Source organism: Caballeronia sp. LjRoot31 (genome assembly GCF_964253885.1).
Taxonomy (GTDB): Bacteria; Pseudomonadota; Gammaproteobacteria; order Burkholderiales; family Burkholderiaceae; genus Caballeronia.
In genome coordinates this window covers 456,994-571,284 of record NZ_CAXURX020000001.1, presented here as the reverse complement: position 1 = coordinate 571,284, position 114,291 = coordinate 456,994, and the positions used below count along the sequence as shown (strand labels likewise).

The window sequence follows — 114,291 nt, the reverse complement described above, 5'->3', positions numbered from 1 at the left end:
GGCGTACATCTTTTCGCCGAGTTTCTGCGACGCCGTTGCCAGCGTTTCGATCTTCGCGTCAATCGCAGCCTTGTCAGCCGTGCTGCCCTTCAGCGCTTCTTCAAGATCCTTCAACGCCGCTTCGATCTGCTCTTTTTCAGCCGCTTCGATCTTGTCGCCGTATTCAGCCACGGCCTTCTTCGTGCTGTGCACCAGCGCGTCGCCCTGATTGCGCGAGTCGGCCAGTTCACGCAGACGGTGATCTTCTTCCGCGTTCGCTTCGGCGTCCTTCACCATCTTGTCGATCTCGGCGTCCGACAGGCCCGAGTTCGCCTTGATGACGATGCGGTTTTCCTTGCCCGTTGCCTTGTCCTTCGCGCCGACGTGCAAAATCCCGTTCGCGTCGATGTCAAAGCTCACTTCGATCTGCGGCGTGCCGCGCGATGCCGGCGGGATGCCTTCAAGGTTGAACTCGCCCAGCAGCTTGTTGCCTGCTGCCATCTCGCGCTCGCCTTGGAACACCTTGATCGTCACGGCGCTCTGGTTGTCATCAGCTGTCGAATAGACCTGTGCGTGCTTGGTCGGGATGGTCGTGTTCTTGTTGATCATCTTCGTCATCACGCCGCCGAGGGTTTCAATACCCAGCGACAACGGCGTCACGTCCAGCAACAACACGTCTTTCCGATCACCCGACAACACCTGGCCTTGAATCGCAGCGCCAACCGCCACGGCTTCGTCCGGATTCACGTCACGACGCGGGTCCTTGCCGAAGAATTCCTTCACCTTTTCCTGCACCTTCGGCATACGCGTCATACCGCCGACCAGGATGATGTCGTCGATTTCGCCGACCTTCACGCCTGCATCTTTAATCGCGATACGGCACGGTTCCATGGTGCGCTCGATCAGGTCCTCGACCAGCGACTCCAGCTTCGCACGCGTAATTTTCAGGTTCAAGTGCTTCGGACCCGACGCGTCCGCCGTGATGTACGGCAGGTTGATTTCGGTCTGAGCGGCCGACGACAACTCGATCTTCGCCTTTTCAGCAGCTTCTTTCAGGCGTTGCAGCGCGAGCACGTCGCGGCTCAGATCGACGCCCTGATCCTTCTTGAACTCGCCGATGATGTATTCAATGATGCGCTGGTCAAAATCTTCACCGCCGAGGAACGTGTCGCCGTTCGTGGAGAGCACTTCGAACTGCTTCTCGCCGTCAACGTCCGCGATCTCGATGATCGACACGTCGAACGTGCCGCCGCCCAAGTCATACACGGCAATCTTGCGGTCGCCCTTTTCATTCTTGTCCAGGCCAAACGCGAGCGCGGCTGCGGTCGGTTCGTTGATGATGCGCTTCACGTCCAGACCGGCGATACGGCCCGCGTCTTTCGTCGCTTGACGCTGGCTGTCGTTGAAGTACGCCGGAACCGTAATGACGGCTTCCGTCACTTCTTCGCCGAGATAGTCTTCAGCGGTCTTCTTCATCTTGCGCAGCACTTCGGCCGAGATTTGCGGCGGTGCCAGTTTTTGATCGCGGGCTTCGACCCAGGCGTCGCCGTTATCGGCGCGCACGATCTTGTAAGGCATCAGGGCGATGTCCTTTTGCACTTCTTTTTCGTCGAAACGGCGGCCGATCAGCCGTTTGACTGCGTACAGCGTGTTCTTCGGGTTCGTGACCGACTGACGCTTCGCCGGCGCGCCGACCAGAATTTCGTTGTCGTCCACATAAGCAATGATCGACGGCGTGGTGCGCGTGCCTTCCGCGTTCTCAATCACCTTGACCGTGTTGCCTTCCATGATCGCGACGCACGAGTTCGTCGTGCCCAGATCGATACCAATGATTCTGCCCATTTTTATCACTCTCCTGACTTTGATTGCAGCAGGTCCGTTTTCGCGCTTTCGACGTGGTTGACGGTCGAATCCGCTAGCCGGATGCCCAAAATTTAACCCTGTACGCCAAATAAGAGCGTTCGCATCGTTTTCAAGACCAGAAACTGACGCTTTCCCGCTTTTTTTCAGCCATTCTGAAACTTTTTCTGGCCAACCGGCTCAACCCTTCGCTTCGAGCGCCCGAATTTTCTCGCGAGCGGCGGCGACAGCGGCTTCGAACTGGCCAAGCCCATGCCAGCCGGTTGCTCGTCCGAGGCGCTTGCCCCGGTAGAAGAAGAACCACGTTGGCACGCCATGCAACATGAAACGGCGGCCGAGATCGCGATGCTCGTAGATGTTGCTGTGAAACCATTTCAGCTCGAGCGCCCGGATTTCATCCGGTTTTGCGAGCATCGCCTTCTTCGCGATTTCGCAGTTGAAACACTCGAAACCCCAGAAATACACAACGGCCAGTTCGTCCGCCGCCGACTCGAGGCCGGCGTCGAACGTCTCGGCGCTCAATTCCTGCATGTCGAAAGCGGCAAACGCGGTGACATCGACAGGAATATTGGCCATGACAGCAGCATCTCCGGCTGAAATGCTTATTTCGGCGCGGCGACCGTGACGAGCGCCGGGCGCAGAACGCGGTCCGCAATCACATAGCCCTTTTGCAGCACCGAGACCACCGTGTTCGCGTCCTGCTCGGCCGGCACCATCGAAATAGCCTGGTGGCGGTGCGGATCGAACTTCTCGCCAACCGGATTTACCTCGACCACACGGCCCTTTTCGAGGGCAGCGGTCAGTTGGCGCAGCGTCAACTCGACGCCTTCGCGGACTTTTGCCAGGTCGGTGGACGAATGCGTCAGCGCGGCTTCCAGGCTGTCGAGCACCGGAAGCAGGTTTTCCGCGAAGTTTTCGATCGCGAATTTATGCGCCTTCTGCACATCTTCCTGCGCCCGGCGCCGCACGTTCTCGGTCTCGGCCTTCGCACGCAAGAACTCTTCTTGCAACGATGCTGCCTTCGCTTGCGCTTCAGCGAGCAATGCCTCGGTTTCGTTTGCGTCGACGGTTTCCGGTGCGGAATTCCCGTCCGGCACGCCGGGTTGCTGGATAGTTTGAGCCGCCGCGGTATTGTCGGCGGGCGAGGGGTTCTGGCTCGCGGAATTGTCTTGCGTGTTTTCCATGTCGCTTGAGATTTTGCTATGGGTGAAAACGGATGAAATCGAACGCAACGTTGCGGTTTCGGCCCATCAAAAAGCTGCCGATGATAACCGCCAACTCAACGTTGCAAAAACGCAACGGACCCGAACAGCGGGCAGTGCGAGTAAAGCGAGGGACATCCTTGTTCGTCCTAAGAAACCCATCTGAGGCTCAGATGAGCGTTTTCAAGGGGTTGCACGTGCTTTCCGGGGCTGTTTCTAGCCTGCAGAAATGACCGGTTACAACCATTTTCGGCCTGTCATCAGATTCAGATTGAGCCGGTTGAGTTGCTCACCTACACTTCGAACATGTCTTCGGAAGCGCTAGTTAACCCTAATCTTACGAATGCCCGAATCCAAGTCTTTTAATCGCTAAAGCTTGCTTCAAGTCAGCTCTAGCGTCCGCTTTTCAGAGCTGTTGCGTTGTTACAGGGGGTGCCCATGAAACTGACCTTTGCTATTGCGATCGTCGCATTGGTACTCGTTGGCGGCACCACGACTATTTGCATGTCCGGCGCGGTCAACGACCACACTACGGAGTACGGCGGCGTCTCGGCCACCATGGAACAGTTTTTCAGTCCGAGCCTGAAAGTTTGTCGATAATGCGGCGGTCGCGCTTGGTCGGGCGGCCCTGCAATGCGGCTGCCGGCTCACGATACGTCTTCCTTCGCTCATTCTCCGCCACGCGTTTTTCCCGTCCAGCGTCCGTTTCAGCGTAAAGCGTCTGCGCAATGGGCGCCGGACCGCGCACTTCACAAATTCCCAGCACGTTCACTTGCCAAAGCACGTGTTCAATCTCGATCTCCACGAGATCGCCAACACGCACATCCTTGGACGGCTTCACATTCGCGCCGCCAATACGCACGCGACCCTTCTCGACGGCGTCGCTTGCCAGCGAGCGCGTTTTGAAAAAACGCGCCGCCCAGAGCCATTTATCGATACGAAGGCGCGCGCTGGAGTCAGTTGAGATCTGGTAGTTCACGAGTGGTCAATGGTAACTGGTCAATGCGGTGGTCTATGCGGCTGCGCTCAGCGTTTGCGGCGCCTGCACCGGCCAGCCCTGCAGGTGCTGCGCGACAATTTCGCCCAGCGCCTTGATCCAGGCCGGCGATGCGTTCAAACATGGAATCCGGTGAAATTCCTTGCCGCCAGCGTGCAGGAATTCATCACGCACTTCAATGCCGATTTCCTCGATGGTTTCCAGGCAATCCGACGTAAAACCCGGGCAGAACATGTCCACCCGCTTCACACCCGCCGCGCCAAGTTCCGCGAGCGAAGGCGCGGTATAAGGTTGCAACCATTCTGCCCGGCCAAAACGCGACTGGAATGTCACGCGGCATTCGACCGGCGACAACCCGAGCGCAGCCATGAGCAACGAACCGGTCTGTTGACACTGATCATGATACGGGTCGCCAAGATCCATGGTGCGCTTGGGCACGCCGTGGAAACTCAGCACCAGCCGGTCACCCGCTGCGAAGTCCGGCTGGCCGTGATGCCGCCAATAGTCCCGCACCTGCTCGGCCAGCGCGCCAATATAGGCCGGATGGTCTGCATATTGGCGGATGGTGCGCAATTCCGGCTGATTGCGCACGCGGCGCAAGGCGTTGAACGCGTCATCGAACGCCGTAGCCGTGGTCGACGACGAATACTGCGGATACATGGGTACGAGCAGCACGCGCTCGGCGCCTTCCAGCTTGAGTTGATTCATCATGGCCGGAATCCCGGGCGTGCCGTAGCGCATGGCGTAGTCAACGATCACGTGATAGTCGTTCACCATGAACAAGCGCCGCAACCCCTCCACCTGCCTTTCCGTATAGACCCGCAGCGGCGAGCCTTCGGGCAGCCATACCTGGGCATATTTCTTTGCTGACGCACGGCCGCGAAACGGCAGGATTGCCAGCCGCAGGATGACTTGCCACGCGAGCGCAGGAATTTCCACCACGCGCGGATCCGACAAGAACTGCGCGAGGTACTTGCGCACGGCCTTGGGCGTGGGCGCGTCCGGCGTGCCGAGGTTGATCAGCAGCACCGCAACGCGATGCGAAGCGGAAGGCTGCGAAGGCAACTCGAGGTCGTAGCGCATAAAGGGGAGAGGCTGTGAAGCCCGTGTCAGTCAAGTAAGTGAAACCCATTATAGCGGCGCGTTTCGGAACGCAACATCGGCCGAACGGCCGAGTGGTGAACGGGACTGGGGCAAGGCAAGATGGGTTGTCTGCCGGGGGATTCGCAGCATTTTGCGGGCCGGACCGGCAGACGGCGTATTGCACGCTTATTGCACTATTGCTGGCTACTGAGCGAGAGGGAGAGCAGGCGCGCGGTGATATCAACAATGGGAATCACGCGGTTGTAGGCCATCCGCGTAGGTCCGATCACGCCCAGCGTGCCCACGATCTTCCCGTTCACTTCATAGGGCGCGGTCACCACGCTCATTTCCTCGATCGGCACGAGATTCGACTCGCCGCCTATAAATATCTGCACGCCTTGCGCGTGGCTCGAGACATCGAGTAATTGAAGGAGACTCGTCTTTTGGTCGAACACGTCGAAGAGCTTGCGCAGCCGCGCCATGTCGGAGGAAAGATCCGCCACTTCCAGCAGGTTGCGCTCGCCGGAAATCAGCAGGGTGTCGCCTTGATCCGTTTCGTCGACGCTCGCGGCCACCGCTGCCTGCATCAGCGAGGTCATGTCGCCGCGCAGCGCGTCGATTTCCTCGCGCAGTCGGCGGCGTACTTCGTTGAAGGACAGCCCGGCGAAATTCGCATTGATATAGTTCGACGCCTCGGTGAGCTGCGACGGCGAATAGTCGCGCTGGGTCGCCATGATGCGGTTCTGCACGTCGCCTTCCGGCGTCACTATGATCAGCAGGATGCGTTTATCAGACAGGCGCATGAACTCGATCTGCTTGAACATGTGGCTGCGGCGCGGCGTGAGAATGACGCCCGCGAACTGCGACAGGTTCGACAGCACGCTGGCCGCGGCGGCCACGATCTTCGCCGGCTCGCCGCCCTGCAGCTTGATCTTGACGGCGGAGGTCATGGCTTCGTCGTCGGTAGTTTCGACGGTGAGCATGGTGTCCACGAAGAGCCGGTAGCCACGTGGCGTGGGAATCCGGCCCGCCGACGTATGCGGGCTCACCACCAGCCCGAGGTCTTCCAGGTCCGACATGACGTTGCGGATGGTGGCCGGGCTGAGCTCGAGTCCGGAATAACGGGACAGCGTGCGGGAACCGACCGGCTGACCTTCGGCGATATAGCGCTCGATCAGCGTCTTGAGGAGGGTCTGGGCACGTGGGTCTAGCATGGGGAAAGTTTAGCTCAACGTGTAAGGAAACAGCGAGCGCAGCAAATAGTGCGACGACGATTGACGTATTTTTGTCATTCACCCGTCATCAATTCATGATCCGCACCATTCTAACGACAATTCCCCGCCACGCCGGGCTTAACGTATACAGACAAGCCGTAGGCACCGCGGACGTGGCGCGCGGTTCTTTTCGACACTCACCTATGGTGTAATGCCGGCATGGAAATTGGCACCCAATTCAAGACCGTCGCGCTCGTGGGGCGCAACAACACGCCCGGCATCAGGGAGCCGCTGACGGCGCTCGCCGCGTGCATTGTGAAACGCGGCTTCGACGTCGTGTTCGAAGCGGAAACGGCGCATGACGTCGGCGTGACTGACTACCCCGCATTGACCGCGCCGGAAATTGGCGCGCGCGCGGACGTCGCGGTCGTGCTCGGCGGCGACGGCACCATGCTTGGCATTGGCCGGCAGCTCGCGCCGTATCGCACGCCGCTGATTGGCGTGAACCACGGGCGGCTCGGGTTCATCACGGACATTACGCTGGCCGAAATGCAGGAGCTGGTGCCTCAAATGCTCGCCGGCAGTTTCGAGCGCGAAGAGCGGACCTTGCTCGAAGCGCGCATTGTCCGTGACGGCCGGCCGATCTATCACGCGCTGGCGTTCAATGACGTCGTGGTGAATCGCAGCGGCTTTTCGGGCATGGCGGAGCTGCGTGTGTCGGTGGACGGGCGTTTCATGTACAACCAGCGCTCGGACGGCCTGATTGTCGCCACGCCCACGGGTTCGACCGCATACGCGCTCTCCTCCTCCGGACCGATCCTGCATCCGCAATTGCAGGGTTTTGTACTCGTACCCATCGCGCCGCATTCGCTGTCGAATCGTCCCATTGTTCTGCCCGACGACTCGCAAGTGGATATCCAGATTATTGGCGGCCGCGACGTGAACGTGAATTTCGACATGCAGTCGTTTACCGCGGTCGAATTGAACGACACCATTGAAGTGCGGCGTTCGCGTCATACCGTGCCGGTGTTGCATCCGGTCGGCTATAGCCATTACGCCACGCTGCGCAAGAAGCTGCACTGGAACGAATATCCCTCGCACGAAGACGCCACGAAACTCTAAGACGCCCATGCTCCGTCATCTCTCGATTCGCGACTTCGTCATTGTCGCCGCGCTAGACCTCGAGTTCGAGCGCGGCTTCACCGTCTTTTCAGGCGAAACCGGCGCCGGCAAGTCGATTCTTATCGATGCCCTCGCGCTCACGCTCGGCGCGCGTGCCGACGCCAGCATCGTGCGGACCGGAGGAGCGCGCGCGGACATCACCGCCGAGTTTTCTACTCACGCACAAGTCTCGCGCTGGCTGGACGAGCACGCGCTGGCTGCCGGCGACGCCGACACGGTCATGCTGCGGCGCGTCGTCGATTCAAGTGGACGTTCGCGGGCGTTTATCAACGGTACGCCGGCGACGCTCGTGCAATTGCGTGAACTGAGCGAAATGCTCGTCGACATCCACGGCCAGCACGCGCACCAATTGCTGATGCGCCCGGACGCCCAGCGCGAACTCTTCGATACCCATGCGGGCCTTCTCGACTCGGCACAGAAAGTAGCGCGGGCGCATCGGGTCTGGCGCGACGCAACGCATGCGGTGGAACTCGCGCAAAACCGCGATCGCGAGTTGCAACTGGAACGCGAGCGTCTTGCATGGCAACTGAGTGAACTCGACAAACTTGCGCCGCAGCCGGGTGAGTGGGAAGAGGTCAGCGCAGAGCATCATCGGCTGTCGCATTCGGCGAGTTTGATCGACGGTGTGCAGGGCGCGCTGAACGCGCTGTCCGAGTCGGACGAAGCCATGATCACGCAGCTCTCCGCGATCGTGTCGAAGCTGCGCGGTCTTGTCGATATCGACCCTGCGCTCGCCGACGTGCTGGCTTCGCTCGAACCCGCCGAGATTCAATTGCAGGAAGCCTCATATTCGCTCTCGCACTACGCTCAGCGGCTTGAGCTTGACCCGAACCGGCTGGCGCAGGTCGAGCATCGGATGGAACAACTGCATTCGGCCGCGCGCAAGTTCCGCATGCAGCCCGAAGCATTGCCCGAGGAGCATGCCGAGCGGCGCAGACAGCTAGCGGCGCTCGATGCCGCCGCTGATCTCGATGCACTGCGCGCGGCGGTTGCCAAGGCGAAAGAGGTTTATCTGGCGGAAGCGACGGTGTTGTCGAAGGCGCGCGGGAAAGCCGCGAAGTCGCTTGGCAAGGCGGTCACCAAGGGCATGCAGGAATTATCGATGGTCGGCGGCAGCTTTGAAGTCGCGCTCGTGCCGCTTGCAGAGGGCGGTGCGAACGGGCTTGAGCAGATCGAATTCCGGGTGGCTGGGCATGCGGGCGTGACGTTGAGGCCATTGGCGAAGGTCGCGTCTGGCGGCGAACTCGCGCGGATCAGCCTCGCGTTGGCGGTAATTGCGAGCACGGCGAGTCCGACTCCCACATTGATTTTCGATGAAGTGGATACGGGGATTGGCGGCGGCGTGGCGGAAGTGGTCGGGCGTTTGCTGCATCAACTGGGCCGCGACCGGCAGGTGTTGTGCGTGACGCATTTGCCGCAGGTCGCGGCGCGCGGCGATCATCATTTCCAGGTGGCTAAAGCCGGTGATTCTGCGGGGGGAACGGTTAGCACCGTTACGCCGCTGGATAAATCGAAACGGGTGGAAGAAGTTGCGCGGATGCTCGGGGGGCTTGAGATTACGGCCACCACGCGTAAGCATGCGAAGGAAATGTTGGCCGCGTAAGAAGGGATTTTCGTTCGCACTCGGGGTTCTGTTTGGGTGGGGCTGCGGTAGTGGTCGCGGGTCAATGCCGGGGTCGGGGTTTCGGCGTTAGCGGTCGGGGTTGATGCCGGGTTGCTGCTTTCAGTGTTAGCGGTCTGCGAGAGTCGGATTTTCTCTTTATCACTATTAGCCACTGTGCGTGGCGGCACGTCATTTCTTTGTCCAAAGCGACAAAGAAACGAAGCAAAGAAAACGCTTTCAACCACGCTACCCTAAGTGTCCACAGCGTGCAGTTTCTATTCATAGGTGCCCCAAAAGCACGGTGCTCGCCAGAGCGAAGGATGTTTGAACCCCTCCTTCTCGCGAATCCTGACACGAACACGCTTCGCCCCGTACGCTCTCGGGCAAGCACGAGGCGCCCACGAACCAGCACGGCCTAACGCGTATTTGCTTCTGCGGTTCTTCTTTGTGGGTTAGCTGCTCGGTCGGCGCGCTTATTTTCGTGGGCTACAGCCCAGGATATCTTCGCAGCCTCGTTTCTTGACGGGTTGGCGGCGTGGTTGGAGGCGCGTACTGATTTGGTGGGAGGTTGTCCGCGGATAGCGCGGGGTGAACCTTGGGCAGGTTCAATCACTGGTGGCGAAAATACACATCAGGCTGTGATTGGCGAAGCTGGCCACGGGGGCCCTCCAACGCAAGCCACTCACCGAACCTACCAAGAAACGAAGCCTTAAATGCGGGTGGGGCCGTGCGGGTTCCTTAGCAATGGTGCTTGCCCGAGAGCGTACGGGGCGAAGCGTGTTCGTGTCAGGATTCGCGAGAAGGAGGGGTTCAAACATCCTTCGCTCTGGCGAGCACCGTGCTTTTGGGGCACCCATGAATGAAAACTGCACGCTGTGGACACTTAGGGTAGCGGGTTTTAAAAGCGCTTTCTTTGCTTCGTTTCTTTGTCGCTTTGGACAAAGAAATGACGTGCCGCCACGCACAGTGGCTAATAGTGACAAAGAGAAAATCCGACTCTCGCAGACCGCTAACACTGAAAGCACCAACCCGGCATCAACCCCGACCACTAACACCGAAACCCCGACCCCGGCATTGACCCGCGACCACTACCGCCGCCCAACCCAAACAGAACCCCGAGTGCGAACGAAAACCTACCCAAATACCCGCTTCCAAAGCCCCGTTACCGCTTCCCTCTCCGCCACCACAACATCCGGTTCAACCCGCGCCTTCTCCATCCCGTCGAGTCTCAGCGTGTGCTGCAACTTCCTATACCGCCGATACGCCGCCGCCACCGTTTCCGCCTCCTCGGCACTCATCAGCCCGAACCCCGCGGCCAGTCGCAACAGCGAAATATTGCCCATATTCCGAATAAATTCAGCGTCTTCGCGCGCGTGCAGCAACACGCAATACTGCACGATGAACTCAATATCCACCATCCCGCCGCGGTCGTGCTTCAGGTCAAATAACTTGCTCCGGTTCGGATGCCCGGCATCCACGCGCTCACGCATCGCAACAATCTCCTGCGCCAACGCAGCGGCGTCTCGCGGCATCGTGAGAACCTGGGCGCGAATTTCCTCGAAGCGCTCGCCAATCTCGGCATCGCCAGCGCAATAACGCGCCCGCGACAGCGCCTGATGTTCCCAGACCCACGCCGTATTCGCGGCATCGCCCTCACGAATCTGATACCGCCGGAACGATTCCAGGCTCGTCACCAGCAAACCCGATTCACCATTCGGACGCAGCCGCAAATCGACATCGAATAACGTGCCCGCGCCCGTTGCCGTCGTGAGCCACGTGACCAGCCGGCGCGCGAACATCGCGTAAATATCGGCGGCGGCTTCGTCGGGGTCGTCGTGCAGGAAAATCAGGTCCAGGTCCGACGCGTAACCCAGCTCCTTCCCACCCAGCTTCCCGTAAGCGATCACAGAAAAGCGCGGTACCTCACGGTGACGCTTGGGAAACTGCGACCACACCGTTTCGATAGTGACATCGAGCACGGCATCAGCCAGCGCCGACAACAGGTCGCTCACATGTTCAACGGTCAGCTTGCCGCTCAGGTCGATCAGCAGAATGCGGAACACCTCTGCCTGATGTGCGTGCCGCAACAAGTTCATCTGCTGCTCGGCGCCATCGGCGGCGGCAATCTGCGCGCGCAAGGATTCGCGAAATTGCGCCCAGTCGAAGGGGCTCGCGATCACTTCATCGTCGAGCAATTCATCAAGAAGCTGCGGATGGCGGATCAGATATCCCGCCGCCCAACGCGACGCGCCCAGCACCGACAACACCCGCTCGAGCGCCGCCGGATATTCGGTGAGCAACGCGAGATAAGCGCCACGGCGGCTGACCGCTTCGAGCAGGTCGAACAGCCGGGCAATGGTGTCGCCGCGCCGCTCGGGCGGCTCGACGGCCTTCGCGGCTTCGAGCGCACGTTGCGCGACAATATCGAACCGCTCCCGGCTGCGCTCGGGCAAACCTTCGTATCGCGTGGACTTCCACACGTTGCGCAGGCGCGTGAGCACCGCGGTGGCATCGGTGAAACCCAGTTCGGTCATGCGCTCGACCAACTGTTCTTCGGCGCTGTCGTCGGCAAGCGCGCTGCTCCAGACCCACGACGCCGCCGAATCTTCCGCGACCGCGCAACCGCCGTCGCCCTTCACCTTATCGGCGAAAGTCTGGTCGAACTGATACTCAACGCGCGTCCGATGCGCCTCCAGCGCATCGGTCAACGCCGGGTAATCGGCGAAGCCCATTGCATCGGCAAGCACTGCGCGGTCGTCCGGCGCGACCGGCATGGCGTGCGTCTGCGCATCGTTTCGATACTGCAAGCGGTGCTCCAGCTTGCGCAGGAACAAGTACGCCTCGGTAAGTTCGCTACACACATTCGCCGATATCAACCCGTGCGCCGCCGCGCGATTCAGCACGGACAAGGTCGGACGAATCCGCAGATCGGCAATCTGGCCGCCACGGATCAGTTGAAACACCTGCGCACTGAACTCGATCTCCCGAATGCCGCCACGACCGAGCTTGATGTCGTCGGCTTTGTCCGGCCGCATCGACGCGCGCCGCTGCGCTTCCTGCCTGATCTGCACATGCAGCGCACGAATCGCGCTGATCACGCCGTAGTCGAGATACCGCCGGTAGATAAACGGCGTAGCGAGCGCGTCGAGCTGCTTCGCAAGCCGTTGCGCCGCTTCGCTTTCACCCTCGGAGACCAGCCGCCCCTTGATCCACGCGTACCGCTCCCACTCGCGGCCCTGCACATAGAAATATTCCTCGAGCATGCCGAGCCCGCAAGCGAGCGGGCCGGCATCGCCGTTTGGCCGCAACCGCATATCGACTCTAAAGACATAACCGTCTTCTGTCACCTCGGCCAATGCGCCTATGAGCTTGCGGCCGAGCCGCGTAAAATATTCCTGGGTCGACAACGCCGCGCGTTCGCCGCCTGCCGTCTCACCGTCTTCTTCATAGACGAAAATCAGATCAATATCCGACGACACATTCAACTCACGTCCACCGAGCTTCCCCATTCCCACTACACCCAGCGTCAAGCGCTGTCCGTCAGGCCCGCGTGGCTCGCCGAACGTGACCTCCAGATCCGCCGACAGCACCGCGAGCGCGCGCTGGATAGTCAGCTCGGCAAGATCGGTCATGGCGCCCGTGACTTCGGCAACCGGCGCGAGGCCCGCGAGATCGCGTTCCATCACCGTGCAGAAGACCTCGATGCGCAACCGCCGCAGCGCGGTCTTGAGCGCGGCTTCATCAAGCCGGCCGCTGGCCGAACGCGCCGAACACGCGTCGCAGAGGGCGTTCAGCCGCGCCTCTATCCACGCGCGGCGAATCGGCGCCTGTGACCATTCGGCCACTTGGGCCGGCAATTCGGGACGCGCGGCATACACGCGCGCGGCATAGTGGGAAGCGCTGGCACTCAGCAAAACGGCGTCGGTCATGAAAAGTCGGGCTCAGTCATTGCTCACAAACAAGTCCGGCAGTGCGCCGGGGCTTTTGCGCACATTGGCGCGAGGTGTGCAGAACGCCGTCCGGCGCGGCTTAGCGGCCGCATGGTAGCGTGTTCCCGCAGTTTTTTGCGCTGCGCGCTGTGTTACATTTCAACGTCAAATCTCGAAAACCTACCATATCGCCGACCCGCCGCAGCATGTCCGACCGAAAGGAATTCGCCGACCCACCTGAAGCTGTGCCCGTGAAGCTAGGTGGTCGCGCCGAGCTCGCGTTGTCGCGGGTGCTCAAAGTCCTTCTGGTGCTGGTTGCCGTGGTCTATTTCGCGGTCGCCGGGATCTACCTCGCGCTCCGTTACGCCGTGCTTCCCCAGATTGATGTGTTCAAGCCGCGCATCGAGCAAATGGTCTCGTCGAAGATCCATGCGCAGTTGCGCATCGGACGTATCACGGCGAAGTGGTCCGGCTTCGAGCCTTCATTCGATATCGACAATCTCCGGATCGACGCCGCCGACGGCACGCCGGGTCTCGCCGTGCCGCACGCCAGCGCGACGGTCGCGTGGCGCTCGCTGCTGGGTCCCATTCCGCTGCTCTCGAATCTCACCGTCGATGGCCCCGACGTCGTCATCTCGCGCGCCGCCGACGGAACCTTCAGCGTAGCCGGCGTGCCGATCCAGGCGAAACACACGGGCAACGACGCGTTCATGACCTGGCTGCTAAGGCAGCAAGCCATCGTGCTGCGCGACGGCACGCTGCGCTGGCACGACGGCGAGCGCGACGCGCCGGAACTCGCGCTCAAGCATATCAAGCTCGCTATTCTCAACGACGGCCCGCATCATCGGCTGGCGTTGCAGGCGTCTCCCGACGGCGACCTGCTGCACGGGCCGCTCGACTTCCGCGCGGACTTCACCACGCCCCGCTTCAGCGTGCCCGGCCGGCCGGCGAACTGGACGGGCCAGGCGTATCTGTCGACCGGTCCTGTCGATCTGCCCAAGCTCTCGCAGTACGCGACGATGCCATTCGCGACCTGCGGCGGACGTTTCGACAACCGCATCTGGCTCGACTTCGCGAGCGGCAAGCTGCAATCAGCGGGCGGCGACCTGACCGGCTCCGACATCGCGTTGCGCGTGCGTCCAACGCAGCCGCGTCTCGACGTGCCGATCGCGGACTTCCACTGGGATCTTGCGCAACAGGACGACGAATACACGCTGCACCTGGCAAACCTGCACGCAGAACTCGGCCAGCCGCCGCTCGCCGACGGCACGCCAGTGTCTCGCCTGCTGGCCTTGCATACGCTAACCGGCCATTACCGCGCAGCGACCTTGCAGCGCGGGCAGATGTTCGGGGTATCGGGCGATGTCGTCGATCTCGGCATCCTCGGTGAATTCTTGCGCACGCTGCCGTTGCCATCGAAGGCGCAAAACGATCTGATCCGATTCAACCCGCGTGGCCAGATTGCCAACTACACGCTGCAAACCGAGCGGCCCAGACCGGCGACCCACGCTCAAATGCTGGCTCAGCGGCAGACGGGCGCCGAGCCGCCGATACGCTACACGGTCAAGGGCGACTTGCGCGGCGTCAGCGTGCAGGCCCAGGAACCGCCGCCGGGACTGACGATCAACAACCATCCACGGGCCGGGATTCCGGGCGTGGAAAACCTGTGGGGCAGTATTGACGCGGATCAGGATCACGGCAGCGCGGTTATCGATACGAAAAATACCGCGATCACCATCCCCGGCGTCTTCGATAACCCGCGTCTCGTGCTCGATCAGATCGACGGCCGCGTGACCTGGACCCTCACCGACGCGCCCGGCAAGCCGCACAAGGCGATCACCGCCCACGTGGAGACGCTGCACGTGAAGAATGCGGACGCCGAAGCGAGTGCGACGGCCGACTATCGCAACGAAGGCGAAGGCCGGGGTGCGCTCGATCTCAAGGCAAAGGCCGCGCGCCTGAATGTGACGAGCCTCGTGCACTATCTGCCGACGAGCATCAGCGAAAAACTACGCGTGTATCTGGGCCACGCGTTGCAAGCCGGCATTTCGCGCAACGCCACCATCGAGATTCACGGCGACCTGACGAAATTCCCTTACGCAAAGTTCCCCGATGCCGGCCAGTTCCGCATCGTCGCGCCCTTCTCGGGCGGCAAGTTCGAGCCCACGCCCTATCCGCCCAAGACCATGGCCAACGGCACCCCGAATGTGTGGCCGGCGTTCGATGGTATTGACGGGACGTTTCATCTCGCCGAAAACAAGCTGGGCTTCGATATTTCGCGCGGCCATTATCTCGGCGTGAGCGTCGTCAAGACGACAGGACGGATTGAAGACCTGGGCAATCGCGAATCGAAGCTGCTGATCGACGCCGACGCGCATGGCCCGATCACCGACATGCTTCGTTATGTGGAAGACAGCTCGCTCGGCGCGCTCTCACACCACGAGTCGACGAAGATTCGCGCCACCGGCAACGCCGCGCTCGCGTTGCAACTGGAAATTCCACGGGTCGCGCCGCCGCCCGGCGTACGGCCGCACGTGGGTTACAAAGGCGCGCTCACGTTCAACGGCAACGAGCTTGCATACGCTGCGTTGCCGCCGCTGTCGAATCTCAAAGGGCGGGCGCGGTTCGGCGAAAAGACCGCGTCGCTCGATGGCCTCACGGCGAAATTCCTCGGCGGCGACGTGCGTGGCACCGGCGGCGTGAAACCCGACGGCAGTTATGCCTTCGATGTAAGCGGCCGCATAGGTGGCGACGCGGCTCAGAGCCTGAACGCGCACGATCAGGCACAAGCGGCGCAGATTCTCAAGCACATCAGCGGCACCGCACCGTACGACCTGCGCGTGCGCGGCGTGAAAAACGCGTTGCCGCAAGTTGAGGCCAACTCCGACCTGACCGGCCTCGGCCTAGACTTTCCGGCGCCCTTCAACAAGAGCGAGGGCACGCCCATGCCCGTCTCGTTCACGTTCACGGCAATGGCCGGATCGCCCCAGGAGCACGACGCGAAACTCACGCTCGGGCCGGTGAATGCGCATTACTTGCTCAAGCAGACCGGCAAGGAAGCGCCGATCGTGGAACGGGGTGCTATCGGCGTAAACAAACCGGCCGATCTGCCGGAACAGGGTGTGACGGCTGCGGTGGATATCGACGAACTCGATGCCGATGCGTGGCGCAAGCTGATCGCCGAATTGGGACCGATGCCACAACCGGACCCGCAGACTCAATCGCAATCGCAGGCGATGAAGCAATTCCTCCCCAAGCGCTTCGCGCTGCATTTCGCCACGATCAAGCTGCTCAACCGGCGCTGGGAAGATGTGGCAATAGGCGCAAATCTCGGCGATGACCGCAAGTGGCAGGCGAACATTGCGTCGGATCAGGTTACGGGCAATGCGCAATGGATGCCGGGCGCGACGAAGGGCAGTCCGGGCGCGTTGCAGGCGCGGTTCACGAAGGTCGTGATCCCGGGGAAGGAGGAAACCGACCTGGTCACGCAGATGATCCGCAAGCCGCCGGCCAACATGCCGTCCATCGATTTGATCGTGAACGAACTCGTGGTGCGCGGGCGCACGCTCGGACGCCTTGAGGTGGACGCGCGCAACGACGTGGAAGACAACGTGCCGGTCTGGCATCTGGATAAGCTGGACTTGAGCAACCCGGACGCGACACTGTCGGCCACGGCCAACTGGCGCACGATCAGCGGTCCCGTCGGTTTTCCAGCCGACGCCGACGACAACGCCCCCCGCCGCACCGCGGTGGATTTCAAGCTGGACATCACCGATGCCGGTGCGCTGGTCGAACGGCTGGGCTTGCCGCGGACGGTGAAGAACGGCAAAGGCACGGTCACGGGCCAGCTTGGCTGGGACGGTAGTCCGGCTGCAGTCGACCTGCCCACGCTCAACGGTAAGCTGGACGTCGACTTGCATCATGGCCAGATTCTCAAGGTCAACCCCGGCGCGGCCAAGCTGCTCGGCGTGCTCAGCCTGCAAAGCCTCGCGCACTTCCTCACGCTGAATTTCCAGGACGTGGTCGGCAAAGGGCTGCCGTTCGAAAAAATCACCGGTTCAGGCACGGTTCAGGATGGCATCGGCCGCACCAATGATTTCACGATGATCACGGCGCCGGCACGCGTCGAGCTGAAGGGGCTGGTCGATCTGCCGAAGGAAACCCAGGACCTGCACGCCAAGGTCATCCCAACCATCAGCGCGGGCGCCGTGGCGCTGGGCGCCGCCGTGATCAATCCTTTGCTCGGGATCGGCACGCTGGTGGCCGACCTGCTGCTCTCGAAGTCGATTGGAAAAGCGTTCACGATTGACTATTCCATTACCGGCTCGTGGTCGAAACCCGTCATTCAGCGGGTGAAAGGCGATCAGGGTAAGATCGAAATTCCCGCTGCCACCGTGCCCAACTGATCTTTTTAATAGCGTTTCAGTGAAGATCACACAGGCTGGCAGCAAGCGATTTCGGTTACCATCGCGCCCCTTTTAGCAGGCTGACATGAGCGAAAAATCAAGCGAAGGCACCCCCGGGGCATTCCGCGTAGCCGCGCTGCAAATGGTGAGCGCGCCGGATCGTGAGCGCAATATTGCGGAAGCGGGAAGGCTGATTGCCGAAGCCGCGCGGGACGGCGCGCAGCTTGTGCTGCTGCCGGAATATTTCTGCTACATGGGTTTCAAGGACACGGACAAGCTCGCGATCCGCGAAACGCCCGGGCACGGTCTGATCCAGCAGTTTCTGTCGGACGCGGCGCGCGAACATCGCGTGTGGGTGATCGGCGGGACCTTGCCGCTGGAATCGCCTGAAGCGGCGCGCGTGCTCAATACCACTCTGGTCTTCGATCCGTCCGGCAAGCAGGTTGCCCGCTACGACAAGATTCATCTCTTCAACTTCGAGAAAGGCACGGAATCCTTCGATGAAGCCCGCACGATCTGTCCGGGAACCGAAGTGCGTACGTTTGAAGCCCCGTTCGGACGCGTGGGGTTGTCGGTGTGTTACGACCTGCGGTTTCCCGAGCTTTACAGAAAAATGGGCGACTGCGCGTTGATGGTCGTGCCGTCCGCGTTCACGTACACAACCGGCGAGGCGCACTGGGAAACACTGCTCAAGGCGCGCGCAATCGAAAACCAATGCTACGTGCTGGCCGCCGCGCAAGGCGGCAAACACGAAAACGGCCGCCGGACATGGGGCCACAGCATGCTGATCGACCCGTGGGGCGAGATCGTAGCCTTGGTGGAAGAAGGTGCGGGCGTGGCAGCCGGAGCGATTGATGCCGCGCGTATTGCATCCGTCCGCCAAAGCCTTCCGGCTCTGCGGCATCGCGTTTTGGGCTAGCTTGTTTTTTCGGAGCCCCCCTCCATTTGGTCAGGGTGTGGCATAAATACTCCAACGTTAGAATGCGTTTAATCCCCCCAGACTTCGCCACAGGCAACGAATGAACATCATCGAACCCGGCATCCGAAATCTTGCCACCGCGAAAGAGATCCTGTTGACGCCCTACGGCCTCGACGAATCCACTATTACGCGCACGCTGGCCGAGATCTTCACGCACCGCGTGGACTACGCGGATCTCTATTTCCAGTCCACACGCAGCGAAGCGTGGAGCCTGGAAGAAGGCATCGTCAAATCGGGCAGCTTCAGCATCGATCAAGGTGTGGGCGTGCGCGCCGTATCGGGTGACCGGACGGCGTTTGCGTATTCGGACGACTTGTCGGCGGAATCCATTCGTCAGGCGGCGGTCGCCACGCGCGCGATTGCGAAGGCCGGCGGCGGCAAGCACAAGATCAAGTCGGCCAGCTCGCTGACCGGCGTGTTCGGCCGCGACCTGTATCTCCCGTCCGATCCGCTGACGTCGCTCGACGCCACCGCGAAGGTGAAGTTGCTCGAACGCGTGGAGAAGATGGCGCGTGGCCGCGATCCGCGCATCGTCCAGGTCATGGCGGGTCTTGCGGGTGAATACGACGTCGTGCTGGTCGCACGCAGCGACGGCGCGCTGGCCGCGGACATCCGGCCGCTGGTGCGCGTGTCCGTGACGGTAATCGCTGAAAAGGACGGCCGTCGCGAAATGGGCAGCGGCGGTGGTGGCGGACGTTACGACTACGCCTATTTCACCGACGAGATCCTGTCCCACTACGTCGATCAGGCCGTACACGCGGCGCTCGTGAATCTCGACGCGCGCCCTGCGCCTGCCGGTGCAATGACGGTCGTGCTCGGACCGGGCTGGCCCGGCGTGCTGCTGCACGAAGCCATCGGCCATGGGCTGGAAGGTGACTTCAACCGCAAGGGGTCGTCGGCGTTTGCGGGGCGTATAGGTGAACGGGTGGCGGCGAAGGGCGTGACGGTTGTCGACGACGGCACGCTGCCGAACCGGCGCGGTTCGTTGAATATCGACGACGAAGGCAATCCTACGCAGTGCACGACCTTGATCGAGGACGGCATTCTCAAGGGCTACATCCAGGATTCGCTGAATGCCCGTTTGATGAAGATGCCGGTGACGGGCAACGCCCGGCGCGAGTCTTACGCCGCCCTGCCCATGCCGCGCATGACCAACACGTACATGCTCAACGGCGACAAGGATCCGGCTGAAATCCTGGCATCGGTGAAAAATGGCTTGTACGCGGTGAATTTCGGCGGCGGCCAGGTCGACATCACCAACGGCAAGTTCGTGTTCTCCGCGTCCGAGGCGTACATGATCGAGAACGGCAAGATCACGTATCCGGTGAAGGGTGCAACGCTGATCGGCAGCGGCCCGGAATCGCTCAAGTACGTAACCATGATCGGCAACGACATGGCGCTCGACGGCGGCGTGGGCGTGTGCGGCAAGGAAGGCCAGAGCGTGCCGGTGGGCGTGGGTCAGCCAACCTTGCGAATTGAAAAGATGACAGTGGGCGGCACGGTTTGAACGCTTAGCCTTTTGGTCCGTGACTTTCCCGCGCCGCGCTTCGTGAAGCTTTCGAGCGCACTACGCGGGAAATCCGCATGAAACGCTCACGTTTAGTGCGGAAATCAGTGCTACAGCGCGGAATATCCGCATTTTGGCAGCTGACAACTTGCCAACCGCGCGTGTTTAAGGTTATAAAGCCAGACGTTCAATTTTTACCCAACGACCCAAACCATCATGTCCGCCAAGTTTTATTTTTACTTTTTTTGGCATCTCAAGCCGCTGGCGGATCGAGAGGGGTGAGTCGTTTGTGTAGAACCCAAGTTTCCCGAAAAACCGCCAGCGCAGCCTGGCGGTTTTTTTATGCCCACTTTTTTGACGACTTTTTGCACTGTCCCTGATCTGTCGGACGTATCGACAAACGAACACAGCATCAAAAACGCGTTCCTGGAGAACCAGCATGCCCCCGCACAACACCGACGATGTCCGAATTCGCGAATTGAAAGAACTCACGCCCCCTGCTCACCTGATCCGTGAGTTCGCCTGCGCCGAGCCGGTTTCGAACCTGATCTACAACTCCCGCCAGTCGATGCATCGCATCCTGCACGGCATGGAAGACCGCCTGATCGTGATCGTCGGACCATGCTCGATCCACGACACCAAAGCGGCTCTGGAATATGCGGGCCGTCTCGTCGAGGAGCGCAAGCGCTTTGCGGGCGAACTGGAAATCGTGATGCGGGTGTATTTCGAAAAGCCGCGTACGACGGTCGGCTGGAAAGGGTTGATCAACGACCCGTACATGGACAATAGCTTCAAGATCAACGACGGCCTGCGGACCGCGCGCGAATTGCTGCTGCGAATCAACGAACTGGGGTTGCCGGCCGGCACTGAATACCTCGACATGATCAGCCCGCAGTACATCGCCGACCTGATCTCGTGGGGTGCGATCGGTGCGCGGACAACGGAATCGCAAGTGCATCGCGAGCTGGCGTCGGGATTGTCGTGCCCGGTCGGTTTCAAGAACGGCACGGACGGCAACGTGAAGATTGCGGTTGACGCCATCAAGGCAGCGTCGCAGCCGCACCATTTCCTGTCGGTGACGAAGGGTGGCCATTCGGCCATCGTATCGACGGCTGGCAACGAAGACTGCCATATCATCCTGCGCGGCGGCAAAACGCCGAACTACGACGCGGAAAGCGTGAACGCCGCGTGCAACGACATCAGCAAGGCCGGGCTTGCCGCGCGCCTGATGATCGATGCGAGCCACGCGAACAGTTCGAAGAAACATGAGAACCAGATCCCGGTTTGCGCCGATATCGGCCGGCAGATTGCGGGTGGCGACGAACGGATTATCGGCGTGATGGTGGAGTCGAATCTGGTCGCGGGACGGCAGGATCTGAAGGAAGGCTGCGAGCTGACGTACGGGCAAAGCGTTACCGACGCGTGTATCGGTTGGGAAGACAGCCTGAACGTGCTGGAAGGGCTGGCGGACGCCGTGAAGCAGCGGCGCGTGGCGCGGGGGAATGGGAACTGATTGGCCTGAGCACGGGTTAAAAAAAGGCCGCCAATCCGGCGGCCTTTCCTTCAAACGCAAACGCCCTACGCCATCTCGCCGGAACCGTAGATCTCGGTACGCACCCGCGACTTCGATACCCCCGCCGCTATCAACGCATCCTGCTGCGCGCGCATGAAGGGCACAGGGCCGCACAAATAATAATCGGCGTCGGGGAGCAGGGTTTTATCGGCTATGTGGGCGAAATCCAGCCGCCCCGCGAAGTCGAAATCCGTTCCCGGGCGGTCGTCGGCGTGAGTGTTTTCATAGAACACGGCGCGCGACACGTTCGGATGTTTTGCAACAATCGCGTCCAGCCATCGGCCGAATGCATGCGTGCGGCCATTGCGGCACGCGTGAACAAACGATATCTGCCGCGTGCTGTCCTGAGCGGCGAGCGAAGCGAGCATCGACACCATCGGCGTAATACCTACGCCGCCGCTGATCAATACAACGGGCGTCGTCTTGGCTACGTCGAGCGTGAACTCGCCCATCGGTGCGCTGACCTCAACAATCCCTCCGACGTCCATCCCATCGTGCATGAGATTGGAAATGTATCCAGCCGGCTTATCCTGCGCCCGCTCGCGCTTCACCGAAATACGTAGCCACTGACCGTTCGGGGCATCGGAGAGCGTGTATTGACGCGGCTGGTCAACGCCGATCTCCTTCACGAACCGCTTCACGCTGACGTACTGACCCGGCTCGAAATGACAGACCGGACCGCCATCGGATGGCTTCAAATAAAACGACGTGATCTCGTCGCTTTCCTGTTCACGCCGAAACACCACAAACGGCCGGAAACCGCTCCACGCGGCTTGGGCATAAAGCCCCTTTTCCGCCCCGATCAAAATCTCCGCGAGTTGCGCGTAAGCGGCGCGCCAGGCGTTGAGCGTGGGTTCATCGACGGCATCACCCAGGACTTCGGATATGGCGGCCAGCAGATTTTCACCGACGATCGGATATTGCTCCGGCCGGATATTCAGGCTCACGTGCTTGTGGGCAATATGCGTGACGGCCGAACCGAGCGCGCCGAGGTTATCGATGTTCGCGGCATACGCGTACACCGCTCGCGCCAACGCCTGTGGCTGACTGGCGCTTTGCTGATGCGCCTGGTTGAACGCGTTTTTCAACTCGGGATGATGGGCGAACATCCGCTTGTAGAAGTGTTTGGTGATAGTCACGCCATGTTCGGCGAGCACGGGAGCGGTGGCTTTTACACGGGCAATCTGGTCGGCGGTCAAGGCTGTCATTCATGGGCTCCTTTAAAGATGTATTTATAATACATCTTTAAAGGAGCCAGACATCCGCGCGTTTTGTCGCAGCGATATAAGACGATGCTGATTGTGGCGCCGGCAGAGCAATCGGTGCCGGCCACGCCCTACCCTAGACCTTGCGTTCGTGATTCCACAACACGTCGGTTCCGCCATCCACACGATTCAGCACCCGCGCCAGCACGAACAGCAAATCGGATAACCGATTCACATACTGCCGCGGCGCCGCGTTGATCTTGTCCACCCGGCCGAGCGCAACAATCGATCGCTCCGCGCGCCGGCAAACCGTCCGCCCGACATGCGCAAGCGACGCCGCCCGCGATCCACCCGGCAGGATGAATTCCTTGAGCGGCGGCAAAGTCGCGTTGTACTCCGCAATCCATTCATCGATACGAGCAAGGTGCGACTTCTCGATCATCGAATGGCCGGGAATGCAGAGCTCGCCGCCGAGATCGAAGAGATCGTGCTGGATGGCCGACAACGCGGCGCGCACGTCGTCCGGCAGCGGTTCGCACAGCAGCACGCCAAGCTGCGAATTCAGTTCATCGACATCGCCGATCGCCGTGATCCGCGCGTCGTCCTTCTGCACGCGGCTGCCGTCGCCGAGGCCGGTCGTGCCGTCGTCACCGGTGCGCGTCGATATCTTGCTCAGGCGATTGCCCATGATGTTCTCCAGGTAACCCGGAACGCCGGTCAGCGCCCGCGATCATTATAGGCAGGGTGGGAGCATGGCCCGGAGCCCGGCTCGATCTAGGCTATCGGCGTAAAATGAGTAGATAAAACGCACGATTCCCGCATTTCGATGCGAAATGTCGTGCATCCCAACATCCCATCACACCGATGTCCGGAGACATGCCGTGAACCACCCCGTCCCCCCGCTCGCCGTCCGCCGCACCTTCCCCGCCGCCCTGCTCGACGCGCTGAAGGCCGCGTTCGCCGAACGCGTTTCCACCACCACGGCAGTCCGCGAACACCATGGCCGCGACGAATCGCCGTTCGATCCGCAACTGCCCGATGCCGTCGTTTTCGTGACCAGCACGGAAGAGGTCCAGACGGTGGTCCGGCTGTGCGCCGAACACAATGTCCCGGTCATTCCGTACGGCAACGGATCATCGCTGGAAGGGCATTTGCTGGCGGTTCAGGGCGGTGTATCGATCGATATGTCGGGCTTGAACCAGGTGTTGTCGATTGACGCCGAAGACCTGACGGTCACCGTCCAGCCGGGAATTTCGCGCAAGCAGTTGAACGAAGCGCTGAAGGACACCGGGTTGTTTTTTCCGATCGATCCCGGCGCGGATGCGAGTATTGGCGGGATGTCGGCGACGCGTGCGTCGGGTACGAACGCCGTGCGTTACGGCACGATGCGCGAGAACGTTCTGGGCCTCACCGTCGTGTTAGCCGATGGCCGCGTGATCAAGACCGGCACGCGGGCGCGCAAATCGTCGGCCGGGTACGACCTCACGCGCTTGTTCGTGGGCTCGGAAGGCACGCTCGGCGTGATCGTCGAAATCACCGTGCGGCTTTATCCGCAGCCGGAAGCGGTATCGGCGGCGGTGTGCGCATTTCCGTCGATGGGCGACGCCGTGCGCGCCACCATCGAAACCATTCAGATGGGCGTGCCCGTAGCGCGCGTCGAGTTCCTGGATTCGCTCGCCGTGCGCGCGATCAACCGGCATTCGAACCTCACTTTCCGCGAATCGCCCATGTTGTTCTTCGAATTCCATGGCACCGAAAGCAGCGTGAAGGAGCAGGCGGAAACGGTGCAGGAGATCGTTGCGCAAAATAATGGCACCGATTTCGAATGGGCAACACGCCCGGAAGACCGCAGCCGCCTGTGGAACGCGCGTCACAATGCCTATTTCGCAATGCTGCAACTGAAGCCCGGCTGTCGCGCCGTAACAACCGACGTCTGCGTACCAATCTCACGGCTCGCCGAATGTGTGATCGAAACGGAGCAGGACCTGAAGGCGAGCACGCTGCCCTGCCCGATCGTCGGCCATGTCGGCGACGGCAATTTTCACGTCGCCATGCTGCTCGATCCGGCCAAGCCCGAAGAATTCGAAGAGGCCGAGCGGATCAACCGCCGCATTGTGGAGCGCGCGCTGCGCATGGGCGGAACGTGTACCGGCGAGCACGGCGTGGGGCTGCACAAGATGGGTTTCATGATCGAGGAACATGGCGAGGACGCAATCAGCGTGATGCGCTCGATCAAACACGCGCTCGACCCGAAAAACCTGATGAACCCGGGCAAGATTTTCTCCTACGACGCTTGATCGAATGCGGGTCGGGCTGTGCTGCAGGTCCAGCGCGAACAACGCGCCGGCGCAAAAACATGCTCCGTCCCCGTAATTAGCCCGATCGACGGAAGGCACGCGCAGGTGCAAGATCAACGCTCTGCTTTTTGGAATGCTCCAGAGCACACACACCGCCGGGAGGGAACATGAACGCACCCGCCGAGCTAACGCCTGAAGTGCTGGCGCAGCGTCAGCGCGAAGTGGTCCAGGCATTGATGGCCGTGCTGCCGACGCATTGTCTGCTGTATCGCGAGGAAGACACGGCCGCTTACGAATGCGACGGACTCGCGGCGTACAGGCGGCTGCCGCTTGCCGTCGCGCTGCCCGAAACCGAAGCGCAGGTTCAGCGCGTCGTGCAGATCTGCGCGCGGCTCGATGTGCCTATCGTCCCGCGTGGCGCGGGCACGGGTTTGTCGGGTGGTGCCATGCCGATCCGGCATGGCATCGTGGTATCGCTTGCGCGCTTTCGCAAGATCGTAGAGGTCGACCCGTATGCGCGTACCGCAACGGTCCAGCCGGGCGTGCGCAATCTCGCCATATCCGAAGCCGCGGCTCCCTTTGGGCTCTATTACGCGCCCGATCCGTCATCGCAGATTGCATGCACGATCGGCGGCAATGTCAGCGAGAACTCCGGCGGGGTCCACTGCCTCAAGTACGGCCTGACGTGTCACAACGTGATGCGGGTACGCGCGGTATCGATGGAAGGCGACATCCTCGAATTCGGTTCGCTCGGTTTAGACGCGCCTGGGCTCGACCTGCTGGCGGTGCTGATCGGCAGCGAAGGCATGTTCGCCATCGTCACCGAGATCACCGTCAAGCTGATCCCCAAGCCACAAACTGCCCAGGTGATCATGGCGAGCTTCGACGACGTCATCAAGGGCGGCAACGCGGTCGCGGCGATCATCGCGGCCGGCATCATCCCCGCCGGGCTCGAGATGATGGATAAACCCGCGACACGCGCCGTGGAGGAGTTCGTGAAAGCGGGTTACGACCTCGACGCGAAGGCGATCCTGCTGTGCGAATCGGACGGCACACAAGACGAAGTCATGGAGGAAATCGTGCGGATGACGGCCGTGCTGCGCGAATTCGGCGCGAATCGCATCCAGATTTCGCGCTCGGAAGCCGAACGGCTGAAGTTCTGGTCCGGCCGCAAGAACGCGTTTCCGGCCGCCGGCCGTATCTCGCCTGATTATTACTGCATGGACGGCACCGTGCCGCGCCGCCAGATCGGGCCGCTGCTGGCGCGTATTGAAGAGATGGAAAAAAAGTACGCACTGCGTTGCATGAACGTGTTCCATGCCGGCGACGGCAACATGCATCCGCTGATCCTGTTCAACGGCAACGATCTGGACGAATGGCACCGGGCCGAGGCATTCGGTTCTGACATCCTGGAAACCTGCGTGGAATTGGGCGGCACGGTGACGGGCGAGCATGGCGTGGGTATCGAAAAGATCAACTCCATGTGCGTCCAGTTTTCCCCCGAAGAACGCGATACGTTTCACGCGATAAAACGCGCCTTCGATCCCCCGGGCCTGCTTAATCCCGACAAAGGCATCCCGACGCGTGCGCGTTGCGCCGAGTACGGGAAAATGCATATTCGCGGCGGCTTGCTGCCGCATCCCGAGATTCCACGCTTTTAGGCGGCGCTTCCAAACATTGCGTGTAGATAAATGTCCCTTTGAAGCATCGGCGGTGGTTGCAGGCGTTCGAGCCCGGACGGTATCCACGTTTATACGAGTGGCCGCGCGGGAACACGCCGATACACTGACCCAAGAGCCATAAAACGCGGGACACCATGACAGAGGAAGACATTGTCGCGAGCTGGTCGGAGCGCGTGCGCGCCGCGACGGCGAGCAACACCCCGCTAAGGATTCGCGGCGGCGGCACGAAGGATTGGTACGGCCAGACGCTGCAAGGCGAGATAGTCGATACGCGGGCGCATCGCGGGATTATCGAATATGACCCGGCCGAACTCGTGATCACCGCGAAGGCCGGCACGCCGCTCAGCGAGATCGAAGCGCGGCTGGACGAATGCGGCCAGATGCTGCCGTTCGAGCCGCCGCACTTCGGACCAAACGCTACGATCGGCGGCTGTATTGCAGCCGGACTCGCCGGCCCTCGGCGCGCGGCGACCGGCGCGGCGCGCGACTTCGTGCTCGGCGCCGTGGTAATGAACGGCCAGGGCCACGTGCTGCATTTCGGCGGTCAGGTGGTGAAGAACGTGGCGGGCTACGACGTCTCGCGGCTGCTTGCCGGTTCTCTCGGTACGCTGGGGATGATCCTGGAGGTATCGGTGAAAGTGCTGCCGAAACCCGTCGCCGAAGCCACGCTCAAGTTCGAGATGAACGACACGGACGCCGTGCGCAAACTCAACGAATGGAGCGGCCATCCGTTGCCGTTGACCGGCAGTGCGTGGCGCGGCCACACGCTCGCGTTGCGCCTGGGCGGCGCAGAAGCGGCGGTGAAAGCGGCGCGGACATCGTTGGGCGGGGAAGTGGTGGACGCCGTGGAAGCCGAGCGTTTCTGGCACGGTTTGCGCGAACAAACCGATCCGTTCTTCGCCGTGCTGCCGCCGAAGTGCGCTTTGTGGCGGCTGTCGCTGCCATCGATTGCCGAGCCGATGCACCTTCCCGGTCCGCACCTGATGGAATGGGGCGGCGCGCAACGCTGGTGGATCACCGACGCCGATCCGCAAACCGTGCGCATCAGCGCCAAGCAGGCCGGCGGCCACGCGACCATCTTCCGTTCGAGCGCGGCGTACGATCGCAAAGCGGGTGTCTTCACGCCCTTGCCCGCCCCGCTGATGAAGATTCATCGTGGCTTGAAAGCCGCATTCGATCCCGCGAGCATTTTCAATCGCGGCCGCCTCTACCCCGACTTCTGAACTGAAGACACACGCAATGCAAACCAACCTCGCCGACTTCATGCGCGATACCGCCGATGGCGAAGAAGCCGAGGCTATCCTGCGCAAGTGCGTGCATTGCGGATTCTGCACGGCGACGTGCCCGACCTACCAGATACTGGGCGATGAACTCGACGGCCCGCGTGGCCGGATCTATCTGATCAAGCAGATGCTGGAAGGCGCGCCCGTTACACGCAGCACGCAACTGCATCTGGACCGCTGCCTCACGTGCCGCAATTGCGAGACCACGTGCCCATCGGGCGTGCAATATGGACGGCTCGTGGAGATTGGCCGGAAGGTGGTGGAAGAAAAAGTGGAGCGGCCGTTCGGCCAGCGCGTCCAACGCAAACTGCTCGCCAACTTCCTGCCGAACAGCAAACTTTTCACGCCCGCGATGAAACTCGGCCAGCAATTCCGGCCGCTGTTGCCCAAAGCCTTGCGGACCAAGATTCCGGTTGCGCAACGGCCGCTCGAACCGCCGACCGGCACGCATGCGCGCAAGATGCTGATGCTCGCCGGCTGCGTCCAGCCCGCCATGATGCCGAACGTCAACATAGCAACTGCACGGGTGTTCGATGCGTTGGGCATTCAGATCCTGAGCGCGCCGGACGCCGGTTGCTGTGGCGCGATCCGCCTGCATCTCGGCTATAACGACGAAGCGCTGGACGACGTGCGCAACAACATCGACGCGTGGTGGCCGTATGTGGAAAGCGGCGTGGAGGCGATCGTGATGAACGCGTCCGGTTGCGGCGCGACGGTCAAGGAATACGCGCATTTGCTGCGCAATGATCCGGTCTACGCGGAGAAGGCGGCGCGGATTGTGGAGCTGACGCGCGACCTCGCGGAAATCCTGCCGCAGTACGAAGACGAACTGACGGCGATGGTCAGGCGTCGCGCGGTGCATACCGTCGCGTTTCATCCGCCGTGCACGCTGCAGCACGGCCAGCAGATTCGCGGCCACGTGGAGAACTTGCTGACGGCGCTGGGCATAGAAGTGCATCTTCCCGCCGATAACCATCTGTGCTGCGGCTCGGCCGGAACGTATTCGGTGCTGCAGCCGAAGCTCTCCTACGCGTTGCGCGACCAGAAACTGGACAAGCTCGAAAAGCTCGAGCCGCAGATGATCGTATCGGCGAATGTGGGTTGTATCGCGCATTTGCAGAGCGGCACGTCCACGCCCGTCGTGCACTGGATTCAACTGGTCGAACATCTGCTGTATGGCTAACGCTGGCGGGCGCCGGCTGTTTCGGCGCACCGCATCCGTATAATCGGACCTCTGCCTACTCACCTTGCGGCGTCCGATTCCATGTCCTCCTCTCATGTAGCCCGTCACCTCGACGAAGTCCGTCAGCGCATCGCGAAAGCGGCGGCTGATGCTTCGCGCGACGCGTCAGCGGTCACGTTGCTCGCGGTATCGAAGACCTTTCCTGCAGAAGATGTTCGCGCGGCTTTCGACGCAGGACAGCGTGCGTTCGGCGAAAACTACGTGCAGGAAGCGGTCGCGAAAATTGCCGAGCTGGCGGAGTTGCGCGGCGAGATCGAGTGGCATTTCATCGGACCGTTGCAATCGAACAAGACGAAAGTGGTCGCCGAGAATTTCGATTGGGTGCATTCGGTGGATCGGCTCAAGATTGCCGAGCGTTTGTCTGACCAGCGCGGCGACAATATGGCCGCGCTTAACGTCTGTCTGCAGGTGAACGTGAGCGGAGAGGCGTCGAAAAGCGGTGTAACGCCAGACGAAACGCTGGCGCTCGCGCGTGCCGTTGCCGCGCTTCCTCATCTACGGTTGCGCGGTTTGATGTCCATTCCCGAACCGGCCAGCACACTCGATGAACAACGCGCGCCGCATCGGCTTCTGCGTGAGCTCATGGACACATTGCGCGCGGACGGCCTTGAACTCGACACGCTTTCCATGGGAATGTCAGCGGATCTTGAAGCCGCCGTTCTCGAAGGCGCGACCATCGTTCGTATCGGCACGGCTATCTTCGGCACGCGTGATTACTCTCATTAACTCTTCTCGACCACGTCAACTTCATCATGAAAATTGCGTTTATCGGTGGCGGCAACATGGCATCCGCGCTTATTGGCGGTTTGATCAAGCGCGGCGTTGCGGCTGCGGATCTGTATGTCGTCGATCCTGGCGAGGAGGCGCGGCAACGCGTTGAAAAGCAGTTCGGTATTGCGACGGGCGTGGCGGTCGATTCGAAACTGGCGGACTACGACGCCATCCTGCTTGCCGTCAAACCGCAAGTGCTCAAGGACGTGGCAGCGGCCTTGCAGCCGGTGTTGTCGAAGCAACTGGTGATCAGTATTGCGGCTGGCATTCGTGCCGCCGATTTGTCGCGCTGGCTCGGCGGTTATACGCAAATCGTGCGCACCATGCCGAATACGCCGGCGCTGATCGGCATGGGCGTGACGGGGTTGGCCGCGTTGCCGGGTGTCGATAGTGCAGCGAAGGCGCTGGCATCGAAGGTACTGGAAGCGGTAGGTGAAATCGTCTGGTTCGACGACGAAGCGAAGATCGATGCCGTCACCGCCATTTCGGGCAGCGGTCCGGCGTACGTGTTCTATTTCATCGAAGCGATGCAGGAAGCGGCGCGCCAACTTGGCATGGACGAGGAGCAAGGGCGTGCGCTTGCTGTGGCTACGTTTACCGGCGCGGCGCAATTGGCAGCGCAATCGGGCGAACCAGCGAGCGTGTTGCGAGAACGCGTGACATCGAAAGGCGGCACGACAGCGGCCGCGCTCGCTTCCTTCGATGCACAGGGGGTTAAGGACGCAATCGTCCGCGGCGCGTTGGCGGCGGATGCACGGGCGAAGGCAATGGGCGAGGAGTTGGGGAAGGCTTGAAAAGCTGACATTCCGAGTCGGATGCAGGCCACAAAAAATGCCGTTGCGGAACTGCTCCGCAACGGCATTTTTTCGGCCTGCAAGCCGTTCTTCGAATCAGCGGCGAACGGCTCGCCTTGCGCTACGAATTAACGTCAGGCGTGCAACGAAACTTGCACGCTTTGCTGGACCAGCAGCTCCACATGAGCGCCTGAGTGCTCGTATATGTTGTAAGTCACGCCACTTACTTGTGTCGTTCCTTCCTGCTGCCAAAGACCATCGGTCACGCCCGCAACGTGGGAATTCGACAAATCGACCGAGTCGCCGTTCGAACCGCTGACCAACATTTGCTGCTTGCCGTCCTTCTGGAACAGATCCGTCTCTCCAAGGTTGAGGACATCGACCAACGACAGTTTGAGTGCGTTGTGTGCACCGCCAAGATCGATCGCTTCAATGCCGGAAACCTTCGCCGCCGCCGTGTGACCGGTTAGCGACGTGAGCTCCAGAACCTGATGATCGCCAGTCAGATGAAGCGTGTCGATACCACCGGCGCCGCCCTGGATATGCGCTGCGGCTTGGGTGAAATAGGATGCGGGATCTGCATTCAGGTCAACCGTGGTGTTCTCCGCACCCCCCTTGAATGTGTCGTGGTCCCCAACAACAGCATGAAGCGCAGCGGGCGACTGAGCGGCGAGCACCGCGGTGTCATTCGCCGCCAGCGAGGTATCGACGTGCGTCGCAGCGACGCTTTGAGCCGTGGCGTCGAAATTGTCGGTGACAGTGTAGGTCAGTCTGGGATCCGTCATTGTCATGACATGACCCATGCTTCCAGACGCTTCAACCCCAAACGAGAAGGTCCCGCTGCCGAGATAACTCGGGTTTTGAAGGCCCGTGAACGTGTCCTTCGACAGAGTGACGGTGAACGTGTTGCCGGTGACGACAAGCGGAACGTCCACCATTCGGTTCCATTGACTCAGACTTCCGCCTTTAACGTCGAGGGTAACTCCATTGGCCGCGATGCTTGGATCGGAAATCCAACCGGTAATGGTCAATGCACCGTTTGCCGTGCCGCCGTCGGAAACAGGCTGGTTATTCGCGTCATGAACCCCGGTGATCATGATGTAGGTAACGCTCAACGGATAGCTAGCCGAAGCTACGCTCGTCCCCGTAAGACCCGTTTCAGTCGCGTTCAAGTTGTGGGCGCCGTTCGACAACGGCGCTGCCGGCTGAAAGTGCCACTGTCCGTCTTGACCGACGGTGGTCGTGCCGAGCAGCGTCGTATTGTCGTAGACGCTGATCGTGTCGCCCTTATGGCCGGTACCGTTGATAGCAGGTTGGCCATCGGTCGAAAGGCCGCCCGGCGCCACGTCGCCTGCCAGCGGACCGGCTGTATCGACTACGCTCGTGATGACGGGTGCTGCGGGCACCGACGTATCGACGGTGAAACTGACGTTCAATGGCGCGCTCGTGACCCCGTCGGGGGTGACGTACGTCAGGGTCAGGTTATGCACGCCATCCGACAGCGTCGGCAAGGCCCAGCCCGTATTAATCCCGGTGGGGACTTGCGTGCCGACTAGCACGCCATTGTCGTAGAGCGAGTAGGTGTCGCCCACGATCGAGATGAACGCGAGAACAGGGGTCGCGTCGCTCGTCGTTTCGCCGGAAACGAAATTCTCGATGCCATCGGGCGTGTGCTCGGCCAGGCCGAGGTTATAAGGCGCCGGCGGCAGCGTGATCGGGTCGCTGATTGCGTTGACGAGGGTTTGATTGCTGTTGGGGACTTGCGACATGTTTTTTTATTACCTCTGTGCGCTGACAATTAACGCGGCCGCGCCCGACAAACGGCGCGGCTCGCGCTCCACAAAATCGATTTTCGTTTTAATATCGTTGAACGTTTCGATTTGCGAAACGATTCTGAGGCGCAGTGACACGTCGAAATATCGGATAAATCCCAAATACAACCGAACGTGAATGAGATCGATGCAAGCGAGCCAGTGCGCAAGCAGATCGATAGGCCAGCGCTGCGCAAGCAGACGGTTGTCACGCCGACGAAGCGAACTCAGCGAATAGGTGCCGTAGAACTCCCGGTGGAAAATACGAGCGAGTTCGGCGTGAAGAAGATGCGAGGCCTTACCGCATGAACGCGTAATGCGCGGCAATCCCCGCAAACAACACGCCGCCAAGCCAGTTGTTATGTTTGAACGCGGCGAAGCATGGCATGCGTTCGCGATTCTTGATGAGGGTGTAGTGATAGATCGCGCACGCCACCGCCGCTGCCCAGCCGACCCAGTACAACGCGCCGAACCCCAGCGCCATGCCAATCCACACGTAGATCGCAAGCGTTACGGCATAGCAAAGCATGATCGCGAGGACATCGAAGCGTCCGAACGTCAGCGCCGATGTACGGATGCCGATCTTGATGTCATCGTCACGATCGACCATTGCGTATTCGGTGTCGTAAGCAACGGACCAGAACACGTTCGCGGCCAGCATGATCCACGCGAGCGCGGGCACGTGGTTCTGCACGGCGGCGAAGGCCATCGGAATACCGAAGCCGAACGCAATGCCGAGATACGCCTGAGGAATCGCAAAAAACCGCTTCGTGAACGGATAACTACCCGCAACGAAAAGCGCGAACACCGAGAGTTCTTTGGTCAATGTGTTGAGGGGCAAGATCAGCAGGAACGCGATCAACGATAACGCCACCGCCAACGCCACCGCTTCCCATGCAGCAATCTTGCCGGACGTGATCGGCCGGTTTTCAGTGCGCTTGACGTGTTTATCGAAGTCGCGGTCGGCGTAGTCGTTGATCGCGCAGCCCGCCGAGCGCATGAGCAACGTGCCGAGCACGAAGATCAGCAGGAGGATCGGCGACGGATGACCGTTCGATGCAATCCACAACGCGTTGAGCGTCGGCCACAGCAACAGCAAGCTGCCGATAGGCTTGTCCATGCGGACAAGACGAAGATAGAGCGGGAGGCGAGCGAACATGGGAACCGGGCGGCGGCAAATGGTGATGACAGCATTTTAAGGCAGCGGAGATTCACTGCTCGTTTCCATCGTAGTCAACGTGAACGGCCCGACCTGCAACGTTGATAGCGTCCAGCCAGACACGGAAACCGCCGGGGTTGTTGCTTGGCCGCCCATTCGAGAGGGTGGAACCTCGACCACCTTTACACTTCGACTCAGCGGTCCCGGCTTCGCGCCGGTTCTCGCGGACAGGCGATGCTCAACCCGCACCATGATCTGCAGCCCGCGCATTGACGAGAAACCCCAAAACCCAAAAAGCCCCGCTTTCTACTGAACGCGAGGCTTCTTCCATTACATCCGCCACGCTTAATCCGTGACGATCGACTCAAACCCTTACTGCCCCAGCATCGCGCGCAACATCCACGCAGTCTTCTCGTGAATCTGCATGCGCTGGGTCAACAGATCGGCGGTGGGTTCGTCGTTGGCGCTATCCGTCAGCGGGAAAATCGCGCGCGCGGTGCGCACGACCGCTTCCTGACCTTCCACCAATTGGCGAATCATCTCTTCGGCTGCCGGAATGCCATCGGCTTCGGGAATGGACGACAGCTTCGCGAATTCGCGATAGCTACCCGGCGCGTACACACCCAGCGCGCGAATGCGTTCAGCGATGGAGTCCACCGCCAGCGCCAGTTCCGTGTATTGCCCCTCGAACATCAGGTGGAGCGTATTGAACATCGGCCCCGTGACGTTCCAGTGAAAATTATGGGTCTTCAGATACAGCGTGTAGGTATCGGCCAATAGATGCGACAAGCCATCGGCGATCTTCTTGCGGTCTTTGTCGCTGATACCGATGTTCACAGCCGGTGATGCGATTTTCTTCGCCATAGTGACTCCGTGAGAGTGATACGAACGGTGCGGGCGAGCCACGGGTGAAGCTGCTCCGTGGCCGCCGAGCGTTCGTCAGTTTATCTTAGAAGCGCGGTGCGACCCGCCATGGAGGCGGGCCACAAGGGGTATCGGGCGCGTCAATACGACGCGTCTTCAGGACAATCCGGCGAAACCAACACCATGCAATCCTTCGATAATCACCGCCGCGTAACTCGCCGCAACGATGCCAAAACCGATCGCGAGCCGTACGCCGCGCGACGCATTGAGACTCTTCGCCTCGATACCGCTCACCGCCCGTTCGAGTGTCATGATCGCTTGTGTCATCGTCGTTCTCCTTGAGTTCAGCCCTTGAGTACTGCGTGTCAAATCAGAGTGGGACGCATATTCTGCGCATTGCTGAGTTCGCGTCCCACCCTGCTTACTTCACTGCGGCTTCGGCGTTCGCGTCGACCGTTTCAACCTTCTGGCCCAACGCCGCCAGCGCCGCGACAACACCCGCCGCATAGGCCGGATCGGCGCGCCGGAAGTGCTCGATCTGCACCGCCACTATCTCGTTCGGCACGCCGAAAATGTGCCGTGCGATGTTGCCGAAGAAGCGCTGCTTTTGCGTGTCGTCGAAGAGGCGGAACAGCGCGCCCGGCTGGCTGTAGTAATCCGTGTCTTCACGATGGTCGTAACGTTCCACCGCGCCCGCCGCCAACGCCGGCTCGTTCACGCTCGGGTCCTGCGCGAAGTCGCCGAAGCGGTTCGGCTCGTAGTTCACGCGACCGCCGCTGTTGCCGTCGGTGCGCATGGCGCCATCGCGATGAAACGAGTTCTGCACAGCGGCCTTCGGCGCATTCACCGGAATCTGATGGTGATTGATGCCAAGCCGATACCGATGCGCATCGCCGTACGAGAACAAACGCCCTTGCAACAAGCGGTCCGGCGAGAAGCCAATACCCGGCACCACGTTCGCCGGCGAAAACGCCGCCTGTTCGACATCCGCAAAATAATTGCCCGCGTTGCGATTCAGCTCGATCGTGCCCACGTCGATCAGCGGGAAATCCTTGTGCGGCCAGACCTTCGTGATATCGAACGGATTCATGCGGTACGTCGCGGCTTCGGCTTCCGTCATCACCTGAATGCGGAAATTCCACTTCGGGAAATTGCCTCGATCGATGTTGTCGACCAGATCGCGCTGCGCGCTTTCCCGGTCGCTACCCACTACCGCTGAGGCTTCGGCATCGGTGAAATTCTCGAGCGGCTGCTGCGACTTGAAGTGAAACTTCACATAGAAGCGCTCGTTGTTCGCGTTGATAAACGAATACGTGTGCGAGCCGAAACCATGCATCTGCCTGTAGCTTTTCGGAATCCCGCGATCACTCATCAGGATGGTGACCTGATGCAACGACTCCGGATGCCGCGACCAAAAGTCCCACGCCGCCACGTTGCTGCGCATATTGGTGTACGGGTCACGCTTTTGCGTATGGATGAAGTCAGGGAATTTCAGCGGATCGCGGATGAAAAACACTGGCGTGTTGTTTCCAACGACGTCCCAGTTACCTTCTTCCGTGTAGAACTTGATCGAGAAACCACGCACGTCGCGCTCGGCGTCAGCCGCGCCGCGTTCGCCGGCAACCGTCGAAAAGCGCATGAACAACGGCGTTTGCTTGCCGACTTCCGCGAACACCTTGGCTTTCGTGAAGCGGGAAATGTCGTGCGTGACCTTGAGCGTGCCGAACGCGCCCGACCCCTTGGCGTGCACGCGGCGCTCAGGAATCACTTCGCGGTCGAAATGCGCGAGCTTCTCAAGCAGCCAGAAATCCTGCAGCGCGATCGGACCGCGCGGACCAGCGGTCATCGAGTTCTGGTTATCGCCGACTGGCGCGCCTGCTGCAGTGGTGAGGATGCGATTGGTCATCGATTGCTCCGTGAAATTTGTCTGGGACGAAACGTTATGTCGGGGAAGTTCAGCAAGTGCGAGCGAAACTGGCTAGCACGTCCACCAGAACGCCTTTGGCTTCGCGAAAAGTCGTAGTGAATTGCGTGGCCTGGCGGGCGATCAGCGTCATGGCTTCCTCCGGTTTGTTTTGGTGAATCGGGGCCGATCCATGAAGCTAAGAATAGCAAAGACTATTCGAATATCGAATTCAATTAATTTTATCTATGCGATAGGTCGAGCAAATTTCAACGATGCCGGGCTTCGAAGAACGGGGAAATGGGGCTGGAATCCGCGCCCCGAGGGGCGCGGTTGGACCTAAAAAGCGGCTATGAAGCCGTTAATTGACGGCGGCGGGCAACTCTAGGCGCGTAACGCCCGGAATATTGCAGGCAGCGATTGCATCGCAAATAGCTTCGATAGCCGGCATCCGTGTGAAGCTCTTGCGCCACGCCAGCACGACGCGCCGGTCCGGAACCGGGTCATTGAAGGGGACGTAGCTCAGCAAACCGGCATCCACGCCGCCCGCATGCGGTTTCACTTCCATCACCGACATCCGCGGCAGCACGGTAATGCCAACGCCGCTGGCGACCATGTGCCGGATGGTTTCCAGCGATGACCCCTCGAATGTCTTCTGGATTCCGTCCGCGTTCTGCGAAAAACGCATCAACTCGGGACACACGCCGAGCACGTGATCGCGGAAACAATGGCCGCTGCCCAGCAGCAGCATGGTTTCCAGCTTCAGGTCGTCGGCATTGATCTTGGGCCGGTTTTCCCACGGATGGCCGGCGGGCATGGCGACGACGAAGGGTTCATCGAATAACGCGCGCACCATCAGGCCGGTTTCGGGAAACGGCAGCGCCATGATGGCGACGTCGATTTCGCCCTGCTTCAGCAGTTCGATCAGCTTGAGCGTGTAGTTTTCCTGCAGCATCAGCGGCATCTGCGGGACGCGCTTGATCATCTGCTTGACGAGCGTGGGCAACAAATACGGGCCGATGGTGTAGATCACGCCCAGGCGCAACGGCCCGACCAGCGGGTCCTTGCCCTGCTTCGCGATTTCCTTGATGGCGAGGGTTTGTTCCAGGACGCGCTGTGCTTGCGTGACGATCTGTTCGCCAATTGGGGTGACGCTGACTTCGCTGGTGCCGCGCTCGAAAATCTGCACGTTCAGTTCATCTTCCAGCTTTTTGATTGCTACCGACAAGGTCGGCTGACTCACGAAACACGCCTCGGCCGCACGGCCAAAATGCCGCTCGCGCGCCACCGCAACGATGTACTTCAATTCGGTTAAGGTCATTAGGGGCCAATCAGAGTCATTGAATCGATAGGATTTGACTTATACACCCGTCGGGGGGATTCGCCAACCCGCGGTGGGGTTTGGAGTTCTTCAAAGGGTTTTCGTTCGCACCGGTGGACGGGGTGTTTTGGTGGGGTTCGGGGTGGGGCGGATGGGGTTGGGGTGGGTGCCGGGTTGCTAGGGTCCGGGGTTAGTGGTTGGGGTCAATGCCGGGTTGGTGCTTTCGGCCGTGGTGGTCTGCGAGAGTCGGATTTTCTCTTTATCACTATTAGCCACTGTGCGTGGCGGCACGTCATTTCTTTGTCCAAAGCGACAAAGAAACGAAGCAAAGAAAGCGCTTTTAAAACACGCTACCCTAAGTGTCCACAGCGTGCAGTTTCTATTCATAGGTGCCCCAAAAGCACGGTGCTCGCCAGAGCGAAGGATGTGTGAAACCCTCCTTCTCCGAACACCGATACCCACACGCTTCGCCACCAGTGATTGAACCTGCCCACGGTTCACCCCGCGCTATCCGCGGACGACCAACCACCAAATGTGCATGCGCCTCGAACCACGTCGCCAAATCCTGACCGGTGCGAACCAAAAACCCGTTTCACGCTTTTAGATATTGCTCACGCGCACCAAGCCACCGCGCGAGATGGTCCGTCACCGCCTCCGGGAACTGGGACAGCATCTGGTCCGCCGCCGCCCGCGCCGGTTCAATCAGCCAGCCATCATTTTCCAGGCTGGCAAACCGCAGCATCGCCGCTCCCGACTGACGCGCACCAAGGAACTCGCCAGGACCACGAATCTCCAGGTCGCGACGCGCAATTTCAAAGCCATCAGTCGTTTCGCGCATCGTCTGCAAACGAGCACGCGCTGTCTGCGACAATGGCCCGGCATACATCAGCACACACACCGAAGCCGCGCTGCCCCGCCCCACACGGCCACGCAACTGGTGCAGTTGCGCCAAACCAAAACGCTCCGCATGCTCGATCACCATCAGTGACGCATTCGGTACGTCCACCCCCACTTCAATCACCGTCGTCGCGACCAGCAACTGGACCTCGGCACGCGTGAACGCATCCATGACGGCAGCCTTTTCCGCCGGCGGTAAACGCCCATGCACCAGCCCAATGCGCAGTTCCGGCAACGCGGCTACAAGGGTCTCGTACGTCTCCACCGCCGTCTGCAATTGCAACGTCTCACTTTCCTCAATCAGCGGACACACCCAATACACTTGCCGCCCCGTCAGCGCCGCCTCGCGCACACGGGCAATCACCTCCTCCCGACGGTTATCAGCGACAAGTTTTGTCAGGATCGGCGTGCGCCCCGGCGGCAATTCATCAATCGTCGATACATCCAGATCCGCGTAATACGTCATCGCAAGCGTCCGCGGAATCGGCGTGGCCGACATCATCAGCTGATGCGGCTGGAAGTTGTGCACGCCATCCGCAGCGTTGTGCGCCTTGGCCCGCAACGCAAGCCGCTGGGCCACACCAAACCGATGCTGTTCATCGACAATCACAAACCCAAGCCGCGCAAACTCCACCGCGTCCTGAATGATCGCGTGCGTTCCGATCACAAGCTGCGCCGCCCCCGATGCCGCCGCTTCCAGCGCCGCACGTTTTTCCTTCGCCTTCAGACTGCCGGCAAGCCATGCCACCGTCACGCCCAACGGCTCAAGCCACGCACGCAGCTTGCGCGCATGCTGTTCGGCAAGAATTTCTGTCGGCGCCATCAACGCCGCCTGATAACCAGCATCAATAGCCTGCGCGGCCGCAAGCGCGGCCACGATGGTCTTGCCGCTGCCTACATCGCCCTGCAAGAGGCGCTGCATCGGGTGCGGCAACATGAGTTCGCCGGATATCTCGGTGCACACGCGTTCCTGCGCGCCGGTCAGCTTGAACGGCAACGTGCCGATAAACCGCGCGACCAGCGATTCGGACACATCCTGCAATCGGGGCATCACCGGCGCGGCGCGCGTGCGGCGCTCCTCGTGCGCACGTTTGAGCGACAACTGCTGCGCGAGCAATTCCTCGAACTTGATACGCGTCCACGCCGGATGCGTGCCGTCGATCAACGCGTTTTCATCGGAATCGGCGTGCGGGTGATGCAAGGTTTTCACGGCATCGAGCAACGCGGGAACGTTCAACGGCTTTAGATGCGCGCGGGCGATTTTTTCGGGCAGCAACTCCGGCAGATGAACCCGCGACAACGCGCTGTCGATAGCCTTGCGCAAATACGCCTGCGATACCCCCGCCGTGCTCGGATACACCGGCGTCAACGCTTGCGGCAGCGGCGTGTCTTCATCCACCGGACGCACCACCGGATGCACCATCTCCATGCCGAAAAAGCCGCCGCGTACGTCGCCGCGAACCCGCAGGCGCACGCCGATCCCCATCTGCTTGACCTGCGAACCGTAGAAATTGAGAAACCGCAGCGTGAGTTCGTCGCCGGCATCGTCGTGAATCTTGACCAGCAACTGCCGACGCGGCCGGTACGCAATCTCGTTGTCGAACACCACGCCTTCAGTCTGCGTGTTGTCACCGGGAATCAGATGGCCGATCGGCGTGATGCTGGTTTCGTCCTCGTAACGCATCGGCAGATGCAGCACGAGATCAATATCGGATTTCAGGCCGAGCTTGGCGAGTTTATCGACGGGCTTGGGCGGCGCGGCAGCGGGTTTTAGCGGCTGGACCTTGTCAGCGGCGATCTCCAGATCCGCGAGTTTTTTCGCGCCCGCCGCGCGCCCGCGTTTGCGCTTTTGAACAGGCGCGTCGGGTTCACCGGCTGCATCGGGAGCGTCTTCAGCGTCGGGAGCAACGAGCAAACGGCGGTCGGACAAGGGCATCTAATCTCTTCAAAGTACAATATCGGCTTCGTTCGGCACGGCGATGCAGTCATCATCCGCTCGCCGCGCGGCATGTGCGGGTTCGTTAAAGCGCCTGAACATGCGGTCGGCGACAGGTTTCTGCTCATCGGCCGTATGGGACGCAACCGCGAAACCAACGGCTTCCCGGCGCGTTCCGAGGCGTGATCTGCAAGCAGCCCGGCGGATTTTCGCAAGGCCGCGGCGCTATTTGAAGCCGTCGCAACGGTCGATCAGACCGCCGGCCCGCGAAACCTGCAAACGCACTGAACCCGCGCCTACCCGCGCCGCCTTGCCAAGCGCCTTGCCAAAATAACGCGCGTTTCATCGCGCATCGACCTGCTTTCCCCATGTTCACGCTTTCCGACTTCGATTTTAATCTGCCGCCCGAGCTGATCGCGCAAACGGCGCTCGCCGAGCGCAGCGCGAGCCGTTTGCTCGACGTGGATAACCGCACGCAGACGGCTGCTTTTACCGATCGCCATTTCACCGAACTGCCCAACTTGCTCGAACCCGGCGACCTGCTCGTGTTCAACGATACCAAAGTTCTGAAGGCGCGATTCCTCGGCCAGAAGGCCAGCGGTGGCCGTATCGAGGTGCTGGTCGAGCGGCTGACCGGCGCGACGACCGCGCTGGCGCAGATCCGGGCGAGCAAAAGTCCGTTGCCGGGCACGAAACTCATTCTCGCCGATGCATTCGAGGTCACGGTCGGCGAGCGCGTGGAACCGTTCTACACGCTCCATTTCCCCGCCGATTGCCTGACGCTGATCGAGCAACATGGCCGCCTGCCGCTGCCGCCGTACATAGAACACGATCCCGATTCCTTCGATGAAACCCGCTACCAGACGGTCTACGCGGCGAACCCCGGCGCGGTCGCGGCGCCCACCGCCGGCCTGCACTTCGACCCGGCGCTCTTTGCCGCGCTCGACGCACGCGGCGTGGAGCGCGCAACGCTGACGCTGCACGTGGGCGCGGGCACGTTCCAGCCAGTGCGCGTGGAGAATCTCGCGGACCACAAGATGCATAGCGAATGGTATCGGCTACCGCAGGAACTGGCGGACAAGATCACGGCGACGAAAGCGCGGGGAAATCGCGTAATTGCGGTCGGCACGACTTCGCTGCGGGCGCTCGAAGCCGCCGCCCGCGACGCCGCCGAAGCTGGCCGGCCGCTCGCGGAAACCAGGGCCGAGACGGACATTTTTATTACGCCGGGATACCAGTTTCGCGTAGTCGACCGGCTCGTGACGAACTTCCATTTGCCGAAATCGACGCTGATGATGCTGGTCTCAGCATTCGCCGGAATGGACGCGATCCGCGAGGCGTATGCGCATGCGATTGAGGAGCGGTATCGATTCTTTAGTTACGGCGACGCGATGCTGCTCACGCGGCAGGCGGCGGCTTAATAAAGAACACTGCCTGCAACGCAAGCGGGCTTAACGCAAGAATGATTGAACGGGCCACGTATGATCGTGGCCGCGACAAAACCCACGGACGCCTCACCCAATTGCGCCGGACTTGCCGGCCCGGAGTTGGCACTTCAGTGCCTTACTCCGGCCCCATGCAAAGCTGCTTCCGGTGGCACAGGAGCTTTTAAATGACCGAAGCAAGCAACACCGCCGATACGATCGAAACACCGGTCCGCCCCGAGAACGGCCTCAAGTTCGAACTGATCACCACCGACGGCCAGGCGCGACGCGGCCGCGTCACGTTGAACCACGGCGTGGTCGAAACGCCAATCTTCATGCCCGTCGGCACGTACGGAACGGTCAAGGCCGTCGCACCGCGCGAGCTCGAGGAAATGAACGCCCAGATCATCCTCGGCAATACGTTCCACCTCTGGCTGCGCCCGGGACTGGAAACGATAGCGGCGCACGGCGGGCTGCATCGGTTCATGAACTGGCAGCGCCCGATTCTCACCGACTCCGGCGGTTTTCAGGTCTTTTCCCTGGGCGATCTACGCAAGATAACCGAAGATGGCGTCACGTTCGCGTCGCCCATCAACGGCGACAAGCTGTTTTTATCGCCGGAAATCTCGATGCAGATCCAGAAGGTGCTGAACTCGGACATCGTGATGCAGTTCGACGAATGCACGCCGTATGCAACCAACGACGTGCCCACGCCGCACCAGGACGCAGCCGATTCCATGCGCATGTCAATGCGCTGGGCCAAGCGTTCCGTCGATGAATTCGCCAAAGGTGAAAATCCGAACGCGCTGTTCGGCATCGTGCAAGGCGGCATGTTCGAAGATTTGCGGGACGAATCGTTGGCCGGACTCGCCGACATCGGTTTCCACGGCTTCGCGATCGGCGGGTTGTCCGTCGGCGAACCGAAGGAAGACATGATGCGCGTGCTGGAACACATCGGCCCGAAGCTTCCCGCGGACAAACCGCATTACCTGATGGGCGTCGGCACGCCGGAAGACCTGGTGGCGGGCGTGGCGTCGGGCGTCGACATGTTCGACTGCGTGATGCCGACCCGCAACGCACGCAACGGCTGGCTGTTCACCCGTTTCGGCGACGTCAAGATCCGCAACGCTGCCCACAAGAACTCGCTCAAGCCACTCGATGAAACCTGCGGCTGCTACACCTGCCGCAACTTCACGCGCGGTTATCTGCACCATTTGCATCGCGTGGGCGAAATTCTCGGCTCGCAACTCAACACGATTCACAATCTGCACTACTACTTGCAGCTCATGCAGGAAATCCGCGATTCGATCGAAAATCACGCGTTTGACGCATTCGTGAAGCAGTTTAAAGAGGATCGCGCACGCGGAATTGACTGACCGGATGGCTAACGTGCGGCCATGAATCTGCAATCGGCCCAAGAAACATTACAATTGCGTTACGCAACGCTTTAACAGCTTGATCACAAAGCGCATTCCGCGCTTGGCTTGCGTAGCCCGGTGATAGAATAGCGGGCTAATTTTCTGATCGTTATAACGGAGAGACCGACGTGGATTTTATTTCAAGAGCCTTCGGCGGCGGCGCAGAAGGCGCCCAGTCGAGCATCATGAGTTTTTTGCCGCTCATTTTGATGTTTGCAGTGCTGTATTTCATCATGATTCGTCCGCAAATGAAGCGCCAGAAGGAACATCGCAATATGCTGTCCGCCATGGCGAAGGGCGATGAAGTGGTCACGAACGGCGGTATTGTCGGCAAGGTCACGAAGGTGACGGACGCGTACGTTGGCGTCGAAATTTCGGAAGGTACGGAAATTACCATCCAGAAGGCTGCTGTCACGACTATCCTCCCGAAAGGCACGATCAAGTCGCTCTAAGGCCAACTTTCTCGCGTCCGGCGCGGCCAGCGTGGCCCGGCCCAATGGTGTGGCCCCCGTGGCCAATAGCCGCGCTCATCGCCGGACGCATCGCTTACCCTTCCTCGCCAACTCTCCTGTTCGGCCATCCCCATGAATCGCTACCCACTTTGGAAATATGCCGTGATGCTGGTGGCGCTAGTCATCGGCCTCGTCTATACACTGCCCAATTTTTTCGGCGAAGCGCCGGCGGTGCAGGTATCGAGCGGCAAGGCAACGGTCAAGCTGGATTCAACTACGCTTGCCAACATCGAAACCGCGCTGGCCGCCGACAAGGTGACGCCGGATGAAGTGACGTTCGACAATTCGTCGCTGAACGCCAACATTCGCGTGCGCCTGAAAGACACCGACACGCAGTTGCGCGTGAAGGATCTGTTGCAGAAAACGCTCAACAGCGACCCGAACGATCCGCAATATATCGTCGCGCTGAATCTGCAGGCAGCTTCTCCGCGTTGGCTCTCCGCATTGCACGCGCTGCCCATGTACCTCGGCCTCGACTTGCGCGGCGGCGTTCACTTCCTGTTGCAAGTGGACATGGCGGGTGCGCTGAACAAGAAGCTGGACTCGAACGCCGCGGACGCACGCGCGCTGTTACGCGATAGAAACATCCGCGATGGCGGTGTGAATCGAGTGAATCAGTCAGTCGTGGTCAACTTTGCCGACCAGGCAGCAGCCGATGCCGCGCGCACCACGCTGTCGAATGGCCTGAGCGAATTGCAATGGGCGACGCGTCAAGGCGGCGATGGTTATCAAGTCGTCGGTACGTTCACGCCGGCGGCGCAAAAGCTGGCGGAAGACAGCGCGCTCAAGCAGAACATCGTCACGCTGCATAACCGCGTGAACGAACTCGGCGTGGCCGAACCGGTGATCCAGCAGCAAGGCTCCGATCGTATCGTGGTCGAATTGCCGGGCGTACAGGACACGGCGAAGGCGAAGGACATCATCGGCCGGACGGCAACGCTTGAAGCCCGTCTCGCCGATCCGACCAACACCCATCCCGGTCCGAACGATCCAGTTCCCCCCGGCGACGAACTCTTCACGCAGGGCAATACCGGCCCGACGCTCGTGAGAAAGCAGGTGATCTTCACGGGTGACCGGATCATCGACGCATCGGCGGGCTTCGACGAACATCAGCGTCCGTCGGTGAACATTCGCCTGGACGCCGCTGGCGGCCGCGCGGTGAGCAGCGTGTCGCGCGACAACATCGGCAAGCCGATGGCCATGATCCTGTTCGAAAAGGGCAAGGGCGAAATACTGACGGTCGCGACCATCCAGTCCGAACTCGGCGACCGCTTCCAGATCACCGGCCAGCCTTCGCCGCAAGCAGCCGCCGACCTGGCCCTGTTGCTGCGCGCAGGTTCGCTCGCGGCGCCCATGGACATCATCGAAGAACGCACGATCGGCCCGAGCCTTGGCGCCGACAACATTCGCAAGGGCTTCGATTCCGTGCAGTACGGTTTCGCCGCGATCGCCGTCTTCATGATCGCGTACTACATGCTGTTCGGCCTGATCTCCATGTTGTCGCTGTCGGTGAACCTGTTGTTGCTGATCGCCGTCCTGTCGATGCTGCAGGCCACGCTGACGCTGCCGGGTATAGCAGCTATTGCACTGGCGCTCGGTATGGCCATCGACGCGAACGTGCTGATCAACGAACGGATCCGCGAGGAACTGCGTAACGGCGCGCCGCCGCAGCTCGCTATCCAGAACGGCTTTACGCACGCATGGGCCACGATTCTCGACTCGAACGTGACCACGCTTATCGCGGGTATGGCGCTGCTGGCGTTCGGCTCCGGTCCGGTGCGCGGCTTCGCGGTCGTACACTGTATCGGCATCCTGACGTCAATGTTCTCCGCGGTGTTCTTCTCGCGCGGCCTCGTGAACCTCTGGTACGGCGGCAAGAAGAAGTTGCAGTCGCTCGCAATCGGTCAGGTCTGGCGTCCCGCCGGCGCCGACACGGCTGCGGCCACCGCTGCTTACCTGGCAAACGAGCGTGGCGACGACTCCGCCGTCGATCAGGTCGTCCTGCCCGCTACACGCGCCAAAGCACCGGTTTCAGCCCGTTCGCAAAAGCAGGCTGCGCCTGCGGTCCGAACCGGCAAGCCGGTCGCGCGCCGTCGTTCGGGTCCTGGTATTGAACCGAAAAAACCCGGCTCGTCCAACTGAGTCCCGGAGAATAAATCATGGAATTCTTTCGTATTCGCCGCGACTTACCGCTGATGCAGCGCGCGTTGATCTTCAACGCGATCTCGCTCATCACATTCCTCGCGGCTGTGTTTTTCCTCGTGCATCGTGGGCTGCATCTGTCGGTGGAGTTCACCGGCGGGACCGTGGTGGAAGTGCAATATCCGCAAGCGGTGCCGCTTGAACCGGTACGCGGCACGTTGGGCGCGCTCGGTTATCCCGATGCACAGGTGCAGAACTTCGGCACGTCACGTGACGTACTGATTCGCCTGCCGTTGAAGCAGGGTTTGACGTCGGCGCAACAGAGCGATCAGGTGATGGCCGCGCTGAAGAATCAGGATGCGCAGGTGCAGTTGCAGCGCGTGGAATTCGTCGGTCCGCAGGTTGGCAAGGAGTTGGTGACTAACGGGCTGCTTGCGCTGGCGTGCGTGGTGATCGGCATCGTGATCTACCTGTCGTTCCGCTTCGAGTGGAAATACGCGGTGGCCGGCGTGATCGCCAACTTGCACGACGTGGTGATCATTCTTGGCTTCTTCGCGTTCTTCCAATGGGAGTTTTCGCTCTCCGTGCTGGCAGCCATTCTCGCGGTGCTCGGGTATTCGGTGAACGAGTCGGTGGTTATCTTCGACCGGATTCGTGAAACCTTCCGCAAGCAACGCAAGATGACGGTGATCGAGGTGATCAACCACGCTATCACCAGCACGATGTCGCGAACCATCATTACCCACGGCTGTACGGAAATGATGGTGCTGTCCATGTTCCTGTTCGGCGGGGCGACGCTGCATTACTTCGCGCTGGCTCTGACGGTCGGCATTTTGTTCGGTATCTATTCGTCGGTGTTCGTCGCGGCTGCGCTCGCTATGTGGCTGGGCGTGAAACGCGAAGACCTGATCAAGGACAAGAAACCGAAATACGACCCCACCGATCCGAATGCTGGCGCAGAGGTTTGATAGCCTGCTTCAAGATGTGAGGTTCGAACGCTGAAATTCAGGGTTCGACAGTATGAAAGGCCGATTCTCGCGAATCGGCCTTTTTTTGCTTTTGAGCCGGCAATTGCAACATTTCGTGGATGGTGTCGTTGCTCTCCCACAGCATGCACGCCGCAAATTAATGCCTAACTCCGTACATTGTATGTACAATCGTAAATACAGATGATCGCATGCAATTCGAATGGGACGAAGCGAAGAATCGAAGCAACATCCGCAAGCACGGCATCGACTTCACTGACGCAGTCGAAATTTTCAAGCATACGGTGTTGACCGCGGCGGACGGCAGGGAAGACTTTGGAGAGGATCGCTGGATTGCACTCGGGTGGATGCAGTTGATCGTAGCTGTGGTCGTCTATGTCGAGCGTAGCGGTGACACCATTCGGATCATCTCGGCGCGCAAAGCAACCCGGCCTGAAATAAAGCGCTACGGACACGCGCTTGTACAGTGAACCGCTTTATTGAACCGCCCTACTGCCACGTCGCGGCAACAAGGGCAGGAGCACACATCATGAGCAAAGCCACGAAGACGGATTGGAAACGCCTGGAAACCATGCCGGATTCCAGTATCGACACCAGCGAGATGCCCGAACTAGGCGACGACTTCTTCCAGCGCGCCGAACTCCACACGCCGCCCAAGCAAGCGGTGACCATGCGTCTGGACGCTGACGTCCTGGCCTGGTTCAAGGAACAAGGCCAGGGGTATCAAACGCGGATCAACAAACTTCTGCGTGCCTACATGCTGGCGCAGCAGAAGCAGCACTCGTAGGACTGCGGCCATCGGCAACAGCGCTAGGCGTGCAAACCCACGCCTAGCGCTTCATTTGAACCCGAGCCGCTTGCGCGCCGCCATCAACGCGATCAGGCTCACCACTGCGGCAAAGATCAAATAAAAGCTGGGCGCGGCCTTCGATCCCGTCGATGCAATCAGCCACGTGATGATGAACGGCCCGAATCCGCCGAACACCGTCACCGCGATGTTATAAGCCAGCGACATTCCGGTCGTGCGCGTGGCAACCGGAAACATCTCAGATAACAACCCTGGCAACGCCGCGAAATACCCGGTCATCAACACGCCGAGCACCGCTTGAACGACCAGCAGCGTGCCGAAGGTCGGATGCCCGACGAGCCACGTGAATAGCGGATAGATCAACACGAAGCAACAGCACCGCCGAAATCAGCATGATGCGCATGCGGCCGTGGGTATCGGAGAAATGACCTACAAATGGTGAGAGCACCATCTGGATTGCGCCCGTGGGCAGGATGGCCGCGAAAGCCACCGATGGCGCGAGTCCCAACTGCCGGATCGCATAGGTCGGCATGAAGAGCACGAGGTACGTCGCCACCGTGCCCAGCACCACCGTTCCGATGGCGATCAGCAAGCGTTCCTTGTTCAACGCGAAGGTGTCGCGCAAAGGGGTTGTCGTAGGAGCGGAGGCGAGGAATTCTGGCGTTTCGTCGAGGCGCGTGCGGATGTAGTACGCCACCGGCCCGATCAGCAAGCCGAAGATGAACGGCACACGCCAGCCCCATGAACTCATCTGTTCCGGCGACAGGTTGCCGGTCAGCACCACGCCAAATATCGCCGCCAGGAGTGTGGTCAAGCCTTGGCTTGCGACCTGCCAGCTCGCGAAGAAACCGCGCCGGCCGGGAACGTGCTCGGCAAGAAACGCAGTCGCGCTGCCAAACTCGCCGCCGGCCGAGAAGCCCTGGATCAGGCGCGCGAGCACCAGGATCAACGGCGCGGCAACGCCGATGGACGAGTACGTGGGCAGTACGGCGTGATGAATGTGCCCATCATCATCAACAGGATGGACAGCGTGAGCGCGGCCTTGCGCCCTGCCCTGTCGGCATACGCGCCAAGCACGATGGCGCCGAGCGGCCGCATGAAAAACGATACGCCGAACGTACCGAGTGTCAGCAGGATGGACACCGAGTCGTTGCCCGACGGGAAAAACAACTTCGAGATAACGACTGCGAAGAACCCGTAGACCACGAGGTCGAACCATTCGAGCGCGTTGCCTATGGACGCGGCCACCACCGCGCGCCACGCGGCTGGGCGGCTGATCGGTACTGCTGCGGGCGTACTGCTCATGCATTTCTCCAATTCGTGTGTCGACCAGAGTTGGCGCTTCAGCGCTTACTCTGGTCCCATGCAACTTGTTGCGGTCGACCAGAGTTGGCGCTTCAGCGCTTACTCTGGTCCCATGCAACTTGTTGCGGTCGACCAGAGTTGGCGCTTCAGCGCTTACTCTGGTCCCATGCAACTTGTTGCGGTCGACCAGAGTTGGCGCTTCAGCGCTTACTCTGGTCCCATGAAAGATGATCCTGTTCTTGTCGGTACGACTAGCTGTCGGCCAAAGCGAAAACGCGGCCGACTGTGCCACACCGAAATCCGGATCGAAATGCTCGCCATGCCGGGGGCGAAAAAAAACCGCTTCGGTCGGAAGCGGTTTTCTTATCTCGCAGGAAAGAACCAGCGGGAAAGAACGTCCGGCTTATTGCCGAATGCCTTCGGCTTGAATATGCAGCGTGGTCTTCATCTTGAAGCCATACGCCTTGCCGTAGTCCACGCCGAAGTCGCCGCGATCAAACGTTGCCGTCGATTCCGTGCCGCACACTTCCTTCTTCATCATCGGGTTCGTGAAGCACTTGAACGATTCGATCTTCAGGTTCAACGGCTTCGTCACGCCATGCAGCGTCAGCTCACCGATCACTTCAACCGGTACATCGCCCTTGAACTTCATCGACGTACCCTTGTAGGTCGCTGTCGGAAACTTGTCGGCATCGAAGAACTGCGCGCTCTTCAGTTCGCCATTCAGCTTGTCATTGCCGATATCGATCGACGTCATGTCGATGGTCGCGTCCAGCGTGCCCTTCTTGGCCGCGCGATCGAGCGTCACCGTGCCGCTGCTCTTGTCGAACTTGCCGCGCCAGATCGAGATGCCGCCGAAGTGGTCGGTTTCGAAGCTCGGGTAGGTGTGGCTCGGGTCGAGTTGGTACGTGACTTCTTCAGCCATCGCGTTAAAGGAAACGGCCGCGAAAAGCGCGCCAGCGGCTGCAATCAGAAGGTTCTTTTTCATGAGTTTTCCAGGATGAATGTGATGATCGATGAGGGCTTATTTCTTGGTTTATTTCTTCGTCGCGACGAGGTGGAACTTGATGACGACCTCGTCAGCCACAACCGACGTGTCTTTCCATTCACCCGAGCCGACATCGAACTGCGTGCGTTTGATGGGCAATGAGCCATCGAAGGTTTGCGTTGCGCCCTGGCTCGTGACGGTGACCGGCACGGTGACGTTCTGCGACTTGCCCTTGATGGTCAACTTGCCACTGACGTTGAACTTGGTTCCACCGGCCGGTGCAATCGCGGTCGAGGTAAATGTAGCGGTCGGGAAATGGGCGGTATCGAACCAGTCCTTGTTCGCGGCTTGCTTGTTGTAGCTGTCATCGCCGAGATCGTAGCTGCTCGTATCGATGCTGATATTCGCGCTGCCCGCAGCCGGCTTGGCCGGATCGAAGTCGAGTTGCGCGGTGAACTTATTGAACTTGCCTTCAACCGGCACGTTCATTTGCTTCGATGTCGCCGTCACCGTGCTCTTGGTCGTATCGACCTGGCTTTGACCAAAGGCGGAAACCGCCGCAACCAGCGATGCGGAGCAAACGCCTGCAAGCAACCAACGGGAAAATTTCGCGTGTTTCATGTTTGTCCTAAGGCCACCGGGAAACCCGGTTGAGCCGCTATTGAAAAGTCAAACGCAATCCAGCGCAACCTGTGCGGAGGAAACTGGCTATCAACAACAAGGAATCAATTACGCTTCATTTCGGTTGAATGCGAACGGACAGTGCTTATCGGAGGAACGGAATCATGCGTGCGAGCAAACCGTCACGATCGACGAATTGATGCTTCAGCGCCGCCAGGACGTGCATGATCACCAGCACGAGCAGCGTGTAGTTCAGGTAAATATGGACCAGCCTCAGCGTGACTTTTAGCGCGGTGTCCGGTCCGATGATCGTCGGCAGCGGCACCAGTCCGAGATACACGACCTGAATGCCGGCCGCCGAGCTATAGAGATACCCGGAGGCAGGAATCACGAGCATCAGCGCATAAAGCAGAAAGTGCGTGAGGTGAGCGACACCTTTTTGCCACGCGGGAATGCGCCGCGGCATGGACGGCGCCTTATGCGTGGCGCGCCAGAGCACGCGCACGACGGCGAGCACGAACACCGTCACGCCGATCCATTTGTGCCAGGAGAAATATTTGAGCTTGGTTGGCGTGAAACCGGGAATATCGGTCATGATCCAGCCAAGATAGAAGCCGCATACAATCAGCAATGCGATCAGCCAGTGAAGGCCGATCGCGGTCCGGCTGTAGCGCTCGGAGCTGGCGAAATTCGGGCTGCGTTCCATACGTGATCCACCAGAAAGAGTGCGGAATTGATGACTTGACCCCAAGCGGTTTCTCGCGCGGCAACCGCAACAACCCGACGACAAGGTCTCAAGGCCGCCATCCTACCCGAACAAGTAAAAACCGGCTTTTCGATAAAGAAATAGTTGCCGACTCGCCCGCGCCCGCGTGTCAAATCTGGTATCAGTGGCTTGTTGTCGAGCTTGTTGTCCGAGATAACGGGCCACGCGCGCCGACAATTCCATTTGGGCGATGAGCCAACCAAGGTCCGCTCATCAGCATGGGCACGCGCCAGAGCGCCTTGCCCGTGACGGGGTGAGTGAAGTCTCCGCGGCTCTTCCGCGTGGCAGCTCGCCGTTTGTTACCATGCCCGCTGGCCCGGCCCTTGCTCTTGTATGCAGCCGCTCCCAAACCATGACGTTCAAGACACTAAAACAACACGCCAGCACGAGCCCAGTATTCCGCCTATGGAAGAAGACGATCTGATCGCATGCCACGAATGCGACACGCTGTTTCATAAACGCGCCCTGCCTTCCCGCAGCTCCGCGAAATGCACGCGCTGCGGCGCCACGCTTTACCAGAGCGTGTCGTCGAATCTGGACAAGCTTTGCTCCATCACGCTCGCCGCGCTGATTACGTTTTTGATCGCGCAGGCTTTTCCTATTGTGGAACTGGAAACGAACGGCATCACGTCCCAAACGACCCTGATTGGTGCAATCGTCGCGTTGTGGGGTGAGAACATGGAAGTGATCGCCACCATGGTTTTTTGCGCGACCATTCTCTTTCCGCTCACCGAACTGATTGCAATGCTGTATCTGCTCGTGCCGTTGCGCGCGGGTTTCATTCCAGCCGGCTTCAGCCAGGTGCTGCGCGCGATTCAGTTCGTGCGGCCGTGGGGAATGATCGAAGTGTTCATGCTCGGGATACTTGTAACGCTGGTGAAAATGGTGAGCATCGCCCGCGTGATTCCGGAGGCGGCGCTGTTCGCGTTCGGCGCGCTGACCTTGCTGTTCGCAGTCATCCTCACCTTCGATCCACGCGCGCTATGGGAAATCGCCGAGCGCGTCGGGGGTCACGGACCGTTGCGATACACGCCTTTTGGCGGCCTCCGATCCGGCCCGGTATCGGCTCATTCAGCCGATCCACATTCCGGCTCCCCGTCCGGCTTGCTGCATCCGTTCGCGCCGCAGCAAGGGACGACACAAGGGACGGCGCAAGGCACCCCGCCCGACGCAGCGGCTCCACCGACGAAGCCATGACCGACAAACCCGATACCCATACCAATACCGCCGGCACGCCCGACACGTCCGCATCTCCCGAACCGGTATTCACCACGGCCAAGGAGGCGGGGCTGATCGCCTGCCACGCGTGCAACCGCGTGCAAAAGCGCGTGTTCACGGTCGAGCGCCAGCTTTGCGTGCGCTGCGGCTCGCCGTTGCATCGGCGAAATCCTGATTCGGTCGCGCGCACCTGGGCGTTGCTGTTGTCCGCGGCGATCCTGTACATTCCGGCGAATTTATATCCGGTGCTGCACACCTCGTCGATCGTCGGTTCCGAAGACGACACAATCATGAGCGGCGTGGCGATGTTCTGGAACGATGGCGACTATCCCCTCTCCGCGATCATCTTTATCGCTAGTATTCTCGTGCCGATGCTCAAGCTCGGCACGCTGGCGTTTCTCACCTGGGCCACCCAATCGGGCTCCAAGTGGCGTCCTCGCCAACGCACGACGTTGTATCGAATCGTCGAAAAAATCGGCCGATGGTCAATGCTGGATATCTTTGTCGTGACACTTACCGTCGCGCTCGTGCGCTTCGGTTCACTCGCCGTCATCACGCCAGGGCCGGGCGCGCTCGCGTTCGGCTGCGTGGTGGTGCTCACCATGCTGGCCTCCATGCAATTCGACCCGCGACTGATGTGGGATCACATCGAACCTTCAGGAAAGAAACATGACTAGCCCGCAAGGTCCTTCGAACAACACCGTCAAAGGCCCGAACGAGCCGTCGCGAAACGCGGGCGGCGGTGGTGGCTTGCCGCCCAATCTCCCGGATCCGGTGATCGAACCGCGCAGCCGCTGGATACCGTCACTCGTCTGGGTGATTCCGCTGATCGCCGCGCTGATCGGCATTGCGCTCGTGGTGAAATCGGTGGCGGGACGCGGACCAACGATCACCATCAGTTTCGTGAGCGCGGAAGGCCTGGAGACGGGCAAGACCAAGCTGAAATACAAGGACGTCGATGTCGGCACGGTCAAGGAGATCACGCTGTCGAAAGACCACTCGCGCGTGCTCGTCGACGTCCAGTTGACCAAGGTCGCCGAGGACTTCGCGGTGAAAGACACGCGCTTCTGGGTCGTGCGCCCGCGCGTGGCGGCAAGCGGGGTAACCGGGCTCGGCACGTTGTTGTCTGGTGCGTATATAGGCGTGGATGCCGGGAAATCGAAAGAGGACGAAACCCATTTTGTCGGGCTTGAAACCCCGCCCGCTGTGACCGGCGATCAAAAAGGGCGGCAATTCACCTTGCAGGGCGAATCGCTGGGTTCCATCGATATCGGCTCGCCTATCTATTACCGGCGCGTGCAGGTCGGGCAAGTCGTCGGCTTTTCGCTCGACAAGGACGGCACGGGCGTCACCATGCAGGTGTTCGTGAACGCGCCGTACGATCAGTATGTCGGGACGAATTCGCGCTGGTGGCATGCAAGCGGCGTTGATCTGCGGCTGGATGCAAGCGGCTTCAAGCTGAACACGCAGTCGCTGGCGACTGTCGTGCTCGGGGGGATTGCCTTCCAGACGCCGCCGAATCAGGAGCCCGGACAGCAGGCGCCGGACAATATGACCTTCCGCCTCGGTTCGGACGAACAGGACGCCATGCGCGATCCGGACGGCCAGCCAATCCGCGTGGTCATGAATTTCAACCAGTCGCTGCGCGGCTTGTCGGTGGGCGCGCCAATCGATTTCCGCGGCATCCTGCTCGGCAGCGTGACGGGCATCGGGATCGAATACGATCCAAAGACGCGGACCTTCCAGATGCCGGTGACCATGAATATCTATCCGGATCGGCTGGGTAAGCGCTTCCGCGACTCGGTGCCGCGTCAGAACACCGTGGCCGGACAGGAACTGCTCCAGAAGCTGGTTTCAAACGGTTTGCGCGGACAGTTGCGTACCGGCAATCTGTTGACCGGGCAGCTTTATGTCGCGCTCGATGTATTCCCGAAAGCGGCCAAGGTCACGGTAGACGCCACAGCCGATCCGCTCGAGTTGCCGACCGTGCCCAATACGCTCGACGAACTGCAACTTCAGGTGGCGGACATCGCGAAAAAACTGGACAAGATTCCGTTCGACGATATCGGCAACAACCTGAACAGCGCGCTGAAGAACGCGAACGACCTCTTTAATCAGCTCGGCACGCAGGTTGTGCCCGAAGCGCGCGACACGCTCACCGCCGCGCGGAAAACGTTCGGCGAGGCGCAAAGCACGCTGCAACAGGACTCGCCGCTGCAGTCGGATGTTCACCAGGCGCTGCAGGAACTCACGCGGACACTGCAATCGCTCAATGCGCTCGCCGATTATCTGGAACGTCATCCGGAATCGCTCGTGCGTGGAAAACCAGGAGATAAGCCATGAGCTTGGCCAGAGTATTGAGGGCCGTCGGCGGAGTGTCGGCAATAGGCTTGGTCGCCGCGCTCGCCGCGTGCAGCAGTTCGCCGGCCAGCCGTTTTTATACGCTCGGCGGCAGCGACGCCGCGACGAGAACGGCCGCACCCGCTTCGTTCTATCTGGAAGTGTCGCCGGTGGACATGCCGCCGCAAGTCGCGAAAAACCAGATGGTCGTACAGGACGGCTCGGCGCAAGTCCGGGTGCTCGAGGACGAACGCTGGGCGTCCCTTCCCGCCGATGAAGTCCGGCGCGCGTTGTCGGCCGACTTGTCGCAACGGCTGGGTGCCATCGATGTCTACGGCACGCCGCATCCCGAGGGCGTGCCGGTGTATCGCGTGAAGGTGAATGTTCAGCGCTTCGAGTCGTCGCCGGGCCGGCGCGCGTTGATCGACGCCGTCTGGAGCGTGCGCGGCGTGAACAACCAGGCTGTCCTCACGTGCCGGACGCAGGCGGAACAAACGGTCGATGCCGGATATGACGCGCTGGTGGCGGGGCATCGGCGTGCTGTCGATCAACTCGCCAGCGAGATTTCCGCCGGGATTCGGACGGTGAGTTCGGTGCCTGTGCCCGTGTCGTCTTCCGCTTCGGCCGGCAAGGCCGGAAAAGTGGCGGCTCGCACGCCGGCGGTGCTTCCCTGTCCTGCCGCCGCCATGTCCGCAAACGCGGCGTCTGCCCAATGAGCATGGCTGACACGGTTGCGCGCTACGTCGCTGAAAGACGCGGCGCATAAGCCAAAGCGCCTGTCACGGGCGTGACTTCGTGCCGCCAGACCGCAACCCGGTTGCACCTAAAGGTGCACCGGGTTTTTTGTCGCCCGACCACAACGCCGCCATCTTGAATTTACAGTCGGCGCGCGTCCGGGCGGTTAAGATCCATCTCCGTGACTACTCTTTGCAGAAACGACAACACAGATGATGAAACTGATCGGTTCGCTCAACAGCCCGTATGTCCGAAAGACGCGGATTGTGATGGCAGAAAAGAAAATCGACTGCGAACTGGTGCTCGAAAACGTCTGGGCATCCGATTCGAAAATCCATAGTTTCAATCCGCTCGGCAAAGTGCCGTGCCTGATCCTGGACGATGGCGAAGCCGTTTTCGATTCGCGCGTGATCTGCGAATACGTCGATACGCTGACCCCGGTCGGCAAACTGCTGCCGCAGGAACGCCGCGAGCGCACGGAAGTGCGATGCTGGGAAGCGCTCGCCGACGGCATGCTCGACGCCGCCGTTCTGATTCGCCTGGAAACCACCCAGCGCGAGGAAGGGCAGCGCAACGAAGCGTGGGTGGCGCGCCAGCAGCGCAAGATTGACGACGGCCTGAAGGCCATGTCGAAAGGGCTTGCCGCGAAGAACTGGTGTTCGGCGAATCATTTCACTCTCGCCGATATCGCGTGCGGTTGCGCGCTCGGTTATCTCGATTTCCGGATGCCCGACGTGAACTGGCGCGAGGAGTATCCCAATCTGGACAAGCACGTTCAGCGTTTATCGCAGCGCCAGTCTTTCATCGATACATTGCCGACTGACGGTAGTTGAGACTTCATTCGCCGCGGTGAGAATGACTTGAAAAGCCCCACGCGTGGGGCTTTTGCATGTCAGTGATTCCCTGCGTGCGTACCCGCTTATTTCGCCAGCGCCTTCTTCAGCACGGTATTCGCCTGATCGATCGCGGCGCGCGTGGCCGGGGTATTGGCCAGTGCGTTCAACATCACGAAGTCGTGGATCGCGCCGGCGTAGCGCACCGCCGTCACCCGGACGCCAGCTTGTGACAGCTTGCGGGCATAGGCTTCGCCTTCGTCGCGCAGCACGTCGTTTTCGTCGGTAATGACGAGCGCGGGCGGCAAGCCCTTCAACTGATCAAGCGATGCGCGCAGCGGCGACGCCGTGATTTTTTCCCGATCGGCGGCGTTCGGCGCGTACGCGTCCCAGAACCATTTCATCGCGTTCTTGGTGAGCCACGGACCATCGGCGAATTCGTTGTACGAGCCGTCGTCGAAATTCGCATCGGTGACCGGGTAGAACAGCACTTGGTAACGCAACGCCGGGCCGCCCTGCTCCTTCGCCATCAACGTGACCGCCGCCGCCATGTTGCCGCCGACACTGTCGCCCGCCACGGCCATACGCGTCGCATCGACGTTGAACTGCTTTGCATGCTCAGCCACGTAGCGCGTGGCGGCGTAGGCTTCCTCCGTCGGCACCGGGAATTTCGTCTCCGGCGAGCGATCGTAATCCACGAAGATGACGGCAGCCTGTGCGCCATTCGCGATCTCACGGATCAGGCGGTCGTGCGTATTCTTGTCGCCCAGCACCCAGCCGCCACCATGGAAATACATGATCACGGGCAACACGCCCTTGGCGTGAGCGGGACGTACGATGCGGATCGCGATCTTGCCCGTCGGGCCTGCGTCGATCACGCGGTCCTCGATCTGCGCGGCTTCCTTCGATACCGGCTGCGACTGCGCGCCGGCGAGGACGTTGCGGGCATCGGCGGGAGACAGCGTGTAGATCGGCGGACCTTTTTGAGCCGTGAGCGCGTCGATAAACTGCTGCGTCGCGGGTTCGAGCACTGGAGCGGCTTGCGCGGCGGCGCTTGCGCCAAGCATTGCAGCAACAGCGGAGGCGATGGCGAGGGACTTGAGCTTGTACATGGTTCACTCCTGTTAGTGAAGGGACGGCGGGTTAGGGGTTAGGGCCCGGTGCGAAAACCGGGTTGCTGCGGTTGGGTAAGGCGGGTGATGCCTGACTGCCTACGATTTGCGACGTGAAACGGCTAAAACACGGAATGCTAAAAACGGGGTACTGAAAACGAAGGAAGAAAAATTCACAATTTTATCTACTCATAGATAGATAACTGATCAACTTAAAACTCGATAATTCGGTAACTCGATACCTCAGCAAACCTAGCTAACCTTCTTGTTAGCTACCGCGTTAACTAGCGACCAAGACAACAAAATTGACGCGAACCGCCGCGTGCTCCCACCCGACAAACGCTCAACTAATTAACTGCGCCGGTCCAACGTCGATGCAACTCGGCCTTCGTGGCTAAAAATCAAAACCGCCGATACCGATTCACCATTTACGGGCGAAGCCACAACTCGCCGGCCTATCTTCGTCGACGCCTTTTTGACGACGGTAAAAATAACTTCAAAATGAGTTGTCAACGAATAAAATCGGCAATCAAAATCTACCTACCTGAAGATAGACAATTGGATAAATGCTAATTTTGGTACACGCTTAATCATTCTCAACAATTATCATCAACAATGACGGCGAGATCAGGAAAAACATTCTTTTCCACACTTTGCACTTGCAATCCAACCCGCTTATTCGGTAGCTCGTCGCACGGCGCTCAATTCATTCGCAAGGCGTTTCCACCCACATCGTGAGTTAACGTTTCACAGTTTGGGTTACTTCATCCAAACGCACCTTGGTGTGAAACAGACGGCAGGCCAGCAAACTTCCCTGATATGCCGCGAACAACGCACGTGCCGTCGCGTCAGGCTTTCCGTTCATCCTCAGGGTTTCTTGCTTCTCGCCTTCGGCCAGCACCTTTGCTAGCCAGGCTTCGTTAGCCTTGAAGAAAGCCTGAACCGAATGGCGGACAGCTTCGGGAAGCGATTCAATATCGGCGGCAAGCATTCCACAAAGACAAACCTGATCGCCCTCGCCCACGATTTTGCCGAACAGCTTTACGTAGCGGTCGAGCTTTTTCTCGGCAGAGGCGGAGCTATCGATGGCGTAAATAGACGACATCACGTCCGCGCTGTACGTATTCACCGCTTCTAGCACCAGGTCTTCCTTCGATGGGAAGTAGTAGTGAATGCTCGAAGTCTTCACGCCGACCAGTGCCGACAAATCCCGATAACTGAAACCGTTGTAGCCGCGGGTCATCAGCAAAACCTGGGCATGATCGAGCAATTGCTCGCGCACAGTATTTTTGTCGGGGGTTTTCTCGGTATTCATTTCGGCTTGGGCTCGTTACTCGTTACTTCCGCAGGGTTGTTGCGCTCGTGCTGTCTCGTTGTGCAGAGTTACGGTCCAATCAACTCGTTCCATCTCGCCGCACAAATCTCGTCCACGCCATCATCTTCTCAGCGCGTCTTAACATCTCGTCACGCCATGTCGGATCACATCGGGTCCGGTCACGTGGGTTCATCGCTGCATCCATGACGATAATTTATCTACTAGAAGATAGATAGTCAAGATCTTTGTATAATTTTTTCAGAAGTTTTTCGCCATGCAGCTCCAATTTTTTCCGTCTGGACTGCTCAGAGCGTGCCCAGACCTCACCGGGTATGTACCGATTTTTTGTGAATTACTGATTTGACCGTGTTTTCTGGCGAACTCCGTGCAACAAAAAGCGGGCCGCAGCCCGCTTCCACCAGCTTGATGGTTGAAGACAACCCTACCTTGCCGTGAGCAAGGCGGCTCCTGCGTCGCGGCGCACAGGCTGGGCAGTCGCGGCCGATTCAATGATCCCGCCGCCCAGACACACATCGCCTTGATAAAGCACGGCCGATTGTCCTGGCGTGACGGCCCATTGGGCGTCGTCGAAACGAAGTTCGAAGCGACCATCCGCCGATCCCGGCGCCCCCATCACACACGCTGCATCCGATTGCCGATACCGCGTCTTGGCCGCGCAAACGGTGCCGCCTACCGGCGCGGCGCCCGCGACCCAACTGGTATTGCCGGCCACGAGCGAATGCGACAGCAGCCACGGATGGTCATGCCCTTGCACCACGTACAGCGTGTTCGACGCCATGTCCTTCCCCGCGACAAACCACGGGTCGCCGCTACCGTCCTTGCTACCGCCGAGCCCGATGCCTTTACGCTGACCGAACGTATAGAACGCCAGCCCGACATGCTCGCCGATGACTTTGCCATCGGGCGTTTTCATTGGACCGGGTTGCGTCGGCAGATAACGGTTCAGGAACTCGCGAAACGGCCGTTCGCCGATAAAACAAATGCCGGTGGAATCCTTCTTCGCCGCGTTCGGCAGGCCGATCTGCGCCGCGATTTCACGCACTTTCGTCTTGGGCATCTCGCCGAGAGGAAACAACGTCTTCGACAACTGCGCCTGATTCAACCGATGCAGGAAGTACGACTGATCCTTGGTCGAATCGGTGGCCTTCAGCAGTTCGAACAGCCCGTCGCGTTCCCGCACGCGGGCGTAGTGCCCCGTCGCGATGGTTTCGCCGCCAAGCGACATCGCGTGGTCGAGAAAGGCCTTGAACTTGATCTCGGCGTTGCACAACACGTCCGGATTCGGCGTGCGGCCGGCTGAATATTCGCGCAGGAACTCGGCGAACACGCGGTCTTTGTATTCGGCCGCGAAGTTGACCGCTTCCACGTCGATGCCGATCAGGTCCGCCACCGAAACCACGTCGATCCAGTCCTGCCGCGTCGAGCAGTATTCGCTGTCGTCGTCATCTTCCCAGTTCTTCATGAACAGGCCGATCACGTCGTAGCCCTGCTCCTTGAGCAGCCATGCGGTGACCGACGAATCCACGCCGCCCGACATGCCCACCACGACTTTCTGTTTTCCGGCCTTGCTCATTTTGCTCTCTACGTTACTTGCCCGAATTACTTGCCCGAATTACTTGCCTGAATTACGCATCTGAAGCTGAATTCAGGCCCTGAACCTGCACCGGCGCAACCGAATGCGTATGAATGAAGTCGAGCGGCACGCGGCGCCCGGCGAGGTAATGATCGAGACATTCCAGCACGGCCGGCGACCTGTGCCGATCAGCGCATGCGCGCAATTCGCCGGCGGTAAGCCACATGGCCCGCACGATGCCCGCGTCCAGTGCCCGACCCGGTACCTCGCCCGACGTCGTGCCGCAGAACGTAAACCGCAAATACGTGACCGACCTTCCCGGGCGCTCAAAATGCGTGAGATACGTGCCGACAAGCGCCTGCGGCTCGAAACGGTGCGCGGTTTCCTCGAGTGTCTCGCGCATCACGGCGTCGACGAGTGTTTCTCCCGCTTCCAGATGCCCGGCCGGCTGATTGATCTTGAGCCCGTCCGACGTGTGCTCCTCGATCACGAGAAAGCGCCCGTCCCGCTCCACAATTGCCGCGACCGTCACGCGCGGTGTCCATCGTTCTGGTTTCATGGGACGGTATTTTACCGTTTTGCGCGTTTTTACGCCGCCCGCAGGGATCGTGCGCGTTGTTGTCCGATGGCGTCATTTTTCGCGAATGTTTCGGTTACAGTGACGATCAGTCGCAAATAACAGCTTAAACACCCGCTTAATCATGTGCAGGATCGTTGCTGCAAACACGCGAGCGACTGCGCACGGCCAAATCAAAAACTAGAACGTGAGGAGGATGAAGATGCATATCGGAGTACCTGCCGAAACGCGGGCGAACGAGGCGCGCGTCGCCGCCACGCCGGAGACGGTCAAGAAGCTCGTGTCGCAAGGTCACCGGGTTACGGTGCAGCGCGGCGCGGGTGTGCCAGCGAGTTATATCGACGACGCCTTCGCCGCTGCCGGCGCCGAGCTGGTCGATGCCAATACCGCGTTTGCCGCTGATCTCGTCCTCAAGGTTCATTCGCCCAATGAAGCCGAATTGCTGCTGCTGAAGTCCGGCGCGGTGATTGCCGGGATGCTCGATCCGTTCAACGCCGAGAACAATGCGCGTCTGGCCGCTTCCGGCATTACCGCGTTCGCATTGGAAGCTGCGCCACGTACCACGCGTGCACAGAGCCTGGACGTGTTGTCGTCGCAGGCGAATATCGCCGGGTACAAGGCCGTGCTGGTCGCGAGCAATATCTATCAGCGCTTCATGCCCATGCTCATGACCGCCGCCGGCACCGTGAAAGCGGCGCGGGTGCTCGTGCTCGGCGCGGGCGTGGCGGGCTTGCAGGCTATCGCCACGGCCAAGCGGCTCGGCGCGGTGATCGAAGCCTCCGATGTGCGTCCAGCCGTGAAGGAACAGATCGAATCGCTGGGCGCGAAGTTCCTCGAAGTCCCCTACGAAACCGATGAAGAACGCGAAGCCGCGGTCGGCGTCGGTGGTTACGCCCGTCCCATGCCGCCAAGCTGGCTCGCGCGGCAATCGGTGCTGGTGGCCGAACGTGCAAAACAAGCCGATATCGTCATCGCGACCGCGTTGATTCCCGGCCGCCCCGCGCCGACGTTGATCGCGGCGGAAACCGTCCAGGCGATGAAACCGGGTTCGGTCATCGTCGATCTGGCGGCGGGACGCGGCGCCGAATACGAAGGCCGACGCGGCGGCAATTGTCCGCTTACCGAAGTCGATCAGGTCGTGACGAAACATGGTGTGCATCTGGTCGGCTACACCAATCTCGCCTCCATGGTCGCCGCCGATGCCTCCGCCCTCTACGCCCGCAACCTGCTTGATTTCATCAAGTTGATCGTGACGAAGGAAGGGACGCTGAACATCGATATGGCCGACGATATTGTCGCCGCGACGCTCCTGTGCCGCGACGGCCAGGTCACGCGCGGGATCAAAGGAGACTGACATGGAACTGGTAAATCACACGGTCATCAACCTGATCATTTTCGTGCTGGCGATCTACGTTGGCTATCACGTGGTATGGAACGTCACGCCCGCGCTGCACACGCCTTTGATGGCGGTGACGAACGCGATTTCCGCGATCGTGATTGTCGGCGCGATGCTTGCGGCCGGCTTGACGATTGGCGACACCGGCAAGTTCTTCGGCACGCTCGCGGTGTTATTGGCCGCGGTCAATGTGTTTGGCGGGTTCCTGGTGACACGGCGAATGCTCGAGATGTTCAAGAAGAAAGCGCCCAAGCAGATCGCCAACGCTTCGAAGGGGGCCGCGCAATGAGCATGAGCGTTGTCACTCTCCTGTATCTCATCGCCTCGGTGTGTTTCATCCAGGCGCTCAAAGGATTGTCGAATCCGAAGACGGCGCGTATCGGCAATACGTTCGGCATGGCCGGCATGGCGATCGCGATTCTCACGACTATCGCGTTGATCGTGAAGCAGGCTTCGACGCTGGGATCGGATCTGTCGCTCGGGCTAGGCTTGTTGTTCGGGGCGCTCGTGGTCGGCGGCGCGATTGGTGCGTATGTCGCGGCGAAAGTCGAGATGACGAAGATGCCGGAACTCGTCGCCGCGATGCACTCGCTGATCGGTCTGGCGGCGGTGTGTATTGCGTATGCGGTTGTTTCGGAACCCTCAGCGTTTGGTCTCGCAGCGGTGGGCGAACCAATTCCTGTGGGTAATCGCGTGGAGTTGTTTATCGGCACGTTTGTGGGTGCGATCACGTTTTCCGGGTCGGTGATTGCGTTCGGGAAGCTGTCGGGCAAATATCAGTTCAGGTTGTTCAAGGGTGCGCCGGTCGTGTATCGCGGCCAGCACACGATCAACCTGCTGCTCGCCATCGCGATGCTCGGGTTTGGCATCATTTTCATGCTGACGCAGTCGTGGCTGCCGTTCGTGATCATGACGCTGATCGCGTTCGCGCTCGGCGTGCTGATCATTATCCCGATCGGCGGCGCGGATATGCCGGTGGTTGTGTCCATGCTGAATTCGTATTCGGGCTGGGCAGCGGCGGGTATCGGCTTCTCGCTGAATAACCCGATGCTGATTATCGCCGGGTCGCTGGTTGGATCATCGGGCGCGATTCTGTCGTACATCATGTGCCGCGCGATGAACCGCTCGTTCTTCAACGTGCTGCTGGGCGGGTTTGGTAACGAAGGTGGCGCGGCGGCGACGGGCGGCGCGCAAGAGCAACGTCCGGTTAAATCCGGTTCCGCCGATGACGCCGCGTTCATGCTCGGCAATGCTGAGACGGTGGTGATCGTGCCGGGGTATGGGTTGGCTGTGGCCCGTGCTCAACACGCGTTGAAGGAACTCACCGATAAGCTGATCGCGAAAGGTATCGACGTGAAGTACGCGATTCACCCAGTGGCGGGGCGTATGCCTGGGCATATGAACGTGTTGCTGGCGGAGGCCGAAGTGGACTATGAACTGGTCCACGAGATGGAGGATATCAACGGTGAATTCCAGCAGACGGACGTGGTTTTGGTCCTTGGGGCGAACGATGTGGTGAACCCGGCGGCTAAAACCGATCCGAAATCGGTGATTGCGGGCATGCCGATTCTGGAGGCGTATCGGGCGAAAACGATTATCGTGAATAAACGGTCCATGGCGGCGGGTTATGCCGGGCTGGATAACGAGTTGTTCTACATGGACAAGACGATGATGGTTTTCGGGGACGCGAAGAAGGTGATCGAGGATATGGTGAAGGCGGTGGAGTGATGGTCGCTGCCGGGTAAGACAAAACGCCGGTGTGCTCGCGAGAGACACCGGCGTTTTGTTATTTTTTTATGCCGTCTATCACATGCAGCAAACCGATATTTCCCGCCGGGAATCCGCCCGACAGTCCCTTCAGCAGAACCTTTAAAACATCGCTTCCAGGCCTTTACGATCAACCAGATCGAGCAGTTTCAGCGACGGCCCGTTCGGCCGCTTCTGGCCCTGCTCCCATTTCTGCACCGTCGATGCACTCGTGTTCAGACACGCCGCGAACACCGCTTGGCTCGCCTTGGTGCGCTGGCGTAGCCGCTTGATCTGTGCCGCGCTGTAATCCTTGATCGGCGGCAGGCATAGCGCATCGAACTCCCGCAGTGTCACGGCATCCATCGTTCCACCCTGGTGTAGCCCTTGCGCCGTTTCGTGCAGCGCCTTCAGCAGTTTGTCACTCATCGCTCTCCACCTCATGTAACTCGCCCGCACGCAGCGCCTGAGTCAACGTGCGCGCGTCATAGCCCAACAATTGCGACCCCAGCAGCTTTAACGCTGCCAACCCCTTGTCGCTCACGTTGGCCCGCTCGTTCTTGGCAAACCCGAACACGAAGAAGGCTCGCTCACCCACTCGAAACGCCAGCAGCGTACGTAATCCGCCGCGCTTGCCCCGTCCGTTGATACCAACTCGCTTCTTGAATACGTGTCCGCCCAAATTCGCATCAATCAGACCCCGGTTCATTTCCTCGACGGCACTCAGCAAAGCCGCATCGGTCACGCCCTCCGTATCGGCCCAGCGTGCAAACCATTTGGTCTTAAAAATCCGCATTTCCGTCCTTCATAAACTATAGCACTTAGTGCGATACCTCCAACGCAGTCCACCCTCTGTTATTGAGCAACGATACCGATTCGTGGGTTACGACGTAACTAGCCAATCGGCTAACGTCAACATCCATTTCCATTACAGAAGCGTTCGAATTCGCTTCTGCCCGACCGAGCTTACGAAAACCTCGTCTGCCGCCGCGCGCTTGGCTAACCCATCTCCGGCCCCTCCCCCGCGTACAATATCCCCCTTCGATTCCCAAAAAAGCACCGCCCCCATGGCCACTACTTTCCTTTTCGACTGGTTTGCCCCTTGCCCGCGCGGTCTTGAGGCGCCGCTGGCTGCCGAACTCGCCGAAATCGGAGCGAAGCACATTGAGGGCTCGCAATTCAGAACCGGCAAGGAAGTCCCCGGTGGCGTGCATTTCCGCGGCTCCTGGGCAGCCGGCATGGCCGCGAACCTCCATTCCCGCATCGCGAGCCGTGTGTTGCTGAAACTGGCCCAAGGCCCGTATCGCAGCGAACACGACATCTACGAACTCGCGTATCAGCAGCAATGGGAAAAGTGGTTCTCGCCGAACGAAACCATTCGCGTCGATATCACCGCGATCAAATCCCCTTTACGCAGCCTGGAATTCGCGACCTTGCGCGTGAAAGACGCCATCTGCGACCGCTTGCGCGAACTCACGGGCAACCGTCCGAGCGTCGATACCGCGCAACCCGACGTCCGCGTCTTCGCGTTCCTCACGCTGAACGAATGCACGCTTTACCTCGATACCTCCGGCGATCCGCTCTTCAAACGCGGTTGGCGACTCGACAAGGGCGCCGCGCCCTTGCGTGAAAACCTCGCGGCGGGAATCTTGCGCCTGACCGGCTGGACGCCCGGCACACCGCTTTACGATCCGATGTGCGGCAGCGGCACCTTCCTCGCCGAAGCCGCGCAAGTCGCGCTGAACATCGCGCCGGGCGTGGACCGCAACTTCGGCTTCGAAAAGCTGAAACAATTCGACGTGAACGCGTGGCAAAAGCTGAAGGGCGCGGCCGTCGATGCCAAACACGCCGCGAAGTCATCGCGTGCGGATATCCAGATCTACGGCAGCGACATTTCCGGCGACATGCTCGACAAGGCGTACTCGAATCTGGAACGCGCGGGTTTGCCGGAGTTGTCGTTGAAACAACTCGATGCGCGCCACATGACGCCGCCGTCCGATACCCCGGGCATCCTCGTCGCGAATCCGCCGTACGGCGAGCGGATTGAAGTGCGCGGGCGTGGTCCGCGCGGCGAGCTTCGCGAACCGAAGAACCGCGGTCACGACGAAGACGAAGAAGCGTTCCACCGCGCGCAACCTGATCCCGCCGATCAGGAATTCTTCATCTCGTTCGGCAACGCAATGAAACAGCGCTTTCCGGGTTGGCGCGCGTACGTGCTGACATCGGATCGAAAACTGCCGGGCATGCTGCGACTGCGTGAATCGACGAAAACGCCGCTCTTCAACGGCGCGCTCGAATGCCGGCTGTTCCGCTTCGACATGATTGCCGGCAGCGTGCGCAATCGCCCCGCAGCAGCGGAACCCGCCGTCGATCAAGCGCCCGACGTAGAGGAGTGAAGCATCGCGGAGGCGGCGCTACAATCGCTGAATGAACTCATCGACTGAAGCCCAATCCTTATTAGCCATCGACGTCTATCGCAGCCGCCGTGACCGCGTCCTCGCGGCGCTGCGAGAGTCGGGCGGCGGCGTGGCAATCCTTCCGACAGCGCGCGAAGTCATGCGCAATCGCGACGCCGATTACCCGTTCCGCCACGACAGCTACTTCTATTACCTGACGGGCTTCACCGAACCCGAAGCCACGCTGGTCCTCAACGCCAGCGCCGAGGCGGACGAACCCGCCGCCATCCTGTTCTGCCGCGAGAAAAATGCCGAGCGCGAAACCTGGGAAGGTTTCCGATACGGCCCTGAAGGCGCACGCCTCGCGTTAGGTTTCGACGCGGCGTTCCCCATCGATCAGCTCGATACGGAAATGCCGCGCCTGCTCGCCGATAACCCCGCGCTGCACTATGCGCTCGGCAGTTCCGGTGAGCTCGATGAGCAGGTTCGCGGCTGGCTCGCGACGGTTCGGGCACAGAGCAGGATCGGCGTGAAAGCACCCACGAAAGCGATCGATTTACTGCCCGTGCTCGACGAAATGCGCCTGATCAAGGACGCGCACGAACTCGAGATCATGCGGCGCGCGGGCACCATCTCCGCCGAAGCACACCGGCGCGCGATGGAAACCTGCCGCCCCGGCATGCACGAATACGAGATCGAAGCCGAGTTGCTCTACACGTTCCGCCGACGCGGCGCGCAAGCGCCCGCGTACGGAACAATCGTCGCCGCCGGCGCGAATGCCTGCACGCTGCACTACCCGGCGGGCAACACGATCGTGCGCGAGGGCGACCTGATCCTGATCGACGCCGCGTGCGAACTCGACGGCTACGCGTCCGACATCACGCGCACGTTTCCGGCGAGCGGGCGGTTCACATCGGCGCAAAGGGAAATCTACGACATCGTGCTGGCCGCGCAATATGCCGCCGTCGATGCAACCCGCGAAGGCGTCAGTTTCGACGCGCCGCACGAAGCTGCCGTGCGTGTATTGGCGCAGGGATTGCTGGATACGGGGATCATCGACCGCAACAAGTTTGCGACCGTGGACGATGTCATCGCCGAGCGGGCTTATCAGCGTTTCTACATGCATCGGACAAGCCATTGGCTCGGCATGGACGTGCACGATGCCGGCGATTATCGCGACGCCCACGCGCAACTCGACGACCAGGGCGCACGCGCGTGGCGCACGTTGAAGGCGGGCATGACGCTGACTATCGAGCCGGGTTTGTACATTCGCGCGGCCGAAGATATTCCCGAACGGTACGCGAACATCGGTATACGGATCGAAGATGACGCCATTGTCACCGCCGACGGCTGCGAGTTGACGACGCGCGAAGTGCCCGTCGATGCCGACGAAATCGAAGCCTTGATGCGCGACGCGCAAACGCCAGATGCAAATTGAAACCGCGGAAACTATCGGCCACGCACCGCCTGCCGATTATCACTTCGATATCGCCGTCGTCGGCGCGGGTCCGGTTGGGCTCGCGCTCGCCGGTTGGCTGGCGAAACGGAGCGCGACGTCGCGCTTGTCGGTAGCGTTGATTGATGCCCGCGAGCCTGGGGCGGCGTCGGCTGATCCGCGTGCCATTGCGGTGTCGCATGGCAGCCGCGCGATGCTTGAGTCATCGCTCGGTTTCCCCGCCGATGCCACGCCAATCAAACGCATTCACGTGTCACAACGCGGACAGTTCGGCCGCACACTGATCGACCACGATGAACACGGTTTGCCCGCGCTTGGGTACGTCGTGCGTTATGGCTCGCTTGTTGCAACGCTTGCGCAAGCGGTCAGCAAAACCGATGTGCACTGGTTCACGGAAACCACCGCATCGACACCCTTGCACGACCACGAGGGCGTCACGCTCTCGATCCACTCGGCAACCGGCGACCGCACAATCCGCGCACGCATTCTGGTGAATGCCGAAGGCGGGTTATACAAGGACGCGGACGCTTCTTCCGCTGCTTCTTCCGCTCTTTCCGCCGAGGTCAAGAACACGCGCGATTATGGCCAGACGGCCATTGTCGGGACGGTGAGCGTATCGTCGCCACAACCTGGCGTTGCGTGGGAACGTTTCACGCCCGAAGGGCCGATCGCGTTGTTACCCTCCGGCGGTGCGCGTCAGGCGGACTACGCGCTCGTCTGGTGCAGCGCCCCTGAAGAAGCGGCGCGCCGCTCACAACTCCCCGACGCTGAATTCCTCACCGAGCTTGGCTCGGCGTTCGGTGAACGCATGGGCCGCTTCACGCGCATCACCGGGCGGGCGACCTTCCCGCTCGGACTGAATGCGCTGAACGCACTGGTCGACCGGCGCACGGTTGCTATCGGCAACGCGGCGCAAACGCTGCATCCCGTTGCGGGGCAAGGGCTCAATCTGGGCTTACGCGATGCTCACGCGCTATGCGACGCATTATCGACGAACGGCCCGACTACGGTTGCATTGAGTCTTTTTGCGCAACGGCGCGCACTCGACCGCCGCATGACGATTGGCGCAACCGATACGCTCGCACGTCTTTTCACCGTTGATTTCGCGCCCCTCGCCGCAATGCGCGGGCTGGCGTTGAGCGCGCTGGAACTCGTCCCGCCGGTTAAAACCGTGCTGGCGCGACAGATGATGTTCGGGCAACGGCGCTGACTTGGCCGAATACTTGCAGCGGCTTCGAGCGAGTACGGCGAGAGGCTTGATTGCAGCGAGTGAATTCTCCTGAGTCGATCACGCTGGGAACACTTTCGAGCACCGCACGCTCTGACGTTCACAACGATTCGCGTAATCCGTGCAGTGAGCCTTCTGCGCGCTTTGGGTGAGGTCACGTGTTCCGATCGCGACGAGCGACGAGCGTCGCCCTCGCATTCGGCCCGCTGCACCAATTGAGTCAAACATGCGTTCGCCGCACTGCATTCATCGGCCCATAGTTGAGCTTTTCCTCTATGACGTCCACGATATTCATAGAAGATTTAACAACTTGCGCGGCGATTGGACTTAATTGACCCAGCGCGTTCGCGGTAAAATACGCGTTTCCTTAAGCGCTTTTGCGTCCCTGTATTTAGGACGCCGCGAGTTTCATGCCCATTTCCGCCCCGGCCATCGGCCCCCACATTTTGCGCAACAACTTGTTTGTCGCCCCCATGGCCGGGGTGACGGACCGCCCGTTCCGGCAGTTGTGCAAACGCATGGGCGCGGGTTACGCGGTGTCCGAAATGGTTGCGTCGAATGCGCAATTGTGGAAAAGCGAGAAAACGCTCCGTCGCGCGAATCACACCGGCGAAGTGGAGCCTATTTCCGTGCAAATCGCCGGCGCTGATCCGAAAATGCTCGCCGAAGCCGCGCGTCACAACGTCGCGAACGGCGCGCAGATCATCGACATCAACATGGGCTGCCCAGCCAAGAAAGTCTGCAATGTGGCGGCTGGATCGGCATTGCTGCAAAACGAAGCATTGGTCGCGCAGATCGTGCAAGCCGTGGTGAACGCAGTCGGCGTTGGCCCGGACGCCGTGCCCGTTACGCTGAAGATCCGCACGGGCTGGAACCGCGAGAACAAGAACGCGCTGAATATTGCGCGCATTGCGCAAGACGCCGGCATTTCCATGCTGACCGTGCACGGCCGCACTCGCGCGGACCTGTACAAAGGCGACGCGGAGTACGAGACCATTGCCGCCGTCAAAGCTTCCGTGCGCATTCCGGTGGTGGCCAACGGCGACATCGCCACGCCTGAAAAAGCGCGCCATGTGCTGGCCGTCACCGGTGCGGACGCGATCATGATCGGGCGTGCCGCGCAGGGGCGCCCGTGGCTCTTTCGCGAGATCGAACACTTTCTGGCAACGGGCGAACATTTGCCGGCGCCGCGTATCGACGAGATCCAGCAACTGATGAATGAGCATCTCGAAGATCACTATGATTTCTATGGCGAATTCACGGGCGTTCGTACAGCGCGCAAGCACATCGGCTGGTACACTCGCGGCCTTTCCGGCGCCAACACGTTCAGACATCGGATGAACACGCTGGATTCCACACGCGAACAATTGCTCGCCGTGAACGAATTCTTCGACGCCCAAAAGGCGTTGTCCGACCGTCTCGTCTATGTCGAAGAACTCGACGCAGACGGCGACCGCGGCGGCAACGACGAAGCCGAAGAATCGTGCGACGGGCAGAACCACACAGACCGACTAGCCGCATGAGTAGACATCACATAGAACAATGCGTCCGCCAGAGCCTGGACAATTATTTCCAGGACCTGGACGGTTCCAAACCGCACGACGTCTACGAGATGGTGATTTCGTGCGTCGAAAAACCGATGCTGGAAGTCGTGCTGAAGCAAGCCGAGGGCAACCAGTCGCTCGCGGCCGAGTTTCTCGGTATCAACCGCAACACGCTGCGCAAGAAGCTGCAACAGCACGGACTCATTTAAAGCAATTGTCTTATTGATGTACCACCCGGACCGTCGCGGCGTACGGCGGTTGACTCGAATTTCCTGATTCCCCTCGACTCCCCTACCGGCTTCCGCCGCTCCCATCATGATCAAGCAAGCGCTCCTTTCCGTTTCCGACAAGTCTGGCATCGTCGAATTTGCGAAATCGCTGTCGGCGCTAGGCGTTAGCCTGCTCTCGACCGGCGGCACCGCGAAACTCCTGGCTGATGCAGGCCTGCCTGTCACTGAAGTCGCCGACTACACCGGTTTTCCGGAGATGCTCGACGGCCGCGTGAAAACGCTCCACCCGAAGGTTCACGGCGGCATTCTGGCGCGCCGCGATTCTCCTGAACACATGGCCGCGCTCGAACAACACGACATTCCGACCATCGACCTGCTGGTGGTGAACCTGTATCCGTTCGTGCAGACGGTATCGAAGGAAGAATGCTCGCTGGAAGACGCGATCGAAAATATCGATATCGGCGGCCCGACCATGCTGCGTTCGGCGGCGAAGAATCATCGTGACGTAACGGTGATCGTCGATCCCTCGGACTACGCGATCGTCCTCGACGAAATGCGTTCGGCCAAGAACACCGTCAGCTACGCGACGAACTTCAAGCTCGCCACCAAAGTGTTTGCGCACACCGCTCAATACGATGGCGCGATCACGAATTACCTGACGAGCCTGACCGACGAGTTGCAGCACAAGAGCCGCAACACCTATCCGTCGACGTTCAACCTCGCGTTCACCAAGGTGCAGGATCTGCGTTACGGCGAGAACCCGCATCAAAGCGCTGCGTTCTATCGCGACCTCACAACGCCGGCCGGCGCGCTCGCCAACTACGAGCAATTGCAGGGCAAGGAACTGTCGTACAACAACATTGCGGACTCCGACGCAGCGTGGGAATGCGTAAAGACCTTCGACGCGCCAGCCTGCGTGATCATCAAGCACGCGAATCCGTGCGGCGTGGCGATCGGCGCGGACGCGCACGAAGCGTATTCGAAAGCGTTCCAGACCGATCCCACCTCCGCGTTCGGCGGCATCATCGCGTTCAACCGTGAAGTGGATGAAGCAGCGGCGCAAGCTGTTGCCAAGCAGTTCGTGGAAGTGCTGATGGCGCCTTCGTTCAGCGATGCAGCCAAGCAGATTTTCGCGGCGAAGCAGAACGTGCGTCTGCTGAAAATCGATCTCGGCGACGGTCACAACGCATTCGACCTGAAGCGCGTGGGCGGCGGTCTGCTGGTCCAATCGCTGGATTCGAAGAACGTCCAGCCGCACGAATTGCGCGTGGTCACGAAGCGTCATCCGACGCCGAAGGAAATGGACGATCTGCTGTTCGCGTGGCGTGTCGCAAAGTTCGTGAAGTCGAATGCCATTGTGTTCTGCGGCGGCGGCATGACGATCGGCGTGGGCGCGGGTCAAATGAGCCGCGTGGATTCGGCGCGCATTGCCAGCATCAAGGCGCAGAACGCGGGCTTGTCGCTGGCCGGATCGGCTGTGGCGTCGGACGCGTTTTTCCCGTTCCGCGATGGCCTCGACGTGGTGGTCAACGCTGGCGCGACCTGCGTTATTCAGCCGGGCGGTTCCATGCGCGATGACGAAGTGATCGCCGCTGCGGACGAGCACAACATTGCAATGGTGTTGACCGGAACGCGTCACTTCCGTCACTAAGCACGTCACTGAGCACGCTTCACCTTTAGAAAGTCCGGTGGCCGGCAGGCGCACCGGGCTTTTTACTTTTTGCGCCGCGCTGTTAGTATCGCAAGCACTACGTTCCAACGGCACTCCATGAGAATTCTCGGTATTGACCCGGGCCTGCGCGTGACGGGGTTCGGCGTCATCGACAAGACCGGTCAAACGCTGACCTATGTGACCAGCGGCGTCATCAAGACCGCCGACGCAGATTTGCCGTCGCGTCTCCACACGATCTTCGAAGGTATCTCGACGCTTGTCCGGCAACACGCGCCCGACCAGTCCGCGATCGAAAAAGTGTTCGTCAACGTTAATCCGCAATCCACGCTGCTGCTCGGCCAGGCGCGCGGCGCGGCAATTTGTGGCCTGGTCGCGAGCGGCGTGCCGGTCGCCGAATACACGGCGTTGCAGTTGAAGCAGGCCGTGGTGGGCTATGGCCGCGCCACGAAAGAACAAATGCAGCAGATGGTGGTTCGATTGCTCGCGCTTACCGGGGTCCCCGGCACCGACGCCGCGGATGCACTCGGCATGGCCATCTGCCACGCGCACGCTGGCGGCGCGATGACCGCGCTCGGCGAAATCGCACCATCGCTGGCTAAAAAGGGCCTGCGCGTACGGCGCGGCCGTCTTGTCGGCTAACTCCACTACAAGTTCCTCACCATGATTGGTCGCATAGCAGGCGTTTTGCTGGAAAAAAATCCGCCGTACTTGCTCGTTGATTGCGGCGGCGTAGGTTACGAAATTGCCGTACCGATGAGCACCTTCTATAACCTGCCGAACAGCGGAGAGAAGGTCGTGTTGCTGACCCAGTTGATCGTGCGTGAAGACGCGCATTTGCTGTACGGCTTCGGCACGCAACAGGAGCGCACGACCTTTCGTGAACTGCTCAAGATCAGCGGGATCGGCGCGCGCATGGCATTGGCGGTCCTGTCCGGCATGAGCGTTCAGGAACTCGCCCAAGCCGTGACAATGCAGGACGCCGCGCGCCTGACACGCACGCCCGGTATCGGGAAGAAGACGGCCGAGCGGCTGTTGCTTGAACTGAAGGGCAAGCTTGGCGCGGATCTGGGCACGGCCGCGGGCACGGTGAGCGGTCCCGACCACGCGAGCGATATCCTGAATGCATTGCTGTCATTGGGTTACTCCGAAAAAGAAGCGCTTATGTCGGTCAAGAATGTTCCGGCTGGCACGAGCGTCTCGGAAGGCATCAAGCTGGCCCTGAAAGCGCTTTCCAAGAGCTAGTCAGGCCAGTCTCCCACGCGGCTGATCCGGCCAACAGTCGGCCGATCGGCCAGCTTTTCGTGTTCGAGCCACGCGGTACAATCGACGCATGATAGAAACCGACAAACTCGCCGCCGAACGCATCATTTCGGCTACTCCCGTCTCGCCGAACGAGGAAGTGTTCGAGCGCGCACTGCGGCCGCGCGATCTCGAGGAATACGTCGGACAGGAGAAGATCCGGGATCAGCTTCAGATTTTCATCGAGGCCGCGCGGCGGCGCTCCGAGGCGCTTGACCACGTTCTGTTGTTCGGGCCGCCGGGTCTCGGCAAGACCACGCTCGCGCATATCATCGCGCGAGAAATGGGCGTGAATCTGCGGCAAACGTCGGGACCGGTACTGGAGCGCGCCGGCGATCTCGCCGCGCTGCTGACCAACCTTGAAAAGAATGACGTGCTTTTTATCGACGAAATTCATCGGCTGTCGCCGGTCGTCGAAGAAATTTTGTATCCGGCCCTTGAGGATTATCAGATCGACATCATGATCGGTGAAGGTCCGGCCGCACGTAGCGTAAAGCTGGATTTGCAGCCGTTCACGCTGGTCGGCGCGACCACGCGGGCGGGCATGCTGACCAATCCGTTACGCGACCGCTTCGGCATTGTGTCGCGGCTGGAGTTCTACACCGCGAGCGAACTGGCGCGAATCGTTACGCGCTCGGCGTCGCTGCTCAAGGCGGATATCGTCCCGGAAGGGGCGTTGGAAATTGCGAAGCGGGCGCGCGGGACACCGCGAATCGCGAACCGGCTGCTTCGGCGCGTACGTGATTACGCCGAGGTGCGAGCGGATGGCAACATCACAGCCGAAGTCGCCGATGCCGCATTGAAGATGCTCGACGTCGATCCGGTCGGCTTCGACCTGATGGACCGGAAACTGCTGGAAGCCATCTTGCACAAATTCGATGGCGGTCCGGTCGGCGTCGACAATCTGGCGGCGGCTATTGGCGAAGAACGCGACACCATTGAAGACGTGCTTGAACCCTATTTGATCCAGCAGGGATACTTGCAGCGCACGCCGCGCGGACGCGTTGCCACGTTGCTCACGTATCGCCACTTTGGCCTCGCCGCCCCCGACGCCGGCCCGGTCCGCGAAGTGTGGGACGCCAACACCGACAGCTGAGCAACAGCAGTATTAGCCGCAACAGACTGATAGCCGATAGCCGAACCGATGTCCGATCAAGCAAGTCCGCGTCCTGACGAGGCATCCGGTTTCGCCGGCCAATTGGTCAAGCGACTGCGCTCCAGGCTCGCCAACGGTGTTACGAGCCTGACTACCGGCAGTGGGCCAACGCTGGATTATTCGTCACCGCCGGGCGACCCGGGACTATTCGGGCCCGACGCCATTTGCTGGAAAGTCCACGCCGACTTCACGTCGATGATGACCGGAGGCGTCAGCGCCCTCCTGCTTCAGGCCCTGCACCCAATGGCGCTCGCGGGCGTCTGGGACCACTCTACCTTTCGAGCCGATATTCTCGGACGCCTGCGTCGCACGGCCACGTTTATCGCGGGTACGACGTACGGCAATAAGCATGACGCGCTTGCGCTCATCGAACGTGTGAAGCGAATTCACCTCTCCGTGACAGGCACGGCTCCCGACGGCCGGCCGTATCGAGCAAGCGATCCTGAGTTGCTGACGTGGGTTCACGTCGCGGAAGTATCAAGTTTCATGAAGGCGCATTTGCGATACGTGAACCCGTTGCTTCCCCTCGATGCGCAGGACTCCTACTACGCGGAGACATCGACCATAGGGGAGATGCTCGGTGCCACCAATGTGCCGAAGAGTTGTGCGGAGATCGACAAGTACCTGGCGTCAATGCGGCCACAGCTAGAAGCAAGCGAGCGTACCCGGGAAGTGCTGAAGGTATTGATGAACGCGCCAGCGCCCAGTGTCGCAATGAAACCTGCCAGCGCGCTGATTCTGAACGCGGGTGTGGACCTGCTGCCTGACTGGGCGCAATCGATGCTCGGGTTCGGCGCATTTGCGCCGCTACGCCGCGCGTGGACGCGGCCGGGCATCAAGATGATTGCGCCGTTGATACGCTGGGCGTTGCATAACGGCGTGTCCAAGCGAGCGCGGCGGCGCGCTGCGATGAAGCCTGATTAGCGCGGGACGTCCTTCAGGTCGTCGTCGCTTCCGGGGGACGAAAGATGCGCGACGTCGCCCCATGAGACAACCTTCGCCTGACCGTTCTCGAAGTCCACCACGTTAACGCTGGAATTCAGCAGCGGCCAGTCACGCGGTACGTCGAGCGGCAATCCACGCACGAACCGATAAATGCAGTCCAGCACGCCACCGTGAGCGACGACCGCAATACGTCCGTCCGGATGCGCGGCCACGATCGGCTCGACAGCGCCCAGCACGCGCCGTGAAAACAGGCGCTGCGATTCCCCGCCTGGCGGCGCGAAACCTGGATCATGGCTCTGCCAGGCCGCATATTTAGCAGGATACTTCGCACGGATCTCTTCACCGCTGTGACCTTGAAAGTCACCGTATAAACGCTCACGCAAACCTTCGTTCAGGTTCAGCGTCAAACCTAGCGCGTCCGCAAACGGTTTGGCGGTTTGCTGAGCACGCAGCAGATCGCTGCAATACACCGCGTCGAGGCGGGCGCCGGCCTTCGACTCCTGCAAGACACGTTGCGCGAGCTGCCCTGCTTGCGCAACGCCGGTCGCCGCCAGCGGAATATCAGTGTGCCCCTGAATACGCTTGATGCGATTCCAGTCGGTTTCGCCGTGCCTGATGAAGAGGACTTGCGTGGTCATGAGATGCGCGAAATTCCGGAAGATGCGCCCTAAACAACGGCGCAGTGACAAAACTCGAGGACGTCTCAGGAACGCACTTGCAGCCAGAACGTGACCGGCCCGTCGTTGATCAGCGACACCTGCATGTCCGCGCCGAACTCGCCCGTCTCAACAATGGGATGCGTGGCGCGCGCCTGCGCAACGAAGTAATCAAACAGCCTGCGGCCTTCCTCTGGCGGCGCGGCCGGTGTGAAGCTTGGCCGCAGTCCGCTGGAGGTATCGGCGGCGAGGGTGAACTGAGACACCAGCAGCACGCCGCCCGCACGCCCGGCGCCATCTATATCCCGCACCGGCAGATTCATCTTGCCGGCGGCATCGCTAAAAACACGATACGCCAGCATCTTCGCCAGCAGCTTGTCCGCAATGGCCTGGGTGTCTCCTCGCTCCGCGCACACAAGCGCCAGCAAGCCGGCATCGATCGCGCCCGTCACACGGTCGCCCACACGCACGTCGGCCCGCAAGACACGCTGAATGAGTGCGATCACGCGCTTACGCTGCCAGCGTGACGCGCGCGAAGCGGCGCTTGCCGACCTGCACCACAAACTCGCCCGCTTCGATCTTCAAGCCCTTGTCCGACACTGTCGCACCGTCGATCTTCACGCCACCCTGCTCGATATTGCGCAGCGCCTCGCTGGTCGAAGGCACCAGCCCCGCTTGCTTCAACAGTTGCCCGATGGCGAGCGGTGCGCCGCTCAGCGTCACCGATGGAATCTCGTCCGGCACGCCGCCCTTTGCACGATGGTTGAAGTCTTCCAGCGCCCGTTCCGCGTCAGCCGGCGAATGGAAACGCGCAACGATCTCCTGTCCCAGCAACACCTTGAAATCGCGCGGGTTACGACCACCCTCGGCTTCGCTCTTGAAACGCGCAATCTCTTCGATACTTCTAAATGACAGCAACTCGAAGTAGCGCCACATAAGCGTGTCAGAGATGCTCATCAGCTTGCCGAACATGTCAGAAGGCTTCTCGCTAATGCCGATGTAGTTGTGTTTCGACTTCGACATCTTCTCGACGCCATCCAGCCCTTCCAGCAGCGGCATGGTCAAGATGCATTGCTGCTCCTGGCCGTATTGCTTTTGCAATTCGCGGCCAACCAGCAGATTGAACTTCTGGTCCGTGCCCCCGAGTTCGAGATCGGCGTTCAGCGCAACCGAGTCGTAACCCTGCATGAGCGGGTACAGCAACTCGTGAATCGAGATGGGGATGCCACCCTGGTAGCGCTTCGTGAAATCCTCGCGCTCAAGAATCCGCGCGACCGTATAGCGCGACGCGAGCTTGATCATGCCGTCGGCGCCGAGCGGCATGGACCACTCACTGTTGTAACGCATCTCGGTCTTTTCACGATCGAGCACGAGCGCGGCCTGCTCGAAATAGGTCTTCGCGTTTTCTTCGATCTGCTCGCGCGTCAACGGCGGGCGCGTGGCGTTACGCCCCGACGGATCACCGATCAGCGAAGTGAAGTCGCCGATCAGGAAGATCACCGTATGGCCGAGATCCTGCAACTGACGCATCTTGTTCAGGACGACCGTATGGCCAATATGAATATCAGGCGCGGTCGGGTCGAGGCCCAGCTTGATGCGCAGCGGCTTGCCGCTCGCAGCGCTTCGAGCGAGCTTCTGTGCGAACTCGGCTTCGATCAGCAGCTCGTCACAGCCCCGTTTCGCGATGGCAAGGGCGGCCTGCACTTCGTCGGTGAGGGGCAAGGTTTTCGCAGCCGAAGCCGGTGCCGGAGAGTCGTTCGGTTCAGTGGTCATGCTTGCAACTTTTTCGGGTGATTTATTCGGGGCGCTAACAGGCGCCGATCGGGCAACAGCCGCTGCTTCCGGATTCGTCCATAGGCGCATTCGGACACGGAAAATCGTACGGCATTCTCTTGTTCAGGCAACGGATTTTACGTGATGTCGTCTGCCTTCGCCCCGTTTTCCCGGCTTGTTGGCCCCGCGTTGGCCGTTCGGCCATGTTTCGAGCGCCTAGACTCCGGATACGGAGCGCGAAACATGGCCGAATGGCTAACGGCTTAACGAGTGGCATCGATGCGTGGATAATCGGTCCATCGCGGCCGCTTTGGCCGCAAGAATTGCATCGATGACGGCTCGAAATGGGTCATCGGTGAGCCGGCATTGAACAGGAGAGCAACGTGGTACGACGGACCGAGGCGATGGAAACAGGCGACATGGCGGACGGCGTGTACTTTGGGCTGATGTCGGGCACGAGCATGGATGGCGTGGACGGCATTGCTGTCCAGTTCACGGCCGGGAATCCGCCCGTTGTGCTGGGCGAGGCTCACGTGGGGTTCTCGCAAGGCCTGCGCGATGCGCTTTTCGCCCTCCAGGCGCCTGGCGACAACGAACTGGAACGGGAAGCCCTTGCCGCGAACGCGCTCGCCACGCGTTACGCCGTGTGTTGTCACGAACTGGCGAGCATGAGCGGCCAATCGTCCGCGAAAGTCCGCGCGATCGGCGTACACGGGCAGACGGTGCGGCACAGGCCGGAAAAGGGCTACACGCGGCAAATCAACAATCCCGCACTGCTCGCAGAAATGACCAACATCGATATCGTCGCCGACTTCCGTAGCCGCGACGTCGCGGCCGGCGGTCAGGGCGCGCCGCTCGTCCCGGCATTTCACGCGACCATTTTTGGCAGCAAGGACGAGACGCGCGTGGTCTGCAATCTGGGCGGCATCAGTAACATCACCATTCTCGCGGCCAACGGCAGCGTCCACGGTTTCGATTGCGGACCGGCGAATGCCCTGCTGGACGAATGGGCGCACCGGCATCTGAAACGTCCCTTCGACGAAGGCGGTCATTTCGCGGCACAAGGTCAGGTGCATCGCCCGCTGCTGAACACGCTACTCAACGAACCGTTCTTCGAACAGCAACCGCCTAAAAGCACCGGGCGAGATCTGTTCAATCCTGCGTGGCTCGACGCCAAGCTCATCGGTTTCGAAAAGATATCGCCCGAAGATGTTCAGGCCACGCTTGTCGCGCTGACAGCCATTACCGTTGCAAGAGAAATCGAGCGGCATGCTTCCGATTGCCGTGCGGTCTATGTGTGCGGAGGCGGTGCCCGTAATCCGGTGTTGATGCGGGCAATCCAGCAGGCGCTTGGGGAGAGCGGCGTGGCGGGTGTCCCCGTGATGACCACTGAAGCGCTCGGGGTGCCACCACAGCAGGTGGAAGCATTGGCGTTCGCATGGCTCGCGATGCGCTGCGTGGCCCGTAAGCCGGGCAATGTATCGGCGGTAACAGGGGCTGCCGGGGAACGAGTTTTAGGGGCGATTTATCCGCGTTGAGGGCAACCCGCCGTTGACCGCCCATGCTTCGTGAAAAGGCTACCCGCACAAAAGAGAAACTGACGGCTCGGTCAGGCATGGCGCCGAAAACCGGGTCCCGTATGTCATCGCTTCAGTTTTTCATCGGAACATACGTTCGAACGAACGCACGAAGCAAAACAAAAACGGAACCCGAAGGCTCCGTTTCACGTTTGCATGATGCCGCGTAGTCTAATCAACTAATCAGAATCACGCCGAGAATGACGATCCGCAACCGCAGGTGCTGGTTGCATTCGGATTCTTGATTACAAACTGCGCGCCGTTCAGATCGTCTTTGTAGTCGATCTCGGCGCCGACAAGGTACTGATAGCTCATCGAATCAATCAAAAGCTGGACGCCTGCTTTATCCATCACGGTGTCGTCTTCGTTGATGGCTTCGTCAAACGTGAAGCCGTACTGGAAACCCGAACAGCCGCCGCCCTGCACGAACACACGCAGCTTCAATTCCGGATTGCCTTCTTCGTCGATCAGTTGCTTGACCTTGTCAGCTGCTGCGTCGGTGAAAACGAACGGCAACGGCATTTCGGTCGTGGGGGTATCTGTGACAGCGTTCATTCGAACTCTCCAAAAAAGCTTCTAGTGCCTATTGTAGGGCTGATCTCAATATCGTGCTGGAAGCCCATGTAATCAATAGGCTATCGCTCCACACTATCCCGAATTTGCCGTGGCTGCTTGGAACATCACCGAAAGACGGCCGCGATCCGCCAGCATCTGCCACGAAAAAAGCCGCCGGCGCATACACGCAGGCGGCTTTTTGAGCCATTTCGCCGTAACAACGACGAAACCGCCAAACAGCTTAACGCTTCGAGAATTGTTTCCTGCGACGTGCCTTGTGGAAACCAACCTTCTTACGTTCAACTTCACGAGCATCGCGGGTAACGAAGCCAGCTTGTGACAGCGCGGGCTTCAGCGTTGCGTCGTAGTCCATCAGCGCGCGGGTGATGCCGTGGCGAACCGCACCGGCCTGACCCGTTTCGCCGCCGCCGTTCACGTTGACCTTGATGTCGAACGTGGTGGCGTGGCTCGTCAGTTCGAGCGGCTGGCGCACGATCATCAGCGACGTTTCGCGCGAGAAATAATCAGCAATGGGCTTGCCATTGACGATGATCTGACCCGTGCCGGACTTGATGAACACGCGGGCAGTGGCGCTCTTGCGGCGACCCGTACCGTAATTCCAATTACCGATCATATGGGCTCCCTTTAGATCTCGAGCGCTTTAGGCTGTTGAGCCGTATGCGGATGCGTTGCGCCAGCGTAGACCTTGAGCTTCTTGATCATCGCGTAGCCGAGCGGACCTTTCGGCAACATGCCCTTAACGGCTTTCTCGAACGCGCGGCCCGGGAAGCGTTCTTGCATCTTGTTGAACGTCGTTTCGTAGATGCCGCCCGGATAGCCCGAGTGACGGTAGTACTTCTTGTCAGTACCCTTGTTGCCCGTGACGCGCAACTTGCTGGCGTTGATGATGACGATGAAATCGCCAGTGTCGACGTGCGGGGTGAACTCGGGTTTGTGCTTGCCGCGAAGTCGGGCGGCCACTTCACTGGCGACACGTCCGAGAACCTTATCCGTCGCGTCAATCACGTACCATTCACGCGTCACCTCATGGGCTTTTGCGGAAAACGTCTTCATGATCGATCCAAAAAATAAATCTGCCCTGCTTTGTCCCGCTTGTATGAGAAGTTGCGCATCGAGGCGCGTGCGGGCTCTCCCTGGTTCTCGTCCGCGGGCATGGTGCGGATAGAGAACTTTGAATTATAAGGGAAATTTTGATGTGAAGTCAAAACTTGCCTGTCGGCCAAGCGAATTCACCCCGGTTCAGCGCTGAACGAATCGCATCGTGCAGAGGTTTTGCGAGCGAGCGACGGGCCCGCCATGATCGTAATTGACGTTAAAGCAGACGAAAAAAAGCCCGAGCCTTGGGCTCGGGCGGAATCCACCTAGGAGGAGGTGGAGGAGACAGGAGCAAGTATATGAAGCGCTTTTGTGCAAAGCAAGTAAATTTGCATTATGGGATTCGATTTCATAATGCAAAATACGGACGAGGGTTAAAGTTGAGTATTTTACTATTTACAATCAAATACTTAGCTAAAATTAAAAAGCCTCTTACGCACAATTTACAGTTGAAATCCCTTGATTCCAGTAGGGAAATCGCGGATTTGTCGTACGTATCGCAATGCAACAATGCCCCACGGCTGGCCCAAACGCCCGCGCTGCCGCGATTCCTACAATCAGCTAAAACGCTACAATCGACACGATTAGACAAGTGTCTTATGGCACCGGAGTTTTCTCATGGAATGCAAAGTTAGCTGGATGGGACAGGACGGAATGGCGTTTGCCGCGGAAACGGGCAGCGGCCATCTGGTCACAATGGACGGCGCACCGGAAGGCGGCGGCCGCAATCTGTCGCCGCGGCCAATGGAAATGGTCTTGCTCGGCACGGGTGGCTGCACTGCGTACGACGTCGTGATGATCCTGAAGAAAAGCCGTCAGGAAGTCGCGGGTTGCTCGGTGACGCTCAAGGCCGAGCGCGCAAGCGAAGATCCCAAGGTGTTCACGAAGATCCACTTCCACTTCACGGTGACGGGCAAGAACCTGAATCCCACGACAGTCGAACGCGCGATCACCCTCTCTCACGACAAATACTGCTCGGCGTCGATCATGCTGGCCAAGACGGCCGAATTGACGCATTCCTTTGATATTGTCGCGAGCTGAATTCCTGGCATCGAAGAAGAAACGAGAAAAAAAGCCGGCGTCATCACTGACGCCGGCTTTCTTTTTGAATCTCACAAAGCAGGCCGATAAGCCGGATTCTGTGCACGCCTCACGCCCGAAAGCGTGACGCGCGTAGCAGTCATTCCTCTAGTCGCGCCATTACTGGCGCGCTCAAGCTTCCTACCCGCAGACGAGACGGAGGCACCGTCCTGCATCACGAGGATGCGCGCCTGCCTATTTGGAATTGCTCCGGGTGGAGGTTACCTTGCCGGTCTGCCTTGCAGCAGCCGCGGTGCGCTCTTACCGCACCGTTTCACCCTTACCTGATCCCCGAACTTGCGCCCGGGGCCATCGGCGGTTTGCTTTCTGTTGCCCTGTTCCGCGTGTCGCCACGGATGGCCGTTAGCCATCACCCTGCCTGGTGGAGTCCGGACTTTCCTCGCCCTCTCCGGCCGAAACCGGATCAGCCGCGACTGCCTAGCCTACTTTGCGATGATGATTTTAGCATGAGGGGCGCCGCAGCCTCGCTGTCAGCTCCGGAGCTGCTAAGTCCGCGACCGGCGGCCGGATCGAAAGACCTGAGGGTCGTCGTAGAAAGACGGGACTTCGTTTTCAGGCCACCAGCCCGGCACGCCCAGCACCGGCAGCGGCGTGAAATATCGACTGGAAATGGCTTCGCTCTTTAGCCGTTCAGACACTGCGCGGTCGAGGATCGCGCGGCGCTCGATATTGGTGGATGAGAAATAGGCTGGCTCGACTTCCACTATCCAGGCGTGCCCCGTGCACGCCTTATACGGGGCAATCAGCTTTTCCAGCAACGCGTGGCCGAAGATGCGCGCCTCGCATCGAAGGCCCCAGGCTGCGCGTTGTTCGACGAGCAACGTGTGCCAGTCGAAGGCTCGAAGTGCAGCGGCGAGCGACGCATCTGTGCAGGCAAAAAGGATCGCGTTTTCGTCAAAGAGCGTCAGGGCGTCGCGCGCGGCGCCTCGTGTGGGACCGATGCCGAGCACATCGATTTCCGCCGCCTGCCGGGCGTTCAGCGCCGCCTTGATGCGTGGGTACTGGAACCACATCGCGCCGTTGAAGAAATCGTGAAGGTTGTAGCGCGTGGGCACGCAGCCCGTCTCGGCAATATGCCCTTCATACGACGCCCCCGCCGGCAACTCGTCCTGTGCGATGAACGATAGCGGCTTGCCCCGTCCGGTTACGCGCGGGTCGGTGTGTGCATCGGCGTTAAGGGTGGAGAGATAGGCTGAGTAGCTATCGAGCGCGGCCTGGCGCCAGCGCTCACCGCGCTCGGCAAGTGGCGCGAGCCATGGGCAGGACCAGTCGATATCCATAAAGCGCTGCGCCGCGCGGGTATCGGTTGGCGTCGATGCCGTCTCCGCGTTTTCAGCCTTCAGTGAATTTTCCCGGTCTGACATACGAGTAGCTCAAGAGGCGGGAGGTTCTGCGCTCGGACCTGTCCCAAGCGCGCCCCGGCAACCGTCACTCCATCCGCCAGCCAATCGATTCTCCGCCGCCCAGCGGCACGATCTCATCCCCACCCGCCATGAATTCCGCCGGCAGCGTCCAGGGTTCGCGACGCAGCGTCACGCTCTCTGTCGAGCGCGGCAAACCGTAAAAGTCCGCACCGTGGAAACTCGCGAAACCTTCGAGGCGACCGAGCGCGCCGGCCTGATCGAAGGCTTGCGTGTAGAGCTCCAGCGCGTGCAACGCCGTGTAACACCCCGCGCAGCCGCAAGCGTGCTCCTTCAACCCCTTCGCGTGCGGCGCGCTATCCGTGCCGAGAAAAAAGCGCGGATTGCCCGACGTAGCCGCCGCGAGCAGCGCCACGCGATGCGTCTCGCGCTTGAGCACCGGCAAGCAGTAGTAATGCGGCCGGATTCCGCCGACAAACAGCGCATTGCGGTTGTACAGCAGGTGATGCGCGGTCAGCGTGGCGCCGGTCGGACCGTCGGCATCGCGGACGTAATCAGCGGCGTCCTTTGTCGTGATGTGCTCGAACACGACCTTCAGCGCGGGAAAATCGCGGCGCAACGGCGTCATCACGCGGTCGATAAACACCTTCTCGCGATCGAACATATCAATGGCGGGGTCGGTTACTTCGCCATGCACGAGCAGCGGCAGGTCGTGCTTTTGCATCGCCTCCAGCGTCTTCGCGCACTTTGCGATGCTCGTGACACCGGCGTCCGAATTGGTCGTCGCTCCTGCCGGATAAAGCTTTACTCCGTGGACGAAACCGCTTTCGCGGGCGCGACGAATTTCGTCGGGCGGCGTGTTGTCGGTGAGATAAAGCGTCATCAGCGGCTCGAAACGCGCACCCGGGCCGTCCTTGGGCAACGCGGCCAGGATGCGCTCGCGATACGCCGCCGCCAATTCGGTCGTCGTCACGGGCGGACGCAGGTTCGGCATGATGATCGCCCGGCCGAACTGGCGCGCCGTGTGCGGCAGGACGGCGGCGAGCACGGCGCCGTCGCGAACGTGCAAGTGCCAGTCGTCGGGACGCGCGAGCGTAATCGAGTCAACGGAGTCAACGGGCGAAGCGGGCGAGACAGAGGCAGGCGTGGAAGCGGACATTGGCGTGATAACGATGAAAATAATCGGATGACGAAAACGCAGGGACTGTGGCGGCCGCGAAACCAAAAAGCATAAACACGCACGGAAAACATAAGCGAGACCGAAGCACCTGCAAGCGGCGCAGCTTCGCCATCAATATCGGCGGCCCGGATCGGTGAATCAAGCCCCGACACCGCGTGCTTGATGAGACTACCAGCGGAGACCACCAGCGGGGGCTCCGAGAGCAAGCGCCCCACCCAATCGGTCAGTTTTTCTCCCGCAAGCCGGCCGATACCGTGGAAATTCCACAACGATGCCACCCCGCGGTCGAAAGGCGCGATTTTTTGGCGGTTTCGTCGGTGCTATGCTTTGGCTACCCGTATTGTAACGGTTAGCTCCATTCACCCAGTCTGCAGCCCCAGCAATGTGCCAACTTCTCGGAATGAACTGCGCGGAACCCACGGACGTGACTTTCTCGTTCACCGGTTTCGCGGCGCGTGGCGGCGTCACCGACCATCACGCGGACGGCTGGGGCATTGCGTTCTTTGAAGACAAGGCGTGCCGCCTTTTCATCGATCACCAGTCGTCGGCCAGTTCACCGCTCGCCGAAATGGTGAAGCGTTATCCGATCAAGTCGAAAAACACGATCGCGCATATTCGCAAGGCCACGCAAGGTCACATCCTGCTTGAGAATTGCCATCCGTTCATGCGCGAGTTGTGGGGACGGCACTGGATTTTCGCGCACAACGGCGACCTGAAAGATTTCAAACCCTGTCTGAACGGACAATATCAACCGGTCGGCACCACCGACAGCGAGCTGGCGTTCTGCGCGTTACTGCAAGGTCTGCGACGCGAATTCCCCGGCTGCCAGCCGCCGCTGGACGAACTGTTCGCGGCGCTCGAAAAGCTGACGCGCGAGATCACGCAATTTGGCGTATTCAATTTCCTGATGTCGAACGGCCAGGCGTTGTTCACGCATTGCTCCACGCATCTGTATTACCTCGTGCGCAGCTGGCCGTTCTCCACGGCGCATTTGATCGACGCTGACATGTCGATCGATTTCGCGAAGTACACCACGCCGGAAGATCGCGTCGCGGTGATCGCCACGTCGCCGCTTACCGACGACGAAATCTGGACGCGTTTCAAACCCGGCGACCTGGCGTTGTTCCAGCACGGCGCATTGCTCAGGACGGTCAACGTCCCCGTGCCGGCGGACGTCGCGGAGAAAGCGCTTGAACCGTTGTGCAAGGTTTGCGTTGAATCGGTGCTGCGCGCCGAGACCATCGAAACGACCGCGGATGTGGAGACCGAACTCGGTATAGAGTAAATGCGGAGTAATTGCGGAGCAGCTTCGCGGCCGGAGAATCACCTGGACTCATGCTTGTTCCACTACCCAGGGAGCTTATGCAATGTCAGGAAAATTCGTCATCGACCGCGCCCGTAACGGCCAGTTCTATTTCAACCTGCGGGCCGCCAACGGCGAACCGATCCTCAAGAGCGAGACGTATGTGACGCGAGCGTCGGCGGAACATGGCATTGCATCGGTCAAGGCGAATGCGCTGATCGATGAACGCTACGAGCGCAAGACGGACAAAAGCGGCGCGCCTTATTTCAATCTCAAAGCCGGCAATCACGAGGTTATTGGCGTGAGCGAGGCTTATAGCAGCGCGGCGGCCAGGGATGCCGGGATTGAATCGCTGAAGAAAAATGCGCCCGATGCAGTGACACAGGACAACACGAAAGCAGCTTCGACCAGCCACTAGCGCTGAACTACGAAGACAAAAAATGGCCTTTCCAGCTCACGCCGGAAAGGCCATTTTTACGGCGCATGCTTGACGTTGACGGATCAGCGTAGCCGAGCGGTTGGCGCGCATGGGTCAGGAGGGCCAGTTGCCCGCGGACCACGGGGAAGTTAGCCCGGCAGTCCAAGCTCTCTTTGAGCCAACTCGCCCGGCTGATCGGCGTTAGCCAAACCAGCCCGCATCAAACCATCAATGCAAAATCTTCGCCAAAAAGTCCTTGGCCCGATCCGACTTCGGGTTCTCAAAAAACGCGTCCTTCTTGTCGTCTTCCACAATGAAGCCCTTGTCCATGAAGATCACGCGATGCGCGACCTTCTTCGCAAAGCCCATTTCGTGCGTCACGCACATCATGGTCATGCCTTCCTGCGCCAATTCCACCATCACGTCGAGCACTTCGTTGATCATTTCCGGATCGAGCGCGGACGTGGGTTCATCGAAGAGCATGGCGATCGGATCCATCGATAACGCCCGCGCAATCGCCACCCGCTGTTGCTGTCCACCGGAAAGCTGGCCGGGGAATTTATCGGCGTGAGCGCTTAAACCCACGCGCTCCAGCAGCTTCAATCCCTTCGCGGTCGCTTCGTCCTTCGAGCGCCCCAGCACCTTGATCTGAGCCAGCGTCAGGTTCTGCACGATCGTCAGATGCGGAAACAGTTCGAAGTGCTGAAACACCATGCCGACTTTCGAGCGCAGTTTCGACAGGTTGGTTTTCTTGTCGCCGATCGATTGCCCGTTGATCGTGATCTCGCCCTTCTGGAACGGCTCAAGTCCGTTCACGGTTTTAATCAGCGTCGACTTGCCCGAGCCCGAAGGACCGCACACCACCACTACTTCACCTTTTTTGACTTCCGTCGTGCAATCGGTGAGCACTTGAAACGGGCCATACCATTTCGAAACATTCTTGAGTGAGATCATCGAGCGACCTTTTTCTGAAGACTTTTGACGAGACCGGATGCGGCGAGGCACACCACGAAATAACAGGCGCCGGCGAACAGCACCATTTCGACAGTCGTACCGTCGCGATCGCCCACATTCGTGGCCGTGCGGAAAAAGTCCGCGAGGCTGATCACATACACCAGCGACGTATCCTGGAACAACACGATAGCCTGCGTGAGCAGCAGCGGCACCATCGCGCGAAACGCCTGCGGCAACACGATCAGCCGCATGGACTGCGTGTACGTCATGCCGAGCGCGAACGCCGCGTTCACCTGCCCACGCGACACCGCCTGAATGCCTGCACGAATAATCTCCGAATAATACGCGGCCTCAAACAGCGAGAACGCGACCATGGCGGAAGCGAGCCGGATATCGATTTCCGGCGATAACCCCAGCACATTCTGCAGGAATTGCGGCACGATCAAAAAGAACCACAGCAGCACCATCACGAGCGGGATGGAACGAAACAGCGTCACATACCCCTTCGCGAACCATTCGAGCGGCTTGATGCCCGAGAGGCGAAACAGCGCGAGCACGGTGCCCCAGAGAATCCCGAACACGAGCGCGAGCACCGTGATCTTGAAGGTGATGATGGCGCCGGTCCAGAGCGTAGGCAGCGAACTCGGCACACTGCTCCAATTGAAATGATGCATCACTTGCCTCCAATGTAGCCGGGCAGCCGAGTCCTGGCTTCGACCACTTTCATCAGTTGCATGACGACCAGATTGATCAGCATGTAGGCAAGCGTCACGGCGATGAACGACTCATACGACTGCGCGGTGTAATCCACAAGCTGTCGCGCCTGCGCCGACAATTCGAGCAACCCGATGGTCGACGCCACCGCCGAGTTCTTGAACACGTTCAAGAATTCCGACGTAAGCGGCGGCACGATGATGCGGTACGCGACCGGCATCAGGATATAGCGGTACGTCTGCCATTCGGTGAAACCCATGGCGAGACCGGCGGCGCGCTGTCCGCGCGGCAAGGCCGCAATGCCCGAGCGCACTTGCTCGCACACGCGTGCTCCGGTGAACAACCCGAGGCAGATGATGGATGACGAATAGAACTGCACGTTCGGGGGCAACTGCTTGAACCAGTTGCCGATGGAAACGGGCAGCAACTCCGGTATCACGAGGTACCAGATGAAGAACTGAACGAGCAGCGGGATATTACGAAAGATGGCGACATAAACCGTGCCGATGGCAGCCAGCTTCCTGTTGGGCACGGTGCGAAGAATGCCGAACAACGAGCCGACCACGAGCGCCACGATCCATGACGCAAGCGACACGGTAACGGTCACCCAGAAACCGGAAATAAGCCAGCCGAGATAGGTTGTCGGCTCGCCGGTCGAGACGGGGCTTAGGAAAACGCCCCAATTCCAGTGGTAGGACATGGACTCCCTCCAAAAGAAAACGGAAGAAGCAGCGCTCCTTCCGTTTCCATCAATCGAGCAGAACCGAGATTAATCGATTGCCTTGTCGTTCGGGTTCTTGAAAAGCGCCTTCATGTCATCGCTTTCCGGGAAGTTCAGGTTAAGACCCTTCGGCGGAATCGGACTTTCAAACCACTTCTTGTAGATCTTGTCGCCTTCGCCCGAAGTTTCGACCTTGGCGATGGCGTCATCGACTACCTTCTTGAACTCTGGATCGTTCTTGCGCAGCATGCAGCCATAAGCTTCACGCGATTGCGGCGTACCGACAATCACGAAATCCTGCGGCGTGCTCGACTTCGCACGTTCGCCGGCCAGCAAAGCGTCGTCCATCATGAACGCTACTGCGCGTCCCGTCGACAACGTCAAAAACGAGTCGCCGTGATCCTTCGCGCTGATGATGTTCATGCCCATGCTCTTTTCCTGGTTCATCTTGCGAAGCAGGCGCTCGGACGTGGTTCCAGCGGTCGTCACAACGGTCTTGCCCTTCAGGTCGTCGAAGTCCTTGATCCCCGAATCCTTCTTGGTCATCAGGCGCGTGCTGATCACGAAGATGGTGTTGGAGAACGCGACTTGTTGCTGACGTTCGAGGTTGTTCGTGGTCGAACCGCACTCGAGGTCGATCTGGTTACCCGTCACGAGCAGCAGGCGGTTTTGCGACGTGACCGACTTCTGTTGAATCTTCAGGTTCGGCATGTTGAGCTTTTCCTTGACGGCGTCGACCACCTTCAAAGCAAACTCATACGAATAGCCAATGACCTGTTGCTTGTCGTCGTAGTACGAGAACGGAATCGACGACTCGCGGAAACCCAGGTAGATGTTCCCTGAATCCTTGATTTTCTTGAGCGTATCGTTGTTTTGCGCTTGCGCGCCCGATGCGAAAAGTCCCAGTGCGGCAAGCAGCAGCGCAGCTTTTTTAATCTTCATAATGTGTGATCTCCTTGGCGAAAACGGCGCAATTTTAGCAGGGTAATAAATTTGAAAGAATGAATGTTGTCCACAGTTGTCATTTTTGAGACACCCGCTGTTGTCAGGCTGAGCGGGGGTTTCAGCGCTTTCAATTGCCGTTGGTTCTGCCCTAATTTTCTTGTGTTTTTACGCGAAACGCCCGTCGACGTCCTGAAGGACGACGGCGGGCGTCTTGATGCTTTTTGCGTTAGCGCCGCTTCATGCAGGCAAACGCGCGCAAACGTTTCTGATGCCTGAAATCACGGATACAGGCCGCGCATTTCGCGCGCTTGCAGAATTCGCGTACACGCGACAATGAACGCCGCCGTGCGCACTGATACCGAATGCTCGCTGGCCACTTGCCACACGGCCGCGAATGCTTCGCGCATCACACGTTCGAGTCGCTGGTTGATTTCGTCTTCAGTCCAGAAGAAGCTTGAGAAGTCCTGCACCCATTCGAAGTACGACACGGTCACGCCGCCCGCATTCGCGACCACGTCGGGAATCACGAGAATGCCCTTGTCGTGGAGAATGTCGTCGGCCGCCGTTGTGGTCGGGCCGTTGGCGCCTTCCACCACGATCTTCGTCCTGATCTTCGGCGCGTTTTCTTCCGTGATCTGGCCTTCGAGGGCGGCCGGAATCAGGATATCGGTTTCAATGGTCCAGAACTCGTCTTTGCCGATCGGGTCCGCGCCTTCGAAGCCGCCCACGCCGCCGTGCTTGGCCACGTGCTCGAGCAACGCGGCTGCGTTGATACCCGACGATTTGTACAGCGAACCGGTGTGGTCCTGCACCGCCACCACTTTCGCGCCGGCTTCCTGGAACAGCCGTGCAGCGATCCCGCCGACGTTACCAAAACCCTGCACGGCGATGCGCGCGCCTTCAATGTCAAAACCAATCCGGCGCGCCGCTTCCGAGCCCACGACGAACACGCCGCGGCCAGTTGCTTCCTTGCGGCCGAGCGAACCACCGAGGGAGATCGGCTTGCCGGTCACCACGCCGGTTGCTGTCTGGCCCTGGTTCATGGAGTAGGTGTCCATCATCCAGGCCATGATCTGCTCGTTCGTGTTGACGTCCGGCGCAGGGATATCCGTATTCGGCCCAATGATGATGCCGATTTCGCTCGTATAACGACGTGTCAGGCGTTCGAGTTCACCACGCGACAACGTGCGCGGATCGACACGAATACCGCCTTTTGCGCCGCCGTACGGCACGTTCACAGCCGCGTTCTTCACCGACATCCACGCCGACAACGCCATCACTTCGGAAAGCGTAACGTCCTGGTGATACCGCACGCCGCCTTTGCCCGGACCACGCGACATGTTGTGCTGGACCCGATAGCCTTCGAAGTGCGTGACCGTGCCGTTATCGAGTTCGATGGGGCAATCGACGATCAGGATGCGCTTCGGGCGCTTGAGGGTTTCAATCCAGCGCGACAGCGAGCCGAGATACGGCGCGACACGATCGACCTGCTGGAGATAGTTACCCCAGGGGCCGAGATGCGTGGAATCGAGATAGGAGGGAATGGCGTGCTGAACAGCGGGAACAGCAGAAGCGGTGCGGTCTTGTTGCGGCGATGACATCGAAGCTCCAGCGTTGTGTGGAATGGCTTCATTGTCGAAAATTCGGATATTGAAATCCAATGCCGTTTCATCATTGCGTTATGTTTATCTTGCATAACGTCTGAGACGCTTACGTGGCGTGGGTTTCCGCGGGTCTCGATACCTCTTCGCCCACTGCTTCCCAAAGATTACGCATCAAAGCCTGCCGAGGATCGTCACCCTTCGACGCCATTTTGTCTCGATACAAACGAATTTCCATCGTCAGCGTGAACTGACCCGCCGGTGTTCCGCGGGTTCCCCGGTCGAGCCGGATCAGGCTGCCTTCATCGACTTCGTTGGCCACTGCGCTGTGCGGCAGGAAAGCCACGCCATGACCAGCCAGCGCCATCGCCTTGAGACCTTCAGCCATGTCGGTTTCGTAGACCTTGTCGAGATAAAGACGCGCCGGCGAAGTCGCGATGATCACCTCCGTCATGCGGCCGAGATAAGCGTTAGGCGTGTATGAGAGATACGGCACGGGGGCATCGGCGGTAGCGGGCAATGTGTAGCGCGCGCGGCCACCCTTGTTCACCGACGAAAACGGACTGATGGGTTCGGTGCCGAGCGTGAGCATGTCGTAGCGGGCCGGATCGAGCGCCACTGGATGGCTCGGATGGTGATAACCCATCACCAGATCGCAGCCGCCTTCCACCAGCGACAACACGGCGTCGTGCACGTTCAGCGCGCGCAAACGCGTGTTGATGCGCCCCAGTCGCGCTTCTATATGGTGTAGCCAGCGCGGGAAATAGGTCAGCGAGAGCGTGTGCGGAACCGCGAAGTCGATGGTCGCATTGGGCACGCCGGTTTGCCCGCGCAATAGCGTGCGCGCTTCGTGGAATTGCGAAAGCATCGCGAGCGCCTGCTCGTAGAAAACCTGACCGGCTTGCGTGAGGCGCGTCGGGTAGACCGAGCGGTCGATGAGATCCGTGCCCAGCCACGCTTCGAGCGCCTGGATCCGGCGCGAGAAAGCCGGCTGCGTAATGTGCCTCAGTTCAGCCGAGCGGCTGAAACTGCGCGTCTCCGCGAGCGAGACGAAATCTTCGAGCCATTTCAGTTCCATGCGGCTCCTTCGGCCTGATTGGGGATGCTCCCTGAACGCACCCGCATTTTACCGTTGCGTTCGCGACTGCTTCGTGTGGGCCGCTTCGAACGGCGCGAGGCGCCCGCACCATTCTCACGCGACTCGCACACGCGCGGTGCTGCGCTGCAGCGATACCAGTGCGTGCGGCATCGTGTCCAGTTGGGCTAATCGTTAGCGCTTATGGGCCTTCATCCGCTGCAAAGCCACGCCGACGTTCAGTCTGCGGCTACCCGCTTAAAGATGGATTTCGTTGGCATGATACTTGCGATTCCCGGTCGGCCGAGCGTCGGGCGCCTTTAAGAACACATCATCGATGCATTGCCAGAGCCGATCCACGCGGAGAATCCGATGAAAAACCTGCTCACCTCGTTAAAGAGCGGCAACTGGCGCTCGCTGGTTGCCTGCTTCCTGTATTTCGATACTGGTTTCACCGTCTGGGTGCTGTACGGACCGCTTGCGCCGTTCATCAGCAAGGACATCACGATGACCGCCGCACAGCAGGGCTTTCTCGTCGCGGTGCCGGTTCTCGCCGCCGCGATCCTGCGCGTGACGCTGGGCAACTTGTACCAATCCACCGATGGCCGCCGCGTGGCGTTGATGGGCGTCGTGCTTTCATCCCTTCCGACGATCGTGCTGCCGCTTTTGTCCGGCACACCGTCGTATTCGCTGCTGCTCGTGCTTGGTGTGTTCCTCGGCATGGGCGGCGCGAGCTTCGCCGTCGCGTTGCCGATGGCCGGCAGCAACTATCCGCCGAAGGTGCAGGGTCTTGTGCTCGGACTGGCCGCGGCGGGCAATATCGGCGCGGTACTCGATGGTTTCCTGTTCCCCCATCTCGCCGATGCCTTCGGCTGGAAACTCGCCACCGCCGCTGCATTGCCCTTGCTCGCGATCACGGCGAGTGCGCTGTTCGTGTGGGCATCGGATGGTGGTCAGAAGAGCGGCAGCACATCGCGCGCAATGGCGAGTTTCGCGATCACGCTTGTCGGGTTGATCGTGATGGTGCTCGCGGTGCACGGCGGCGTGTTCGGCGGCGGGCGTACAGGTGTCTTGCTGTTGCCCGTGCTCGGCGCGCTGCTCGCAATCGCCGTGCTGCCGAAACATTACCGCGCGGTGCTTGGTGAACGCGATACCTGGGTCGTCATGCTGATCTATAGCATTACGTTCGGCGGGTTTGTCGGGATGTCGTCGTATGTGACGTTACTGCTGACGAATCTCTATCAGATGCCGAAGATCGAAGCCGGTCTATTCATGGCGATGCTCGCGTTCCTCGGCGCGATCGTGCGGCCCCTCGGCGGTTATCTCGCCGATCGCGTGACCGGCGTGCGCGCGTTGCTCGTGCTGCTGGCGGTGATTGCTATCGCCGACTTTGCGTTCGCGGTGTGGATGCCGCCGGTGGCGGGTGGTATCGCGTTGCTGGTTTGTCTTTATCTGTGCTTCGGACTGGGCAATGGGTCGACGTTCCAGCTCGTGCCGCAGCGGTGGAAAGGCAAGACTGGGCTGTTGTCGGGGATTGTCGGCGCGGCGGGTGGGATCGGCGGGTTTTATCTGCCGGTAATCATGGGGATGGCTAAGGAAAGTACCGGAAGTTATCAGATGGGTTTTGCGACGTTCGGCGTGTTGGCGGTCTTTGCGTTTGGGTTCCTGCTCGCGTTGCGCACGCAGTGGCTGCGTTGGGCCGCGCCGGGAGTGGTAGCGGCCGGGCATGGCGGCGCAACGGCGATGGTTCACGCCACGGAATAAGGTCGCGCGGCTTAAAGCGTCGATGCCCGAAGGTATCGACGCTTTTTTGTTGCCTCCCGGCAGCCTGGGTAATTGCCTTTCCGGATGCCACGGCGTTTCAAGCCCGTGCCGGCTCGCCCACCTCCACCGCATCATTCGCACCCTCTTCCGGCTCCGCTGCCTTCTGCTGTTGCAGCGCCCACATCTGCGCAAACAACCCACCGGCGCGTACCAGTTCCGTATGTGTCCCGCGCTCCACAATCCGCCCGTGATCCATCACGATAATCTGCTGCGCATGAACCACCGTCGATAACCGATGCGCAATGATCAACGTCGTCCGTTCCTGCGCGATCAGGTCAAGCTCATGCTGAATGGCCCGTTCTGATTTCGAATCGAGCGCGGACGTGGCTTCATCGAAGATGAGGAGCGGCGGGTTCTTCAACAAAGTCCGCGCGATAGCCACGCGCTGCTTCTCCCCGCCCGATAACTTCAACCCGCGCTCACCCACCGGCGTCTCGTACCCCGCCGGCAAACTTTCGATGAACTCATGAATATGCGCTGCCCGCGCCGCCGCGATCACTTCATCGCGTGAAGCCGAGGGCCGGCCATACGCGATGTTGTAGTAGATCGAATCGTTGAAAAGCACCGTATCCTGCGGCACGATGCCAATGGCCGCACGCAGCGAATCCTGCGCGACATCGCGGATATCCTGGCCGTCCAGCAGAATCTGGCCGCCTTGCTCACGGTCGAGATCATAGAAACGAAACAGCAGACGGCCGAGCGTCGATTTGCCTGAACCGCTATGACCGACCACCGCCGTCGTCGTCCCCGCCGGAATCGTGAAATCGACACCATGAAGGATCGGCCGCGCGCGTTCGTACGAAAAGCTCACGTTCTCGAACCGGACCTCAGCCCCCTTCACGACCAGCGGCGGAGCATTCGGCACATCCGGCACTTCACGCCCGGCGCCGAGCAGCGTGAACATGCGGTCCATATCGGTGAGACTCTGCTTGAGCTCGCGATACACCACGCCGAGGAAATTCAGCGGGATATACAACTGCAGCATGAACGTGTTGATCAGCACGAGATCGCCGAGCGTCAGATGCCCTGCAATAACGCCTTGCGTCGCGCGCCAGAGAATGAACACGAGCCCCGTGCCAATGATGAATTGCTGCCCGAAGTTAAGCACCGACAACGACCGCTGCGAGCGAATAGCCGCCGTCCGATAGCGCCTCAGGTTTTCATCGTAACGCTGCGCTTCCCACTCTTCGTTGCCGAAATACTTCACGGTTTCGTAGTTCAACAATGAATCGATGGCACGCGAATTCGCCCTCGAATCGAGTTCGTTCATCGTGCGCCGGAAATGCGTGCGCCATTCGGTGAGCTTGATCGTGAACACGATGTACGTCACCAGCGCGATCAACGTGACGATCGCGTAATACGCTTCGTATTTCGCGACAAAAAATCCGAGCACGAGGCCAACTTCCACGAGTGTCGGCAGGATGCTGTAGAGCGAATATGAAACGAGTTGCTGAATGCCGCGCGTGCCGCGTTCAATATCCCGCGACATGCCGCCGGTCTGCCGGTCGAGATGAAACCGCAGCGACAGCGAATGCAAATGCCGGAACACCTTCAGCGCGAGTTGCCGCACGGCGCTTTCCGTGACCTTCGCGAACAGCATTTCGCGCAACTCGGTGAATAGCGACGTAGACAGTCGCACGATTGCATAAGCCACGACCAGCAGGCCCACGCCGCTCACCAGGATGATCGCGGCGGAATCCTGCGCACGCCCGAGCGCGGTCAGATGCTGGATGGAACTGAGGCTGTCGATGACCTTTTTCATCACGATCGGCACGCCCAGATTCGCGACTTTCGCGCCGATCAGGCAGGTCAGCGCAAAACCGACACGCCATTTGTACGTAGTCAGGTACGGCAGCAGCGAGAGAATGGTCTGCCAGTCGTTACGCGGGCCTTTCGCTATAGGAACCGGTTCGGAGGGAGAGTTGCGGCGCATGGATTCAAGGTCTGCAGAGGTCCGCGCCGCAGGGTCACAGGGTGCCAAACGGTGTCGGACGAGCGAGGTATCGCGGGACGGGCGCCCATCTCAAAATGCGGGCTTTCCCGTACAATTCGATGTTTCCCGGCGTCGGCAACAATCAGTCAAACCTGCGCTAAACGCCGTAAAAGCAAGCTGAAACGGGTGTGGACAACTCAGATTCAAACCAGACTCGTTCGAGCGCCAGCAACATCGTTTAATCCTGCATTGTCGCAGAAGGTGCATCGGCGCGCTGACCGCCGGCATCCCTCACTCTTTCATGGAAATCCGCTCGTGACCCAATCTTTGCAACTCCCGAACAAACCGGTCGCGCTGCGCGTGGTGCCGCAACCGTCCGATGCCAACGTCCACGGCGACGTCTTCGGCGGCTGGATCATGGCGCAGGTGGACATCGCCGGATCGATCCCGGCCAGCCGGCGCGCGAACGGGCGCGTGGCGACCATCTCGGTGAATTCGTTCGTGTTCAAGCAGCCGGTATTTGTGGGCGATCTGCTGAGCTTTTATACGGATATCGTGAAGACGGGCAATACGTCGGTGACGGTATCGGTCGAGGTCTACGCGCAGCGCATGAGCCTGGCGGAAGACGTGGTGAAGGTGACGGAGGCCACACTGACCTACGTGGCCACCGACAGCGACCGCCGTCCGCGCGCGTTGCCCGTCCTGGACTGATCGGAACCGGGGCGCGGGCTGGTCCCGCTCTTCAGCAACAGCGCGGGAATCTCGCCGGCCGGCAGCGGCGGCGAGAAGAAGAAGCCCTGCATCTCGTCGCAATCGCGAGCAACCAGGAAGTCCAGTTGCGCCGCCGTCTCCACGCCCTCCGCGATCACCTGCAACTCAAGCGAGTGAGCCAGCGCGATGATCGCTGAAGTAATCGTTTCATTGCCTCCCGATGTACCGATATCCGCAACAAACGAGCGGTCGATCTTCAACCGGTCCACCGGAAAGCGCTTCAGATAACTGAGGCTTGAATACCCGGTCCCGAAGTCGTCGATGGCAATACTGATGCCGAGCGCCGCCAGCTCCGACAACGTGGTGACGGCGTCTTCCCCGTTGTTCATGATGGCGCTCTCGGTGAGCTCGATTTCCAGGTAATGCGGCGCAAGACCCGTTTCCTCCAGCACGGACGTCACCAGTACGCGGATATCGCGCTGCTGGAATTGCCGCGCCGACAGATTCACCGACATCCGCGCCGGCGGCAACCCCTCATCCTGCCATGCCTTGTTTTGCCGGCATGCCTCGCGCAGCACCCACTCGGACAATGGCCCGATCAGCCCGCATTCTTCGGCCACCGGAATAAACGCGCCCGGCGAGACCAGCCCGAACTCCGGGTCCATCCAGCGCACGAGCGCTTCCATGCCGACAATCTCGCCCGTCGCCAGCTCAACTTGCGGCTGGTAGTGCAGCAGGAATTCGCCGTCGCGCAACGCCCGCCGCAAACGCCGCTCGACATCCATCCGCGCCCCCACGCTCGCATTCATTTCCGGCTGATAGAACTGGTACGTGTTGCGTCCCATGTCCTTCGCGCGATACATCGCGATATCGGCCTTCTTGAGCACGGTTTCGGCGTCGTCGCCATCTTGCGGAAACAGGCTCGCGCCGATGCTGCAGCCCACGTACATTTCCGTTCCATCGAGCCATACCGGGTCCGAAATGGCGGTTCGCACGCGCTCCATCCAGGCAATCAGCGCGCTTTCACCGGCCATGTCCGGGAGCACGATCACGAACTCGTCGCCGCCGTGGCGCGCGACCGTATCGCCGGCGCGGCCGCAACGCGCCAGCCGCTCGGCGACCACCGCGAGCAACCGGTCGCCTACGCTGTGGCCCAGGCTGTCGTTGACGTTCTTGAAGCCATCGAGATCGACGAAAACCACGGCCACCGTGTTGTCCTCCCGGCGTGCCCGATCAATCGCGTGTTGTAGCCGTTGACGCAGGAGATTGCGGTTGGGCAGCCGCGTAAGCGTGTCGTAGTTCGCCTGATATTCAAGCTGCTCCTGATAGCGGACGACTTCGGTGACGTCGTTGATCACGCCGACATGATGCGTCGTGCGGCCCTGCGCATCAGGCACCGGCGCGATGAACAGCTGATTCCAGAATAGTACGCCATCCTTACGATAATTACGCAACACCGCACTCGCTTCGCGGTTCGCGGCGAGACCCATACGGATTGCCTCGAGACCTTCCTGGTCTAGATCGTCGCGCTGGAGGAAACGGCAATCGCGGCCCACGATATCAGCCGGGTCGTAACCCGTAATGCGCTTGAACGCCGGATTCGCGTATTCGATCACGTTGCCGGTGGCACTCGTGCCGGTGATCAGCACGGCGTTCACGCAGGCATCCAGCGCCCGGCTTTGCAGGCGCAGCGCCAGTTCAGCGCGCTTGCGCTCGGTCGTGTCGTCGTACGAACCCAGCACGCCGATAATGCGCCCCGCCCCGTCGAGCAGCGGCATCTTGCTGGTGATCGACGCACGCACTCCGTCGTCGCGCTCAACGTCGCATTCCACGTTCATCAGCGGCTGGCCGGTCGCGAGGACCCGGCAGTCATCCTCACGAAGTTGCTCCGCCGAGCGCCACCAGGGCAGCTCTGCGTCGGTCATGCCGACCACCTGTTCCTTGCTCGCGAGACCGGCATCGCGGGCAAAGGCGGAATTGCAGCCCAGATAACGCGATTCGCGGTCCTTCCAGAAGATCCGCTGCGGAATATTGTCGATAAGCGATTCCAGCATCTGCTTCGAACGCCGCGCCTCGGTCTCGGCATTGATGCGGTCGGTGACGTCGTTGGCGAGCATGAAAATGCCGGGATGCCCCGAATAGGTCAGTGCGTGCGATGAGATATCAGCACTCACCTGCGCGCCGTCGCGGCGCTTGTGCCGCCAGACGCCCGCCGGCCGTTGCGCGCCGGTCTGGCGCGGCTGATTGCCCTTGTGGCGCGCGAGAAGTGTCGCGAACCGGTCGAAGTCGTCGTCGGCGTGCAGGTCGCGCATGCTCATCGACAGGAATTCGAGTTCGTTGTAACCGTAATGCGCAAGCGCCGCTGGATTCACCGCCACGAAGCGATACGTCGCGGCGTCGACAATCCACATGGGTACCGGATGCGCGTCGAACAAATCGCGGAAACGCTCGTTGCTGCGCTGCATTGCCCGGGCAATGCGCAACTTGTCGCGCGCCGATTTCTCGTGGCGCGCGAAGGTGTAGATCAGCGCGCCGCCGCCGGCGAGCATTGTGAGGATCAGCAAGAACACGGCGCGGCTGGACGCCAGCGCGGATTCATTGAGCGTGGCCGCGAGCGAATCGGCTTCCCTCGCACGCAGCACCGCCAGTTCGACATCAAGCGATAGCTGGTCTTCGGCGAGCCGGCGGACGGCTTGCCGGGTCCAGTCGCGGGCCGCGCCAGGCGCGTCTATGGCGGCGCGTTCGAACGCCGATTGACCGTCGCGTTTCGCGATGCGCGCACTTTCGCCGAGCAGGTAGAACGCGCCTTGCATGTCGGGTTCGTAATCGAGCTGGGCGCGCAGGCCGCTTTCCAGCGCGTTGATATGTTCTGCACGCGCCTCGCGCACGTCTGCCGCTGTAAGTACGCCGCTTGCCTCGTACCAGCTGATTTCCGGGAGGATTTCGCCAAGAGCGCTGCGATACGCGTCGAGATCGCGCATCAGGCTGAGCGAGCGGCGCGTGCGCGCGTCGGCATCGCTTTGCCGGTCGATTTGCTGGTATGCGACGAACGCGTTCGCCCCCATGGCGATCAGAACGACAGCCAGGTTCACCAGCAGACGGCGGGAAAAGAATGAGTTCATGGGTTCGATCGCCGTCCGGGAGGCGGGGCTGGGAAGACTGGGCGCGTGTCTTCGCATCGATTTCCGTGTATCGATAGTTGATTATCGGCAGGAGCGGAGGGGAATTTAGGGTGGGCGCTTAAAAGGCGCCTTTTAAAGGGTAGCCGGTGGGGGCAGCAAGCGGCCAGTGTCGGTCTGCTGCCAGCCGCGCGGATCTGGGTGGGTGCGACTGGCGTGCTGCGGTTCCCCGGCGGAGAATCTGATCTCACGCCCTAACGATTTCCACCCGGCGCGGTTTCGATCCCGCCCGGGTTGTGACACTCCTCAGACGCCCGCTAGCGCCGCTCGGCCGCCAGCAGCCCCGTCTGTGGACGCAAGTAACCACTTAATCGGCCAGGCCAAACTCTCGCATCGCCGGAACGAAGTCGTGGTTGACTTCGGCCTTGCGCGATAACTTCGCCAACGCGTAACGCTGGAACGGCGAAAGCTCCGACCATCGACCCAGGCTCGGCGAGCCGATCCCGCACAAACTGCTCTGGCGAATCACGGTTTCAGGCACGACGTCGGTGTGCGCCCAGATCGGATCGCCATCGGGTGCGAATGTTTCCGGCGTTGCGTCGGCGTGGGTTCGAAGCATCTCGGCGAGCGCCCGGTCGAAATTGGGTTCGATCGCGGCGTCTTCTTCAACAGGAAAGCGCGCGAGCAGTTCGCGGTCGCCGTGCGGCAGCCGTCTCCACTGATCGAGCGAAATGATCTGGCCGAAGCGGTCCAGGTTAAAGCGCACGACGAGCGGAATGAAGCTCAGATTCTCAGTCGACTCCAGTTCGAATCCGAACAGGCGCGGAGCGTCGTAAAGTGCCATGGCAGGTGCCTCGTTGGCGTAATGGACAAGGAAAGCGAGTGAGGCCGCGGTAGGTTATCGTAGGGCCTTGAACGGCTTGTAGTGTGTCTGCTGCCCCATAAAGGAGCAAGGGTTATGCCCGAATTTATCTCGTAAATGCTGATGGGAAGTCGCTTAGAGCGGCTAAAACGCGACATCGAAAGCAATCAGCAAGTGAGCCATGCAATGAATGACACAGACATCGACGACCAGCCTGGCTACGTACAACGGTCCGTACGGCGCCACCGGCTGGGCGAAATACGCGACGCCGCCGACGACGTCGGCCAGGAATGGCCCGTCGCGCTGGTCTACAACGGCATTTCGCACGCGGTCATGATGTGCACGCCGCGCGACCTGGAAGCGTTCGCGGTGGGCTTTTCGCTGACGGAAGGCATTGTGGAGCGTGGCAGTGACATTCACGACATCGAGGTATTTTTCCACGATACCCCCGCCAGTGACACCTTGCCCCACGCGGAAGTGCATCTGCAGGTGGTGCAGCAGGCGTTTGTCGCGCTGAAGCAGAAGCGCCGCGCGCTGGCCGGTCGCACGGGCTGCGGCGTGTGCGGGATCGAGAGTATCGACTTGCTGGATCTGCAGCCAGAGCGTGTGCCTGACACGGGTTTTTTGAACCGTCTTGCAGATGACGCCATTGCTCATGCCGCGCATGAATTGCCGGCGCATCAGCAGTTATCGAAGCTGACCGGTGGATTGCACGCCGCCGCCTGGTGCGACGAAAGCGGCGCGGTCAAATACGCGTTCGAAGACGTGGGACGCCACAACGCGCTCGATAAACTGATCGGGCATCTGGTACTTCAACGGGTGGATACCACGCAAGGTTTCGTATTCCTTTCGAGCCGGGCAAGCTATGAACTCGTGCGCAAATCGGCGCGGGTCGGTGTGCCGATGCTCGTCACTATTTCCGCGCCTACGTCGCTGGCTATTTCCATCGCGGAAAAGGCGGGGTTGCGGCTGGTGAGTTTTGCGCGGGAAAACGGGTTCGTGGAGTATGGGCACGTGGACGGCGCCACACGTTGAGCGAAGCGTTGCGCAAAGCCCTGGCGTGCTTCAGGCCGCCCCGTCCGCAACACCGGAACTTGAGCCCTCGGTTTATCCGCGAGCCCAAGCCGGTCATCAATTAAACCGGCTGAAATCCGGCTTGCGCTTCTCGAAGAACGCCGTGAACGCTTCCTTCGCCTCGGGCGCGGTCAGCATGTGGGCGAAGTGCTCCGCCTCTGCCGCCATCTGCGCGCTGACTTCTGTCGCCTGAGCGCCCTTCATCAACGCCTTGGTCGCCTTCAGCGATGCCGCCGGCAATGCCGCGAGTTTTTTCGCCTGTTTCAGTGCGAAGTCGTCCACCTCTTCCGCCGGCAAAACGCGATTCACGATGCCCATGTTCGCGGCTTCGTTCGCATCGAATGGTTCGCCCAGCAGCAGCTTCTCCGCCGCCCGCTGATAACCCGCAATGCGCGGCAACAACAAACTCGACGCCGCCTCCGGACACAACCCAAGCTGCACGAACGGCAACGCGAATTTCGCTGTAGACGCTGCGTAGACCAGGTCGCAATGCAGCAGCATCGTCGTGCCGATACCCACAGCCCCGCCCGCCACCGCCGCCACCACCGGTTTCTGCGCGGTACTGATGCGGCGCAGGAACTGGAACACGGGCGCGTCCTGCTTTGCCGGCGGCGCCTTCATGAAGTCCTCGATATCGTTGCCCGCGCTGAACGTATCGCCCACGGCGCGAATCAGCACCACACGCACGGCCGGATCGTTTTCGGCATCGAAGAAAGCGTCGGCCATGGTTTGATACATCGCGGCCGTCAGCGCGTTCTTGCGGGCCGGACGGTTGATGGTGATGCTCAGCACGCCGTCGACGTGTTCGGTGATGATGTCCATTCTCGTCTCCTGAACGAATCCTGAATGAAGAAACGGTTCGCGAACCGGATGGCGCGCGAACCGTCGTTCTACGTTTTAGCGCTACCCGCTTACATCCGTTCGATAATGCCCGCCGCGCCCATGCCCGTTCCCACGCACATGGTCACCATGCCGTACTTCAGGTTGCGCCGACGCAAGCCGTGAACCACGGTCGCGGCACGAATGGCGCCGGTCGCGCCAAGCGGATGGCCCAACGCAATCGCGCCGCCAAGCGGATTGATCTTCGACGGATCGAGTCCCAAGTCCTGAATCACAGCCAGCGATTGCGCCGCGAACGCTTCGTTCAGTTCAATCCAGTCGATATCGTCCTGAGTCAAACCCGCCGCTTTCAACGCGGCAGGAATGGCTTCCTTCGGCCCGATGCCCATGATTTCCGGCGGCACGCCGCGCACCGCGAAACTCACGAAACGCGCGAGCGGCGTCAGGTTGAATTGCTTCAGGATCTTCTCGCTGACCACGATCAACGCGCCTGCGCCGTCGGAGGTCTGCGAGCTATTGCCCGCCGTGACCGAACCCTTCGCGGCGAAGACGGGACGCAGTTTGGCGAGCCCTTCCATGGTCGTGCCCTCGCGCGGGCCTTCGTCGTTCTTGATTTCGCGTGCGTTCACGCGAATCTCGCCCGTTGCCAGATCCGGGAAACGTTCGTTCAGCGTGAACGCCGCGATTTCATCGTTGAACTCGCCGGTGCGTTGGGCTTCCAAAGCGCGCCGATGCGATTCCACCGAGAACGCGTCCTGCGCTTCGCGGCTGATCTTCCAGCGCTCGGCCACGCGTTCTGCCGTCAAGCCCATGCCGTAAGCAATGCCGATGTTCTCGTCACGATCGAAGATATGCGGCGACAACGACGGCTTGTTGCCCATCATGGGCACCATGCTCATCGATTCACATCCGCCCGCAATCATCACGTCCGATTCACCGACGCGAATCCGGTCGGCGGCCATCGCCAACGCGGTCACGCCCGAGGCGCAAAAGCGGTTCACGGTCACGCCGCCCACGGTGTTCGGCAAGCCGGCCAGCAACGCGCCAATACGCGCCACGTTCAGCCCTTGCTCGCCTTCGGGAATTGCGCAACCGATGATCGCGTCTTCGATCAGCTTCGTATCCAGCCCCGGCACTTGCGCCACGGCTGAACGAATCGCGTGGACCAGCAGCTCGTCGGGCCGCGTGTTCTTGAAGATGCCACGCGGCGCCTTGCCGATAGGCGTCCGGCTCGCGGCGACAATATATGCGTCCTGCACTTGTTTGCTCATTTGCAGCTCCTTTGTTGACCAGAGTTGGCGTGTCGGCTGGAGTTAGCGCTTCAGCGCCTACTCCAGCCCCATAGCGCTTACTCTGGTCCCATGCATTGCGGTCGGCTGGAGTTGGCGCTTTAGCGCCTTACTCCGGTCAACGCAAATGTTAAGTTGCCCGCGTTAATTACGAACCGGCTTGCCGGTTTGCAACATGCCCATGATCCGTTCCTGCGTCTTTGCAGTGCCGAGCAGGTCGACAAACGCGCGACGTTCGAGCGCCAACAGCCATTCCTCATCGACGAGACTGCCTGCTTCCACATCGCCGCCGCACACCGCTTCCGCGATACGGCTCGCAATCAGGAAATCGTGATCGCTGATGAAACGGCCATCGCGCATATTCACGAGCGACGCCTTGATGGTCGAGATCGCCGAGCGCCCTGCTACGGGGATTTGCGTGGCACGCAACGGCGCGCGATAACCTGCGGCGGAGAGAGCCCGCGCTTCCTTCTTCGCGATATCGAGCAATTCGTGGACGTTGAAAACGATCGTGTCGGACGGTTTGAGATACCCCATCGCGCGTGCTTCCAGAGCCGATGCTGAGACCTTCGCCATCGCGGCGTTTTCGAACGACTTCTGCAAGAACTTCAAAAGATCGCTAGTGGCATTCACAGCGCCGGCTGCGCTCGCTGCGCGCAACGCCGCTTCCTTCAAGCCGCCGCCCGCCGGCACGAGACCCACACCCACTTCCACCAACCCCATATAGCTTTCGATGTGCGCCACGCGCTTGGCTGAATGCAGCGCGAGTTCGCAACCGCCGCCGAGCGCGATACCCGACACAGCGGCAACCACCGGCACGCTCGCGTACTTCACGCGCAACATGCCTTGCTGGAAGTTCTTCACGAACGGTTCGATCCCCTTCGCGCCGCCCATCATGAACGCGGGCATGGCTTCTTCGAGATTCGCGCCAGCCGAGAATGCGCCGCCCGGATTGCCGAGCTTCAATGCAGACGTTTGCCAGATCACGACGCCCTTGTAATCGGCTTCGGCGAGTTCGATCGCTTTCGTCAAACCTTCGATCACCGACGGTCCAATCGTGTTCATCTTGCTTTTGAACGACACGATCACGACATCGTCTTCGCCTGCGCGGTCATCGACCCAAGCGCGCACGGCATCGGTTTCGAACAGCGTCTTGCCGTAGGTTTTCGGATCGATACCCGCTTCACCGATCAGCGGTGCGCGGAACACCTGCTTGTTATAAACATCAAGCGTAGAACGCGGAATGAATGTAGAAGCCGTAGCCGACCACGATCCTTCAGCCGTATGCACGCCGCCCTTCTCGGCCACCGGACCGTCGAACACCCACGAAGGCAACGACGCTTTCGACAACGCCTTGCCTGCATCGATATCTTCCTGCACCCACTTCGCCACTTGCGTCCAGCCAGCCGCTTGCCAGCTTTCGAACGGACCTTCGTTCCAGCCGAAACCCCAGCGGATAGCGAGATCGATATCGCGGGCATTGTCTGCAACAGATTCCAGATGCACACCGATGTAATGGAACACATCGCGGAAAATGGACCACAGGAACTGAGCTTGCGGGTTTTCAGACTCACGCAAAAGCTTCAAGCGTTCCGCCGGCGGACGCTTCAAGATACGGCCGACGAGTTCATCCGCCTTGCCGCCGCCATCGACGTACGTTCCCGTCTTCGGGTCCAGCACCTTGATTACTTTGCCTTCCTTCTTGTAGAAACCAGCGCCCGACTTTTGCCCCAACGCGCCGTTCTTCACCAAACCGGCGAGCACGGCCGGCGTTTCATACAACGCGAGGAACGGATCGTCAGGCAGGTTGTCCTGCATCGTCTTGATGACGTGCGCCATGGTGTCGAGACCGACCACATCCGCAGTACGGAACGTCGCGGATTTCGCGCGGCCGAGACGTGCACCGGTCAGGTCATCGACTTCATCGAAACGCAGTCCGAACTTCTCTGCTTCCGCGATCACCGCGAGAATCGAAAACACGCCCACGCGATTCGCGATGAAATTCGGCGTGTCCTTCGCCCGCACGACGCCCTTGCCCACCACGCTGGTCAGGAACGTCTCGAGTTGGTCGAGGATCTGCGGTTGCGTGGTATCGGTCGGGATCAGTTCGACCAGGTGCATGTAGCGCGGCGGATTGAAAAAATGCACGCCGCAGAAACGCGCTTTCAACTCGTCCGAAAAACCCTTCGACAACTCCGTGATCGACAGCCCTGACGTATTCGTCGCGAAAATCGCCTTTTCACCGATATACGGCGACACCTTCTTGTATAGGTCGTGCTTCCAGTCCATACGCTCGGCGATGGCTTCGATCACGAGATCGCACTCTTTCAGCTTCTCGATGTCATCGTCGTAATTCGCGGGCTGGATGTATTGCGCGTCGTCCTTCACGCCAAATGGCGCGGGCGACAGTTTCTTCAGATTCTCGATCGCTTTCAACGCGATGCCGTTCTTCGGACCTTCTTTAGCCGGCAGGTCGAACAGCAGGACTGGCACCTGGGCGTTGATCAGGTGCGCAGCGATCTGCGCGCCCATCACGCCGGCGCCGAGCACGGCCACCTTGCGTATGTTCAGATTGCTCACGTTGTGTCTCCGGGAGAGGTATTCGAAAAGACGATGCGCTACGCCATTCAAAACGTGGATGACGTAGCGCAGTGCAAAAGAGGCCTAGAACAAGGCTTCGTCGTAGTCCATCAACGTCTTCGATCCGGCGCGCGCGGCGCGAATCGTCGATGCCGTTTCAGGCAGCAGCTTGGCGAAGTAGAACCGCGCGGTGGCGAGCTTCGCTTTGTAGAACGGATCGCCTTCGGCTTCCTTATCCAGCGCGATACGTGCCATGCGCGCCCAGAAATACGAGAACACCAAGTGCCCGACAGTACGCAAATACGGCACGGAAGCGGCGCCGACTTCGTCCGGATTCTGCATCGCCTTCATGCCGATTTCCATGGTCAGCTTCTGCACCTTGTCGCCAATGTCCGCGAGTGGGTTGATGAACTCCTGCATCTCCGGCTTCACGCCTTCTTCTTCCACGAAGTCGGTGACGAGCTTGCCGAACTTCTTCAGCTTCGCGCCCATGTCGCCGAGAATCTTGCGGCCGAGCAGGTCCAGAGCCTGAATGGAATTCGTGCCTTCGTAGATCATGTTGATGCGGGCATCGCGCACGTATTGCTCCATGCCCCACTCGGAGATAAAGCCATGGCCGCCATAGATCTGCATGCCCATGTTCGTGCCTTCGAACGCGTTGTCCGTCAGGAACGCCTTGATGACCGGCGTGAGCAGCGCGACGAGATCGGCGGCGTCTTTACGCGCGGATTCATTGGCGTGGGACAGTTCTTTATCGATGTTCAGCGCAGCCCAGTACGTGAACGCGCGGCCCGCTTCGGCGTAGGCTTTTTGCGTGAGCAACATGCGGCGAACATCCGGATGCACGATGATCGGATCGGCGGCCTTCTCCGGCGCTTTCGGACCCGTCAGCGAACGCATTTGCAGGCGTTCCTTCGCGTACACGAGCGAGTTCTGATACGCGATTTCCGTCAGGCCCAGCCCTTGCATGCCGACGCCCAGACGCGCGGCGTTCATCATCACGAACATGGCGTTCAAGCCCTTGTTCGGTTCACCGACAAGCCAGCCCTTCGCATTATCCAGATTGATCACGCACGTTGAATTGCCGTGAATGCCCATCTTGTGTTCGATGGAACCGCACTTCACGCCGTTGCGTTCACCAGGAGCGCCCGCGTCAGTCGGAATGAACTTCGGCACGATGAAAAGCGAGATGCCCTTGGTCCCGATCGGTGCGCCCGGCAAACGAGCCAGCACCAGATGCACGATGTTCTCGGCCAGATCATGTTCACCGCTGGAGATGAAAATCTTCGTGCCGATGATGGCGTAGGAGCCGTCACTGTTCGGTTCGGCCTTCGTGCGCAGCATTCCCAGATCCGTGCCGCAATGCGGTTCGGTCAGGCACATGGTGCCGGTCCAGGTACCGTCCACAAGTTTCGGCAAGTACGTTTTCTGCAACTCAGGCGCGCCGTGCGCGTGAACGCATTCATACGCACCATGCGACAAGCCGGGGTACATCGTCCAGGCCTGGTTCGCCGAATTCAGCATTTCGAACAGCGCGTTGTTCACGAACGCGGGCAAGCCCTGGCCGCCATATTCCGGATCGCAACCCAGCGCCGGCCAGCCCGCTTCCACGTATTGCTTGTAGGCTTCCTTGAAGCCCGCCGGCGTGCGCACGACGCCATCGCCTTCGTACGTGCAACCTTCGCGGTCGCCAATCTGGTTCAGCGGAAAAAGCACCTCGGCGCAAAATTTGCCGGCCTCTTCGAGAACCTGATTGATGGTATCCGCGTCGAGGTCGGCATGCTTCGGCATGTTCTTGACCTCGGCTTCCACGTTGAGCAATTCATGCAAGACAAATTGCATGTCACGCAGCGGCGCTGTGTACTGTCCCATTTTTCTTCTCCAAGTGTCCAGGAAGCTTGAGCCTTGGTCGCCGCCGAATCTGCTTTACAGCATGCCCTCTGCCGATTCGCCCGACGCCTAACGGCCGTTGCTTTGATACGAAATAATCGTTTTTTCCAGCGCGTCCCGCGTCAGTTGCACTGCTTCCGGCAAGTGCAGGAAACGCGCATCATGATGCAGGCCAAGCGTGAAGCTATAGAGTTCAAACAGCATCAGCGCAGGATCTATTTCCGGGCGCAAATGCCCTTCATCTTTCGCCTGGTTGATCGCACGCGTCAGCGCCGCTCGCCAGGTGGTCACGCTGTGCACGAGTTGCTCGCGGACAGCGCTGTCGGCACGATCGTCGTACTCCACCGCGCCGCTGATGTAGATACAGCCCGTTGTCACTTCCTCGATGCGCTTTTCCATCCAGCGCGCCAGCATTGAACGCAAACGCGGCAAACCGCGTGCTTCGCGCAGGCTCGGGTAGAACACTTCGTCTTCAAAGCGACGGTGGTATTCCTTCACCACCTCCACCTGAAGATCCTCGCGCGAGCCGAAATGCGCGAACACGCCGCTCTTGCTCATTTGCATCCGTTCGGCCAGCAAGCCGATCGTCAAACCCTCAAGCCCGTCCCTGCTTGCCAGGTCCAGCGCAGCATCGAGGATCGCGACTCGTGTCTGTTCGCCTTTTCGCATGATCTTTACCGTTTTCGTTGAATCGAAATAAAATCGAACGGCCGTACTATTGTTATAGCTAGCCGTTCATGAAACAAGCTTTTTATTAGAAACCGGGGTCTAACTTGTGACTATATCTATCGGTTGAGTCTTAGTTTGTCCCGGTTTATAGGCGGACGGCCAGTCGGGGCGGCCCGGGTTTGACCGCACGGCGTTTTTTACGCCTCAATCGTAACGGCCGATGGTGAGCATTTTCATCATCGTGCGATACGTGTTGTAGGCCAGCCAGTTAAGCAGACGCTCACCAACGGAGCGCGCCGCGTATTGCTCGACGGTAATCGGGCGGCCGTCGTGGAAGGCGGCCAGGATAGCGTCGCGCAGCTTCACGATCTCGTTCTCGTGATTCACCAGCACCATGTTCGCCTCATTGTTCAGCACGAGGCTCAATGCGTCCAGATTCGATGATCCAACCGTAGCCCAGTTCGAGTCCACCACGGCCACTTTGCCATGCAGGATGGTTTTCTCGTATTCCGCGATCCGCACGCCGTACTTCAGGAGATTGCGGTACAGGAACGGCGTGGCGTAATCGAGCGCGACAAACTCCTTTCGCCCGATGACCAATGTGACGCGTACGCCACGCTGCGCTGCGCGCGCCAGCGCGCGGCGCAGCTTACGCCCCGGCATGAAATACGGATTCGCCAGCATCACTTCTTTTTCCGCGTGCGAAATCGCGGCGAGATACGCCTTTTCGATTGCGCGCCGGTTGAGCAGATTGTCGCGGGCGACGAACGCCACGCACGGTTGATCGACCGCGTGGATCAGGCCCCGTCGCGCTCGCAGGCGTGCTCGCAATGCGCGCCGGTTCGTCCTCGACGATGCCCCCGGCGTACCTTGCTGATCCTGCGGCCGCGGCGCCAGCGGCTTCACGCCGAGGCGAATCCGTTGCCATTGGAGATCGAAGGCTTCCCGCACGTCCTTGACCACCGGGCCTTGCGCCTCCAGCGCAAAATCCCAGCGCGCGTGGTCGAGATGGACGCCGTTCTGCTCGAAGTCATCGACAATATTGATGCCGCCGCAAAACGCAATGTGATGGTCGATGACCGCCAGCTTACGGTGCGTCCGCGAAAAACCGAGCTGCCCGAACAGATGCGGGTTGTACACGCGATGCTCGACGTTCGCCTGCGCCCATTCGTCGAAGAGCGGAAGTTTCGCCGTGCCGATACCGTCCGTGATCACGCGCACGTGCACGCCGCGCCGGGCCGCGTTCATCAGCGCGGTGGAAATGGCATGGCCGGCTGCATCGTCGCTGAAAATGTAGGTCTCAAGCGAGACGTCGTGCTGCGCGGCATCGATGCGTTCAATCAGCGCCGGGAAAAATTCCACGCCGGATTTGAACAACCGCACCGTGTTGTTGATGGTGAAGCACAGCCGTACTGGGCGGCGTCCGCCAAACAGGGCTAGTTTGAGTCGGGCAAACCGCCGTTTGGGCGTGCCGAAACCGATCACCGGTTGTGCTCCGCGAGACGCTCGGGCAATTGCAGGATCGCCTCACGATTCGACGATGAAAAACACTTCGCCGCCGCCTCACGAAGCGGCAGCCAGAGAAAGGCGGTGTGCTCGCGCGGCGCGAGCGTCACTTCCACGCAATGCGGGACCAGCAGGCTGAACTGGTGCTCGACGTTACGCACGACGCCTTCAGCATAGCGATGCCGCCATTCAGGATAGATGTCGTATTCAATCTGGTGATGCCAGTCGAGCAGTGAGCGCTCCGGCACGCCCGGGCTGCCGACCACCATCCCCGTTTCCTCGGCAACCTCGCGCGCTGCGGTCAGTACCAGCGGTTCGTCGATGTGATCTTTCGAACCCGTCACGGACTGCCAGAAACCCGGCCGGTCGAAGCGCTCGATAACGAGCACGTCCAGTTCGGGCGTATGGATGACAACGAGGACAGACTCGGGAATTTTCGGCGGCTTGGACATGGTGGGAACGTTGCGGCCTTTATAAGAGGCTGGCCGAAGAATGTAACCTAAAAACGGGAAAAGGCGCACCGGGGGGTAGTTTCGTTTCGTGTGTTGCAAATGGGGGACGGGGCGGGAGTTGACGCGGGACAATCGGCCCCATAAACGAAAAAGGCGCCCTGCGGCGCCTTTTTTGTTCAACCCGTGATGCTGCCCAAGCTTACTGCGGCTTCGGCTCCGGCGCGCGCAAACGAATATGCAGTTCCTTCAACTGCTTTTCGTCCACTTCGCTCGGCGCTTGCGTCAACAAATCGGTCGCGCGCTGCGTCTTCGGGAACGCGATCACGTCGCGGATGGAATCGGCGCCTGCCATCATCGTGACGATCCGGTCCAGCCCGAACGCAATACCACCATGCGGCGGCGCGCCGTACTGAAGCGCGTCGAGCAGGAAGCCGAACTTGATACGCGCTTCTTCAGCGCTGATCTTGAGTGCACGGAACACCTTGCTCTGCACTTCTTCCTGATAAATCCGCACCGATCCGCCGCCGATTTCCCAGCCGTTCAGCACCATGTCATAGGCCTTCGCGAGGCAGCGGCCCGGGTCCGTTTCCAGATATTCCAGATGCTCGTCCTTCGGGCTCGTGAACGGGTGATGCGCAGCCACGTAACGGTTGTCTTCCTCGTCGAACTCGAACATGGGGAAGTCGGTCACCCACAGCGGCTTCCAGCCCTTTTCGAACAAGCCGTTCGCACGGCCGAATTCCGAATGGCCGATCTTCAGACGCAACGCGCCCAAGCTGTCGTTCACGACTTTCGAACGATCCGCCGCGAAGAAAATGATGTCGCCGTTCTGCGCGCCGGTCCGCTCGATGATCGCGGTGATCGATGCATCATGCAGGTTCTTCACGATCGGGCTTTGCAGGCCGTCGCGACCCTTCGCGATGTCATTCACCTTGATCCAGGCCAGACCCTTCGCGCCGTAGATGCGCACGAATTCCGTGTAGCCGTCGATCTCGCTGCGCGACATCTCGCCGCCACGCGGCACGCGGATTGCCGCCACGCGGCCGTCCTTGGAATTGGCCGGCGTGCTGAAAACCTTGAAATCGACGTCGCGAACCGCGTCCGTCAGGTCCGTGAATTCCAGCTTCACGCGCAGGTCCGGCTTGTCCGAGCCGAAACGGCGCATGGCTTCCGAGTACAGCATGACCGGGAATTTCTCGTCGAGCGCGACGTTGATCGTTTCCTTGAAAACATGACGGATCATCGCTTCGAACAGATCGCGGATTTCCTGTTCCGTCAAAAACGACGTTTCACAGTCAATCTGCGTGAATTCCGGCTGACGATCCGCGCGCAGGTCTTCGTCGCGGAAACATTTCACAATCTGGTAGTAGCGGTCAAAGTTCGCCACCATCAGCAATTGCTTGAACAATTGCGGCGACTGCGGCAGCGCGAAGAACTGACCCGGGTTCGTACGCGACGGCACCAGGTAATCGCGCGCACCTTCCGGCGTGCTCTTGGTGAGCATCGGCGTTTCAATATCGATAAAACCCTGCGCGTCCAAATACTTGCGCACTTCAATAGCCACGCGATAACGCAAACGCAGGTTCTGCTGCATCTGCGGACGGCGCAAATCGAGCACGCGATGCGTGAGGCGCGTGGTTTCGGAGAGGTTGTCGTCGTCGAGCTGGAACGGCGGCGTCACCGACGGGTTCAGCACATTCAGCTCATGGCACAGCACTTCAATCTTGCCGCTGGTCAGCCCGGCGTTCGCCGTGCCTTCCGGACGAGCGCGCACGACACCCTTCACCTGCACGCAAAACTCGTTGCGCACGCCTTCGGCCACCTTGAACATTTCAGCGCGATCCGGATCGCAGACGACCTGCACGAGGCCCTCACGATCGCGCAAATCGATAAAAATAACGCCGCCATGGTCGCGCCGGCGATGTACCCAGCCGCACAGCGAAACGCTTTGGCCCAGCAGAGCTTCGGTCACCAGACCGCAGTATTCAGATCTCATCGACATGATGTTGTGTCTTTCGTTATTCATTGATCAACGGCGCGCGCGCACAAG

The 114,291-nt window shown here is 60.3% G+C and carries 100 protein-coding genes and 1 other RNA gene (1 of these 101 only partly in view); 46 read left to right on the top strand and 55 right to left on the bottom strand.

Translation table 11 applies throughout. The annotated features are described in order from the left end of the window. The 3 genes from dnaK to grpE all read right to left on the bottom strand — a co-directional run. On the bottom strand, positions 1-1,821 hold the 5' portion of the coding sequence (gene dnaK, locus ACSQ8V_RS02475; protein ID WP_213765893.1) for a molecular chaperone DnaK. The gene continues 135 nt to the left of window position 1, outside the view; 1,821 of the gene's 1,956 nt are visible here — the first part of the coding sequence; it begins with the start codon at positions 1,819-1,821; the stop codon falls past the left edge of the window. A 198-nt stretch (positions 1,822-2,019) separates the two neighbouring features. Further along, positions 2,020-2,415: a thioredoxin family protein gene (locus ACSQ8V_RS02470; RefSeq protein WP_436204787.1), complete on the bottom strand. Its 396-nt coding sequence runs from the start codon at positions 2,413-2,415 to the stop codon at positions 2,020-2,022. Positions 2,416-2,441: 26 nt separating this feature from the next. Beyond that, a complete protein-coding gene (gene grpE, locus ACSQ8V_RS02465; RefSeq protein WP_213765891.1) occupies positions 2,442-3,023 on the bottom strand; it encodes a nucleotide exchange factor GrpE in 582 nt (193 codons plus the stop codon). On the opposite strand from grpE, the gene ACSQ8V_RS02460 reads away from it, so the two are divergent. Together ACSQ8V_RS02460 and ACSQ8V_RS02455 are read left to right on the top strand one after the other, a co-directional pair. Beyond that, positions 3,022-3,207 carry a hypothetical protein gene (locus tag ACSQ8V_RS02460; RefSeq protein ID WP_436204786.1) on the top strand — a complete coding sequence of 62 codons (186 nt, stop codon included), beginning with the start codon at positions 3,022-3,024 and terminating at the stop codon, positions 3,205-3,207. The genes grpE and ACSQ8V_RS02460 overlap by 2 nt on opposite strands. 272 nt (positions 3,208-3,479) lie before the next feature. Beyond that, positions 3,480-3,641 (top strand): hypothetical protein, encoded by a 162-nt coding sequence (locus tag ACSQ8V_RS02455; protein ID WP_213765889.1) that lies wholly within the window; start codon positions 3,480-3,482, stop codon positions 3,639-3,641. Here the strand turns inward: ACSQ8V_RS02455 and ACSQ8V_RS02450 are convergent. From ACSQ8V_RS02450 to hrcA, 3 genes are all read right to left on the bottom strand, one after another. Then, the gene (locus ACSQ8V_RS02450; protein WP_436180769.1) at positions 3,613-4,020 is read right to left on the bottom strand and encodes an RNA-binding S4 domain-containing protein; all 408 of its coding nucleotides are present in this window, start codon (positions 4,018-4,020) and stop codon (positions 3,613-3,615) included. The two genes, ACSQ8V_RS02455 and ACSQ8V_RS02450, sit on opposite strands and share 29 nt — an antisense overlap. A gap of 33 nt (positions 4,021-4,053) precedes the next feature. Next, the gene (gene hemH, locus ACSQ8V_RS02445) at positions 4,054-5,121 is read right to left on the bottom strand and encodes a ferrochelatase (RefSeq protein WP_436204785.1); all 1,068 of its coding nucleotides are present in this window, start codon (positions 5,119-5,121) and stop codon (positions 4,054-4,056) included. A gap of 194 nt (positions 5,122-5,315) precedes the next feature. Continuing rightward, a complete protein-coding gene (gene hrcA / locus ACSQ8V_RS02440) occupies positions 5,316-6,335 on the bottom strand; it encodes a heat-inducible transcriptional repressor HrcA (protein ID WP_213765886.1) in 1,020 nt (339 codons plus the stop codon). A gap of 219 nt (positions 6,336-6,554) precedes the next feature. On the opposite strand from hrcA, the gene ACSQ8V_RS02435 reads away from it, so the two are divergent. Together ACSQ8V_RS02435 and recN are read left to right on the top strand one after the other, a co-directional pair. Then, complete coding sequence (locus ACSQ8V_RS02435; protein ID WP_213765885.1) at positions 6,555-7,457, top strand: NAD kinase; 903 nt, start codon at positions 6,555-6,557, stop codon at positions 7,455-7,457. Positions 7,458-7,464: 7 nt separating this feature from the next. After that, positions 7,465-9,120: a DNA repair protein RecN gene (gene recN / locus ACSQ8V_RS02430; RefSeq protein WP_436180767.1), complete on the top strand. Its 1,656-nt coding sequence runs from the start codon at positions 7,465-7,467 to the stop codon at positions 9,118-9,120. Between the two features lie 1,133 nt (positions 9,121-10,253). Here the strand turns inward: recN and glnE are convergent. Then, entirely contained in the window at positions 10,254-13,049 is a 2,796-nt protein-coding gene (glnE, locus tag ACSQ8V_RS02425) for a bifunctional [glutamate--ammonia ligase]-adenylyl-L-tyrosine phosphorylase/[glutamate--ammonia-ligase] adenylyltransferase (RefSeq protein ID WP_436204784.1), read from the bottom strand. A 206-nt stretch (positions 13,050-13,255) separates the two neighbouring features. Here glnE and ACSQ8V_RS02420 point away from each other — a divergent pair, with 206 nt between their 5' ends. From ACSQ8V_RS02420 to tldD, 3 genes are all read left to right on the top strand, one after another. Next, on the top strand, positions 13,256-17,455 hold the full coding sequence (locus tag ACSQ8V_RS02420) for a YhdP family phospholipid transporter (RefSeq protein WP_436204783.1): 4,200 nt from the start codon (positions 13,256-13,258) through the stop codon (positions 17,453-17,455). A gap of 85 nt (positions 17,456-17,540) precedes the next feature. Next, on the top strand, positions 17,541-18,374 hold the full coding sequence (locus ACSQ8V_RS02415) for a carbon-nitrogen hydrolase family protein (protein ID WP_436204782.1): 834 nt from the start codon (positions 17,541-17,543) through the stop codon (positions 18,372-18,374). A gap of 100 nt (positions 18,375-18,474) precedes the next feature. Next, positions 18,475-19,941, top strand: coding sequence for a metalloprotease TldD (gene tldD, locus ACSQ8V_RS02410; RefSeq protein ID WP_213765880.1), 1,467 nt, complete (start codon positions 18,475-18,477; stop codon positions 19,939-19,941). 171 nt (positions 19,942-20,112) lie between these two features. Here tldD and ACSQ8V_RS02405 read toward each other — a convergent pair whose 3' ends face one another. Beyond that, on the bottom strand, positions 20,113-20,382 hold the full coding sequence (locus tag ACSQ8V_RS02405; RefSeq protein ID WP_436180762.1) for a hypothetical protein: 270 nt from the start codon (positions 20,380-20,382) through the stop codon (positions 20,113-20,115). Here ACSQ8V_RS02405 and aroG point away from each other — a divergent pair. After that, a complete protein-coding gene (gene aroG / locus ACSQ8V_RS02400) occupies positions 20,381-21,454 on the top strand; it encodes a 3-deoxy-7-phosphoheptulonate synthase AroG (protein WP_436204781.1) in 1,074 nt (357 codons plus the stop codon). The genes ACSQ8V_RS02405 and aroG overlap by 2 nt on opposite strands. 65 nt (positions 21,455-21,519) lie before the next feature. Here aroG and hmpA read toward each other — a convergent pair whose 3' ends face one another. Together hmpA and ACSQ8V_RS02390 are read right to left on the bottom strand one after the other, a co-directional pair. After that, a complete protein-coding gene (hmpA, locus tag ACSQ8V_RS02395) occupies positions 21,520-22,722 on the bottom strand; it encodes an NO-inducible flavohemoprotein (protein ID WP_436204780.1) in 1,203 nt (400 codons plus the stop codon). Between the two features lie 133 nt (positions 22,723-22,855). Next, positions 22,856-23,407 carry a cob(I)yrinic acid a,c-diamide adenosyltransferase gene (locus ACSQ8V_RS02390; RefSeq protein ID WP_213765877.1) on the bottom strand — a complete coding sequence of 184 codons (552 nt, stop codon included), beginning with the start codon at positions 23,405-23,407 and terminating at the stop codon, positions 22,856-22,858. A 193-nt stretch (positions 23,408-23,600) separates the two neighbouring features. Here ACSQ8V_RS02390 and ACSQ8V_RS02385 point away from each other — a divergent pair, with 193 nt between their 5' ends. The 6 genes from ACSQ8V_RS02385 (at position 23,601) to proC (ending at position 30,789) form a co-directional block, all read left to right on the top strand. Beyond that, complete coding sequence (locus tag ACSQ8V_RS02385; RefSeq protein WP_213765876.1) at positions 23,601-25,016, top strand: FAD-binding oxidoreductase; 1,416 nt, start codon at positions 23,601-23,603, stop codon at positions 25,014-25,016. 167 nt (positions 25,017-25,183) lie between these two features. Beyond that, on the top strand, positions 25,184-26,677 hold the full coding sequence (locus ACSQ8V_RS02380; protein WP_213765875.1) for an FAD-linked oxidase C-terminal domain-containing protein: 1,494 nt from the start codon (positions 25,184-25,186) through the stop codon (positions 26,675-26,677). A gap of 155 nt (positions 26,678-26,832) precedes the next feature. Continuing rightward, positions 26,833-27,921 carry a glycolate oxidase subunit GlcE gene (gene glcE / locus ACSQ8V_RS02375; protein ID WP_213765874.1) on the top strand — a complete coding sequence of 363 codons (1,089 nt, stop codon included), beginning with the start codon at positions 26,833-26,835 and terminating at the stop codon, positions 27,919-27,921. Positions 27,922-27,937: 16 nt separating this feature from the next. Continuing rightward, on the top strand, positions 27,938-29,164 hold the full coding sequence (gene glcF / locus ACSQ8V_RS02370) for a glycolate oxidase subunit GlcF (RefSeq protein ID WP_436204779.1): 1,227 nt from the start codon (positions 27,938-27,940) through the stop codon (positions 29,162-29,164). 81 nt (positions 29,165-29,245) lie between these two features. Beyond that, entirely contained in the window at positions 29,246-29,950 is a 705-nt protein-coding gene (locus ACSQ8V_RS02365) for a YggS family pyridoxal phosphate-dependent enzyme (RefSeq protein ID WP_436204778.1), read from the top strand. 26 nt (positions 29,951-29,976) lie between these two features. Continuing rightward, the gene (gene proC, locus ACSQ8V_RS02360) at positions 29,977-30,789 is read left to right on the top strand and encodes a pyrroline-5-carboxylate reductase (protein WP_436180757.1); all 813 of its coding nucleotides are present in this window, start codon (positions 29,977-29,979) and stop codon (positions 30,787-30,789) included. 134 nt (positions 30,790-30,923) lie between these two features. Here proC and ACSQ8V_RS02355 read toward each other — a convergent pair whose 3' ends face one another. The 7 genes from ACSQ8V_RS02355 to recG all read right to left on the bottom strand — a co-directional run bounded on the left by ACSQ8V_RS02355 (position 30,924) and on the right by recG (position 40,680). Beyond that, entirely contained in the window at positions 30,924-32,558 is a 1,635-nt protein-coding gene (locus tag ACSQ8V_RS02355) for an Ig-like domain-containing protein (protein WP_436204777.1), read from the bottom strand. 340 nt (positions 32,559-32,898) lie between these two features. Then, positions 32,899-33,759 (bottom strand): 4-hydroxybenzoate octaprenyltransferase, encoded by an 861-nt coding sequence (ubiA, locus tag ACSQ8V_RS02350; protein ID WP_436204776.1) that lies wholly within the window; start codon positions 33,757-33,759, stop codon positions 32,899-32,901. Positions 33,760-34,131: 372 nt separating this feature from the next. Next, a complete protein-coding gene (locus ACSQ8V_RS02345) occupies positions 34,132-34,623 on the bottom strand; it encodes a Dps family protein (protein WP_213765869.1) in 492 nt (163 codons plus the stop codon). A 156-nt stretch (positions 34,624-34,779) separates the two neighbouring features. After that, entirely contained in the window at positions 34,780-34,950 is a 171-nt protein-coding gene (locus tag ACSQ8V_RS02340) for a hypothetical protein (protein ID WP_165086332.1), read from the bottom strand. A 94-nt stretch (positions 34,951-35,044) separates the two neighbouring features. Then, positions 35,045-36,529, bottom strand: a complete 1,485-nt coding sequence (locus ACSQ8V_RS02335) for a catalase (RefSeq protein ID WP_436204775.1) — start codon at positions 36,527-36,529, stop codon at positions 35,045-35,047. 358 nt (positions 36,530-36,887) lie between these two features. After that, entirely contained in the window at positions 36,888-37,847 is a 960-nt protein-coding gene (locus ACSQ8V_RS02330) for a hydrogen peroxide-inducible genes activator (protein ID WP_213765867.1), read from the bottom strand. A gap of 592 nt (positions 37,848-38,439) precedes the next feature. Then, a complete protein-coding gene (gene recG / locus ACSQ8V_RS02325) occupies positions 38,440-40,680 on the bottom strand; it encodes an ATP-dependent DNA helicase RecG (protein ID WP_436204774.1) in 2,241 nt (746 codons plus the stop codon). A 368-nt stretch (positions 40,681-41,048) separates the two neighbouring features. Between recG and queA the strand changes: the two genes are divergently transcribed. From queA to ACSQ8V_RS02290, 7 genes are all read left to right on the top strand, one after another. Further along, positions 41,049-42,101 carry a tRNA preQ1(34) S-adenosylmethionine ribosyltransferase-isomerase QueA gene (gene queA / locus ACSQ8V_RS02320; RefSeq protein ID WP_436204773.1) on the top strand — a complete coding sequence of 351 codons (1,053 nt, stop codon included), beginning with the start codon at positions 41,049-41,051 and terminating at the stop codon, positions 42,099-42,101. Between the two features lie 191 nt (positions 42,102-42,292). Next, entirely contained in the window at positions 42,293-43,480 is a 1,188-nt protein-coding gene (tgt, locus tag ACSQ8V_RS02315) for a tRNA guanosine(34) transglycosylase Tgt (protein WP_436204772.1), read from the top strand. A 170-nt stretch (positions 43,481-43,650) separates the two neighbouring features. Continuing rightward, positions 43,651-43,974: a preprotein translocase subunit YajC gene (gene yajC, locus ACSQ8V_RS02310; RefSeq protein ID WP_213765863.1), complete on the top strand. Its 324-nt coding sequence runs from the start codon at positions 43,651-43,653 to the stop codon at positions 43,972-43,974. Between the two features lie 132 nt (positions 43,975-44,106). Next, entirely contained in the window at positions 44,107-46,176 is a 2,070-nt protein-coding gene (secD, locus tag ACSQ8V_RS02305; protein WP_436204771.1) for a protein translocase subunit SecD, read from the top strand. Between the two features lie 17 nt (positions 46,177-46,193). Further along, on the top strand, positions 46,194-47,144 hold the full coding sequence (secF, locus tag ACSQ8V_RS02300) for a protein translocase subunit SecF (RefSeq protein WP_213765861.1): 951 nt from the start codon (positions 46,194-46,196) through the stop codon (positions 47,142-47,144). A 209-nt stretch (positions 47,145-47,353) separates the two neighbouring features. Beyond that, the gene (locus ACSQ8V_RS02295) at positions 47,354-47,632 is read left to right on the top strand and encodes a BrnT family toxin (protein ID WP_213765860.1); all 279 of its coding nucleotides are present in this window, start codon (positions 47,354-47,356) and stop codon (positions 47,630-47,632) included. A gap of 59 nt (positions 47,633-47,691) precedes the next feature. Further along, a complete protein-coding gene (locus ACSQ8V_RS02290) occupies positions 47,692-47,949 on the top strand; it encodes a BrnA antitoxin family protein (protein WP_213765859.1) in 258 nt (85 codons plus the stop codon). A 51-nt stretch (positions 47,950-48,000) separates the two neighbouring features. Here ACSQ8V_RS02290 and ACSQ8V_RS02285 read toward each other — a convergent pair whose 3' ends face one another. From ACSQ8V_RS02285 to ACSQ8V_RS02260, 6 genes are all read right to left on the bottom strand, one after another. Further along, the gene (locus tag ACSQ8V_RS02285) at positions 48,001-48,177 is read right to left on the bottom strand and encodes a hypothetical protein (RefSeq protein ID WP_436204770.1); all 177 of its coding nucleotides are present in this window, start codon (positions 48,175-48,177) and stop codon (positions 48,001-48,003) included. 31 nt (positions 48,178-48,208) lie between these two features. Further along, entirely contained in the window at positions 48,209-48,910 is a 702-nt protein-coding gene (locus ACSQ8V_RS02280) for an MFS transporter (protein ID WP_436206576.1), read from the bottom strand. Positions 48,911-48,915: 5 nt separating this feature from the next. After that, positions 48,916-49,275: an MFS transporter gene (locus ACSQ8V_RS02275; protein ID WP_436204769.1), complete on the bottom strand. Its 360-nt coding sequence runs from the start codon at positions 49,273-49,275 to the stop codon at positions 48,916-48,918. A 403-nt stretch (positions 49,276-49,678) separates the two neighbouring features. Further along, complete coding sequence (locus ACSQ8V_RS02270) at positions 49,679-50,263, bottom strand: YceI family protein (RefSeq protein WP_213765858.1); 585 nt, start codon at positions 50,261-50,263, stop codon at positions 49,679-49,681. Between the two features lie 48 nt (positions 50,264-50,311). Beyond that, positions 50,312-50,884, bottom strand: a complete 573-nt coding sequence (locus tag ACSQ8V_RS02265; RefSeq protein WP_436204768.1) for a YceI family protein — start codon at positions 50,882-50,884, stop codon at positions 50,312-50,314. A 145-nt stretch (positions 50,885-51,029) separates the two neighbouring features. Continuing rightward, entirely contained in the window at positions 51,030-51,590 is a 561-nt protein-coding gene (locus ACSQ8V_RS02260; protein ID WP_213765856.1) for a cytochrome b, read from the bottom strand. A 465-nt stretch (positions 51,591-52,055) separates the two neighbouring features. Here ACSQ8V_RS02260 and ACSQ8V_RS02255 point away from each other — a divergent pair, with 465 nt between their 5' ends. From ACSQ8V_RS02255 to ACSQ8V_RS02235, 5 genes are all read left to right on the top strand, one after another. Then, positions 52,056-52,847: a paraquat-inducible protein A gene (locus ACSQ8V_RS02255; protein ID WP_436204767.1), complete on the top strand. Its 792-nt coding sequence runs from the start codon at positions 52,056-52,058 to the stop codon at positions 52,845-52,847. After that, entirely contained in the window at positions 52,844-53,545 is a 702-nt protein-coding gene (locus ACSQ8V_RS02250; RefSeq protein WP_436204766.1) for a paraquat-inducible protein A, read from the top strand. The genes ACSQ8V_RS02255 and ACSQ8V_RS02250 overlap by 4 nt, the downstream gene beginning before the upstream one ends. Next, positions 53,538-55,211 (top strand): intermembrane transport protein PqiB, encoded by a 1,674-nt coding sequence (locus ACSQ8V_RS02245; RefSeq protein ID WP_436204765.1) that lies wholly within the window; start codon positions 53,538-53,540, stop codon positions 55,209-55,211. The genes ACSQ8V_RS02250 and ACSQ8V_RS02245 overlap by 8 nt, the downstream gene beginning before the upstream one ends. Then, positions 55,208-55,924 (top strand): PqiC family protein, encoded by a 717-nt coding sequence (locus ACSQ8V_RS02240; RefSeq protein WP_436204764.1) that lies wholly within the window; start codon positions 55,208-55,210, stop codon positions 55,922-55,924. The genes ACSQ8V_RS02245 and ACSQ8V_RS02240 overlap by 4 nt, the downstream gene beginning before the upstream one ends. Positions 55,925-56,155: 231 nt before the next feature. Next, complete coding sequence (locus ACSQ8V_RS02235) at positions 56,156-56,776, top strand: glutathione S-transferase C-terminal domain-containing protein (protein WP_213765851.1); 621 nt, start codon at positions 56,156-56,158, stop codon at positions 56,774-56,776. 86 nt (positions 56,777-56,862) lie between these two features. Here ACSQ8V_RS02235 and ACSQ8V_RS02230 read toward each other — a convergent pair whose 3' ends face one another. From ACSQ8V_RS02230 to ACSQ8V_RS02215, 4 genes are all read right to left on the bottom strand, one after another. Next, a complete protein-coding gene (locus tag ACSQ8V_RS02230; RefSeq protein ID WP_213765850.1) occupies positions 56,863-57,888 on the bottom strand; it encodes an alpha/beta hydrolase in 1,026 nt (341 codons plus the stop codon). Between the two features lie 739 nt (positions 57,889-58,627). Next, on the bottom strand, positions 58,628-59,203 hold the full coding sequence (locus ACSQ8V_RS02225; RefSeq protein WP_213765849.1) for a TetR/AcrR family transcriptional regulator: 576 nt from the start codon (positions 59,201-59,203) through the stop codon (positions 58,628-58,630). 442 nt (positions 59,204-59,645) lie between these two features. Then, positions 59,646-60,824, bottom strand: a complete 1,179-nt coding sequence (gene mnmA / locus ACSQ8V_RS02220) for a tRNA 2-thiouridine(34) synthase MnmA (RefSeq protein ID WP_436206575.1) — start codon at positions 60,822-60,824, stop codon at positions 59,646-59,648. 25 nt (positions 60,825-60,849) lie between these two features. Then, on the bottom strand, positions 60,850-61,356 hold the full coding sequence (locus tag ACSQ8V_RS02215) for an NUDIX hydrolase (RefSeq protein ID WP_436180739.1): 507 nt from the start codon (positions 61,354-61,356) through the stop codon (positions 60,850-60,852). A gap of 220 nt (positions 61,357-61,576) precedes the next feature. Here ACSQ8V_RS02215 and ACSQ8V_RS02210 point away from each other — a divergent pair, with 220 nt between their 5' ends. Genes ACSQ8V_RS02210 through ACSQ8V_RS02200 form a run of 3 tightly spaced genes read left to right on the top strand, consistent with a single transcriptional unit; the run spans position 61,577 to position 64,498 of the window. Continuing rightward, positions 61,577-62,728, top strand: a complete 1,152-nt coding sequence (locus ACSQ8V_RS02210) for a Re/Si-specific NAD(P)(+) transhydrogenase subunit alpha (RefSeq protein ID WP_213765846.1) — start codon at positions 61,577-61,579, stop codon at positions 62,726-62,728. A 1-nt stretch (position 62,729) separates the two neighbouring features. Further along, positions 62,730-63,059 carry an NAD(P) transhydrogenase subunit alpha gene (locus ACSQ8V_RS02205; RefSeq protein WP_436180738.1) on the top strand — a complete coding sequence of 110 codons (330 nt, stop codon included), beginning with the start codon at positions 62,730-62,732 and terminating at the stop codon, positions 63,057-63,059. Beyond that, the gene (locus ACSQ8V_RS02200) at positions 63,056-64,498 is read left to right on the top strand and encodes an NAD(P)(+) transhydrogenase (Re/Si-specific) subunit beta (protein ID WP_213765844.1); all 1,443 of its coding nucleotides are present in this window, start codon (positions 63,056-63,058) and stop codon (positions 64,496-64,498) included. The genes ACSQ8V_RS02205 and ACSQ8V_RS02200 overlap by 4 nt, the downstream gene beginning before the upstream one ends. A gap of 141 nt (positions 64,499-64,639) precedes the next feature. Here the strand turns inward: ACSQ8V_RS02200 and ACSQ8V_RS02195 are convergent, their stop codons facing one another. Beyond that, positions 64,640-64,945: a helix-turn-helix domain-containing protein gene (locus ACSQ8V_RS02195; RefSeq protein ID WP_213765843.1), complete on the bottom strand. Its 306-nt coding sequence runs from the start codon at positions 64,943-64,945 to the stop codon at positions 64,640-64,642. Continuing rightward, entirely contained in the window at positions 64,938-65,312 is a 375-nt protein-coding gene (locus ACSQ8V_RS02190; protein WP_213765842.1) for a type II toxin-antitoxin system RelE/ParE family toxin, read from the bottom strand. The genes ACSQ8V_RS02195 and ACSQ8V_RS02190 overlap by 8 nt, the downstream gene beginning before the upstream one ends. Positions 65,313-65,583: 271 nt before the next feature. On the opposite strand from ACSQ8V_RS02190, the gene ACSQ8V_RS02185 reads away from it, so the two are divergent. From ACSQ8V_RS02185 to ACSQ8V_RS02140, 10 genes are all read left to right on the top strand, one after another. Continuing rightward, on the top strand, positions 65,584-66,912 hold the full coding sequence (locus ACSQ8V_RS02185; RefSeq protein WP_436204763.1) for a THUMP domain-containing class I SAM-dependent RNA methyltransferase: 1,329 nt from the start codon (positions 65,584-65,586) through the stop codon (positions 66,910-66,912). Positions 66,913-66,943: 31 nt separating this feature from the next. Continuing rightward, complete coding sequence (locus tag ACSQ8V_RS02180) at positions 66,944-68,350, top strand: aminopeptidase P N-terminal domain-containing protein (RefSeq protein WP_436204762.1); 1,407 nt, start codon at positions 66,944-66,946, stop codon at positions 68,348-68,350. Further along, on the top strand, positions 68,340-69,578 hold the full coding sequence (locus ACSQ8V_RS02175; protein WP_436204761.1) for a UbiH/UbiF/VisC/COQ6 family ubiquinone biosynthesis hydroxylase: 1,239 nt from the start codon (positions 68,340-68,342) through the stop codon (positions 69,576-69,578). Before ACSQ8V_RS02180 ends, ACSQ8V_RS02175 begins: the two co-directional genes overlap by 11 nt. Positions 69,579-70,006: 428 nt before the next feature. Beyond that, positions 70,007-71,119: a tRNA dihydrouridine synthase DusB gene (gene dusB, locus ACSQ8V_RS02170; RefSeq protein WP_213765838.1), complete on the top strand. Its 1,113-nt coding sequence runs from the start codon at positions 70,007-70,009 to the stop codon at positions 71,117-71,119. Continuing rightward, positions 71,116-71,349 carry a Fis family transcriptional regulator gene (locus ACSQ8V_RS02165; protein ID WP_031357513.1) on the top strand — a complete coding sequence of 78 codons (234 nt, stop codon included), beginning with the start codon at positions 71,116-71,118 and terminating at the stop codon, positions 71,347-71,349. Before dusB ends, ACSQ8V_RS02165 begins: the two co-directional genes overlap by 4 nt. Before the next feature lie 106 nt (positions 71,350-71,455). After that, positions 71,456-73,021 (top strand): bifunctional phosphoribosylaminoimidazolecarboxamide formyltransferase/IMP cyclohydrolase, encoded by a 1,566-nt coding sequence (gene purH, locus ACSQ8V_RS02160; RefSeq protein WP_436204760.1) that lies wholly within the window; start codon positions 71,456-71,458, stop codon positions 73,019-73,021. 117 nt (positions 73,022-73,138) lie between these two features. After that, the gene (gene ruvC / locus ACSQ8V_RS02155) at positions 73,139-73,681 is read left to right on the top strand and encodes a crossover junction endodeoxyribonuclease RuvC (RefSeq protein WP_031357515.1); all 543 of its coding nucleotides are present in this window, start codon (positions 73,139-73,141) and stop codon (positions 73,679-73,681) included. 21 nt (positions 73,682-73,702) lie between these two features. Continuing rightward, positions 73,703-74,284, top strand: coding sequence for a Holliday junction branch migration protein RuvA (ruvA, locus tag ACSQ8V_RS02150; protein WP_436204759.1), 582 nt, complete (start codon positions 73,703-73,705; stop codon positions 74,282-74,284). Between the two features lie 88 nt (positions 74,285-74,372). Beyond that, positions 74,373-75,437 carry a Holliday junction branch migration DNA helicase RuvB gene (ruvB, locus tag ACSQ8V_RS02145; protein ID WP_089158818.1) on the top strand — a complete coding sequence of 355 codons (1,065 nt, stop codon included), beginning with the start codon at positions 74,373-74,375 and terminating at the stop codon, positions 75,435-75,437. A gap of 48 nt (positions 75,438-75,485) precedes the next feature. Continuing rightward, positions 75,486-76,421, top strand: a complete 936-nt coding sequence (locus ACSQ8V_RS02140; RefSeq protein WP_436204758.1) for an oxygenase MpaB family protein — start codon at positions 75,486-75,488, stop codon at positions 76,419-76,421. Here ACSQ8V_RS02140 and ACSQ8V_RS02135 read toward each other — a convergent pair. The 3 genes from ACSQ8V_RS02135 to tyrS all read right to left on the bottom strand — a co-directional run bounded on the left by ACSQ8V_RS02135 (position 76,418) and on the right by tyrS (position 78,871). Next, the gene (locus ACSQ8V_RS02135; RefSeq protein ID WP_436204757.1) at positions 76,418-77,080 is read right to left on the bottom strand and encodes a histidine phosphatase family protein; all 663 of its coding nucleotides are present in this window, start codon (positions 77,078-77,080) and stop codon (positions 76,418-76,420) included. The genes ACSQ8V_RS02140 and ACSQ8V_RS02135 overlap by 4 nt on opposite strands. Positions 77,081-77,145: 65 nt before the next feature. Beyond that, on the bottom strand, positions 77,146-77,604 hold the full coding sequence (gene dtd / locus ACSQ8V_RS02130) for a D-aminoacyl-tRNA deacylase (RefSeq protein ID WP_436204756.1): 459 nt from the start codon (positions 77,602-77,604) through the stop codon (positions 77,146-77,148). Positions 77,605-77,608: 4 nt separating this feature from the next. Then, positions 77,609-78,871, bottom strand: a complete 1,263-nt coding sequence (gene tyrS / locus ACSQ8V_RS02125; RefSeq protein WP_436204755.1) for a tyrosine--tRNA ligase — start codon at positions 78,869-78,871, stop codon at positions 77,609-77,611. Between the two features lie 404 nt (positions 78,872-79,275). Here tyrS and ACSQ8V_RS02120 point away from each other — a divergent pair, with 404 nt between their 5' ends. Next, positions 79,276-80,409 carry an anhydro-N-acetylmuramic acid kinase gene (locus ACSQ8V_RS02120; protein ID WP_213765906.1) on the top strand — a complete coding sequence of 378 codons (1,134 nt, stop codon included), beginning with the start codon at positions 79,276-79,278 and terminating at the stop codon, positions 80,407-80,409. Between the two features lie 228 nt (positions 80,410-80,637). On the opposite strand, the gene erpA is transcribed toward ACSQ8V_RS02120, so the two are convergent. The 3 genes from erpA to rplM all read right to left on the bottom strand — a co-directional run bounded on the left by erpA (position 80,638) and on the right by rplM (position 82,077). Continuing rightward, entirely contained in the window at positions 80,638-81,003 is a 366-nt protein-coding gene (gene erpA / locus ACSQ8V_RS02115) for an iron-sulfur cluster insertion protein ErpA (protein WP_031357523.1), read from the bottom strand. A 241-nt stretch (positions 81,004-81,244) separates the two neighbouring features. Further along, the gene (gene rpsI / locus ACSQ8V_RS02110; protein ID WP_213765831.1) at positions 81,245-81,637 is read right to left on the bottom strand and encodes a 30S ribosomal protein S9; all 393 of its coding nucleotides are present in this window, start codon (positions 81,635-81,637) and stop codon (positions 81,245-81,247) included. Positions 81,638-81,648: 11 nt separating this feature from the next. Continuing rightward, a complete protein-coding gene (rplM, locus tag ACSQ8V_RS02105) occupies positions 81,649-82,077 on the bottom strand; it encodes a 50S ribosomal protein L13 (RefSeq protein WP_031357525.1) in 429 nt (142 codons plus the stop codon). Positions 82,078-82,737: 660 nt separating this feature from the next. Between rplM and ACSQ8V_RS02100 the strand changes: the two genes are divergently transcribed. After that, positions 82,738-83,160, top strand: coding sequence for an OsmC family protein (locus tag ACSQ8V_RS02100; RefSeq protein WP_436180726.1), 423 nt, complete (start codon positions 82,738-82,740; stop codon positions 83,158-83,160). 71 nt (positions 83,161-83,231) lie between these two features. Here the strand turns inward: ACSQ8V_RS02100 and rnpB are convergent. The 3 genes from rnpB to pyrC all read right to left on the bottom strand — a co-directional run bounded on the left by rnpB (position 83,232) and on the right by pyrC (position 85,740). Next, an RNA gene (rnpB, locus tag ACSQ8V_RS02095) (RNase P RNA component class A) lies at positions 83,232-83,649 on the bottom strand. Positions 83,650-83,705: 56 nt separating this feature from the next. Beyond that, entirely contained in the window at positions 83,706-84,584 is an 879-nt protein-coding gene (locus ACSQ8V_RS02090; RefSeq protein ID WP_436204754.1) for a DUF3025 domain-containing protein, read from the bottom strand. 64 nt (positions 84,585-84,648) lie between these two features. Beyond that, positions 84,649-85,740: a dihydroorotase gene (pyrC, locus tag ACSQ8V_RS02085; RefSeq protein WP_436204753.1), complete on the bottom strand. Its 1,092-nt coding sequence runs from the start codon at positions 85,738-85,740 to the stop codon at positions 84,649-84,651. A 403-nt stretch (positions 85,741-86,143) separates the two neighbouring features. Here pyrC and ACSQ8V_RS02080 point away from each other — a divergent pair, with 403 nt between their 5' ends. Continuing rightward, the gene (locus ACSQ8V_RS02080) at positions 86,144-87,046 is read left to right on the top strand and encodes a class II glutamine amidotransferase (RefSeq protein WP_436204752.1); all 903 of its coding nucleotides are present in this window, start codon (positions 86,144-86,146) and stop codon (positions 87,044-87,046) included. Positions 87,047-87,128: 82 nt separating this feature from the next. Then, positions 87,129-87,482: a YegP family protein gene (locus ACSQ8V_RS02075; protein WP_047895661.1), complete on the top strand. Its 354-nt coding sequence runs from the start codon at positions 87,129-87,131 to the stop codon at positions 87,480-87,482. Between the two features lie 228 nt (positions 87,483-87,710). Here ACSQ8V_RS02075 and ACSQ8V_RS02070 read toward each other — a convergent pair whose 3' ends face one another. The 6 genes from ACSQ8V_RS02070 to ACSQ8V_RS02045 all read right to left on the bottom strand — a co-directional run bounded on the left by ACSQ8V_RS02070 (position 87,711) and on the right by ACSQ8V_RS02045 (position 93,495). Beyond that, positions 87,711-88,436, bottom strand: a complete 726-nt coding sequence (locus ACSQ8V_RS02070) for an amino acid ABC transporter ATP-binding protein (protein ID WP_213765826.1) — start codon at positions 88,434-88,436, stop codon at positions 87,711-87,713. After that, positions 88,433-89,110, bottom strand: a complete 678-nt coding sequence (gltK, locus tag ACSQ8V_RS02065) for a glutamate/aspartate ABC transporter permease GltK (protein ID WP_213765825.1) — start codon at positions 89,108-89,110, stop codon at positions 88,433-88,435. Before gltK ends, ACSQ8V_RS02070 begins: the two co-directional genes overlap by 4 nt. Then, complete coding sequence (locus tag ACSQ8V_RS02060; RefSeq protein WP_213765824.1) at positions 89,110-89,850, bottom strand: amino acid ABC transporter permease; 741 nt, start codon at positions 89,848-89,850, stop codon at positions 89,110-89,112. Before ACSQ8V_RS02060 ends, gltK begins: the two co-directional genes overlap by 1 nt. A 69-nt stretch (positions 89,851-89,919) precedes the next feature. After that, on the bottom strand, positions 89,920-90,813 hold the full coding sequence (locus ACSQ8V_RS02055; RefSeq protein ID WP_213765823.1) for a glutamate/aspartate ABC transporter substrate-binding protein: 894 nt from the start codon (positions 90,811-90,813) through the stop codon (positions 89,920-89,922). Between the two features lie 281 nt (positions 90,814-91,094). Next, a complete protein-coding gene (locus ACSQ8V_RS02050) occupies positions 91,095-92,417 on the bottom strand; it encodes a Glu/Leu/Phe/Val family dehydrogenase (RefSeq protein ID WP_213765822.1) in 1,323 nt (440 codons plus the stop codon). A 109-nt stretch (positions 92,418-92,526) separates the two neighbouring features. Continuing rightward, positions 92,527-93,495, bottom strand: a complete 969-nt coding sequence (locus ACSQ8V_RS02045) for a LysR family transcriptional regulator (protein ID WP_436204751.1) — start codon at positions 93,493-93,495, stop codon at positions 92,527-92,529. Positions 93,496-93,864: 369 nt separating this feature from the next. Between ACSQ8V_RS02045 and ACSQ8V_RS02040 the strand changes: the two genes are divergently transcribed. Continuing rightward, positions 93,865-95,256, top strand: a complete 1,392-nt coding sequence (locus ACSQ8V_RS02040) for an MFS transporter (RefSeq protein WP_436204750.1) — start codon at positions 93,865-93,867, stop codon at positions 95,254-95,256. Positions 95,257-95,353: 97 nt separating this feature from the next. On the opposite strand, the gene ACSQ8V_RS02035 is transcribed toward ACSQ8V_RS02040, so the two are convergent. Further along, positions 95,354-97,249, bottom strand: coding sequence for an ABCB family ABC transporter ATP-binding protein/permease (locus tag ACSQ8V_RS02035; protein WP_213765819.1), 1,896 nt, complete (start codon positions 97,247-97,249; stop codon positions 95,354-95,356). 315 nt (positions 97,250-97,564) lie between these two features. Between ACSQ8V_RS02035 and ACSQ8V_RS02030 the strand changes: the two genes are divergently transcribed. Next, entirely contained in the window at positions 97,565-97,960 is a 396-nt protein-coding gene (locus ACSQ8V_RS02030; RefSeq protein ID WP_213765818.1) for an acyl-CoA thioesterase, read from the top strand. Here the strand turns inward: ACSQ8V_RS02030 and ACSQ8V_RS02025 are convergent. After that, positions 97,906-101,082 carry a sensor domain-containing protein gene (locus tag ACSQ8V_RS02025; protein WP_436204749.1) on the bottom strand — a complete coding sequence of 1,059 codons (3,177 nt, stop codon included), beginning with the start codon at positions 101,080-101,082 and terminating at the stop codon, positions 97,906-97,908. The two genes, ACSQ8V_RS02030 and ACSQ8V_RS02025, sit on opposite strands and share 55 nt — an antisense overlap. 364 nt (positions 101,083-101,446) lie before the next feature. Then, complete coding sequence (locus ACSQ8V_RS02020; protein ID WP_436204748.1) at positions 101,447-101,923, bottom strand: nitrate reductase associated protein; 477 nt, start codon at positions 101,921-101,923, stop codon at positions 101,447-101,449. 204 nt (positions 101,924-102,127) lie between these two features. Between ACSQ8V_RS02020 and fdhD the strand changes: the two genes are divergently transcribed. Next, on the top strand, positions 102,128-102,976 hold the full coding sequence (gene fdhD, locus ACSQ8V_RS02015) for a formate dehydrogenase accessory sulfurtransferase FdhD (protein ID WP_436204747.1): 849 nt from the start codon (positions 102,128-102,130) through the stop codon (positions 102,974-102,976). A 96-nt stretch (positions 102,977-103,072) separates the two neighbouring features. On the opposite strand, the gene ACSQ8V_RS02010 is transcribed toward fdhD, so the two are convergent. The 8 genes from ACSQ8V_RS02010 to aspS all read right to left on the bottom strand — a co-directional run bounded on the left by ACSQ8V_RS02010 (position 103,073) and on the right by aspS (position 114,243). Further along, positions 103,073-103,837: an enoyl-CoA hydratase gene (locus ACSQ8V_RS02010; protein ID WP_213765814.1), complete on the bottom strand. Its 765-nt coding sequence runs from the start codon at positions 103,835-103,837 to the stop codon at positions 103,073-103,075. 89 nt (positions 103,838-103,926) lie between these two features. Further along, positions 103,927-105,126, bottom strand: coding sequence for an acetyl-CoA C-acyltransferase (locus ACSQ8V_RS02005; RefSeq protein ID WP_436204746.1), 1,200 nt, complete (start codon positions 105,124-105,126; stop codon positions 103,927-103,929). A gap of 162 nt (positions 105,127-105,288) precedes the next feature. Then, entirely contained in the window at positions 105,289-107,724 is a 2,436-nt protein-coding gene (locus tag ACSQ8V_RS02000; protein WP_436204745.1) for a 3-hydroxyacyl-CoA dehydrogenase/enoyl-CoA hydratase family protein, read from the bottom strand. 84 nt (positions 107,725-107,808) lie between these two features. Further along, positions 107,809-109,596: an acyl-CoA dehydrogenase C-terminal domain-containing protein gene (locus ACSQ8V_RS01995; protein ID WP_436204744.1), complete on the bottom strand. Its 1,788-nt coding sequence runs from the start codon at positions 109,594-109,596 to the stop codon at positions 107,809-107,811. Between the two features lie 87 nt (positions 109,597-109,683). Next, on the bottom strand, positions 109,684-110,283 hold the full coding sequence (locus ACSQ8V_RS01990; RefSeq protein ID WP_436204743.1) for a TetR/AcrR family transcriptional regulator: 600 nt from the start codon (positions 110,281-110,283) through the stop codon (positions 109,684-109,686). A 204-nt stretch (positions 110,284-110,487) separates the two neighbouring features. After that, a complete protein-coding gene (locus tag ACSQ8V_RS01985) occupies positions 110,488-111,768 on the bottom strand; it encodes a phospholipase D-like domain-containing protein (RefSeq protein WP_436204742.1) in 1,281 nt (426 codons plus the stop codon). After that, entirely contained in the window at positions 111,765-112,241 is a 477-nt protein-coding gene (gene nudB, locus ACSQ8V_RS01980; protein WP_436204741.1) for a dihydroneopterin triphosphate diphosphatase, read from the bottom strand. Before nudB ends, ACSQ8V_RS01985 begins: the two co-directional genes overlap by 4 nt. Positions 112,242-112,440: 199 nt before the next feature. Continuing rightward, positions 112,441-114,243: an aspartate--tRNA ligase gene (gene aspS, locus ACSQ8V_RS01975; protein WP_436204740.1), complete on the bottom strand. Its 1,803-nt coding sequence runs from the start codon at positions 114,241-114,243 to the stop codon at positions 112,441-112,443. Positions 114,244-114,291: the final 48 nt, after the last annotated feature.

What these genes read in the sequence shown, in the direction of transcription:
- ACSQ8V_RS02200 (WP_213765844.1), top strand. Translation starts at nt 63,056, where the DNA reads ATGAGCATGAGCGTTGTCACTCTCCTGTATCTCATCGCCTCGGTGTGT.
- ACSQ8V_RS02080 (WP_436204752.1), top strand. Translation starts at nt 86,144, where the DNA reads ATGTGCCAACTTCTCGGAATGAACTGCGCGGAACCCACGGACGTGACT.
- ACSQ8V_RS02455 (WP_213765889.1), top strand. Translation starts at nt 3,480, where the DNA reads ATGAAACTGACCTTTGCTATTGCGATCGTCGCATTGGTACTCGTTGGC.
- ubiA (WP_436204776.1), bottom strand. Translation starts at nt 33,759, where the DNA reads ATGTTCGCTCGCCTCCCGCTCTATCTTCGTCTTGTCCGCATGGACAAG.
- ACSQ8V_RS02295 (WP_213765860.1), top strand. Translation starts at nt 47,354, where the DNA reads ATGCAATTCGAATGGGACGAAGCGAAGAATCGAAGCAACATCCGCAAG.
- ACSQ8V_RS02435 (WP_213765885.1), top strand. Translation starts at nt 6,555, where the DNA reads ATGGAAATTGGCACCCAATTCAAGACCGTCGCGCTCGTGGGGCGCAAC.
- ACSQ8V_RS02365 (WP_436204778.1), top strand. Translation starts at nt 29,246, where the DNA reads ATGTCCTCCTCTCATGTAGCCCGTCACCTCGACGAAGTCCGTCAGCGC.
- ACSQ8V_RS02355 (WP_436204777.1), bottom strand. Translation starts at nt 32,558, where the DNA reads ATGTCGCAAGTCCCCAACAGCAATCAAACCCTCGTCAACGCAATCAGC.
- ACSQ8V_RS02175 (WP_436204761.1), top strand. Translation starts at nt 68,340, where the DNA reads ATGCAAATTGAAACCGCGGAAACTATCGGCCACGCACCGCCTGCCGAT.
- ruvB (WP_089158818.1), top strand. Translation starts at nt 74,373, where the DNA reads ATGATAGAAACCGACAAACTCGCCGCCGAACGCATCATTTCGGCTACT.
- ACSQ8V_RS02140 (WP_436204758.1), top strand. Translation starts at nt 75,486, where the DNA reads ATGTCCGATCAAGCAAGTCCGCGTCCTGACGAGGCATCCGGTTTCGCC.
- proC (WP_436180757.1), top strand. Translation starts at nt 29,977, where the DNA reads ATGAAAATTGCGTTTATCGGTGGCGGCAACATGGCATCCGCGCTTATT.
- ACSQ8V_RS02415 (WP_436204782.1), top strand. Translation starts at nt 17,541, where the DNA reads ATGAGCGAAAAATCAAGCGAAGGCACCCCCGGGGCATTCCGCGTAGCC.
- ruvC (WP_031357515.1), top strand. Translation starts at nt 73,139, where the DNA reads ATGAGAATTCTCGGTATTGACCCGGGCCTGCGCGTGACGGGGTTCGGC.
- glnE (WP_436204784.1), bottom strand. Translation starts at nt 13,049, where the DNA reads ATGACCGACGCCGTTTTGCTGAGTGCCAGCGCTTCCCACTATGCCGCG.
- recG (WP_436204774.1), bottom strand. Translation starts at nt 40,680, where the DNA reads ATGCCCTTGTCCGACCGCCGTTTGCTCGTTGCTCCCGACGCTGAAGAC.
- glcE (WP_213765874.1), top strand. Translation starts at nt 26,833, where the DNA reads ATGACAGAGGAAGACATTGTCGCGAGCTGGTCGGAGCGCGTGCGCGCC.
- hrcA (WP_213765886.1), bottom strand. Translation starts at nt 6,335, where the DNA reads ATGCTAGACCCACGTGCCCAGACCCTCCTCAAGACGCTGATCGAGCGC.
- ACSQ8V_RS02230 (WP_213765850.1), bottom strand. Translation starts at nt 57,888, where the DNA reads ATGTACAAGCTCAAGTCCCTCGCCATCGCCTCCGCTGTTGCTGCAATG.
- ACSQ8V_RS02260 (WP_213765856.1), bottom strand. Translation starts at nt 51,590, where the DNA reads ATGGAACGCAGCCCGAATTTCGCCAGCTCCGAGCGCTACAGCCGGACC.
- ACSQ8V_RS02235 (WP_213765851.1), top strand. Translation starts at nt 56,156, where the DNA reads ATGATGAAACTGATCGGTTCGCTCAACAGCCCGTATGTCCGAAAGACG.
- rplM (WP_031357525.1), bottom strand. Translation starts at nt 82,077, where the DNA reads ATGAAGACGTTTTCCGCAAAAGCCCATGAGGTGACGCGTGAATGGTAC.
- ACSQ8V_RS02100 (WP_436180726.1), top strand. Translation starts at nt 82,738, where the DNA reads ATGGAATGCAAAGTTAGCTGGATGGGACAGGACGGAATGGCGTTTGCC.
- tyrS (WP_436204755.1), bottom strand. Translation starts at nt 78,871, where the DNA reads ATGACCACTGAACCGAACGACTCTCCGGCACCGGCTTCGGCTGCGAAA.
- ACSQ8V_RS02025 (WP_436204749.1), bottom strand. Translation starts at nt 101,082, where the DNA reads ATGAACTCATTCTTTTCCCGCCGTCTGCTGGTGAACCTGGCTGTCGTT.
- ACSQ8V_RS02245 (WP_436204765.1), top strand. Translation starts at nt 53,538, where the DNA reads ATGACTAGCCCGCAAGGTCCTTCGAACAACACCGTCAAAGGCCCGAAC.
- nudB (WP_436204741.1), bottom strand. Translation starts at nt 112,241, where the DNA reads ATGTCCAAGCCGCCGAAAATTCCCGAGTCTGTCCTCGTTGTCATCCAT.
- ACSQ8V_RS02190 (WP_213765842.1), bottom strand. Translation starts at nt 65,312, where the DNA reads ATGCGGATTTTTAAGACCAAATGGTTTGCACGCTGGGCCGATACGGAG.
- ACSQ8V_RS02255 (WP_436204767.1), top strand. Translation starts at nt 52,056, where the DNA reads ATGGAAGAAGACGATCTGATCGCATGCCACGAATGCGACACGCTGTTT.
- recN (WP_436180767.1), top strand. Translation starts at nt 7,465, where the DNA reads ATGCTCCGTCATCTCTCGATTCGCGACTTCGTCATTGTCGCCGCGCTA.
- ACSQ8V_RS02075 (WP_047895661.1), top strand. Translation starts at nt 87,129, where the DNA reads ATGTCAGGAAAATTCGTCATCGACCGCGCCCGTAACGGCCAGTTCTAT.
- hmpA (WP_436204780.1), bottom strand. Translation starts at nt 22,722, where the DNA reads ATGACAGCCTTGACCGCCGACCAGATTGCCCGTGTAAAAGCCACCGCT.
- ACSQ8V_RS02020 (WP_436204748.1), bottom strand. Translation starts at nt 101,923, where the DNA reads ATGGCACTTTACGACGCTCCGCGCCTGTTCGGATTCGAACTGGAGTCG.
- ACSQ8V_RS02405 (WP_436180762.1), bottom strand. Translation starts at nt 20,382, where the DNA reads ATGCTGGTTCTCCAGGAACGCGTTTTTGATGCTGTGTTCGTTTGTCGA.
- ACSQ8V_RS02420 (WP_436204783.1), top strand. Translation starts at nt 13,256, where the DNA reads ATGTCCGACCGAAAGGAATTCGCCGACCCACCTGAAGCTGTGCCCGTG.
- ACSQ8V_RS02185 (WP_436204763.1), top strand. Translation starts at nt 65,584, where the DNA reads ATGGCCACTACTTTCCTTTTCGACTGGTTTGCCCCTTGCCCGCGCGGT.
- aroG (WP_436204781.1), top strand. Translation starts at nt 20,381, where the DNA reads ATGCCCCCGCACAACACCGACGATGTCCGAATTCGCGAATTGAAAGAA.
- ACSQ8V_RS02340 (WP_165086332.1), bottom strand. Translation starts at nt 34,950, where the DNA reads ATGACACAAGCGATCATGACACTCGAACGGGCGGTGAGCGGTATCGAG.
- hemH (WP_436204785.1), bottom strand. Translation starts at nt 5,121, where the DNA reads ATGCGCTACGACCTCGAGTTGCCTTCGCAGCCTTCCGCTTCGCATCGC.
- ACSQ8V_RS02210 (WP_213765846.1), top strand. Translation starts at nt 61,577, where the DNA reads ATGCATATCGGAGTACCTGCCGAAACGCGGGCGAACGAGGCGCGCGTC.
- tgt (WP_436204772.1), top strand. Translation starts at nt 42,293, where the DNA reads ATGACCGAAGCAAGCAACACCGCCGATACGATCGAAACACCGGTCCGC.
- ACSQ8V_RS02135 (WP_436204757.1), bottom strand. Translation starts at nt 77,080, where the DNA reads ATGACCACGCAAGTCCTCTTCATCAGGCACGGCGAAACCGACTGGAAT.
- ACSQ8V_RS01990 (WP_436204743.1), bottom strand. Translation starts at nt 110,283, where the DNA reads ATGCGAAAAGGCGAACAGACACGAGTCGCGATCCTCGATGCTGCGCTG.
- ACSQ8V_RS02270 (WP_213765858.1), bottom strand. Translation starts at nt 50,263, where the DNA reads ATGAAAAAGAACCTTCTGATTGCAGCCGCTGGCGCGCTTTTCGCGGCC.
- tldD (WP_213765880.1), top strand. Translation starts at nt 18,475, where the DNA reads ATGAACATCATCGAACCCGGCATCCGAAATCTTGCCACCGCGAAAGAG.
- dusB (WP_213765838.1), top strand. Translation starts at nt 70,007, where the DNA reads ATGCCCATTTCCGCCCCGGCCATCGGCCCCCACATTTTGCGCAACAAC.
- ACSQ8V_RS02040 (WP_436204750.1), top strand. Translation starts at nt 93,865, where the DNA reads ATGAAAAACCTGCTCACCTCGTTAAAGAGCGGCAACTGGCGCTCGCTG.
- queA (WP_436204773.1), top strand. Translation starts at nt 41,049, where the DNA reads ATGTTCACGCTTTCCGACTTCGATTTTAATCTGCCGCCCGAGCTGATC.
- ACSQ8V_RS02290 (WP_213765859.1), top strand. Translation starts at nt 47,692, where the DNA reads ATGAGCAAAGCCACGAAGACGGATTGGAAACGCCTGGAAACCATGCCG.
- ACSQ8V_RS02090 (WP_436204754.1), bottom strand. Translation starts at nt 84,584, where the DNA reads ATGTCAGACCGGGAAAATTCACTGAAGGCTGAAAACGCGGAGACGGCA.
- ACSQ8V_RS02180 (WP_436204762.1), top strand. Translation starts at nt 66,944, where the DNA reads ATGAACTCATCGACTGAAGCCCAATCCTTATTAGCCATCGACGTCTAT.
- fdhD (WP_436204747.1), top strand. Translation starts at nt 102,128, where the DNA reads ATGAATGACACAGACATCGACGACCAGCCTGGCTACGTACAACGGTCC.
- ACSQ8V_RS02120 (WP_213765906.1), top strand. Translation starts at nt 79,276, where the DNA reads ATGGAAACAGGCGACATGGCGGACGGCGTGTACTTTGGGCTGATGTCG.
- ACSQ8V_RS02070 (WP_213765826.1), bottom strand. Translation starts at nt 88,436, where the DNA reads ATGATCTCACTCAAGAATGTTTCGAAATGGTATGGCCCGTTTCAAGTG.
- ACSQ8V_RS02330 (WP_213765867.1), bottom strand. Translation starts at nt 37,847, where the DNA reads ATGACCTTAACCGAATTGAAGTACATCGTTGCGGTGGCGCGCGAGCGG.
- gltK (WP_213765825.1), bottom strand. Translation starts at nt 89,110, where the DNA reads ATGCATCATTTCAATTGGAGCAGTGTGCCGAGTTCGCTGCCTACGCTC.
- ACSQ8V_RS02205 (WP_436180738.1), top strand. Translation starts at nt 62,730, where the DNA reads ATGGAACTGGTAAATCACACGGTCATCAACCTGATCATTTTCGTGCTG.
- ACSQ8V_RS02275 (WP_436204769.1), bottom strand. Translation starts at nt 49,275, where the DNA reads ATGAGCAGTACGCCCGCAGCAGTACCGATCAGCCGCCCAGCCGCGTGG.
- ACSQ8V_RS02335 (WP_436204775.1), bottom strand. Translation starts at nt 36,529, where the DNA reads ATGACCAATCGCATCCTCACCACTGCAGCAGGCGCGCCAGTCGGCGAT.
- glcF (WP_436204779.1), top strand. Translation starts at nt 27,938, where the DNA reads ATGCAAACCAACCTCGCCGACTTCATGCGCGATACCGCCGATGGCGAA.
- ACSQ8V_RS02035 (WP_213765819.1), bottom strand. Translation starts at nt 97,249, where the DNA reads ATGCGCCGCAACTCTCCCTCCGAACCGGTTCCTATAGCGAAAGGCCCG.
- ACSQ8V_RS02345 (WP_213765869.1), bottom strand. Translation starts at nt 34,623, where the DNA reads ATGGCGAAGAAAATCGCATCACCGGCTGTGAACATCGGTATCAGCGAC.
- secD (WP_436204771.1), top strand. Translation starts at nt 44,107, where the DNA reads ATGAATCGCTACCCACTTTGGAAATATGCCGTGATGCTGGTGGCGCTA.
- ACSQ8V_RS02005 (WP_436204746.1), bottom strand. Translation starts at nt 105,126, where the DNA reads ATGAGCAAACAAGTGCAGGACGCATATATTGTCGCCGCGAGCCGGACG.
- ACSQ8V_RS01995 (WP_436204744.1), bottom strand. Translation starts at nt 109,596, where the DNA reads ATGGGACAGTACACAGCGCCGCTGCGTGACATGCAATTTGTCTTGCAT.
- ACSQ8V_RS02045 (WP_436204751.1), bottom strand. Translation starts at nt 93,495, where the DNA reads ATGGAACTGAAATGGCTCGAAGATTTCGTCTCGCTCGCGGAGACGCGC.
- ACSQ8V_RS02460 (WP_436204786.1), top strand. Translation starts at nt 3,022, where the DNA reads ATGTCGCTTGAGATTTTGCTATGGGTGAAAACGGATGAAATCGAACGC.
- ACSQ8V_RS02225 (WP_213765849.1), bottom strand. Translation starts at nt 59,203, where the DNA reads ATGAATACCGAGAAAACCCCCGACAAAAATACTGTGCGCGAGCAATTG.
- ACSQ8V_RS02285 (WP_436204770.1), bottom strand. Translation starts at nt 48,177, where the DNA reads ATGTCGCTGGCTTATAACATCGCGGTGACGGTGTTCGGCGGATTCGGG.
- ACSQ8V_RS02390 (WP_213765877.1), bottom strand. Translation starts at nt 23,407, where the DNA reads ATGGGCAATCGCCTGAGCAAGATATCGACGCGCACCGGTGACGACGGC.
- secF (WP_213765861.1), top strand. Translation starts at nt 46,194, where the DNA reads ATGGAATTCTTTCGTATTCGCCGCGACTTACCGCTGATGCAGCGCGCG.
- ACSQ8V_RS02470 (WP_436204787.1), bottom strand. Translation starts at nt 2,415, where the DNA reads ATGGCCAATATTCCTGTCGATGTCACCGCGTTTGCCGCTTTCGACATG.
- grpE (WP_213765891.1), bottom strand. Translation starts at nt 3,023, where the DNA reads ATGGAAAACACGCAAGACAATTCCGCGAGCCAGAACCCCTCGCCCGCC.
- purH (WP_436204760.1), top strand. Translation starts at nt 71,456, where the DNA reads ATGATCAAGCAAGCGCTCCTTTCCGTTTCCGACAAGTCTGGCATCGTC.
- pyrC (WP_436204753.1), bottom strand. Translation starts at nt 85,740, where the DNA reads ATGTCCGCTTCCACGCCTGCCTCTGTCTCGCCCGCTTCGCCCGTTGAC.
- ACSQ8V_RS02165 (WP_031357513.1), top strand. Translation starts at nt 71,116, where the DNA reads ATGAGTAGACATCACATAGAACAATGCGTCCGCCAGAGCCTGGACAAT.
- ACSQ8V_RS02055 (WP_213765823.1), bottom strand. Translation starts at nt 90,813, where the DNA reads ATGAAGATTAAAAAAGCTGCGCTGCTGCTTGCCGCACTGGGACTTTTC.
- ACSQ8V_RS02010 (WP_213765814.1), bottom strand. Translation starts at nt 103,837, where the DNA reads ATGGACATCATCACCGAACACGTCGACGGCGTGCTGAGCATCACCATC.
- ACSQ8V_RS02250 (WP_436204766.1), top strand. Translation starts at nt 52,844, where the DNA reads ATGACCGACAAACCCGATACCCATACCAATACCGCCGGCACGCCCGAC.
- ACSQ8V_RS02050 (WP_213765822.1), bottom strand. Translation starts at nt 92,417, where the DNA reads ATGTCATCGCCGCAACAAGACCGCACCGCTTCTGCTGTTCCCGCTGTT.
- ACSQ8V_RS02060 (WP_213765824.1), bottom strand. Translation starts at nt 89,850, where the DNA reads ATGTCCTACCACTGGAATTGGGGCGTTTTCCTAAGCCCCGTCTCGACC.
- ACSQ8V_RS02265 (WP_436204768.1), bottom strand. Translation starts at nt 50,884, where the DNA reads ATGAAACACGCGAAATTTTCCCGTTGGTTGCTTGCAGGCGTTTGCTCC.
- ACSQ8V_RS02195 (WP_213765843.1), bottom strand. Translation starts at nt 64,945, where the DNA reads ATGAGTGACAAACTGCTGAAGGCGCTGCACGAAACGGCGCAAGGGCTA.
- ruvA (WP_436204759.1), top strand. Translation starts at nt 73,703, where the DNA reads ATGATTGGTCGCATAGCAGGCGTTTTGCTGGAAAAAAATCCGCCGTAC.
- ACSQ8V_RS02380 (WP_213765875.1), top strand. Translation starts at nt 25,184, where the DNA reads ATGAACGCACCCGCCGAGCTAACGCCTGAAGTGCTGGCGCAGCGTCAG.
- ACSQ8V_RS02215 (WP_436180739.1), bottom strand. Translation starts at nt 61,356, where the DNA reads ATGAAACCAGAACGATGGACACCGCGCGTGACGGTCGCGGCAATTGTG.
- rpsI (WP_213765831.1), bottom strand. Translation starts at nt 81,637, where the DNA reads ATGATCGGTAATTGGAATTACGGTACGGGTCGCCGCAAGAGCGCCACT.
- ACSQ8V_RS02240 (WP_436204764.1), top strand. Translation starts at nt 55,208, where the DNA reads ATGAGCTTGGCCAGAGTATTGAGGGCCGTCGGCGGAGTGTCGGCAATA.
- erpA (WP_031357523.1), bottom strand. Translation starts at nt 81,003, where the DNA reads ATGAACGCTGTCACAGATACCCCCACGACCGAAATGCCGTTGCCGTTC.
- aspS (WP_436204740.1), bottom strand. Translation starts at nt 114,243, where the DNA reads ATGTCGATGAGATCTGAATACTGCGGTCTGGTGACCGAAGCTCTGCTG.